107 protein-coding genes and 1 pseudogene (2 of these 108 only partly in view) are annotated in these 113,753 nt (G+C 72.5%); 41 read left to right on the top strand and 67 right to left on the bottom strand.

Annotation, left to right across the window (positions count from 1 at the left end; translation table 11 throughout):
- Positions 1–16, top strand: partial view of a helix-turn-helix domain-containing protein gene (locus OG799_RS35100; RefSeq protein ID WP_406046500.1) — the final stretch only. The gene continues 740 nt to the left of window position 1, outside the view; the window shows 16 of its 756 coding nt (coding positions 741–756); its start codon lies off the left edge, out of view; its stop codon occupies positions 14–16.
- Between the two features lie 46 nt (positions 17–62).
- On the opposite strand, the gene OG799_RS35095 is transcribed toward OG799_RS35100, so the two are convergent.
- From OG799_RS35095 to OG799_RS35070, 6 genes are all read right to left on the bottom strand, one after another.
- Positions 63–401 carry a Tn3 family transposase gene (locus OG799_RS35095; RefSeq protein ID WP_406046499.1) on the bottom strand — a complete coding sequence of 113 codons (339 nt, stop codon included), beginning with the start codon at positions 399–401 and terminating at the stop codon, positions 63–65.
- Positions 402–478: 77 nt separating this feature from the next.
- On the bottom strand, positions 479–919 hold the full coding sequence (locus tag OG799_RS35090; protein ID WP_406046498.1) for a PPOX class F420-dependent oxidoreductase: 441 nt from the start codon (positions 917–919) through the stop codon (positions 479–481).
- A gap of 365 nt (positions 920–1,284) precedes the next feature.
- Positions 1,285–2,310 carry an aspartate-semialdehyde dehydrogenase gene (locus tag OG799_RS35085; RefSeq protein WP_406041587.1) on the bottom strand — a complete coding sequence of 342 codons (1,026 nt, stop codon included), beginning with the start codon at positions 2,308–2,310 and terminating at the stop codon, positions 1,285–1,287.
- 244 nt (positions 2,311–2,554) lie between these two features.
- Positions 2,555–3,901 carry a M16 family metallopeptidase gene (locus tag OG799_RS35080; RefSeq protein WP_406041585.1) on the bottom strand — a complete coding sequence of 449 codons (1,347 nt, stop codon included), beginning with the start codon at positions 3,899–3,901 and terminating at the stop codon, positions 2,555–2,557.
- Positions 3,898–5,193 (bottom strand): M16 family metallopeptidase, encoded by a 1,296-nt coding sequence (locus OG799_RS35075; RefSeq protein ID WP_406041583.1) that lies wholly within the window; start codon positions 5,191–5,193, stop codon positions 3,898–3,900. The genes OG799_RS35080 and OG799_RS35075 overlap by 4 nt, the downstream gene beginning before the upstream one ends.
- 77 nt (positions 5,194–5,270) lie before the next feature.
- A complete protein-coding gene (locus OG799_RS35070; protein ID WP_406041581.1) occupies positions 5,271–5,483 on the bottom strand; it encodes a hypothetical protein in 213 nt (70 codons plus the stop codon).
- Positions 5,484–5,742: 259 nt separating this feature from the next.
- Here OG799_RS35070 and OG799_RS35065 point away from each other — a divergent pair, with 259 nt between their 5' ends.
- The 3 genes from OG799_RS35065 (at position 5,743) to OG799_RS35055 (ending at position 7,705) form a co-directional block, all read left to right on the top strand.
- Positions 5,743–6,828 (top strand): 3-deoxy-7-phosphoheptulonate synthase, encoded by a 1,086-nt coding sequence (locus OG799_RS35065; protein WP_406041579.1) that lies wholly within the window; start codon positions 5,743–5,745, stop codon positions 6,826–6,828.
- A 351-nt stretch (positions 6,829–7,179) separates the two neighbouring features.
- Positions 7,180–7,404 carry a hypothetical protein gene (locus tag OG799_RS35060; protein ID WP_406041577.1) on the top strand — a complete coding sequence of 75 codons (225 nt, stop codon included), beginning with the start codon at positions 7,180–7,182 and terminating at the stop codon, positions 7,402–7,404.
- A gap of 91 nt (positions 7,405–7,495) precedes the next feature.
- Positions 7,496–7,705 (top strand): hypothetical protein, encoded by a 210-nt coding sequence (locus OG799_RS35055; RefSeq protein ID WP_406041575.1) that lies wholly within the window; start codon positions 7,496–7,498, stop codon positions 7,703–7,705.
- 51 nt (positions 7,706–7,756) lie between these two features.
- On the opposite strand, the gene OG799_RS35050 is transcribed toward OG799_RS35055, so the two are convergent.
- Genes OG799_RS35050 through OG799_RS35040 form a run of 3 tightly spaced genes read right to left on the bottom strand, consistent with a single transcriptional unit; the run spans position 7,757 to position 8,973 of the window.
- Positions 7,757–8,299, bottom strand: coding sequence for a DUF1360 domain-containing protein (locus OG799_RS35050; protein ID WP_406041573.1), 543 nt, complete (start codon positions 8,297–8,299; stop codon positions 7,757–7,759).
- Between the two features lie 30 nt (positions 8,300–8,329).
- Positions 8,330–8,659: a hypothetical protein gene (locus tag OG799_RS35045; RefSeq protein WP_406041571.1), complete on the bottom strand. Its 330-nt coding sequence runs from the start codon at positions 8,657–8,659 to the stop codon at positions 8,330–8,332.
- The gene (locus OG799_RS35040) at positions 8,659–8,973 is read right to left on the bottom strand and encodes a DUF6158 family protein (RefSeq protein WP_406041569.1); all 315 of its coding nucleotides are present in this window, start codon (positions 8,971–8,973) and stop codon (positions 8,659–8,661) included. The genes OG799_RS35045 and OG799_RS35040 overlap by 1 nt, the downstream gene beginning before the upstream one ends.
- A gap of 121 nt (positions 8,974–9,094) precedes the next feature.
- Here OG799_RS35040 and OG799_RS35035 point away from each other — a divergent pair, with 121 nt between their 5' ends.
- Together OG799_RS35035 and OG799_RS35030 are read left to right on the top strand one after the other, a co-directional pair.
- Entirely contained in the window at positions 9,095–9,511 is a 417-nt protein-coding gene (locus tag OG799_RS35035) for a hypothetical protein (protein ID WP_406041567.1), read from the top strand.
- Positions 9,512–9,536: 25 nt separating this feature from the next.
- Positions 9,537–9,863 carry a DUF3817 domain-containing protein gene (locus OG799_RS35030; RefSeq protein ID WP_406041565.1) on the top strand — a complete coding sequence of 109 codons (327 nt, stop codon included), beginning with the start codon at positions 9,537–9,539 and terminating at the stop codon, positions 9,861–9,863.
- Between the two features lie 55 nt (positions 9,864–9,918).
- On the opposite strand, the gene OG799_RS35025 is transcribed toward OG799_RS35030, so the two are convergent.
- Positions 9,919–10,446 carry a DUF6232 family protein gene (locus OG799_RS35025; protein WP_406041563.1) on the bottom strand — a complete coding sequence of 176 codons (528 nt, stop codon included), beginning with the start codon at positions 10,444–10,446 and terminating at the stop codon, positions 9,919–9,921.
- A 503-nt stretch (positions 10,447–10,949) separates the two neighbouring features.
- Here OG799_RS35025 and OG799_RS35020 point away from each other — a divergent pair.
- On the top strand, positions 10,950–11,918 hold the full coding sequence (locus OG799_RS35020; RefSeq protein WP_406041561.1) for an NlpC/P60 family protein: 969 nt from the start codon (positions 10,950–10,952) through the stop codon (positions 11,916–11,918).
- Between the two features lie 70 nt (positions 11,919–11,988).
- Here the strand turns inward: OG799_RS35020 and OG799_RS35015 are convergent, their stop codons facing one another.
- The 3 genes from OG799_RS35015 to OG799_RS35005 form a co-directional block, all read right to left on the bottom strand.
- The gene (locus tag OG799_RS35015; protein WP_406041559.1) at positions 11,989–12,978 is read right to left on the bottom strand and encodes an RNA polymerase sigma factor RpoD/SigA; all 990 of its coding nucleotides are present in this window, start codon (positions 12,976–12,978) and stop codon (positions 11,989–11,991) included.
- A gap of 449 nt (positions 12,979–13,427) precedes the next feature.
- Positions 13,428–14,375, bottom strand: a complete 948-nt coding sequence (gene murQ / locus OG799_RS35010; protein WP_406041557.1) for an N-acetylmuramic acid 6-phosphate etherase — start codon at positions 14,373–14,375, stop codon at positions 13,428–13,430.
- A complete protein-coding gene (locus OG799_RS35005) occupies positions 14,372–15,286 on the bottom strand; it encodes a MurR/RpiR family transcriptional regulator (RefSeq protein WP_406041555.1) in 915 nt (304 codons plus the stop codon). Before OG799_RS35005 ends, murQ begins: the two co-directional genes overlap by 4 nt.
- A gap of 274 nt (positions 15,287–15,560) precedes the next feature.
- Between OG799_RS35005 and OG799_RS35000 the strand changes: the two genes are divergently transcribed.
- Positions 15,561–16,250: an SDR family NAD(P)-dependent oxidoreductase gene (locus OG799_RS35000; RefSeq protein WP_406041553.1), complete on the top strand. Its 690-nt coding sequence runs from the start codon at positions 15,561–15,563 to the stop codon at positions 16,248–16,250.
- Here the strand turns inward: OG799_RS35000 and OG799_RS34995 are convergent.
- Positions 16,235–16,927 (bottom strand): dTMP kinase, encoded by a 693-nt coding sequence (locus OG799_RS34995; protein WP_406041551.1) that lies wholly within the window; start codon positions 16,925–16,927, stop codon positions 16,235–16,237. The genes OG799_RS35000 and OG799_RS34995 overlap by 16 nt on opposite strands.
- Before the next feature lie 153 nt (positions 16,928–17,080).
- On the opposite strand from OG799_RS34995, the gene OG799_RS34990 reads away from it, so the two are divergent.
- The 4 genes and pseudogenes from OG799_RS34990 to OG799_RS34975 all read left to right on the top strand — a co-directional run bounded on the left by OG799_RS34990 (position 17,081) and on the right by OG799_RS34975 (position 18,854).
- Positions 17,081–17,665, top strand: a complete 585-nt coding sequence (locus OG799_RS34990; protein ID WP_406041549.1) for a nucleotidyltransferase family protein — start codon at positions 17,081–17,083, stop codon at positions 17,663–17,665.
- A complete protein-coding gene (locus OG799_RS34985) occupies positions 17,662–17,931 on the top strand; it encodes a hypothetical protein (protein WP_406041547.1) in 270 nt (89 codons plus the stop codon). The genes OG799_RS34990 and OG799_RS34985 overlap by 4 nt, the downstream gene beginning before the upstream one ends.
- Positions 17,932–17,944: 13 nt before the next feature.
- Positions 17,945–18,720: pseudogene (locus tag OG799_RS34980) on the top strand (metallophosphoesterase).
- Positions 18,711–18,854 carry a GPGG-motif small membrane protein gene (locus OG799_RS34975; protein WP_165440126.1) on the top strand — a complete coding sequence of 48 codons (144 nt, stop codon included), beginning with the start codon at positions 18,711–18,713 and terminating at the stop codon, positions 18,852–18,854. Before OG799_RS34980 ends, OG799_RS34975 begins: the two are co-directional and overlap by 10 nt.
- A gap of 168 nt (positions 18,855–19,022) precedes the next feature.
- Here the strand turns inward: OG799_RS34975 and OG799_RS34970 are convergent, their stop codons facing one another.
- Positions 19,023–19,796, bottom strand: a complete 774-nt coding sequence (locus OG799_RS34970) for a peptidoglycan DD-metalloendopeptidase family protein (protein WP_406041544.1) — start codon at positions 19,794–19,796, stop codon at positions 19,023–19,025.
- Positions 19,797–20,056: 260 nt separating this feature from the next.
- Here OG799_RS34970 and OG799_RS34965 point away from each other — a divergent pair, with 260 nt between their 5' ends.
- The 5 genes from OG799_RS34965 (at position 20,057) to OG799_RS34945 (ending at position 26,356) form a co-directional block, all read left to right on the top strand.
- Entirely contained in the window at positions 20,057–21,397 is a 1,341-nt protein-coding gene (locus tag OG799_RS34965; protein ID WP_406041542.1) for an ABC transporter substrate-binding protein, read from the top strand.
- Positions 21,398–21,469: 72 nt separating this feature from the next.
- The gene (locus OG799_RS34960) at positions 21,470–22,519 is read left to right on the top strand and encodes a carbohydrate ABC transporter permease (protein WP_406041540.1); all 1,050 of its coding nucleotides are present in this window, start codon (positions 21,470–21,472) and stop codon (positions 22,517–22,519) included.
- Between the two features lies 1 nt (position 22,520).
- Positions 22,521–23,483, top strand: a complete 963-nt coding sequence (locus OG799_RS34955) for a carbohydrate ABC transporter permease (RefSeq protein WP_406041538.1) — start codon at positions 22,521–22,523, stop codon at positions 23,481–23,483.
- Between the two features lie 60 nt (positions 23,484–23,543).
- Entirely contained in the window at positions 23,544–24,617 is a 1,074-nt protein-coding gene (locus tag OG799_RS34950) for a LacI family DNA-binding transcriptional regulator (RefSeq protein WP_406041536.1), read from the top strand.
- An 83-nt stretch (positions 24,618–24,700) separates the two neighbouring features.
- Positions 24,701–26,356 (top strand): glycoside hydrolase family 13 protein, encoded by a 1,656-nt coding sequence (locus tag OG799_RS34945; protein WP_406046497.1) that lies wholly within the window; start codon positions 24,701–24,703, stop codon positions 26,354–26,356.
- 473 nt (positions 26,357–26,829) lie between these two features.
- Here OG799_RS34945 and OG799_RS34940 read toward each other — a convergent pair whose 3' ends face one another.
- The 3 genes from OG799_RS34940 to xylA form a co-directional block, all read right to left on the bottom strand.
- A complete protein-coding gene (locus OG799_RS34940; RefSeq protein WP_406041534.1) occupies positions 26,830–28,248 on the bottom strand; it encodes an MFS transporter in 1,419 nt (472 codons plus the stop codon).
- A gap of 170 nt (positions 28,249–28,418) precedes the next feature.
- Entirely contained in the window at positions 28,419–29,897 is a 1,479-nt protein-coding gene (gene xylB / locus OG799_RS34935) for a xylulokinase (protein WP_406041532.1), read from the bottom strand.
- Between the two features lie 10 nt (positions 29,898–29,907).
- Entirely contained in the window at positions 29,908–31,095 is a 1,188-nt protein-coding gene (gene xylA, locus OG799_RS34930) for a xylose isomerase (protein ID WP_406041530.1), read from the bottom strand.
- Positions 31,096–31,143: 48 nt separating this feature from the next.
- On the opposite strand from xylA, the gene OG799_RS34925 reads away from it, so the two are divergent.
- Together OG799_RS34925 and OG799_RS34920 are read left to right on the top strand one after the other, a co-directional pair.
- Complete coding sequence (locus OG799_RS34925) at positions 31,144–32,403, top strand: ROK family protein (RefSeq protein ID WP_406041528.1); 1,260 nt, start codon at positions 31,144–31,146, stop codon at positions 32,401–32,403.
- Positions 32,404–32,540: 137 nt separating this feature from the next.
- Positions 32,541–34,214 (top strand): SpoIIE family protein phosphatase, encoded by a 1,674-nt coding sequence (locus OG799_RS34920; protein WP_406041526.1) that lies wholly within the window; start codon positions 32,541–32,543, stop codon positions 34,212–34,214.
- A gap of 124 nt (positions 34,215–34,338) precedes the next feature.
- Here the strand turns inward: OG799_RS34920 and OG799_RS34915 are convergent, their stop codons facing one another.
- Entirely contained in the window at positions 34,339–34,869 is a 531-nt protein-coding gene (locus tag OG799_RS34915) for a MarR family winged helix-turn-helix transcriptional regulator (RefSeq protein WP_406041523.1), read from the bottom strand.
- A gap of 95 nt (positions 34,870–34,964) precedes the next feature.
- Here OG799_RS34915 and OG799_RS34910 point away from each other — a divergent pair, with 95 nt between their 5' ends.
- Positions 34,965–36,095, top strand: a complete 1,131-nt coding sequence (locus OG799_RS34910; RefSeq protein WP_406041521.1) for a PP2C family protein-serine/threonine phosphatase — start codon at positions 34,965–34,967, stop codon at positions 36,093–36,095.
- 43 nt (positions 36,096–36,138) lie between these two features.
- Here the strand turns inward: OG799_RS34910 and OG799_RS34905 are convergent, their stop codons facing one another.
- The 8 genes from OG799_RS34905 to OG799_RS34870 all read right to left on the bottom strand — a co-directional run bounded on the left by OG799_RS34905 (position 36,139) and on the right by OG799_RS34870 (position 46,360).
- Positions 36,139–37,623 (bottom strand): sugar transferase, encoded by a 1,485-nt coding sequence (locus OG799_RS34905; RefSeq protein ID WP_406041519.1) that lies wholly within the window; start codon positions 37,621–37,623, stop codon positions 36,139–36,141.
- A 210-nt stretch (positions 37,624–37,833) separates the two neighbouring features.
- The gene (locus tag OG799_RS34900) at positions 37,834–39,585 is read right to left on the bottom strand and encodes a substrate-binding domain-containing protein (protein WP_406041517.1); all 1,752 of its coding nucleotides are present in this window, start codon (positions 39,583–39,585) and stop codon (positions 37,834–37,836) included.
- 187 nt (positions 39,586–39,772) lie between these two features.
- On the bottom strand, positions 39,773–40,810 hold the full coding sequence (locus tag OG799_RS34895) for a lactonase family protein (RefSeq protein ID WP_406041515.1): 1,038 nt from the start codon (positions 40,808–40,810) through the stop codon (positions 39,773–39,775).
- Between the two features lie 103 nt (positions 40,811–40,913).
- Entirely contained in the window at positions 40,914–41,516 is a 603-nt protein-coding gene (locus OG799_RS34890; protein WP_406041513.1) for a GTP-binding protein, read from the bottom strand.
- Positions 41,497–41,886, bottom strand: coding sequence for a DUF742 domain-containing protein (locus OG799_RS34885; RefSeq protein WP_406041511.1), 390 nt, complete (start codon positions 41,884–41,886; stop codon positions 41,497–41,499). The genes OG799_RS34890 and OG799_RS34885 overlap by 20 nt, the downstream gene beginning before the upstream one ends.
- Entirely contained in the window at positions 41,876–42,298 is a 423-nt protein-coding gene (locus tag OG799_RS34880) for a roadblock/LC7 domain-containing protein (RefSeq protein WP_406041509.1), read from the bottom strand. Before OG799_RS34880 ends, OG799_RS34885 begins: the two co-directional genes overlap by 11 nt.
- A complete protein-coding gene (locus tag OG799_RS34875) occupies positions 42,298–44,640 on the bottom strand; it encodes a nitrate- and nitrite sensing domain-containing protein (protein WP_406041507.1) in 2,343 nt (780 codons plus the stop codon). Before OG799_RS34875 ends, OG799_RS34880 begins: the two co-directional genes overlap by 1 nt.
- A gap of 232 nt (positions 44,641–44,872) precedes the next feature.
- Entirely contained in the window at positions 44,873–46,360 is a 1,488-nt protein-coding gene (locus tag OG799_RS34870; protein ID WP_406041505.1) for a catalase, read from the bottom strand.
- Positions 46,361–46,646: 286 nt separating this feature from the next.
- Here OG799_RS34870 and OG799_RS34865 point away from each other — a divergent pair, with 286 nt between their 5' ends.
- From OG799_RS34865 to OG799_RS34855, 3 genes are all read left to right on the top strand, one after another.
- Positions 46,647–47,240, top strand: coding sequence for a hypothetical protein (locus tag OG799_RS34865; RefSeq protein ID WP_406041503.1), 594 nt, complete (start codon positions 46,647–46,649; stop codon positions 47,238–47,240).
- Positions 47,241–47,253: 13 nt separating this feature from the next.
- Entirely contained in the window at positions 47,254–48,240 is a 987-nt protein-coding gene (locus tag OG799_RS34860; RefSeq protein WP_406041501.1) for a hypothetical protein, read from the top strand.
- A 234-nt stretch (positions 48,241–48,474) separates the two neighbouring features.
- A complete protein-coding gene (locus tag OG799_RS34855) occupies positions 48,475–48,846 on the top strand; it encodes a hypothetical protein (protein WP_406041499.1) in 372 nt (123 codons plus the stop codon).
- A gap of 125 nt (positions 48,847–48,971) precedes the next feature.
- Here the strand turns inward: OG799_RS34855 and OG799_RS34850 are convergent, their stop codons facing one another.
- A complete protein-coding gene (locus OG799_RS34850) occupies positions 48,972–49,850 on the bottom strand; it encodes a glycoside hydrolase family 6 protein (RefSeq protein WP_406041497.1) in 879 nt (292 codons plus the stop codon).
- 648 nt (positions 49,851–50,498) lie between these two features.
- On the opposite strand from OG799_RS34850, the gene OG799_RS34845 reads away from it, so the two are divergent.
- Entirely contained in the window at positions 50,499–51,278 is a 780-nt protein-coding gene (locus OG799_RS34845) for a hypothetical protein (RefSeq protein WP_406041495.1), read from the top strand.
- Positions 51,265–52,011 (top strand): class F sortase, encoded by a 747-nt coding sequence (locus tag OG799_RS34840; protein ID WP_406041493.1) that lies wholly within the window; start codon positions 51,265–51,267, stop codon positions 52,009–52,011. The genes OG799_RS34845 and OG799_RS34840 overlap by 14 nt, the downstream gene beginning before the upstream one ends.
- Before the next feature lie 70 nt (positions 52,012–52,081).
- Here the strand turns inward: OG799_RS34840 and OG799_RS34835 are convergent, their stop codons facing one another.
- A complete protein-coding gene (locus OG799_RS34835; protein ID WP_406041491.1) occupies positions 52,082–57,139 on the bottom strand; it encodes an NAD-glutamate dehydrogenase in 5,058 nt (1,685 codons plus the stop codon).
- A gap of 287 nt (positions 57,140–57,426) precedes the next feature.
- Between OG799_RS34835 and OG799_RS34830 the strand changes: the two genes are divergently transcribed.
- The gene (locus tag OG799_RS34830; protein ID WP_406041489.1) at positions 57,427–59,430 is read left to right on the top strand and encodes a penicillin-binding transpeptidase domain-containing protein; all 2,004 of its coding nucleotides are present in this window, start codon (positions 57,427–57,429) and stop codon (positions 59,428–59,430) included.
- 72 nt (positions 59,431–59,502) lie between these two features.
- On the opposite strand, the gene OG799_RS34825 is transcribed toward OG799_RS34830, so the two are convergent.
- From OG799_RS34825 to OG799_RS34805, 5 genes are all read right to left on the bottom strand, one after another.
- Positions 59,503–60,786, bottom strand: a complete 1,284-nt coding sequence (locus tag OG799_RS34825; RefSeq protein ID WP_406041487.1) for an arginase family protein — start codon at positions 60,784–60,786, stop codon at positions 59,503–59,505.
- Between the two features lie 66 nt (positions 60,787–60,852).
- Positions 60,853–61,773, bottom strand: coding sequence for a tetratricopeptide repeat protein (locus tag OG799_RS34820; protein ID WP_406041485.1), 921 nt, complete (start codon positions 61,771–61,773; stop codon positions 60,853–60,855).
- A gap of 211 nt (positions 61,774–61,984) precedes the next feature.
- Positions 61,985–63,673: a methylmalonyl-CoA mutase gene (locus OG799_RS34815; protein WP_406041483.1), complete on the bottom strand. Its 1,689-nt coding sequence runs from the start codon at positions 63,671–63,673 to the stop codon at positions 61,985–61,987.
- A 118-nt stretch (positions 63,674–63,791) separates the two neighbouring features.
- The gene (locus OG799_RS34810) at positions 63,792–64,031 is read right to left on the bottom strand and encodes a 4-oxalocrotonate tautomerase family protein (RefSeq protein ID WP_406041481.1); all 240 of its coding nucleotides are present in this window, start codon (positions 64,029–64,031) and stop codon (positions 63,792–63,794) included.
- Between the two features lie 31 nt (positions 64,032–64,062).
- The gene (locus tag OG799_RS34805) at positions 64,063–64,773 is read right to left on the bottom strand and encodes an SDR family NAD(P)-dependent oxidoreductase (RefSeq protein WP_406041479.1); all 711 of its coding nucleotides are present in this window, start codon (positions 64,771–64,773) and stop codon (positions 64,063–64,065) included.
- Between the two features lie 107 nt (positions 64,774–64,880).
- Between OG799_RS34805 and OG799_RS34800 the strand changes: the two genes are divergently transcribed.
- A complete protein-coding gene (locus tag OG799_RS34800) occupies positions 64,881–65,501 on the top strand; it encodes a TetR family transcriptional regulator C-terminal domain-containing protein (protein WP_406041477.1) in 621 nt (206 codons plus the stop codon).
- A 58-nt stretch (positions 65,502–65,559) separates the two neighbouring features.
- Here the strand turns inward: OG799_RS34800 and OG799_RS34795 are convergent, their stop codons facing one another.
- The 3 genes from OG799_RS34795 to OG799_RS34785 all read right to left on the bottom strand — a co-directional run bounded on the left by OG799_RS34795 (position 65,560) and on the right by OG799_RS34785 (position 68,734).
- Positions 65,560–65,970 carry an Asp23/Gls24 family envelope stress response protein gene (locus OG799_RS34795; protein ID WP_406046496.1) on the bottom strand — a complete coding sequence of 137 codons (411 nt, stop codon included), beginning with the start codon at positions 65,968–65,970 and terminating at the stop codon, positions 65,560–65,562.
- A gap of 512 nt (positions 65,971–66,482) precedes the next feature.
- Complete coding sequence (gene meaB, locus OG799_RS34790) at positions 66,483–67,487, bottom strand: methylmalonyl Co-A mutase-associated GTPase MeaB (protein ID WP_406041475.1); 1,005 nt, start codon at positions 67,485–67,487, stop codon at positions 66,483–66,485.
- A 47-nt stretch (positions 67,488–67,534) separates the two neighbouring features.
- On the bottom strand, positions 67,535–68,734 hold the full coding sequence (locus OG799_RS34785; protein WP_406041473.1) for an acetyl-CoA C-acetyltransferase: 1,200 nt from the start codon (positions 68,732–68,734) through the stop codon (positions 67,535–67,537).
- A gap of 63 nt (positions 68,735–68,797) precedes the next feature.
- Here OG799_RS34785 and mce point away from each other — a divergent pair, with 63 nt between their 5' ends.
- The 5 genes from mce (at position 68,798) to OG799_RS34760 (ending at position 76,746) form a co-directional block, all read left to right on the top strand.
- Positions 68,798–69,268 (top strand): methylmalonyl-CoA epimerase, encoded by a 471-nt coding sequence (gene mce / locus OG799_RS34780; RefSeq protein WP_406041471.1) that lies wholly within the window; start codon positions 68,798–68,800, stop codon positions 69,266–69,268.
- Positions 69,269–69,565: 297 nt separating this feature from the next.
- Positions 69,566–70,921, top strand: coding sequence for a crotonyl-CoA carboxylase/reductase (ccrA, locus tag OG799_RS34775; RefSeq protein WP_406046495.1), 1,356 nt, complete (start codon positions 69,566–69,568; stop codon positions 70,919–70,921).
- A 278-nt stretch (positions 70,922–71,199) separates the two neighbouring features.
- Positions 71,200–72,453, top strand: coding sequence for a DivIVA domain-containing protein (locus OG799_RS34770; protein ID WP_406041469.1), 1,254 nt, complete (start codon positions 71,200–71,202; stop codon positions 72,451–72,453).
- 168 nt (positions 72,454–72,621) lie between these two features.
- The gene (locus OG799_RS34765; RefSeq protein ID WP_406041467.1) at positions 72,622–74,856 is read left to right on the top strand and encodes a hypothetical protein; all 2,235 of its coding nucleotides are present in this window, start codon (positions 72,622–72,624) and stop codon (positions 74,854–74,856) included.
- Positions 74,857–75,621: 765 nt separating this feature from the next.
- Positions 75,622–76,746, top strand: a complete 1,125-nt coding sequence (locus OG799_RS34760; protein WP_406046494.1) for an AI-2E family transporter — start codon at positions 75,622–75,624, stop codon at positions 76,744–76,746.
- 117 nt (positions 76,747–76,863) lie between these two features.
- On the opposite strand, the gene OG799_RS34755 is transcribed toward OG799_RS34760, so the two are convergent.
- The 7 genes from OG799_RS34755 to OG799_RS34725 all read right to left on the bottom strand — a co-directional run bounded on the left by OG799_RS34755 (position 76,864) and on the right by OG799_RS34725 (position 83,291).
- A complete protein-coding gene (locus OG799_RS34755) occupies positions 76,864–77,673 on the bottom strand; it encodes an alpha/beta hydrolase (protein ID WP_406041465.1) in 810 nt (269 codons plus the stop codon).
- A gap of 66 nt (positions 77,674–77,739) precedes the next feature.
- Positions 77,740–78,066, bottom strand: coding sequence for a hypothetical protein (locus tag OG799_RS34750; RefSeq protein ID WP_406041463.1), 327 nt, complete (start codon positions 78,064–78,066; stop codon positions 77,740–77,742).
- 68 nt (positions 78,067–78,134) lie between these two features.
- Entirely contained in the window at positions 78,135–79,184 is a 1,050-nt protein-coding gene (locus tag OG799_RS34745; RefSeq protein WP_406041461.1) for a hypothetical protein, read from the bottom strand.
- Complete coding sequence (locus tag OG799_RS34740; RefSeq protein ID WP_406041459.1) at positions 79,181–79,675, bottom strand: SigE family RNA polymerase sigma factor; 495 nt, start codon at positions 79,673–79,675, stop codon at positions 79,181–79,183. The genes OG799_RS34745 and OG799_RS34740 overlap by 4 nt, the downstream gene beginning before the upstream one ends.
- Positions 79,676–79,716: 41 nt before the next feature.
- Entirely contained in the window at positions 79,717–81,507 is a 1,791-nt protein-coding gene (locus OG799_RS34735) for a 3-hydroxyacyl-CoA dehydrogenase family protein (protein ID WP_406041457.1), read from the bottom strand.
- A gap of 123 nt (positions 81,508–81,630) precedes the next feature.
- Positions 81,631–82,695: an alpha/beta fold hydrolase gene (locus OG799_RS34730; protein ID WP_406041455.1), complete on the bottom strand. Its 1,065-nt coding sequence runs from the start codon at positions 82,693–82,695 to the stop codon at positions 81,631–81,633.
- 125 nt (positions 82,696–82,820) lie between these two features.
- The gene (locus tag OG799_RS34725) at positions 82,821–83,291 is read right to left on the bottom strand and encodes an FHA domain-containing protein (RefSeq protein ID WP_406041453.1); all 471 of its coding nucleotides are present in this window, start codon (positions 83,289–83,291) and stop codon (positions 82,821–82,823) included.
- Between the two features lie 230 nt (positions 83,292–83,521).
- Here OG799_RS34725 and OG799_RS34720 point away from each other — a divergent pair, with 230 nt between their 5' ends.
- Complete coding sequence (locus OG799_RS34720) at positions 83,522–85,024, top strand: aldehyde dehydrogenase family protein (RefSeq protein ID WP_406041451.1); 1,503 nt, start codon at positions 83,522–83,524, stop codon at positions 85,022–85,024.
- A gap of 31 nt (positions 85,025–85,055) precedes the next feature.
- On the opposite strand, the gene nucS is transcribed toward OG799_RS34720, so the two are convergent.
- Positions 85,056–85,715, bottom strand: a complete 660-nt coding sequence (nucS, locus tag OG799_RS34715) for an endonuclease NucS (protein WP_406041449.1) — start codon at positions 85,713–85,715, stop codon at positions 85,056–85,058.
- Positions 85,716–85,786: 71 nt separating this feature from the next.
- On the opposite strand from nucS, the gene OG799_RS34710 reads away from it, so the two are divergent.
- Positions 85,787–86,377 carry a DUF4126 domain-containing protein gene (locus tag OG799_RS34710; RefSeq protein WP_406041447.1) on the top strand — a complete coding sequence of 197 codons (591 nt, stop codon included), beginning with the start codon at positions 85,787–85,789 and terminating at the stop codon, positions 86,375–86,377.
- A gap of 97 nt (positions 86,378–86,474) precedes the next feature.
- Here the strand turns inward: OG799_RS34710 and OG799_RS34705 are convergent, their stop codons facing one another.
- Both OG799_RS34705 and OG799_RS34700 read right to left on the bottom strand, forming a co-directional pair.
- Positions 86,475–86,699 (bottom strand): hypothetical protein, encoded by a 225-nt coding sequence (locus OG799_RS34705; protein ID WP_406041445.1) that lies wholly within the window; start codon positions 86,697–86,699, stop codon positions 86,475–86,477.
- A gap of 255 nt (positions 86,700–86,954) precedes the next feature.
- The gene (locus OG799_RS34700) at positions 86,955–87,539 is read right to left on the bottom strand and encodes a hypothetical protein (protein ID WP_406041443.1); all 585 of its coding nucleotides are present in this window, start codon (positions 87,537–87,539) and stop codon (positions 86,955–86,957) included.
- Positions 87,540–88,168: 629 nt separating this feature from the next.
- On the opposite strand from OG799_RS34700, the gene OG799_RS34695 reads away from it, so the two are divergent.
- Positions 88,169–88,465, top strand: a complete 297-nt coding sequence (locus OG799_RS34695) for a DUF1540 domain-containing protein (protein WP_406041441.1) — start codon at positions 88,169–88,171, stop codon at positions 88,463–88,465.
- 100 nt (positions 88,466–88,565) lie between these two features.
- Here OG799_RS34695 and OG799_RS34690 read toward each other — a convergent pair whose 3' ends face one another.
- Positions 88,566–90,572, bottom strand: coding sequence for a protein meaA (locus OG799_RS34690; RefSeq protein ID WP_406041439.1), 2,007 nt, complete (start codon positions 90,570–90,572; stop codon positions 88,566–88,568).
- 151 nt (positions 90,573–90,723) lie between these two features.
- On the opposite strand from OG799_RS34690, the gene OG799_RS34685 reads away from it, so the two are divergent.
- The 3 genes from OG799_RS34685 to OG799_RS34675 all read left to right on the top strand — a co-directional run bounded on the left by OG799_RS34685 (position 90,724) and on the right by OG799_RS34675 (position 93,306).
- Positions 90,724–91,572 carry an ABC transporter ATP-binding protein gene (locus tag OG799_RS34685; RefSeq protein WP_406041437.1) on the top strand — a complete coding sequence of 283 codons (849 nt, stop codon included), beginning with the start codon at positions 90,724–90,726 and terminating at the stop codon, positions 91,570–91,572.
- Entirely contained in the window at positions 91,569–92,414 is an 846-nt protein-coding gene (locus tag OG799_RS34680; protein ID WP_406041435.1) for an ABC transporter permease, read from the top strand. Before OG799_RS34685 ends, OG799_RS34680 begins: the two co-directional genes overlap by 4 nt.
- 79 nt (positions 92,415–92,493) lie before the next feature.
- Positions 92,494–93,306 (top strand): alpha/beta hydrolase, encoded by an 813-nt coding sequence (locus OG799_RS34675; protein ID WP_406041433.1) that lies wholly within the window; start codon positions 92,494–92,496, stop codon positions 93,304–93,306.
- 37 nt (positions 93,307–93,343) lie between these two features.
- On the opposite strand, the gene OG799_RS34670 is transcribed toward OG799_RS34675, so the two are convergent.
- Together OG799_RS34670 and murA are read right to left on the bottom strand one after the other, a co-directional pair.
- A complete protein-coding gene (locus OG799_RS34670; RefSeq protein ID WP_406041431.1) occupies positions 93,344–94,192 on the bottom strand; it encodes a 3-hydroxyacyl-CoA dehydrogenase family protein in 849 nt (282 codons plus the stop codon).
- 80 nt (positions 94,193–94,272) lie between these two features.
- Positions 94,273–95,712, bottom strand: a complete 1,440-nt coding sequence (murA, locus tag OG799_RS34665; protein WP_406041429.1) for a UDP-N-acetylglucosamine 1-carboxyvinyltransferase — start codon at positions 95,710–95,712, stop codon at positions 94,273–94,275.
- On the opposite strand from murA, the gene OG799_RS34660 reads away from it, so the two are divergent.
- On the top strand, positions 95,711–96,283 hold the full coding sequence (locus OG799_RS34660; protein ID WP_406041427.1) for a cob(I)yrinic acid a,c-diamide adenosyltransferase: 573 nt from the start codon (positions 95,711–95,713) through the stop codon (positions 96,281–96,283). The genes murA and OG799_RS34660 overlap by 2 nt on opposite strands.
- Positions 96,259–96,675 carry a VOC family protein gene (locus OG799_RS34655; RefSeq protein ID WP_406041425.1) on the top strand — a complete coding sequence of 139 codons (417 nt, stop codon included), beginning with the start codon at positions 96,259–96,261 and terminating at the stop codon, positions 96,673–96,675. The genes OG799_RS34660 and OG799_RS34655 overlap by 25 nt, the downstream gene beginning before the upstream one ends.
- 227 nt (positions 96,676–96,902) lie before the next feature.
- Here the strand turns inward: OG799_RS34655 and OG799_RS34650 are convergent, their stop codons facing one another.
- The 14 genes from OG799_RS34650 to glyA all read right to left on the bottom strand — a co-directional run bounded on the left by OG799_RS34650 (position 96,903) and on the right by glyA (position 109,204).
- On the bottom strand, positions 96,903–97,496 hold the full coding sequence (locus tag OG799_RS34650; protein WP_406041423.1) for a hypothetical protein: 594 nt from the start codon (positions 97,494–97,496) through the stop codon (positions 96,903–96,905).
- Between the two features lie 726 nt (positions 97,497–98,222).
- Positions 98,223–98,678, bottom strand: coding sequence for a DUF2550 domain-containing protein (locus tag OG799_RS34645; RefSeq protein WP_406041421.1), 456 nt, complete (start codon positions 98,676–98,678; stop codon positions 98,223–98,225).
- 12 nt (positions 98,679–98,690) lie between these two features.
- Positions 98,691–98,969: a F0F1 ATP synthase subunit epsilon gene (locus tag OG799_RS34640; protein ID WP_089012816.1), complete on the bottom strand. Its 279-nt coding sequence runs from the start codon at positions 98,967–98,969 to the stop codon at positions 98,691–98,693.
- A 148-nt stretch (positions 98,970–99,117) separates the two neighbouring features.
- Complete coding sequence (locus OG799_RS34635) at positions 99,118–100,260, bottom strand: LCP family protein (protein ID WP_406046493.1); 1,143 nt, start codon at positions 100,258–100,260, stop codon at positions 99,118–99,120.
- A 213-nt stretch (positions 100,261–100,473) separates the two neighbouring features.
- Positions 100,474–101,910, bottom strand: coding sequence for a F0F1 ATP synthase subunit beta (gene atpD, locus OG799_RS34630; protein WP_406041419.1), 1,437 nt, complete (start codon positions 101,908–101,910; stop codon positions 100,474–100,476).
- Positions 101,910–102,839, bottom strand: coding sequence for a F0F1 ATP synthase subunit gamma (locus OG799_RS34625; RefSeq protein ID WP_406041417.1), 930 nt, complete (start codon positions 102,837–102,839; stop codon positions 101,910–101,912). Before OG799_RS34625 ends, atpD begins: the two co-directional genes overlap by 1 nt.
- A gap of 3 nt (positions 102,840–102,842) precedes the next feature.
- Entirely contained in the window at positions 102,843–104,495 is a 1,653-nt protein-coding gene (gene atpA / locus OG799_RS34620) for a F0F1 ATP synthase subunit alpha (RefSeq protein WP_406041415.1), read from the bottom strand.
- A gap of 85 nt (positions 104,496–104,580) precedes the next feature.
- Positions 104,581–105,402: a F0F1 ATP synthase subunit delta gene (locus OG799_RS34615; protein WP_406041413.1), complete on the bottom strand. Its 822-nt coding sequence runs from the start codon at positions 105,400–105,402 to the stop codon at positions 104,581–104,583.
- On the bottom strand, positions 105,402–105,941 hold the full coding sequence (locus OG799_RS34610; RefSeq protein ID WP_406041411.1) for a F0F1 ATP synthase subunit B: 540 nt from the start codon (positions 105,939–105,941) through the stop codon (positions 105,402–105,404). Before OG799_RS34610 ends, OG799_RS34615 begins: the two co-directional genes overlap by 1 nt.
- Positions 105,942–105,968: 27 nt before the next feature.
- Positions 105,969–106,205 (bottom strand): ATP synthase F0 subunit C, encoded by a 237-nt coding sequence (locus OG799_RS34605; RefSeq protein ID WP_357110459.1) that lies wholly within the window; start codon positions 106,203–106,205, stop codon positions 105,969–105,971.
- A 68-nt stretch (positions 106,206–106,273) separates the two neighbouring features.
- A complete protein-coding gene (atpB, locus tag OG799_RS34600) occupies positions 106,274–107,071 on the bottom strand; it encodes a F0F1 ATP synthase subunit A (protein ID WP_406041409.1) in 798 nt (265 codons plus the stop codon).
- Positions 107,072–107,082: 11 nt separating this feature from the next.
- Positions 107,083–107,319, bottom strand: a complete 237-nt coding sequence (locus OG799_RS34595; protein ID WP_406041407.1) for a hypothetical protein — start codon at positions 107,317–107,319, stop codon at positions 107,083–107,085.
- A gap of 174 nt (positions 107,320–107,493) precedes the next feature.
- The gene (locus OG799_RS34590; RefSeq protein ID WP_406041405.1) at positions 107,494–107,922 is read right to left on the bottom strand and encodes a hypothetical protein; all 429 of its coding nucleotides are present in this window, start codon (positions 107,920–107,922) and stop codon (positions 107,494–107,496) included.
- Entirely contained in the window at positions 107,915–109,204 is a 1,290-nt protein-coding gene (glyA, locus tag OG799_RS34585) for a serine hydroxymethyltransferase (RefSeq protein WP_406041403.1), read from the bottom strand. Before glyA ends, OG799_RS34590 begins: the two co-directional genes overlap by 8 nt.
- 35 nt (positions 109,205–109,239) lie before the next feature.
- Here glyA and OG799_RS34580 point away from each other — a divergent pair, with 35 nt between their 5' ends.
- Entirely contained in the window at positions 109,240–110,706 is a 1,467-nt protein-coding gene (locus OG799_RS34580; RefSeq protein ID WP_406041401.1) for an SDR family oxidoreductase, read from the top strand.
- 117 nt (positions 110,707–110,823) lie between these two features.
- Here the strand turns inward: OG799_RS34580 and OG799_RS34575 are convergent, their stop codons facing one another.
- From OG799_RS34575 to OG799_RS34565, 3 genes are all read right to left on the bottom strand, one after another.
- Positions 110,824–112,938 (bottom strand): transglycosylase domain-containing protein, encoded by a 2,115-nt coding sequence (locus OG799_RS34575; RefSeq protein WP_406041399.1) that lies wholly within the window; start codon positions 112,936–112,938, stop codon positions 110,824–110,826.
- Positions 112,939–113,086: 148 nt separating this feature from the next.
- Positions 113,087–113,698 (bottom strand): phosphotyrosine protein phosphatase, encoded by a 612-nt coding sequence (locus tag OG799_RS34570; protein ID WP_406041397.1) that lies wholly within the window; start codon positions 113,696–113,698, stop codon positions 113,087–113,089.
- Positions 113,699–113,753, bottom strand: partial view of an L-threonylcarbamoyladenylate synthase gene (locus OG799_RS34565; RefSeq protein ID WP_406041395.1) — the 3' portion only. Its footprint extends 611 nt past the window's final position; only the last 55 of its 666 coding nucleotides appear in the window; its start codon lies off the right edge, out of view; its stop codon occupies positions 113,699–113,701.

The raw sequence follows: 113,753 nt of genomic DNA, 5'->3' as shown, positions 1-113,753 counted from the left end.
TTCAGATCGCGGATAGACAGCCGTCTTGATGGTCACAGCCAGTGGTGCCCACGCCGGCCCCTTCAACCTGAGCCGACCCCATCGCGCGCCCGCCAGGCGGCCCCGCTCATGCAGGGGTCGGTGAGGTCGGCAAGTCCTTCATCGCAGCTCCGTGGCTGACCGGGTGGCGGCATCTGCCGAGGTACGGGGGCGAGCTCTTCCAGGGCGGCGTAGGTGGGGTGCGTGGGGCCGCCGCGGGTGAAGCGCCGCAGCACCTGCTCGGCCTCCGCCGTCCCCAGCCGCAGCGCGGTGGCGTACTTGACCATCGGGCGGGTCAGGGAGCCGCCGAGGGCCGGCCAGCCGGGCTGGGCGTCGTCCGGGCGGTACAGCCGGATGCGGCCGATGTTCTTCAGCCGCGGCAGCAGCGTCGGGGCTAGGACTCCGAGGCCGCAGTGGCACGTCCGGACGAGGTCGGGCCGTGGCGGGAACCCGACGAGGGTCAGCCGCGTGGCGGCATGCCGTAGACGCGCTCGACGTGCAGCCGCAGCACCAGGCGGCGCTCGGCGACCATGGCGGCCCGGAAGTCGGCCCAGTCCGGGTGCTCGCCCTGCACCGCCCGGTAGAGCCCGACCAGCTCCGCCACGGTCGGGTCGTCCGGCCGCTCAGCCACCGGGGTCAGCTCGGCCCGCGCCTCTGCCACCGCGTACGCCCACCCGTCGTCGCTACTGACGTGGAAGCTGGCCCGGGGGTCGCGGCGCAGGTTGGCGGTCTTGGCCCGACCGTCGGTGACCGAGACGCGGATCAGGCCCCGCTCCCGGTCGAAGGAATAGACCACGTTGGACAGTTGGGGCCGGCCGTCCCGCTTGATGGTGGCCAGCACGCCCAGCCACCGGCTGGCGATGAGGTCGGTCAGGGCCCGCTCGGTCTTCTCGTTCGCCATGGCGTCCTCCGCGTCAAGTCGCATGTTGCCGACTCCATCTCAGCGCACATTCGGGTCCACCGCGACGCTGACGCGTCGACACGTCACCACCCGCGGCCTGCCCCGACGCGGCTGAGCGCGGTCGGCTGGACCTCGCCGCCCGGCGCCGCGAAGCCGTCGCGAGCGCGGACCGTTCCGGCACCCTCCGACCGGGGATATGCCCGGCGAGCGATATACCTGAGAGGCATAAATATGCCTCTCAGGTATATCGCTCGCGAGGACATCTGCTGACGGCGGCCGACCAGCCAACCGCGCCGGCCAGGCGACCCGACCGGCCAGGACCGTCCCGGATCCCAGCCCGGCGGTGCGGCAGGCGCCGGCGGGGGTCAGCGGCGCTCGGCGGCGACCAGCTCGGCGAGCTGCACGGCGTTGAGCGCGGCGCCCTTGCGCAGGTTGTCGTTGGAGCAGAAGAGGGCGAGGCCGTGCTCGACGGTCTCGTCGGCCCGGATCCGCCCGACGTACGTCGGGTCCTGCCCGGTGGCCTGCAACGGGGTGGGCACGTCCGACAGCGCCACGCCCGGCGCGCCGTCGAGCAGCTCGTGGGCGCGGGCCGGGGTGATCGGGCGGGCGAAGCGCGCGTTGATCTGGAGCGAGTGGCCGGTGAAGACGGGCACCCGGACGCAGGTGCCGGAGACCTTCAGCCCGGGGATCTCCAGGATCTTGCGGCTCTCGTTACGCAGCTTCTGCTCCTCGTCGGTCTCGAAGGAGCCGTCGTCGACGATCGAGCCGGCCAGCGGCAGCACGTTGAAGGCGATCGGGCGGGCGAACGACCGCAGCGCCGGGAACTCCACTGCGGCGCCGTCGAAAGCCAGGCCGCTGGCGTGCTCGGCCACCTTGCGGACCTGCTCGTCCAGCTCGGCCACGCCGGCCAGCCCCGCGCCGGAGACCGCCTGGTACGTCGAGACGACGAGGCCGACCAGCTCCGCCTCCCCGTGCAGCGGGCGCAGCACCGGCATCGCGGCCATCGTGGTGCAGTTCGGGTTGGCGATGATGCCCCTCGGCCGGTTCGCAGCGGCGTGCGGGTTGACCTCGGCGACCACCAGCGGCACCTCCGGGTCCATCCGGAAGGCCGAGGAGTTGTCGATGACGACCGCGCCGGCCGCGGCGACCCGGGTGGCCAGCTCCTTCGCGGTGCCCTTGCCGGCGGAGAAGAGCACGATGTCCAGCCCGCGGTAGTCCGCGGTGGCCGCGTCCTCGACGGTGACCTCGCCGTCCCGCCAGGGCAGGGTGCGCCCGGCCGACCGCGCCGAGGCGAACAACCGCACCTGCTCCGCCGGGAACTCGCGCTCCGCCAGCACCTGCCGCATCACGCCACCGACCTGGCCGGTGGCCCCCACAATGCCGATCCTCATGCCCGCGAGGCTACCCAGCCCGACGACCCGACCGGGAACGCTTTCCCAGGGCCCGGACCCCGACCAGGCGGATCGGGTGCGGCCCGGGCGGGCGGCCCGGCCGCAACGAACGCGCCGACCGGCCCGCCGGGCCGGAAGATCGCACGTAGCTGCCGCGCCCGGCCGCAGCTTTGCCGATCTCGGGCCGCCGGCCGCGTCCACCACCCGACCGCCACACGCGAGCGACGTCACACACCTGCCCGGCTCACACCGTGTGGTCGACCACCTCGCCCAGGCCGGCGGCGACGAGCTCGTCCCGGATGACCGCCGAGTCGCCCTCGACCACCAGGGTGAGCGCGTGCGGCTGCAGGTACGCCGCCGCAGCCGCGCTCACCTGCTCGACGTCGGCGGCGAGCAGCGACTCGCGCAGCCGGGCGTGGTAGTCGTCCGGCAGGTCGTGCACCACCAGCGTGGTCAGCGCGGCGGCGATCGCCCGGGGGCTCTGCAGCTCCACCGAGAGTTGCCCGGCCCGCCAGGAGCGGGCCACCGTCAACTCGTCCTCGGTCACCCCGGTCACCTGGGTACGGGTGATCTCGCCGACCGCCTCGACCAGCGCCGGCGCGGTCACCGCGGTCTGCACCCCGGAGCTGACCGCGAACCGACCGAACCGGCGGGACGAGGCGAAGTCGCCCCGGATGCCGTACGTGTAACCGCGCACCTCGCGGATCAGGTGGTTGAGCCGGGAGGTGAACGCCCCGCCAAGCACCGTCCCGGCGAGCGTCATCGGCACGTGGTCGGGGTGGGCGCGGTGCGGGGACGGGTGGCCGAGGCGCAGCGTGGACTGCACCGACCCGGGCCGGTCCACCAGGATGATCCGCCGCCGGTCGTGCAGCGGCACCTCGATCGGGGCGCCCTTCTCCACCGGCCCGCCGCCGGCGCCGGCGAACGCCGCCGCGGCGAGCGCGTCCAGGTCGACCCGTTCCAGGTCGCCGGCGACGATCAGCGTGCCGGGGCGGATGAACCACTCGGAGTGGAAGACCGTCACGTCGTCCACGTCGAGCCCGGCCACCGTCTCCGGGTCGCCGTACATCGGCCGGCCCCAGCGGTTCTCGGCGCCGAAGAGGTCGGCGCGCAGCGCCGCATCCGCCCGCGGGCCCGGGTTGGCCCAGTCCATCCGCAGCGCGGTCGCCTCGTCGTCGCGGACCCGCCGCACGTCGGCCGGGTCGAGCCGCGGCGTCCGGACCGCCTCGGCGAGCAGCTCCACGGCGGCGCTCAGCCGCTCCACCGGCACCTGCACGCTGACCTGGAAGGAGTCCCAGTCCAGGCCGGTCACCAGCTCGGTGCCGAGCGCCTCGATGGCCAGCGCGTACGCGGTGGCGTCCCGCTGCGCGGTCCCCTCCTCGAGAGCCTTGGCGAGCACCCCGCCGACGCCGTCCTTGCCGACCGGCTCGCGGCCGGCACCCGCGTCGAGCAGCAGCAGCGCCACGGCGAGGTTCTGCCCGGGCAGGTGCGCGGCGACGACCTGCCCGCCGGCGACGGCCCGGCGGACCACCGGCGGGAACCGGTACGGGCGGGCGGCGCCCGGGCCGGGACGTTGCGCGATCAGCGTCATGAGGTCTTCTCCTCGGGCAGGTAGGTCAGGGTCACCCGGTCGGCGGCGCCGAGCAGCTCGGCGGCCTGTTCGGCGATCTGCTCGGCGGTGACCGCGAGCCAGGCCGGCAGCCGCTCGCCGGCCTGGGCCGGGTCACCGAACTGGGTGGCGTACCGGCCGAGGGCGTCGGCCCGGCCGTCCACGGTGGACATCTGCCGCCACCACATGGTGCTCAGCAGTGACTTGGCCCGGTCCAGCTCGGCGGCGGTCACCGGCACGGTGGCCAGCTCGTCGACCACCTCGGCCAGCCCGGCCGCCAACCGTTCGGCGGTCACCCCGGGGCGGGCGGTGGCGGTGGCGATGAGCGGGGCGGGGGCGTGCGCCAGGTCCACCCCGTACGCGCCGACCAGGTCCGGCTGGGCGATCCGCTCGCCGTCGGCGAGGCGCTGGTAGAGCCGGCTGCCCCGGCCGCTGCCCAGGACGGTGGCGAGCACGGTGGTCACGTCGTACCCGGGGGTGCCGAACGGGTGGGTGCGGTGCGCGACGTAGACCCGCGGCGCGGGCACGTCGGCGGTGACCGTCTCCCCCGCCGGGCGCCCGGTCGCCGGCACGGTACGCCCGTCCGGCGCGTCCGGGATGTCGGCGCGGGCCGGGATGGCGCCGAAGTACTTGTCGGCCAGCGCGAAGACCTCCGCGGCGTCGGCATCCCCGACGACCGTGAGCACCGCGTTGTTCGGCGCGTAGTAGGTGGTGTGGAACTCCTGGAAGGTGGCCAGGGCGGCGGCGTTCAGGTCGGCCATCGAGCCGATCGTGGCGTGGTGGTACGGGTGGCGGGGCGGGTAGAGCAGCGGCAGCAGCCGCAGCCAGGCGTCGCCGTACGGGACGTTCTCGTAGCGCTGGCGCCGCTCGTTCTTGACCACCTCGCGCTGGTTGTCCAGCGTCTCCTGGGTCAGCGCCGGCACCAGACCGCCCATCCGGTCGGCCTCCAGCCAGAGCGCCAGCTCCAGGTGCTCGGCGGGGACCGTCTCGAAGTAGTTGGTCCGGTCCGGGTTGGTGGTGGCGTTGAGCGAGCCACCGGCGCCCTGGATGAACTTCATGTGCTCGGTCTTCGCCACGTTCGTCGAGCCCTCGAACATCAGGTGCTCGAAGAGGTGGGCGAAGCCCGTCTGCCCGTCCGGCTCGTGTCGCGAACCCACGTCGTACCAGAGGTTCACGGCGACCGCCGGCGCGGTGCGGTCCTCGCTCACCACCACGCGCAGGCCGTTGTCCAGTCGGGTCGTCTCGATCGGCCAGGGGTAACCGCTGTCGGGCATGGCACGACGCTATCCGATCGCGCGGGCGGAAAGGTGACGAGCGGGGCGCATCGTCGGTCCGCGCGCGGCGCGTCGGCTCAGTCCGGCGGCTCGCTCGGGGTCACCGTCTGATCCGACGTACGGTGCTCCAGGGTGGTGTCCGGGGCGACGTTCCGGTCCTCCCGGAGGTCCGATTCGGTGAGGATGGCGTCGGCCTGGGCCTCCGGGTCGTCGCTGCCCACCGACGCCTCCTCGGGCAGCAGGTGGGCCCGGGACTCGACCCGGTCCTGGTCGCTCTGCTCATGACTCATGCCGACCCCTTACCCCGCGTACCGCTCTGCGGAACGGAGTGAGCCTGCTCCGTCACGTCGGGTACGCTGGCGGACGTGACGCGGTCGTATCGATGGTTTAGGCAGCCGGCTGGAGGAGCCGGTGACTTCACCATGATCTGACGTCACTCCTCTTCGAGCCGGCTGGGCAGGGATCACGTCCCTGCCCTTTTGCGTACGAGCAGCCGGCTCGACCTCGGGCGCCGGCCCCGGGGCACGGTCGGCGGAAGGAAACCCCACCGTGACGACCCCGGACGCCCATCGGGTCATCGACCAGCGGATCGACCGTGTCGTGCCGCTGACCACCCCGGCCCTGCTGCACCACCACCTGCCGCTGGACGCGACGCTCACCGAAGCCGTGCTGGCCGGTCGGCGCGCAGTGGGCCGGGTGCTGGACCGCGCCGACGACCGCCTGCTGGTGGTGGTCGGTCCGTGCTCGGTGCACGACCCGGCCGCCGCCCTGGAGTACGCGGGCCGGCTGCGCGAGGTGGCCGACCGGCTCTCCGACGACCTGCTGGTGGTGATGCGGGTCTACTTCGAGAAGCCGCGCTCGACGGTGGGCTGGAAGGGCCTGATCAACGACCCCGGCCTGGACGGCTCCGGTGACGTGAACACCGGCCTGCGGATCGCCCGCGCGCTCCTGCTCGACGTGCTGCGCCTCGGCCTCCCGGTGGGCTGCGAGTTCCTCGACCCGATCACCCCGCAGTACATCGCCGACACCGTCGCCTGGGGCGCGATCGGCGCCCGGACGGTGGAGAGCCAGGTGCACCGGCAGCTCGCCTCCGGCCTGTCGATGCCGATCGGCATGAAGAACCGCCCCGACGGCAGTATCTCCACCGCCGTGGACGCGATCCGCGCGGCCGGCGTGCCGCACGTCTTCCCCGGCATCGACTTCTCGGGCACCCCGGCGATCATGCACACCCGGGGCAACGCCGACGGGCACCTGGTGCTGCGCGGCGGGGGCGGGCGCCCGAACTACGACGCGGAGTCGGTGGCCGGGGCGCTGGACCTGCTGCGCGCGGCCGGGCTGCCGGAGCGGGTGGTGGTCGACGCCAGCCACGCCAACAGCGGCAAGGACCACCGCAACCAGCCGAAGGTGGCGGCGGACGTGGCCACCCAGCTCGCCGCCGGCCAGCGCGGCATCGTCGGCATCATGTTGGAGAGCTTCCTCCAGCCCGGCCGCCAGGACCTTGACCCCACCCGCGAGCTGGAGTACGGCAGGTCCGTCACCGACGCCTGCCTCGGCTGGGACACCACCGCCCAGGTCCTCACCGACCTGGCAACGGCGGTCCGCACCCGCCGCGCCACTCTCCCCACCCCCGCCTAGCCCACCTCCCACCTCCTGCCCCGACCCTGATCAACCGGGGCACGGGGACGCGGGGCGGGGGCGCGGCGGGGGATAGAGACAGCGCCGCCCCGGCCGGGGCCGGGGCGGCGCTGGGTGTCGGTGTGCAGGTCGCCTCTCGGCGAGTGGCACGACGCGGCTCCAGCCGAACGGTATTCCGCGAAGGCAATTAGGTGAGGCCCGGGGACACTGGACACACCGACGCTCTGCACAACGACTCGACCCCGTGCGGTGTTCCGGGCCGGGCTGTGTGCGCCGTCACGCGGCGGGTCGGGCGAGATCGCCCCGAGCCGGGGGACGTTTGACCGATTCGGGCCCGGGTAGCTGATCGGCGTGACCGACGACGCACCCGTGACGGACGAGCCGGACATCCGGCAGGTGGACGAGCTGCTCGACGACATCTACCGCGGTCAGGAGCGGATCACGCAGGCGGAGATCTACCGCCGGGCGGTCGCCGCGGAACTCCCGGCGGAGCTGCTCTCCCGGATCGCCGCCCTCCCCGAGGGCGAGTACGCGGTCGACGAGGCGGCCGACCTGCTCGGCGGAACCGTGGCGTGAGGACCGGGACCGGCACAGCGGCGGACCCTGCCGCACGCCGGGCCCGGACGACGGAGACGCCGAGGACCCGGACGAGGGAGAGGACAGTGCGATGAGCGACCGCGACGAGGGGCACGAGCACATCGAGGCGCTCGGCCAGCCGCCGAAGGGCCCGGACCCGGACGCGGATCCCGACTTCTCCCGGGAGCACCAGGAGACCGCGGTGGATGACGAGATCATCACCGGCACGGATGAGGACGAACGCGAGCCGGAGGCGTCGCGCGGCTGGGCCGGCGAGAACCACGGGACGACCCCCACCTGATCTGGACGAGCGAAAGGGGCCGGCGTCGACGCCGGCCCCTTCCGTCGTACCTCACTTCTCGTCGTGGTGACCGCCCTCGGCGGCCTGCTGGGCCACCGCGTAGCCCATCTGGAGGAAGTCCGAGGCGGCCACCGCGGTCAGCGCGGTCGCGACCAGCCGGGTCAGCCGGGGGGCCAGCACCAGGCCGCCGGTGAGCCCGGTGGCCACCCACACCGCCAGGCAGAACGGGCAGCTCAGCAGTTCGCCGATGGCGTGCCGGGTGGGGCTGCCCTGGTCGCGGACCTGCTCCATCACCTCGCCGCTGCCGATCGGGTGGTCGTACCGGGTGAACGGGGCCCGCAGCGGGCTGGTGATCGCGTCCTTGGACAGCAGCCGGCTGAGCTTGTGCGTGGCGATGGAGAGCAGCACCACGTCGGCGGGGGCGGGTCGCTCCGGCACCGGCCGCCCGGTCGCCCGGACCAGGCCGGCCAGGGCGGCGGTGACGGTGGCGTAGGCGCCCATCGCCGCCAGGTATCCGCCCAGCGGCCGTTGCTCGTGCGGCGCGTACGCCTGGCGCAGCCGCGCCACCTTCTGCTTCAGGCCACTGGGGGTCACCCGGTCTCCTCGTCTCGTCACGGGGCCGACTCAGCCGGCGGTCAGGTTGTCGGCCACCTCGCGGGCGAGGTTGGCCAGGATCTCGTCGGCGAGCCCGTCGGCGTCCCCGCCGGTCAGGTCGAGCCGGACCCGGGCCCCGCCGGCGTCGGCCGCCTCCACCTGGATCTCGGCGGTCCAGTCGGGCGCGGAGTCGCTGCACCACCGGGCCCGCAGCTGCTCGGCGCTGATCACCTCCGGCCGGCGGTCGCCGTCCTGCCGGAGCGGCTCGGGCAGCCAGGCGCCGGCGCGGTCCGGGTCGATGGCCGTGTTGAAGACCACCTCGGGCGGCGCCGACATGCCCCGTTCGGCGTGCGCCGCCATCAGACCTCCCGCAGCCGGCTCGGGTCGACCTCGCGCCCCGGGTGCCGGGCGAGGTACTCGGTCTCCAACTCCGCCGTCCGGCGCAGGTGGTTGGCGAGCGCGGAGTCGGCCGCGTGCCGCAGGGTGTCCAGCCGGGTGCGGTGCAGACTCTGCATCTCCCGGATCAGGTCCTCGTCGCCCAGCTCGGAGGGGTCCACCCCGAGCAGCTCGCCGTCGACGTCCGCCGTCGCGGGGTCCCGCACGTGGTCGCCGTCCCACTCCGGCAGCCGCTGCTCCGGGCTGGCGTCACCGGGCCGGCGTACTGATTCGGTCATCGTCGCCCCCTCGTCTCGTTCGGGCTGGCGTCTAGACGGATGCCCACCCGGGGTGCCACCAAACCCCGCCGACTACGACACCGCGTCGGAGATGGCGGGTGGCCCCGGTACGCTCGAGGGCATGAAGCGGCTCTGGACACCGGCGTGGATCGCCCGCCACGTGGCCATGGTCGTGCTGGTCGTGGGCTTTCTCGGCCTCGGCTGGTGGCAGGTCACCCGCGCCGCCTCAGGCAATTCGCTCAGCTTCGGATACGCGATCGAGTGGCCGGTCTTCGCCGGCTTCGTGGTCTTCGTCTGGTGGCGTGAGGTGCGGCACACGCTGCGCGGCACGCGTATCGACCGGCCGACCCCGGCACCGCCGGCGACCGCCGGCTCCGAGCCAGGCGCGGCCACCGCGGGAGTACGCCGACCGGTGCGGGTCAGCCGGGTGCCGGTGCCCGGAGACGGGGCCGATGACGGCGACCTCGCCGAGTACAACCGCTACCTGACATGGTTGAACGCCAACCCGGGCGCGAGGCCCGGCGACTATCCCGGCTGAGGCCGGTTCGGAAGGACGGACGACGGTGGGCGGAGCCCTTACCCGGTACCGCGTGATCGCCTGGATCGTGGGCGTGGCGCTGGCGGTGCTGGTCCTGATCGGCATGCCGCTGAAGTACGGCTTCGACAATCCGACCGTGGTGGCGGTGGTCGGCACGGCGCACGGCTGGCTGTACATGCTCTACCTGGCCGCCACGTTCGACCTGTCCCGCCGGGCCGACTGGCCGCTGAAGCGGATGCTGCTGGTGATGCTCGCCGGCACGGTGCCGTTCGTGTCGTTCTACGCGGAGCGCCGGGTCAGCCACTGGCTGACCGCCGAGCGGCCCCGGACGCCGGAGCCGGTCGCCGGCTGACCACCGGGCCGGCGGTCGGCGGCCGGCCCGGTGGTCAGCGGCGGACCCGTGGCGGTCAGCGGTTCGGCCGCCACGGGTCGGCGGCGGCGACCGGGTCCTCCCACCCGCCGTGGCGGGCGCCCTCGCGGGCCCGCTGGAGTGCGCGGGTGACCTGGCCGAACTGCCGCTCGTCGTCGCTGCTGAAGAGGAGTACCTCGGCGCCGCGGTGCCGGCCCCACAGCTCGTACGCGGGTGGCCGCCAACGGTCGCCGACCAGCACCAGCGTCAGGGGCAGCAGGCCGACCGCCCCCAACGTCAGGTACGCCCCGGCGGTGAGCCGCTGGAGGCCGCCGGTGAAGCCGAGCAGCACCCCGACGCCGCCGATCATGGCGGCGGTGACGACGACGGCGCGGACGGCGAGCCGGTCGTGCGGGCCGCGGCTGGTCCGGAGGTGGGTCAGTTCGGCGACGGGCCAACTGTTCCGGCCGACGGTGAAGCGCTCGCCGGTGACGACGATGCCGGGTCGCGCGTAGAGCAGGGTGGGTTTCGCGCCGGTCGCCTTCGGCGAGCGGGGCGGGTGGGTGGCGGAGCCATCGGTCTGCACGGCGTCCTCCCGGGGCTGGCGGCGCCGGGGCGGCTGCGCCGCCGCTGAGCTGTGTCGATGCCCTCCGACGGGATTCCCGGCTCCGCGCTTCATTGTGTTGCGGTCGCGCCACCTCGACCTGGCGTTTTCGGCGGCGCCGGGCGGCCACGGCGGGCGGTGCATGCCGTCGAACGGAATCCATTTCGCGCTTTGTCAGCATTTAGCGCAACGGTGTCTGACGACATCCGCCCAGAACGACGAATCAGGCGAAGCGCCCGGAGCACGCGGAGCCGGACGGGACGGCGACCGTCGGCCGGCGGGATGGTCACGAAGGGTAATCCGCCCCACTGGCACTTCCTGACGCTTTGCCAACATTCGCCCCTGCTTCAACTGCGGGTGACTCCCGTCCCGGGTTAGGTTGTCCGGGCCGGACCGGTCGACCGCCATCCAGCCGGATGGCGCCGGGCCGGTGTCGCCGGGGCCGAAAGCCGGCCCGGCGACCGTGGGAGAGGAGTCTTCCGCTCTTGTCGTCCTTACGGATCCTGCTGCGCTCGCTGGCGGTCGCCGGCCTCTCGGCCGCGCTGCTCGCCCCGGCGTCGGTGGCTCGGGCCGAGCCCACCCCCGCCGAGCTGACGAAGCAGATCGAGAAGTCCTCGACTGAGCTGGAGCGAATCGTCGAGTCCTACAACAAGCTCAACGAGGAAATCAAGGCCAACAAGGCCACGGCGGCCACGTTGCAGGCCAAGATCGGCCCGATGCAGGCACAGACCGAGAAGAGCCGCGCCGACGTCAGCCAGATCGCCGTCACCGCGTACAAGACCGGGGGGCTGCGGACCGCCGAGGCCCTGCTCGAGCAGGGCGGGTCCAACTCGGTGACCGACCGACTGAGCACCCTGGACCAGCTGACCCGGCAGCGTCAGGCGACCATCGCCGGCTTCACCACCAGTCAGCGCAAGCTGATCGACGAGAAGACCCGGCTGGACGCCACACTGGCCCAGGAGGCCGCCCAGGCCAGGCAGCTCGCCGCCGGCAAGCAGAAGATCCAGGCCGACCTGGCGCGCCTCTACGAGCTGCGCCGGCAGGCGTACGGGCGGGCCACCGAGGCGCCGCCGAGGACCAGCTCAGCCGGCAGCGCCCCGGCCATCGCCGGCTCAGCCGGGGTCGCGGTCCGGTACGCGTACGGCGCGATCGGCAAGCCGTACGTCTGGGGCGCCGACGGTCCCGACGGGTACGACTGCTCGGGGCTGACGCTGGCCGCCTGGCGGGCGGCCGGGAAGTCCCTGCCGCACAACGCGGCGATGCAGTGGGACGCCACCTCGCGGGTCAGCCGGAGTTCGTTGCAACCGGGTGACCTGGTCTTCTACTCCGGCCTGGGGCACGTCGCCTTCTACGTGGGCGGCGGTCAGGTGATCGACGCGCCCAGCGCGGGCCGCAACGTCAGCAAGCGGGACATGGACATGATGTCCATCGCCGGCTACGGGCGGGTGCGCTGACCCGACACGACGAACGGCCGGCGTCCCCCTATCGGACGCCGGCCGTTCGTGTTGTCAATTCTTACCCAGCTCAGGCCGCCTGCAGACCCTCGGACCTGGCCAGCTCGCGGAGCCGGCCGAGGGCCTGGATCTCCAGCTGGCGGATCCGCTCCCGGGAGAGCGAGAACCGCGACGCCACCTCGGTCAGCGAGTGCTCGCGACCGTCCTCCAGGCCGTAGCGCGCCCGCATGATGCCGGCGGACCGGTCGTCGAGGTGGTTGAGCAGACCCTCGATCCGCTGCCGCTCCAGGCCGGTGAGGACGATGTCCTCCGGCGAGGGGGCGTCGCTGTCGGCGACCAGGTCGCCGAGGCTGGTGTCGCCGTCGTCGCCCACCGGAGTGTCCAGCGAGACGGTGTCCTGCGACCAGCGGCGAAGCTCGTTGACCCGCTCGACGGTGACCCCGAGGGCCGCCGCGATCTGCTCCGGCTCCGGGTCGCTGCCCAGCTCACGGGTGAGCTGACGGGCCACGTTGCGCATCCGGTTGACGTCCTCCACCAGGTGCACGGGCAGTCGCACGGTGCGCTCCTGCTGGGCGATCGCCCGGCTGATCGCCTGACGGATCCACCACGTGGCGTAGGTGGAGAACTTGTAGCCGCGCTCGTAGTCGAACTTCTCGACCGCCCGGACCAGGCCGGTGTTGCCCTCCTGGATCAGGTCCAGCATGGGCATCCCGGACCGCACGTAGCGTCGGGCGATCGACACGACCAGTCGCAGGTTCGCACGGATGAAGAGATCCTTCGCCCGCTCACCCTCGACGACCAGCCGCTCCAGGTCCTCCCGGTCGACGCCGTCGGGCACCTGGCCCTCGCCGAGCAGGTGCTCGGCGTAGAGGCCGGCCTCGATCGCCTTGGAGAGGTCGACCTCCTTGGCGGCGTCCAGCAGCGGCGTACGGGAGATCTCGTGCAGGTAGACGCCGACCAGGTCGCGCTCCTCGGCAACCTCGTCGGTTCGCATGCCGATGTTCTTGTCCACGGTGCCCACGGTCCCCTCGCTCGCGCCGGTTGCCCGGTTCCTTGCCATCCCCACGTCCATCAGCCCTCCCCCGTAACTTCCGCTGTGCCCACCGGTGCTGACACCTACACAACAGATGAGACGTGTCGGGGATTCCATGTCGTGAGTCGAAAGTGTCACGAATGCCTGAGTAGTAGCTGAGAGCCCGGTCCATGTTTGCTGTCAGGACCCGATGATCGACTCGACTGCCGCTCCGGGAACACAGCGACGGATCAGCGGAATCGTCGTGCGTCCACGAAATCGCACCATTGCGAATTCCAAGAACACAGCGACCCGCGTCACCGCCTCAATGCGATCCTGGTCACTGCCAGATACGCGTCGGTGGACCGGTCGGTTCAGCCACGGGTGAGGATTACCCCACCCCTCGATGAACAATCCGCAGCGCGAAAGACGTCCCGGACGCGGCGTGACGCGCGTCGCAGCGGGGCGGGGCCGGGGGACGGCCCGGAGGCCGGGGGTCAGGAGGCGAGCAGGTCCAGCGCGTCGCGCACCTGGTCGGCGGAGCGGGCCAGGGCGGCCCGGGCGGCGGAGACCTCGGCGCCGGAGACGAGAGAGACGAGGGCGGTCTTCAGGTCGCCGTCGGCCTCGTGCAGCGCCCGCCGGCAGACCTCCTCGGCGCAGCCGGTGGCCTCCATCAGGATCGAGATCATTCGGCCACGCAGCTTCGCGTTGGTGGCCACCATGTCGATCATCAGGTTGGAGTAGACCCGGCCGAGTCGCACCATCACGGCGGTGGAGAACGTGTTGAGCACCAACTTCTGCGCGGTGCCCGCCTTCATCCGGGTCGACCCGGTGACGACCTCCGGCCCGGTGTCCACGCCGATGAAGACGTCCACCGACGAGGCGGCCTCGGCCTCCGGATTGGCGCAGAGCAGCACGGTCGCGGCCCCCTGGGCCCGGGACGTGGCGAGCGCCCCGAGGACGTACGGGGTGCGCCCGCTGGCGGCCAGTCCGACCACCAGGTCGCCGGGGCGTACGCACTCGGCGGCCTCGGCCGCGCCGGCCCGGTCGTCGTCCTCGGCGTCCTCGACGGCGCGCCACATCGCGTCGGGGCCGCCAGCCAGGTGGGAGCAGAACCAGTGCTGCGGCGAGTTGAAGGTGGGGGCCAGCTCGGCCGCGTCCAGGACACCCAGCCGCCCCGAGGTGCCGGCGCCGAAGTAGTGCACCCGGTGCCCGCCGCGCAGCGCCGCGACCGCCAGGTCGACGGTCTCCGCGATCTCGTCGAGGACGGCGGCCACCGCGGCCGGGACCCGCCGGTCCGCGTCGTTGATGACGGTGAGGACGTCCCGGGTCGACATCAGGTCGAGGTCGACGCTGTGCGGGTTGCGGCGCTCGGTCGGCGCGCCGACGCGCACCACCGGCCGGACCGCGGCCAACTCGTCCCGCTCCACCCGGCCGGCGGTCATCCGCGCCTCCGCGTCGCGCCCACCCGGTGCGACTGGACCGCCGCGGCGGTCGCCTCCAGGGCCTTCTTGGCCCTGGCCCGGTTGCGCGCCGCCACCCCGACGAAGAGGCAGTCGACCACGGTGAGCTGGGCCAGCCGGCTGGCCATCGCGCCGGACCGGTAGGTGGTCTCCCGAGCCGCGGTGGTGAGCACGAAGTCGGCCACCTCGGTGATCGGCGACCGGGGGAAGTTGGTCAGGGCGACCGTGGTGGCGCCCCGCGCCCGTGCCTGCTCCAGCACCTCGATCACGTCGGAGGTGGTGCCGGTGTGCGAGATGCCGACCGCGACGTCGCCCCGACCGAGCAGGGCGGCCGAGGTGAGCGCGGTGTGCACGTCCGGGAAGTAGAAGGCGGTGCGGCCGATGCGGTGCAGCTTCTGCTGGAAGTCGGACGCGACGAAGCCGCTGGCGCCCGCGCCGTACACGTCGATCCGGCCGGCCCCACCGATCGCCTCGACGACCTGCTCGCAGATGGCCGGGTCGAGCTGCTCGGCGGTCTCCTCGACGGCCCGTGCGTCGTTGAACGCGATGGTCGCGATGATCTGCGCGAGGTCGGCGCCGGGCGGGATGTCACCGCCGACCACCCGGGCGTCGGGCGGCTCGATCCGGCGGGCCGCCTCGGCGGCGAGCCGGATCCGCAGCTGTGGATAGCCGTCCATGCCCACCGACCGGCAGAACCGGATGACGGTCGCCTCGGAGGTCTCGGCGGCGGTGGCGAGGTCGGTGATCGTGCGCCGGGCGGCGTCCGCCGGATTGGCGACGACCAGCCGGGCGACCCGCTGTTCGGCCGGGGACAGCGACGGGAGCAGGCCACTGATGTGGACGATCAGTCCACCTGGCTCGTGACTCGCAGAAATCTTCGGACTCTTCGCCACGGATGAAACTTACTTTCATGAGGCGTGAGCGTCAACCATCACCGCGCGTATCCGGAAAAGTACCCCGCTCCGGACGGGGCCTCTGCGGCAAGGGTGCCATTCCCCCAGCCCCGGCCGCCTCATCCGGTCCGGCCGACTCCACCGTGCCGGCCGGCGCGGCGATCGGCCGTCGTGCACGTCCAACCGGCCGGACGGCCAGCCCGGCCCGCCGGTCGGCGGGCCGCCACGGTGCCCCCGGCCCCGGCCGGCGGCAGCCGGCGGTTAGCGTGGGGCCATGGCGGAGCGCAGTGTGCTGGTCACCGGAGGCACGGGCGGGCTGGGCGGGGCGGTCACCGCCGCGTTCCTTCGAGCCGGCTGGCGGGTGGTCGTACCGGGGCGGGAAGGCGCGGCGACGGACCCGGCGGGGGCCGGTCCGGTCCGGCTCACCGCGGACCTGCTCGAGCCGGCCGGGGCGGCCCGGGCCGTCGAGCTGGCCACCGCCGACCCCGCCGCGCCACTGCGCGCCGTGGTCAACCTCGTCGGCGGGTACGCCAGCGGCGGGCTGGTGCACGAGACGCCGGTCGAGGAGTTCGAGCGGATGCTCCGGATCAACCTGCGCCCGACGTACCTGGTCACCCAGGCGGCGCTGCCGCACCTGGTCGCCGCCGGCGGCGGCGCGGTGGTCTGCGTCTCGGCCCGGGCCGCGGTGGCGCCCTTCCCCGGCGCCGCGGGCTACGCCACCGCCAAGGCCGCTGTGCTGGCCTTCGCCAACGCGGTGGCGGTGGAGTACCGGCCACGCGGGGTGCGGTGCAACACGGTCCTGCCCAGCGTGATCGACACCCCGGCCAACCGCGCCGCCCAGCCGGACGCCGACCACCGGCGCTGGGTCTCCCCCGCGGAGATCGCCGGGGTGATCCGCTTCCTGGCCTCCGACGAGTCGGCGCCGACCAGCGGCGCCAGCATCCCGGTCTACGGCCGGGCCTGAGCCGGCACCGGACCGGCCGGCGCCGTGCCGCCGGGCGGTGGCTTCGCCGGCAGCCACTCGGTGAGGTGGGCCCGGATCCGGCGGGAGACCTCGTCCGGGGAGCCGCCCGCGTCGACGACCACGAAACTCTCGTACTCGGGCAACGTCCGGTACGCGGTGGCGGCCGCGGCGAGCCAGCGCATGCTCTCGTGGTCGGTGCCGCGCTGCTCGATCCGCCGGTACGCCTCGGCCGGGTCCACGGTGAGCAGGAAGGTCACCCGCGGCGCCGGGAAGAGGCGGTAGCCCGCCCGCGCCAGCCGTTCCCAGCGCTGCCCGCCGTGCGCCCGGATGCTCGCGTACTGGCAGGCGGAGTAGCGGTCCATCACCGCGGTCCGGCCGGTGACCAGGCAGGTCAGCAGGGCGAGGGCGATGGCGAGCCAGCGGAGCGCGGACTCGACCGCGAGCATCCCGTTGCGCCCGACGAGCCGCTGAGCGTCCGGACGGCCGAGCCGGTGGGCGAGCCGGCCGAGCCACCGGCGGCCGCCGGCGTTGCGATGGTAGGTGGCCGGATGGCCGGCCGCGCGGAGCGCCTCGGCGAGCCGGTGCGCCTGGGTGGTCTTGCCCGAGCCATCGATGCCGATCAGGGCGATGGTGCGCAGTGGGGCCCTGCCGCGCCACGCCCGCAGTGATCTGGCCACCTTCCCGAGGTTAACCGACCCGCGCTCACCATCCGGCGATTTGTCCCTTTCCGTACCCGTCGGCGCCACGCCGTGTCACCGCCAGGTGTGGCCGACCGGATTGCCGGGTACGCAACTTCATTCCCACCGCCATGACGACGACGGGAGACCCAGATGGCCGAGCGCGGGGACGAGACCCTGGTCCACACGCTGAAGAAGGTCGCCGCCGTGCTCAAGCAGTCCGAGATCCCGTTCGCCCTCGGCGGGAGCTTCGCCGTGTACGCCCACGGGGGCCACTCCAGCGACCACGACGTCGACTTCCTGCTCCGCGGGCAGGACGTGGACCGGGCCCTGGAGGCCCTGGTCGCGGCCGGCTTCAGCGCCGAGCGGCCGCCCGAGGACTGGCTGGTCAAGGTCTACGACGAGGGGCGGATGGTGGACCTGATCCACCGGCCGATCGAGACCCCGGTGACCGAGGACACCTTCGCCGACACCATCGTGCGCCCGGTCGACGCGATCCACATGCCGGTGCTCTCGGCGACCCAGCTCATGGTGCACAAGCTGCTCAGCTTCTCCCAGCACTACTGCGACTTCGCCCGCGCCCTGCCGCTCGCCCGCTCGCTGCGGGAACAGATCGACTGGGAACGGGTACGGAAGGAGACGCAGCACTCGCCGTACGCGGAGGCGTTCCTGGTGCTGCTCGACCGGCTGGACGTGATGCCGCCCGGCGGCACACCCGGAGGAAGGGAGACACCGTGACCGAGGAGCACGGCGGCGCGCCGCCCGACGAGTACGTCGAGGCGGAGATCCACCGGCTGCTGGCCGAGGATCCGGCCGTCGCCGAGCAGGGGATCACCGTGGTCCACCGCGAGCGGGGCCTGGTCCTCTACGGCGAGGTGGAGAGCCCGCACCGGCGCGAGGAGATCCTCCGCCGGGTGGCCGAGCGGTTTCCCGACATCCCGATCACCATCGATATCGGGGTGATCCGGGCGCAGGCGCCCAGCCAGGTGGAGGAGCTGCCGTGAGGGAGGTTGCACCGTGATCCGGATCGCCGCCGTCGGCGACGTGCACCTGGACGAGGACGTGGTCGGCCGGTTCCGGCCGGCCCTGGAGGAACTGCCCGACTGCGCCGACGTGCTGCTGCTCGCCGGTGACCTGACCCGGCACGGCACCGAGTCCGAGGCGCGCTGCGTGGCGCAGGAGTTCGGCGGACTGGGCGTACCGGTGATCACCGTGCTCGGCAACCACGACCACCAGTGCGACCAGGTGCCGCAGGTGGTCAAGGTGCTGTCCGACGCCGGCATCACCGTGCTGGAGGGGACCGGGACGGTGCTGGAGTGCCCCGCCGGACGGCTCGGCGTGGCCGGGGCGAAGGGCTTCGGCGGAGGCTTCGCCGGGCGGTGCGCCAGCGACTTCGGCGAGCCGGAGATGAAGGCGTTCGTCCGGACCACCAACGAGAGCGCGGACGCGCTCGGCGAGGCGCTCCGCGAGCTGGACTGCGACCTGCTGGTCGCGCTCACCCACTACTCCCCCGTGCCCGACACGCTGGCCGGCGAGCCGCTGGAGATCTACCCGTTCCTCGGGTCGTACCAGTTGGGGCAGGCGATCGACTCGGCGCCGACCGCGCTGGCCCTGCACGGGCACGCCCACCACGGCACCGAGCGGGGCACCACCCCGGGCGGGGTACGGGTCCGCAACGTCGCCCACCCCGTGATCAAGCAGGCGTACAGCATCTTCCACCTGGGAGATCATCTGGTCGGGTGACCCAGGTTTCCGGGCGCGGATGGCCGGGTACTCAGCGGCCATGGAGCTGATTCTCTGGATTATCGCAGTCGTACTCGTGGTCGCCGGCATCCTCGCGCTGTTCCGCCGGCAGATCCTGTGGGGCATCGTCCTCATCGTGGTCGGTCTTCTGGTCGGCCCGGGTGGCGTCAGCATCTTCAGTTAGACGCCGGTTCCGCACCACCCCTGAGACCCGCCGGGGTCGTCGGGTCCGGAGCTCCGTCCTCCCAGACAGGAGAATCCGGACACGACGACCCCGGCGTCGTGCTGAGGTGGTACGGAGGGGCCCCGGTAACGCCTCAGGCATATCAGGGGCCCCTATTGACAGCGCGCGTCAGCAGCGGGGGACGTTCGGGATGTAGCCGTCGTAGCCGGTGTGCACGTACGCGTCGGAGACGTACCGGCCGGTGCCGATCCGGTCCCAGATCGAGCTGGTGCCGTAGGTGCCGGTGACCGTGGTGCCGGAGGTCTGGCAGTAGATCGTCACAGTGGCGCCGTCGGCGACCGAGCCGACCGCGCTGTAGCCGGTGCCCGGCCCGGAGCGGACGGTCAGGTCCGCGCCGGCGGTGTTCACCGTGCCGGTGGCGGTGGTCGAGGAGCAGTTGTTGTCGCTGGTGTACGTCTTGGTGCCCCAGTAGAGCGCGAGCGCGCCGTTGAATCGCGCCTGGATGTCGTTGCCGTTGAGCCGCTGCTCGTAGTGCAGGTGCGGGCCGGTGGAGCCGCCGGTGCTGCCCACCCAGCCGATCACCTTGCCGTAGCCGACGCTCTGGCCGACCGAGACGTTGAAGCCGTTGAGGTGGGCGTAGTAGGTGGTGTAGCCGCCGCCGTGGTCGATCCGGACGTACTTGCCGTAGCTGGTGCCGCCGAGGTCGGTGACCCGGTCGACCGTGCCCGCGGCGCTGGCCACCACCGGGTCGCCCAGGTCGTCGGTGCGGTTGAAGTCGATCGCGTACGCCGGGCTGTGGTCGGAGCGGGTCTGCCCGGACCAGGACTGGCCGCACGGGAAGGGCACCTTGAAGGTCGGCGCGGCCATCGCCGGGGCCGCGGGTACCAGGGTCATCGCGACCAGCAGGCCGGCCGCGGCGAGGCTGAACCACCGTCTGCGCATCCAGCGCCTCCAATGTTGAAATCCTTCGATGCCGTGCGTCGAGCGTGACAGAAAGTTCCATTGATCGGAAGGGGCGCGGCGCTGCGGGAAGCACAGCGCGTGGGAGCGCGCCCACGGCCGGTGAGCGGGTTTCGGGATTGTTACCGGGCCGTGTCCGCCAGGGGGTGGACTCCGGATGATGCAAGCGCTTACATGTGGGGACGACCATCGGACCGGCGCGGGTTCGATTCCCCCACGCGCCGGCAAGGAAGGAGATCGGCATGGCGTTTGCCAGATCACGCCAGGCTCTCGCGATCGCCGGCGTACTGGGGCTGGCGCTCGGCGCCACCGCCTGCGGCACCGGCAACGACAAGAAGAGCAGCAAGGCGAGCTCCCCGGAGTGCGCCGCATACGAGAAGTACCAGGGTCACGACGGCAAGAAGGTCACGATCTACTCGTCGATCCGGGACATCGAGGCCGACCGCCTCGCGCAGTCCTGGAAGCAGTTCGAGGACTGCACCGGCATCAAGATCGACCACGAGGGCAGCGGCGAGTTCGAGGCCCAGCTGGGTGTCCGGGTCGACGGCGGCAACGCCCCCGACCTGGCCTTCATCCCGCAGCCGGGTCTGCTCAAGCGGTTCGCCGACTCGGGCAAGCTCAAGCCGGCCGGCGCCGACACCAAGGCCATGGCGGAGCAGAACTACTCCCCCGACTGGCTGAAGTACAGCACCGTCGACGGCAAGTTCTACGGCGCCCCGCTCGGCTCCAACGTGAAGTCCTTCGTGTGGTACTCGCCGAAGACCTTCAAGGAGAAGGGCTGGACCGTCCCGACCACCTGGGACGAGCTCATCCAGCTGAGCGACAAGATCGCGGCGAGCGGCACCAAGCCGTGGTGCGCGGGCATCGAGTCCGGTGACGCCACCGGCTGGCCGGCCACCGACTGGATCGAGGACCTGATGCTGCGCACGCAGGGTCCCGAGGTCTACGACCAGTGGACCACCCACGGCATCCCGTTCAACGACCCGAAGGTCGCCGACGCGGTCGACAAGGCCGGCACCATCCTCAAGAACGACAAGTACGTCAACGGCGGCTTCGGCGGGGTGAAGAGCATCGCCACCACCTCCTTCCAGGAGGCCGGCACGCCGATCACCAGCGGCAAGTGCGCCCTGCACCGGCAGGCGTCCTTCTACGCCAACCAGTGGCCGCAGGGCACCAAGGTGGCCGAGGACGGCGACGTCTTCGCGTTCTACTTCCCGGCCATCGACCCGGCCAAGGGCAAGCCGGTGCTCGGCGGCGGCGAGTTCGTCGCGGCCTTCGCCGACCGTCCCGAGGTCCAGGCGGTCCAGACCTACCTGGCCTCCGGCGAGTACGCCAACAGCCGGGCCAAGATCGGTGACTGGGTGTCGGCGAACAAGAAGCTCGACATCAACAACGTGCCGAACCCGGTGGACAAGCTCTCCGTCCAGATCCTGCAGGACCCGAAGACCGTCTTCCGCTTCGACGGCTCGGACCTGATGCCGGCCGCGGTCGGCGCGGGCACCTTCTGGAAGGGCATGGTCGACTGGATCAACGGCAAGGACACCACCACGGTGCTCAACGGCATCGAGGCCAGCTGGAAGTGATCTGAGGCGGCGGCCCTGCCCGCACCCGCGGGCCGGGCCGCCGCCCCCGACCGAACCCTTGAAGGAGGGTCGATGGAGTTCGACTTCGCGGAGGAACAGCCCAAGTTCCTCATGCTGATGTACGGGCTGATCGCTTTCGTCGTGGTGGTGGGCGGTCTGCTCCTGCTCCTCGACGTCGTGCCGGCCTGGTTCGCCCGCCGCCGCGAGGCGCAGCTGATCGCCGCCTCGGCGAACGGCGTCCCGCTGCCCCGCCGACGCAAGCCGCGGGAGGGGCTCTTCGCCCTCTTCTTCCTGCTGCCGACGCTGCTGCTGCTCACGATCGGGCTGGTGGTGCCGGCTATCCGCACCACGCTGCTCTCGTTCATGGACAAGGGCAGCAACGACTGGGTGGGCCTGACCAACTACAGCTGGATGTTCTCCGAGGGCTCGATCATCCGGGTGCTGGTCAACACCCTGATCTGGGTGCTTCTGGTCCCGCTGGTGGCCACCTCCTTCGGCCTGCTCTACGCCATCATGGTGGACAAGGCCCGGTTCGAGGCGGTCGCCAAGTCCCTGATCTTCCTGCCGATGGCCATCTCATTCGTCGGTGCCACCATCATCTGGAAGTTCGTCTACGCCTACCGGGGCGACGGTCAGGAGCAGATCGGTCTGCTCAACCAGATCGTGGTCGGCCTCGGCGGCGAGCCGAAGCAGTGGCTGCTGGAATCGCCGCTGAACACCTTCCTGCTCATCGTGATCATGGTCTGGATCCAGGCCGGCTTCGCCATGGTGGTGCTCTCCGCCGCGATCAAGGCCATCCCGGCGGACATCGTCGAGGCCGCCCGGCTCGACGGGGTCACCCCGTGGCAGATGTTCTGGCAGATCACCATGCCGAGCATCCGGCCAGCGCTGATCGTGGTGGTGGTGACGCTGTCGATCGCCACGCTCAAGGTCTTCGACATCGTCCGGACCGCGACCAACGGCAACTACGACACCAGCGTCATCGCGACCGAGATGTACAACCACGCGTTCCGGTACGGCGAGAACGGCCAGGGTTCGGCCCTGGCGGTCTTCCTCTTCGTCCTGGTCATCCCGATCGTGATCTACCAGATCCGCAACCTGCGTCAGCAGCGGGAGGGCTGAGATGACCACCGCCACGCCCACCGTTCCGGCCGGCACCCAGGCCACCGAGAAGACCACCGTCGCGGGCCGGGTCCGCAAGCGGCTGAACAGCCGTACGGCCACGCTCGTCTCGATCGTCATCGCACTGCTCTGGACCATCCCCACCTTCGGTCTCTTCATCTCGTCGTTCCGGCCGGAGAACGACATCAAGAGCACCGGCTGGTGGACGTTCTTCACCAACCCGCAGTTCACCCTGGAGAACTACCAGGAGGTGCTCTTCAGCTCCTCCTCCTCGTCGGGTCAGCTCGCCAGCTACTTCATCAACTCGCTGGCGATCACCATCCCGTCGGTGCTCTTCCCGATCGCCTTCGCCTCGCTGGCCGCGTACGCGCTGGCCTGGATCAACTTCAAGGGCCGGGACTTGCTCTACATCGCGATCTTCGCGTTGCAGATCGTGCCGCTGCAGATGGCCCTGGTGCCGCTGCTGAAGTTCTTCTCCACCGGCGTCACCATCGCCGGCGTCACCGTGCTCCCCGCATGGGATCTCGTCGACGAGCAGAAGTTCGCGCAGGTGTGGTTCGCGCACACCTGCTTCGCGCTTCCGTTCGCCGTCTACCTGCTGCACAACTTCATCTCGCAGCTGCCCAGGGACCTGATGGAGGCGGCCCGGGTCGACGGGGCCACCCACCCCAAGATCTTCCGCACCATCGTCCTGCCGCTGATCACCCCGGCCCTGGCGGCGCTCGGCATCTTCCAGTTCCTCTGGGTCTGGAACGACCTGCTGGTCGCGCTGATCTTTGCCGGGGGCACCAGCGAGACCGCCCCGCTCACCGTCCGGTTGGCCGAGATGGCCGGCACCCGGGGCAACGAGTGGCAGCGGCTCACGGCCGGCGCGTTCGTGTCGATCGTCGTACCGCTGACCGTCTTCCTGTCCCTCCAGCGCTACTTCGTGCGCGGCCTGCTCGCCGGCAGCGTCAAGGGCTGACCCGTCGGTCCGCCGCCGCCGGTCCCCGGCGGCGGCGGCCGCGGATGGAGCGGGGGAACGATGACCAAGATTGACGATGTCGCCCGCCTGGCCGGGGTCTCCACGGCCACCGTCTCGCGGGCCCTGCGGGGCCTCCCGACCGTCTCGGCCGCGACCCGGCGCCGGGTGCTCGCCGCCGCCGAGCAGCTCCAGTACGCGGTCTCGCCGAGCGCGTCCCGGCTGGCCGGCGGGAAGACCGGCACGGTGGCCGTGGTGGTCCCCCGGATCACCCGGTGGTTCTTCGGCACGGTCGTCGAAGCGGTCGAGGACTTCCTCCACGAGTCCGGCTACGACCTGCTGCTCCACAACCTCGGCGGCCGGGAGCAGACCCGTCAGCGGGTGCTGCGCACGGCCAGCCTGCACAAGCGGGTGGACGCGGTCATCCTGGTCGCCACCCCGCTGCGCCCGCCGGACGTGACCGCGCTGACCGCACTGGACCTGCCCGGCGTCACCATCAGCTCCGGCACGGTGGTGCCCGGCTGGCCCTGCGTCCGCATCGACGACGTGGCCGCCGCGCGGACCGCCACCCGGCACCTGCTCGAGCTCGGCCACACCCGGATCGCGCACATCTCCGGCGACCCGGACGACGAGCTTGCCTTCACCACCCACCTGGACCGGCGGCGGGGCTACCAGGCGGCGCTGCGGGCGGCCGGGATCCGGCCCGACCCCAGTCTGGACGTGGAGTCGCAGTTCACCATCGACGGCGGCACCCGGGCCACCGCCGAGTTGCTGGCCCGGGGCGAACCGCCCACCGCCATCTTCGCGGCCTGCGACGAGATGGCGATGGGCGCGATGACCGCGCTGCGGGACGCCGGGCTCCGGGTGCCGCAGGACGTCAGCGTGATCGGCATCGACGACCACGACCTGGCCAAGGTGCTCGGACTGAGCACCATCGCGCAGCCGGCCACCGAGCAGGGGCTGCTCGCCGCGCGGATCCTGCTCGACCCGCTGGGCGTCCGCACCGCCGACCCGTACGCCGGGCGCGTCCCGGCGCCGCGCGGCGGGGACGCCCCCGGCGACTCACCGTCGCGGCCGGTGATCCTGCCCACTCGGCTGGTCGTGCGGGACTCGACCGCCCCGCCGCGGGCACACTGAACGGATTCGGCCGCCGGCGTGGCGGCCGGATCGCACCTCCGTCCGGGCTCGGACGGCACGGCACGACACAAGGGGAGAAGGCTCTGAACACCGACGTGACGCAGCAGGAAACGGCCGGCGTCCCGGCCACCGGCTGGTGGACCGAGGCCGTCATCTACCAGATCTACCCACGCTCCTTCGCCGACTCCGACGGCGACGGCATCGGCGACCTCCCCGGCATCACCGCCCGCCTCGGTCACCTCGCCGAGCTCGGCGTCGACGCGGTCTGGCTGTCGCCGTTCTACCCGTCCCCGCAGGCCGACGCCGGGTACGACGTGGCCGACTACCGGGACGTCGACCGGCTCTTCGGCACCCTCGCCGACGCCGACAAGATGATCGCCGAGGCGAAGGCCCTCGGCCTGCGGGTCATCGTCGACCTGGTGCCGAACCACACCTCGTCCGCGCACCGCTGGTTCCAGGCCGCGCTGGCCGCCGCCCCGGGCAGCCCGGAACGGCAGCGCTATCTCTTCCGGGACGGCCTGGGCGCCGACGGCGCCGAGCCGCCGAACGACTGGCAGAGCGTCTTCGGGGGGCCGGCGTGGACCCGGGTGCCCGACGGGCAGTGGTACCTGCACCTCTTCGACACCGGCCAGCCCGACCTCAACTGGGACAACCCGGAGGTCCGCACCGAGTTCCTGGACGTGCTGCGGTTCTGGCTGGACCGGGGCGTCGACGGTTTCCGGGTGGACGTGGCGCACGGGCTGATCAAGCAGGCCGACCTGGCTAACTGGCAGGAGCCGCAGGAGATCCTCTCCGGCAACGAGGTGGACAAGCCGCGCCCGCCAATGTGGGACCAGGACGGCGTGCACGAGATCTACCGCGAGTGGCGCCGGCTGCTCGACTCCTACGACGGTGAGCGGATCCTGGTCGCCGAGGCGTGGGTGGAGCCGGCCGAGCGGCTGGCCCGGTACGTCCGCCCCGACGAGATGCACCAGGCGTTCAACTTCGAGTACCTGCTCGCCGCCTGGACCGCCCCGGCCCAGTACGCGGTGATCACCCGCTCGCTGGAGGCCACCGACTCGGTCGGCGCCCCCACCACCTGGGTGCTCTCCAACCACGACGTGGTCCGGCACGCCTCCCGGCTCGGGCTGGCGATCAGTGGTGGCCGCCCGAACGGCATCGGTATCGGCGACCCGCAGCCCGACGCCGTGCTCGGCCTGCGCCGGGCCCGGGCGGCCAGCCTGCTGATGCTCGCCCTGCCCGGCTCGGCGTACCTCTACCAGGGTGAGGAGCTGGGCCTGCCGGAGCACACCACGCTTCCCGACGAAGCCCGGCAGGACCCGACCTGGGAGCGCAGCGGGCACACCCAGCGCGGCCGGGACGGTTGCCGAGTGCCGATCCCATGGGAGGCCGACGCCCCGTCGTACGGCTTCGGGCCGACCGACGCCAGCTGGCTGCCGCAGCCCCCGTCCTGGGCCGAGTACGCCCTGGACCGGCAGCGCGGGTTGCCCGGCTCGACGTACGAGCTGTACCGCACCGCGCTGCGGCTGCGCCGCGAGCACCGGCTGGCCGGCGGGCCGCTGGCGTGGCTCTCCACCGGCGACGAGGTGCTCGCCTTCCGCAACGGTGACCTGACCGTGCTGACCAACTTCGGCACGGCCGCCGTCCCGGCCCCGGACGGGGAGGTGCTGCACAGCAGCGCCCCGCTCGACGACGACGGCCGGGTCCCGACCGACGTGACGGTCTGGGTCCGCGCCTGACCGCCGCCTGGCCCGTCGGCCGCCGCCTCGCCGGCGGCGTCCGGCGGGCCGGGCTCTTTCCATGGGGGTCCCGACGGGCGCGCCGGACCGTGCGCACGGGCGGGACTCGCTGCGGCTGCCGGCCGGGGCTCCGCTGCGGTTCCCTATGGAGCTGATGTCGTCAACGAATCGGCTCGCGCGGGTTGACACGCCCTCCGACGCTGGCAGCGGCAGTGGACAGGCGACGCCGGGGCGGCCGGCGGCGGATAGCCGGCGGGCGGCAGCGAGAAGCCGCCGGTCGGCGGCAGGTGGCCGGCGGCGGACCGTGCCGGGTCGCCGCCTGATTCGTCTGCGACATCAGCTCCACAGCGTCCGACCCCGCGTACCGCATGAACCGCGCCACACCGGCGAGCCGTGCCGCGGGGCGGCCGGTCCCGGCCGGCATCCCGACGACCCCCTGCCCTGCCCAGACCAGGCCAGGCCAGGGCCGGCGGTCAGAGACGGTCGGCGCGGGCGTGCAGGAGGTCGTGCACGGCGTCGATGTCGCCGGGCGAGGTGCGCGCCGCGAGCCAGTACATGACGCCGGTGGGCAGGAAGAAGAGCTGGAAGGCGGCCAGCCCGACGGCGTAGTTAAGCGGCGGCGGGAAGGCCACCCGCAGCCCGGCGAAGGCCACCCCGACCAGCCCGTTGCCGGCCGCCCGACCGACCCCGTTGACCAGGTTGCCGAGGCTGTAGACGGTGCCCCGGTGCTCGGGCGGGTTGACGTCGGCGATCAGCGCGAACCAGTTCGGCGAGTTTGCGGAGGTGAGGGCCAGCGCCAACACCGCGGCGAGCAGGCTCAGCCCGACGGTGGGCTCGGTGACCACGCTGGCCAGCACGGCGGCGACCACCGCGCCGGAGCTCCCGCCGTCGGGCACGTCGATCCGGATCGGCACGAAGAACAGGACCAGGTAGAACGGCACGGCCGCGAGGATGCCCACCGCCGCGACCAGGGCCCGCCCGCTCGGCGTACGCCGTTGCAGCGCGTCGCCCACCAGGCCGCCCACGATGGAGAGCACCCCGCCGAGCTGGAACAGGGTGGCGAAGACGCTGCCCACCACGACGGCGGTGGCCGCGGAGTAGCCCTGTGCCTCGGCCCGCTGGGCGAAGAGCACCGGGAGCCAGACCAGCGAGCCGAACGCGGCCTGTGCGGTGAGCCCCTGGAGGGCGAGCCAGCGGTTGGTCCGCCGAGCCAGGATCCGGGGCAGGTCGGCCCGGGTGATCCGGTAGTCGTAGTCGGCGCCGGCGTCGAGCGCCTCGGCCAGCTCCGGCTCGCTCTGCCCACGCCGGACGTCGTACGTGACCAGGTAGGCGACCGTGGCGGCCAGCCCGACCCCGGTGAGCAGCAGGAACGGCCGCCGCCAGTCGGTGGCGCCGAGGATGCCGCCGGTCAGCGTGCCGGCGAGGGTGCCGACGCCCTGAGACAGCCCCCAGAAGCTCATCACCAGGCCCCGACGGCGGGGCGAGATCAGGTCGGTGACCACGGAGAAGCCGACCGAGCCGACCGCACCGAGCCCGACGGCGGCGACGAGCTGGGCGGCCAGGAACGTCGGGTAGCTCTGCGCGAGCGCGCTGCCGCCGGTGCCGGCCGCCCAGATCAGCGTGCCGACCATGAGCAGCGGCTTACGGTTGGTCCGGTCGCCGACGTACGCCCAGGCGACCGCGGCGACCGCGCTGACCAGGAAGCTCACCGCGGTGACCAGGCCGAGCAGCCGCTGGGGGACCCCGAGCGCGCCGGAGATCGGTCCGTACAGCGGTGGTACCAGCCCGATCGCCACGTTGTCCAGCGACGCGAGGACGACGAACACCACGACGCTGTACACCCGGTGCACCGCACCACCGCGCCCTGCCCGCCCGCCCCCGTCCAAGGTCATGCCGACAGCCAACCAGGCGCGACGCCCCACGGCACGACCGGGTGCGGTCAGCCGTCGACGCGGACGGCGGCGACCGGCTTCACCCGGGACGCCCGCCACGCCGGGTACATCCCCGCCACGACCCTCCACCATGGCACCCAGGAGGACCCCGACCGACCGCGCCGACCGGTTCAGTAGTCGACAACCAGGTCCCGGGCGGCGGCGTAGCGGGCGCGGACGGCGGGGACCGGGTCGGCGGCGTACGTCTCGGTGCCGGTCAGGGTCCATTCAGGCGGCGTCGCGCCACCCAGAGCGACCCAGGCGGCCTGGCGCGCCGCACCGTCGGCGACGTACTCGCCGGGCGGCGGGACGACCACCGGGCGGCCGAACACCTGCGGGGCGATCCGGCGCACCGCGTCCGAGCGGGTCCCGCCGCCGACCAGGATCACCCGGCGGACGGCGGCGCCCTGGGCGGTGAGCGCGTCGAGGCCGTCGGCGAGGGCGCAGAGCATCCCCTCGACGGCGGCCCGGGCCAGGTGCGCCGGGGTGGACGTACGCAGGGTGAGCCCGTGCACCGAGCCGGTGGCCCGGGGCCGGTTCGGGGTTCGCTCTCCCTCCAGGTACGGGACCATGACCAGCCCGTCCGCGCCGGGCGGCGCGGTCAGCGCCAGCGCCGAGAGTTCGTCCAGGCCGACCCGGAGCATCGCCGCCGCCGCGTCCAGCACCCGGGCCGCGTTCAGGGTGCAGACCAGTGGCAGGAACCGGCCGGTGGCATCGGCGAAACCGGCGACGATGCCGGAGTCGTCGGCGGCCGGGGCGTCGGCCACCGCGAAGACGGTGCCGGAGGTGCCGATCGAGACGACCACGTCACCGGGGCCGGCTCCGACGCCGAGCGCGGCGGCGGCGTTGTCGCCGGTTCCGGGGCCGAGCAGCGCCCCGCCGGCCGAGGCCGCGACGCCCGGCCGCGGACCCCCGCCGGCCTCCGCGCCGGACCGGTCGCCGAGCGCGGCCGGATCGAGGACGCCCGCGGGCTCGGTTGGCCCCAGCACGGTCGGCACCCGCACCGCCCGGCCGAGCGCGCGTTCCAGCAGGTCCAGGCGGTACTCGCCGGTCCGTGGCGACCAGTAGCCGGTGCCGCTGGCATCACCCCGGTCGGTGCGCAGCGCGGCCAGGCCGGGGGCGCCGGCCAGCCGCCAGGTGAGCCAGTCGTGCGGCAGACAGACCGCCGCCACCCGGTCCGCGTTGGCCGGCTCGTGGCGGGCCAGCCACCGCAACTTGGTGGCGGTGAAGCTGGCCACCGGCACGCTGCCCGTCGCCTCGGCCCAGAACCGGCGGCCGTCCCCGTCGCCGTCGGCCTCCTCGATCAGGTCCCGGGCGGTCCCGGCGGACCGGGTGTCGTTCCAGAGCAGGGCCGGTCGGACCACCTCCCCCGCCTCGTCCAGGCAGACCATGCCGTGCTGTTGGCCGGCGACCGAGACGGCCGCGACGTCGGCCAGCCCGCCGGCGGCGTCGACGGCCGCCAGCAGGGCCTCCCACCAGGCCTGCGGGTCGACCTCGGTGCCGTCGGGGTGCGGCGCGCGGCCCTGCCGGACCAGCGCGCCGGTCTCGGCGTCCCGGACGACGACCTTGCAGGACTGGGTGGACGAGTCGACCCCGGCGACGAGCGGCATGCCGACCGCCTCAGCGCGCGCCGAGCAGGTGCTCGACGGCGAGCTGGTTGAGCCGGACGAAGCCGAAGCCCTTCGCCCCGGCCGCGTCGGGGTCGAACTCCTCGAACGCGGCGCGGTCGGCGAGCAGGCCGGCGTGGCCCTCCCCCGGGTTCAGCGTCGGCGTCGCCAGGTCGCCGACCTTGCTGGCGGCGAGGGCCTCGGCCACCTCCGGGTCGGCCCGGAACGCCGCGGCTCGCTCCTTGAGCAGCAGATAGGTGCGCATGTTCGCCGCCGCCGAGGCCCATACGCCGGACATGTCCTCGGTGCGGGAGGGCTTGTAGTCGAAGTGCCGGGGGCCGTCGTACGCGGGCCCGCCGTCGGGGCCGCCGTGCTCCAGCAGGTCCACCAGGGCGAACGCGTTGAGCAGGTCGCCGTGGCCGAAGACCAGGTCCTGGTCGTACTTGATGCCGCGCTGGCCGTTTAGGTCGATGTGGAACAGCTTGCCCTGCCAGAGCGCCTGAGCGATGCCGTGCGCGAAGTTCAGCCCGGCCATCTGCTCGTGGCCGACCTCCGGGTTGAGCCCGACGAGGTCGGGGCGGGCCAGGGTGGAGATGAACGCCAGCGCGTGCCCGACGGTGGGGAGCAGGATGTCGCCGCGTGGCTCGTTCGGCTTGGGCTCCAGGGCGAACCGCAGCTGGTAGCCGTTGTCGACGACGTACTGGCAGAGCAGGTCCACGGCCTCGCGGTAGCGGTCCAGCGCGGCGCGGACATCCTTGGCCAGGTCGTACTCGGCGCCCTCCCGGCCGCCCCACATGACGAAGGTGCGGGCGCCCAGCTCGGCGGCGAGGTCGACGTTGCGCAGCACCTTGCGCAGCGCGTAGCGGCGGACGTCGCGGTCGTTGCTGGTGAAGCCCCCGTCCTTGAAGACCGGGTGGGTGAAGAGGTTGGTGGTGACCATCGGGACGACCAGGCCGGTCTCGTCGAGGGCCTTGCGGAACCGGGTCAGCCGGGCGTCCCGGGTGGCGGCGTCGGCGCCGAAGGGGAACAGGTCGTCGTCGTGGAAGGTGATCCCGTACGCCCCGAGCTCGGCGAGGCGGTGGACGGCCTCGACCGCGTCCAGCTCGGGCCGGGTGGCGTCGCCGAACGGGTCGCGGGCCTGCCAGCCCACCGTCCAGAGACCGAAGGAGAACTTGTCGGCGGGGGTGGGACGGGGTGCCATGGCAGACCTCCGGTGGTGTCGCCGCAATTTGTTCAACGGTTGAATTAAATGGCCGCCCTGTGGCAGTGTCAAGAGGTGACCAGCCCCAGCACCGCCGGCGCCGTCCGGCAGGGCAGCCTCCGCGAGCTCAACCTCGCGGTCGTGCTCCGGCGGATCGCCACCGCCGACCGGCCGCCCTCCCGGGCCGAGATCGCCGCCGGCACCGGGCTCACCCGGGCCACCGTCTCCGCCGTCGTCGACGACCTGATCGGCGGCCGGCTGGTGGCCGAGGCCGACCCCGCGCCGCGTAGCGGCGCCGGCCGGCCCGCCCGCGGCCTGACGCTGGCCGGCCACGGCCCGGCCGGGCTCGGCCTGGAGGTCAACGTCGACTACCTCGCCGCCTGCGTGGTGGACCTGGCCGGCACCGTCCGGCACCACGTCGTACGCCGGGCCGACCTGCGCCCGGTCTCCCCCGCCGACGCCCTGGCTCGGCTCGCCGCGCTCGCCGCCGACGCTCGCGCCGCGGCGGCGGGCCAGGGGCTGACCCTGGCCGGCGCGGCCCTCGCCGTGCCGGGCCTGGTCGACGCCGACGGCCTGGTCCGGCTCGCCCCCAACCTGGGCTGGCGGGACGTGGACGTGCCCGCGCTGCTCGCCGGCCACCGGCTGGCCAAGCCGGTCGACGGGGTGCCGCCGCTGGTGGTGGAGAACGAGGCCAACCTGGCCGCCCTCGGCGAGCTGCACGCCGGCCCGCCCGGTTCCGCGAGTTTCCTGCACATCTCCGGCGAGATCGGGATCGGCGCCGGGATCGTCCTCGACGGCAGGCTGTACCGGGGCGCCCGCGGCTGGAGCGGCGAGATCGGTCACATCCCGGTGCATCCGGAGGGGCGGCCCTGCCGTTGCGGTGGCCGCGGCTGCCTGGAGCGGTACGCGGGCCAGGAGGTCATCCTGGCCGCCGCCGGACTGGCCGGCGCGGAGCTGCCCGCGGACACCGCCGCGGCCCGGCTGGCGGACCTCGCCGGGGCCGGCGACCCGGCCACCCTCGCGGCGCTGGCCGACGCCGGGACCGCGCTCGGGGTGGCCGTCGCCGGGGTGGTGAACCTGCTGGATCTGGACACCGTGGTACTCGGCGGCGGATACGCCCCGCTCGCCCCGTGGCTCCGGCCACCGGTGGTCGCGGAGCTCAGCCGTCGGGTGCTCACCGCCGCCTGGTCCCCGGTGACCGTCCGGCCGGCGGCCCTCGGCACGCGGTCCGCGGCCGTCGGCGGGGCCGCGTCGGTGGTCCGCCGGATCGTGGACCGGCCGGTCGGCTGGCTGGCCCGCGGCGGGTGAGGTGAGCTGGCCCTTCCTCGATGGGCGATCACCAACCTCCCTCGGTACGCTTGCCCACAGGCAACCGATCCGCGACGTCAGGAGTGCACCGACACCATGCGCACAGGTCGACAGACCGGGGCGCCCGGCGACCGGCGGTGACGACCACCCGCCGAGGTGGGCTCGCCGGGCCGGTCAGCGGTGGCGGGCAGGCCTCCCGCCCCCGGCTCCGCAGGTCCCCCGACACCGGGCTGCCGGCCGATACCCGGCTCGCCCGCGAGCTGCTGGACGGGCTCGCCGAGGCGATCGTGACCACCGACCACGCCGGCGTGGTGACCCTGGTCAACGCGATGGCGATCGAACTCCTCCCCGAGCTGGCCCCCGGCGCCGAGCTGGCCCGCTGCCCGGTGCCCGCGCTGGCCGAGGCCGTCCGGCAGGGGGCCGGGACCTTCGACGCGGAACACCGCGGCCGACGGCTGCGCGGCACCCTCCGCGCCCTGGCCGGCGGCCGCTGCGCCTGGTACGTGCGGGACGTCACCGAGGAGCAGGCGCGGACCGACGCGCTGCTCGCCGAGCGCTCCCGGACGGCCTTCCTGGCCCGGGCCGGCAGCCGGCTCGGGCTGTCGCTGCACCGGGACCAGACGCTGCGGGCCACCACCACGCTGCCGGTCCCCTACCTGGCCGACGCCGCGGTGGTCCTGCACCGCCCGCCGCCGCCCGCCGAGGACCGGCCGCACTGGATCCGGTACGCCGCGGGCGACGGCGGACCCGTCACCGGGGTGGGCGGCTGGGACCTGACCACCTCCGTACCCGGGCTCGCCGAGGCGCTCGACGGGGACGCCACCGAGCCCAGCCCGTGGCTGAACGCCGAGCTGGCCGACCTGGCCGAGGTACTCCCCGACGGCTTCGGCCGGCCCGGGACCGTGCTGATCAGCCCGATGCTCAGCGCCGGCGGTCCGGCCGGCGCGCTGGTCCTGATCCGCCGGGCCGAGCGGCCCGGGTTCGACCAGCGGGAGATCGAGCTGGCGCGGGAGTTCGCGAACCGGGCGGGCGCCGCGCTGGCCGCGGCCGAGCTCTACGGCGAGCAGGCCCACCTGGCCAGCGTCCTGCAGCAGAGCCTCCTTCCGCCGGAGCTGCCGCGGATCGCCGGGATCACCCTCGCCGGCGGCTACCGCGCCGCCGGGGACAGCCTGCGCATCGGCGGCGACTTCTACGACGTCTTCGCCACCGGCCAGGGTGCCCTGTTCGCGCTCGGGGACGTGTGCGGCAAGGGCGTCGGCGCGGCCGTACTGACCGGCCGGGTACGCCAGTCGTTGCAGACCCTCCGCCTGGTCGAAAAGCGACCGCTGGAGCTGATGGGGCTGCTCAACCGGGCGCTCTTCGACGCGCCGGACGCGGCCCGCCGGGCCCAGTTCACCACCCTGCTGCTCGGCGCCCTGACCCGCGAACCCGACGGTGGGCTGCTGGTCCGGGTCGCCGGTGGCGGGCATCCCGCCCCGCTGGTCGTCCGCGCCGACGGCACGGTGGAACCGGTCCGGGTGGGCGGCATGCCGATCGGCGCGCTGACCGACGCCCGCTTCGCCGAGGCCGAGGTCCGGCTCGCCCCGGGCGACCTGCTGCTCGCCCACACCGACGGAGTGACCGAGGCCCGCGGCGGCCCCACCGAGCTGCAGATGTTCGGCGACAAACGGCTGCGGCAGGCGCTGGCGTCCGGCGCCGGCCTCCCGCCGGGCGCCCTGGTGGACCGGCTGCTCCAACTGGTCGACGAGTGGCTCGACGGGCAGGTCCACGACGACATCGCGGTGCTCGCGGTGGCGGCGGCACCCGCGTGACCGGGGCCGACGGGATCGGGTCGGGGACTCCGGCGGGATCACCAGTCCCCGCAGCGGGGACACGTGGTGATGGCCTGCGTCGAGGGCGGGTGGCACGCGCTGGCCGCCCGGATCGTCGCGCGGGTCAGGCCGTCCGGGCCACCGGTGGCTCACCGGCCGGGTCGTCCACCCACTCCGCCGCCGGCTCCGCGCGCCGGGACCCCTGGGCCACCGGCCAGCCGGCCTCCGAGGTTGCCGTGGCCTCCCGGCGGCGGGCGCTCTCGTCGAACTCCCGCATGCCACGCAGCAGCGCCTCGCGCCCCTCGGGGGTCATCCCGGAGAGGACTCGGTCCAGCCGCTGCCGGCGGTCGGCGCGCAGTTCGGCGAGGAGCCGGTTCGCCTCCGGGGTCAGGTGCAGCGCGATCTCCCGCCGGTCGAACCGGCCCGGCTCCCGCTCCAGCATCCCGGCCGCGACCAGTCGGTCGCAGAGTCGGCTGGCCGACGAGAGCAGCATGTCCGTCAGCGTCGCGAGCCGACGGAGGTTGATCCCGTCGTGCTGTTCGACGACCATGACCGCACGCAACTGGGCGCTGGACAGCCGGCTCGTGGTCCGTTCCCGGGCCGCCTCCCAGACGGCCAGCAGGGTGCCCGCCGCCTCGTCCAGCGCGGCGGCCATACTCGCATCTGGTCCGTAGGGACCGTGTTCTTCGGCCATGGTGGGCCCGAGACTACCCGCCCCACCAGGGCACCGACCTGTGCAAAGGAGCAAAGATGAGCGGACCGGAGGATCTGGCCCGCCGGACTCTGACCGAGGCCCCGGCCGACCTCCTGCTCGACCGGCTGGCCGGCGAGCTCAAAGAGGTGTACCAGATCACCCGGGTCGAGCTCTACCAGGTCGACTACCGGCTGGCGGAGCTGTTGCCCCTGGCGGGCGGCGAGTCGATCACCGGCCCGGGCCATCCCGCCTGGCGGTGCTTCGACCACCAGGAGCCGATCATCGCGGACGGGACCGGCTGGTTCCCGGTGGGCATGCGGGGCGAGCGGCGGGCTGTGCTGCGGATCTCCCCGGTGCCGGACGACCCGGCCGCCGTCCGCGAGCTCGACACGATCGCCACCGCGCTCGGCCACGAACTGGCCGCCGTCTCCGCCAGCACGGACATCTACCTGACCGCCCGGCGCAGCCGGCGACTCACGCTCGCCGCCGAGATGCAGTGGGAGCTGCTGCCCGGCCGTAGCCGGATCCGTCCGTCGTTCAGCATGGCCGGGCAGCTGGAGCCGGCGTACGCGGTGCGGGGCGACAGCTTCGACTGGTCCGACGACGGCCACCGGCTGTGGCTCTCGGTGATCAACGGCTCGGGTGAAGGGGTGGCCGCCTCCATCCTCACCTCGCTGGCCACCCACGCGCTGCGCAACGCCCGCCGGGCCGAGCTGGGCCTGGCCGACCAGGCCTCCCTGGCCGACCAGGCGGTCTACGCCCTGCATCGGGGCGCCCAGCACCTCTCCGCGCTGCTGCTGGAGCTGGATCTGGCGTCCGGGCTGCTGACCGTGGTCGACGCCGGGTCGCCGCGGCTGGTGCTGCTGCGCGACGGCGAGGTCAGCGAGCAGGCGCTGGAGAAACAGTTCCCGCTGGGCATGTTCGAGGGCACGGACTACCGGGAGCAGCAGTTCCAGCTGCGCCGCGAGGACCGGCTCTTCGTGGTCAGCGACGGCGTCATCGACGCGACCGGGCAGCAGGTCCGGTACGGCGAGACGGCGCTGGACCGCTTCCTGCGGCGTACCGGGCCGATGGAGCCACTGGATGCGGTCCGGTCGCTGATCGGTGACCTGCGGGCGTTCGTGGCCGGCGACCTGGTCGACGACGCCGTGGTGGTCTGCCTCGACTGGCTCGGGCCGCAGCCCTGACCGGGCCGCCGGCCCCGGCGGCGACGCGCCGGGGGCCGGTGGCTCAGTACGCGCCGCGGCTGTTGACCACCGCGCCGAAGGTCTTCCAGAGGATGGTCAGATCGGCGGCGAGCGACCAGTTCTCCACGTAGTAGAGGTCGAGCCGGATGCCGTCCTCCCAGCTCAGGTCGGACCGGCCGCTGACCTGCCAGAGACCGGTCATGCCGGGCTTCACCAGCAGCCGCCGGGCCACGTCGCCGTCGTACCGGGCCACCTCGGAGGGGAGCGGCGGGCGCGGGCCGACCAGGCTCATCTGGCCGAACAGCACGTTCACCAGCTGGGGCAGCTCGTCCAGGGACCACTTGCGCAGCAGCCGGCCGATCCGGGTGACCCGGGGGTCGTCGCGCATCTTGAACATCAGGCCGTCGGTCTCGTTCCGCGCGGCGAGCTCGGCGAGCAGGGCGTCGGCGTTGACCACCATGGTGCGGAACTTGAAGACGCCGAACTCCTCGCCGCCCTGACCGACCCGGGTCTGACGGAACAGCACCGGCCCCCGGCTGTCCAGCTTGATGGCGAGCGCGATGACCACCAGCAGCGGCAGCAGCAGGGTCAGCGCCACGAACGACAGGGACCGGTCGACCAGGCCCTTGACCAGCTTGCGGGCGCCCCGGAACTCGGGCGCCTCGACGTGGATCAGCGGCAGGCCGGCGACCGGCCGGGTGTGGATGCGGGGACCGGCGACATCGGTCAGCGCGGGGGCGACGACGAGGTCCACCCCGGTCCCCTCCAGCTGCCAGCCGAGCCGGCGCAGCCGGGTCGCGGTCAGCTCGCCGGAGGCGGTGACCGCCACGGTGTCCGCCCCGATGGCGGTGGCCGCCTCGGGGATGCCCCGGAACGAGCCGACCACCGGCACGTCGCCCAGCCGCTGCGGCACCGGGGCGAGCAGCGCGTCGGGGATGCACGCCCCGACCACCTGGTACCCGGCGTACGGTTCCCGGCGCAGGGTGTGCACCAGCTCCAGCACGTGCGCCGTGTCGCCGACGACCAGCACCTTGCGGGACCAGCCGGCGCCCCGGTCCCGGGCACGGTGCAGCCGCTTACGGGCGGCGAAGCGGGCCACCTCCAGGCCGACGGTGCCGACGGCGAAGGAGATCGCCAGGAAGCCGCGGGAGACGCCGACGTCGGCGATGTAGCCGGCGATGGCGATGCCGCCGGCCAGGCGCAGGCTCGCCGAGCTGACCCGCCGGTACTCGTCGGCCCCGTAGCCGAGTACCCGGTCGTCGTAGCAGCGGAGCGCCCGGAGCGAGATCAGCCAGGCCAGCAGCAGGCCGGGGGCGATCAGGACGTACGGGATCTCCGAGCCGCTGGGCTCCTCGTCGCCGAAGCGGGCGATGTACCCGACGAGGATGGCCACGACCAGCACGGCGGTGTCGAGCACCGCCAGGAGCCGGATGTAGGCCCGCTCGTCGGCACGCGTCGCGGGCCCGGGGCGGTCGCCCCTCGGCCCCGACGGGGTCCTGGCGGGGGTCATCAGTGTCGCCGAGGTCACCGGCCCTCCCCATCTCGCTCAGGACGGCCCCGACCGGGTGGCCCTCGATCGAGGACCGGCGGCGGAGCACTCCGACATCTTGCCTGGATGATTATCGACGCCGATTGCTTCGGACGTATTGCCGTCACTTTTCCCGGCCCACCTGGGCCGGGAAGCGTTCCGCCGTACCAGATCTGCCGGTACGGCGGAACCCTGTCGCTGAGTGACGAATCAGCGGGGCGCGGGCGGTCGCAGCGCGATCGCCTGCAGGAAGATCTCACCGATCTTGGTCGGATCGGCGGTGACGAAGGGAGCGCCCCCGGTCACGTCGGTGATCGACTTGAGCTCGGCCAGGCTGACGTCGGAGCCGATACCGATGATGATCACCTGGACCGGCTGCTCCGGGTCCTTGAGCTTCTTCAGCTGGCCGAGCAGCTCCGCACGGGTGATGCCGCTGGCGTTGTCATTCTTGCCGTCGGTGAAGAGCACGATCGAGTTGACCTTGCCCGGCTGCCAGTCCCGCTGGACCTCCTTGTAGGCGGCCAGCATGGTGTCGTACAGGCCGGTGTCGCCCTTTGACGGCTTGATCGACGCCAGCCCCTGCTGCAGCCCACCTCGGTTGCTCGACAGCGGCTTGATCGGGATGATCTGCCGCCAGGGCAGCGAGCCGTTGAGGTTGGTGGAGAAGATCCACAGCCCGATCGACCAGGAGTCGTCGAAGAGTCCGAGGCCCTGGGTCGCGGCGGCGACGGTGACCTGCTGCCGGCTGGCGCCGTTGGCGGTGGCCACCGGGTCCTTCATCGAGCCCGACACGTCGATGATGCAGAGCATCCGGCCGGACTGGGTGGCGGCCGACCAGGTGGTGGTGGCCCTCGCGATGGCGACCGGGTCCAGGCCGGCCGCCGCGCCCTGACCGGTCGGCGCGACGGTGGCCCCGCCGCCCGCCGGGCTCGGGGCACCCTGGGGCGCCTTGAACCCCTCACCCCAGTTGCCGTCCGGCGAGCGCAGCGACTGCGCGGCCAGCCGGTTGCGGAAGCCGGGGGTGGTGAGCACCTCGAAGAGCACCTTCGCGGCCGACTCCTTGGCCGGCTCGATGCCGGGCAGCACCGCGAACGGGTAGTCCAGCGGCATCGGGGACGGATCGAGGTAAAGGGCCGCGAGCGGGATCGGCGGCTTGGTCTGGTTGTACGCCATGACGTCCTCTTCGGAGAGGGCCGCGGCGCCCAGCCCGTTCGCGATGGCGGTGGGGTCCTTCGAACGCGGGAAGCGCGCGAGGAGGTCCTGCCTGATCGACGACCGGTTGGTGGCCAGCGCGCGCAGCGCACCCACCATCGCCTCCTGCGCGTCGCGCGACCCCGGGGAGCCGGTGGAGCTGGCGGCGGCGGTCAGCGAGAGCAGGCCGGAGAGGCCGGCCGCGTCCTGGGTCGGCTCCACGATGCCGGCGTTCAGCGGCGACTTGCCGGTGGTGACCGCCTTCAGCAGCTCGGTCCAGCTGAGCTTCTTGTCCGGCCAGCCGACTCGGGTGGCCACCGGTTCGGGCATGGCGACCACCACCGGGCTGCGGGCGATCGAGGCGCCGTTGCCCGGAGCGAAGGCGGTGGCGCCGCCGTTCTTCAGCCGCAGCAGCCAGGTGGAGGAGTCCGGCACCCAGACGTCGGGGGTGACCGCCGTGCCGCTGGCCTGCCCGACGCCGGCCAGCGTCGCACCGTGCTTGCTGGCCACGGCGGCGGCCACGTCGACCGACTCGGAGGAGGTGACGTTCACGGCGATGCAGGTGCCCCCGACCGCGGCGCCGTCGGCGACCCACTTGTCGGCCGCCGCCTTGACGGCCGGCTCGATCTCGGGAGTGGCCGCGACGGACAGTTGGATCCGCCCGGAGCAGGACGGCCCCGCCAGCTGCTGGTAACCGAACCAGGAACCGGCGACGACGACGAGCACGGTCGCCGCCGCGGCGGCACCTGCCCCACGAAGGCTTGAACGCATGCGATGGCGGCCAGACACGGTGACCATCTTGCGTATCTCGTGGGGTTACTGCCACAACCGTTCGGTTGAAAGTTACTCAGAAGAAACAGTTGATCGCAAAACCGTGACCATGAGTGAGTGGTCAGTCATCCGGCGTGGTGAAAGTCCACTCCGGACAGTCAATCGAGTCGTCTCGGTGACCGTCCGACTACGGGCGGACGCAGGTCGGGCTCGCCACCGGCACCGGCTCCCCCACCGCCGCCGGCACCCCGGTGCCCGGGTCCACCCGGAAGATCCTGATCATGTCCGCCCGCTCGTCGGCGACGTAGAGGTGCCCGCCGGTCAGCGCGAAGTGCCGGGGCCACTCCCCACCCGTGTCGACCTCGGCCACCAACCGCGGGGACCCGCCGGCCACCGAGAAGACCGCCACCGTGCCGACCCCGCGGTTGCCGACGTAGAGGAAACGGCCGTCCGGCCCGACGGCGACCTCGGAGGGCTGCACGTGCCCGGCGCGTCCGCTGGCGTCCACCCGCTCCCGCTGGTGCAGCGCGCCGTCGGCGGTGAGGTCGTACGCCGTGACCGTCCCATCCAGTTCGCCGACCAGCCAGCAGCGCCGCCCGTCGGGGTGCCGGGCCAGGTGCCGGGGCCCCGTCCCGGCCGGCGTCCGCAGCCGCGGGGCCCGGGGCACCAGCCGGCCGGAGGCGGCGTCGAGGTCGTACCGGTAGACCGAGTCGGTACCCAGGTCGACGGCGAGCAGCGGCCCGGCCCCCGGGTCGGGCGAGACCATGTGGCAGTGCGCCTTCTCCTGCCGCTCCGGGTCCGGCCCGTGCCCCTCGTGGTGGACCAGATCGGTGCGCTCGCCCGGCACGCCGGCGGAGTCGAGCGGGAAGACGGCCACGCTGCCGCCGCCGTGGTTGGCCACGAAGAGGTGCCGCCCGTCCGGGGCGACCGCCAGGTGGCACGGTTCGGCGCCCCCGGTCGGCTGCACACCGAGCGGGGCCAGGTCACCGTCCGGGGCCACCCGGAACGCGCTGACCTGCCCCTCCGACAGCTCGTTGACGGCGTACAGCACCGGCAGCGCCGGGTGCCGGACCAGGAAGGACGGCGACGCGGTGACCGCGGCGGTGCCCAGCGGGGTCAGCTCCCCCGACGCCGGGTCGCGGCGGGCGGCGACGATCCCGACGGCCCGCCCGCCGCTCTCCGCCGTGTAACCACCGATGTGGACGATCGTTGTCTGCCTGGTCACCGGACCACCTTCCGCCGCTTCCTGCGTCGATCCAACCAGAGGCTTCCCGGGAAGCCGGCGGTTCAGACTTCTTTTCCGGCGCCGATCCGGCGGCCGGCCCCGGTCAGCCCACCGGCACCGGCTCGCCGCGCTGCCGGGCGACGTGCTCGACCAGCGAGATCAGCACCAGCTTCCCGGACTGCCGGTCCCGGGCGTCGCAGAGCACCAGCGGCACGTCGGGGTCGAGGTCGAGCGCGTCGCGTACCGATTCCAGGCCGAACCGGCGGGCCCCGTCGAAGCAGTTCACCCCCACCACGAAGGGGATGCCGCGCTGCTCGAAGTAGTCGATCGAGGGAAAGCAGTCGGCCAGCCGGCGGGTGTCCGCGAGCACCACCGCGCCGAGAGCCCCGAAGGCCAACTCGTCCCAGAGGAACCAGAACCGGTCCTGGCCCGGCGTGCCGAAGAGGTAGACCTGCAGGTCCTCGTTGATGGTGATCCGGCCGAAGTCCATCGCCACCGTGGTGGTCGACTTCTGCTCCACCCCGGAGAGGTCGTCGGTGCCGATCCCGGCCCCGGTCAGCACCTCCTCGGTCTGCAACGGCCGGACCTCGCTCAGCGCGCTCACCAGCGTCGTCTTGCCGGCCCCGAAGCCGCCCGCGATGAGGATCTTCAGGGCCAACGGGATCCGCTGACCGGACCCCTCCCGGTCATAGCGCACGGAGTCCATTGACCACCGCCTTGAGGATGTTGTCGTCGGGCAGGTGAGCCGCGGTCGGCGGCTGGTGCACCGCGACCAACCCGCGGGCGAGAAGGTCGCCGAGCAGCACGCGGACCACGCCGACGGCGAGATCCAGGTCCGCGGCGAGGTCGGCCACCGCGACCGGCCGCCGGGCCAGCTCGACGAGCCGTCGGTGTTCCGGCTGCAACCCGGGATGCCGGGCGGCGTCGGCCGTCGGCGCGGCCAGCACGAACGCGACCAGGTCGAAGCCGTCGACCGCCGGCCGTACCCGGCCGCCGGTGAGGGTGTACGGGCGGACGACCGGCCCGGCGGCGGCGTCCAGCCACTCGTGCTGCGGCCCCGGCGACTCAGCCCGCATCGGCCGCACCCGACGCTGTCCGGGCCGGTGCGGTGAGGTTCTCGCCGACCCGGATGACCAGCATCGCCATCTCGTACGCCACCAGGCCGATGTCGGCGTCGGCGTCGCTGACCACCGCCAGGCAGGCGCCCTGCCCCGCGGCGGTGACGAAGAGGTACGCGGACTCCATCTCCACCACGGTCTGCCGGACCGCGCCGCCCGCCAGGTGCCGGGTCGCCCCCTTGGCCAGGCTGGAGAAGCCGGAGGCCAGGGCGCAGAGATGCTCCGCGTCGGTGCGGCTCAGCTCGGCCGAGGCGCCGAGCAGGAGCCCGTCCGCCGACAGCACCACCGCCTGGCGGGCCGCGGGCACCCGCTCCACCAGCTCGTCGAGCAACCAGTCGAGATCGATGTTCTGCCTCGTCGTGTGCACCACTAGGCGTCCCTCTCAGTTGCGGTCAGGGGTTCCGGCGCCGGTGCCGGCGGGGTGGCCCCGGCCGCCGGGTCGGAAGCGGCCTCGGCGGTCGGCCCGGTCGGCTCCGTGACCGCCCGGGCGCCGTCCCGGCGACCGCGGGCGGTGCCGGCCTGGAGCGCGGACATCGTCCGGCGGACCTCCTCCGGCGGCCGGTGGGCCGGGGCGTCGGCGACCACCGGTCGGGGGTGCGCCGCCGGCCCCCGGCGACGGACCCGGCGGGGCAGGCCGTCGCCCTCCGGGGCGGCCTCGACCGAGGAGCCGCGGCCGGCGACGAAGGGCACCACCGGGGTGCCCGGCTCGGGGCGTTCCCGGCCGGGCCGGGTGGTCCTCGGCCGGGGCTGGGTGTTGAGCCGGGTCACCTTGGCCATCCGGCGCTCGTCCCCGGTCGCCGCCCCGGCTGCCGGGCCGGTCGGTCCGAGGACCGGCTCATCGGTGACCAGGTCGGCCGGGATGAGCACCACCGCGGTCGTCCCCGCCGGGCTGGCCGGGCGGAGCTGGACCCGTACGCCGTGCCGGGCGGCGAGCCGGCCCACCACGAAGTGACCCAGCCGGGCGCTGTCGGCCGGGTCGAACTCGGGGGACCGGGCCAGCTTGCGGTTGGCGTCCTCGAGGACCCGCGACGACATGCCCAGCCCCCGGTCGGTGATCTCGACGGCGTACCCGTTCGGCACGGCCTGCCCGGAGACGTCGACCCGAGTGCCGGGCGGGGAGAAGACGGCGGCGTTCTCGATCAGCTCGGCGAGCAGGTGGATAACGTCGCCGACGGCTCGGCCCAGCACGCCGGCCGGGTGCACCACGCCGACGTCCACCCGGTCGTACGACTCGACCTCGGAAATCGCGCCGCGGATCACGTCGACTGCGGCGACCGGGTTCCGCCAGCCCCGGCCGGGCGCCGCGCCGGCGAGGATGACCAGGTCCTCGGCGTGCCGCCGGAGTCGGGTGGCGAGGTGGTCGACCTGGAAGAGGCCGGCCAGCTCGTCCGGGTCCTCGGTGCGCCGCTCCAGCCGGTCCAGCAGCGCCAGCTGCCGGTGCACCAGCCCCTGGCTGCGCCGGGCGATGTTGAGGAAGACCTCGTTGAGCCCCCGCCGCAGGGTGACCTCGTCGACCGCGGCCTGGACGGCGGTCCGGCGTACCTCGTTGAAGGCGTGTCCGACCTGGCCGATCTCGTCGCCGCCGTGGTCGAGCTCGGGCGCCTCCCGGTCGACGTCGACCTCCTCGCCGCGGCGCAGCCGGGCGACCACGTCGGGGAGCCGGTGCTCGGCCATCTCCAGGGCGGCGGTGCGGACGCCGGTCAGCCGGCCCGCCAGCGACCGGCCGACCCGCAGCGCCACCAGCACGCAGACCACGATGGCGAGCAGACCGAGCACCCCGGCGGCGCCGAGCCGGATCAGGATGCGCGCCGCCATCGGCACCGAGCGTTCGGCCAGCTCGTCGGCCCCGCTCAGCTCGAACTCCCGCAGCCCCTGCTGGACCGCGGCCTGGCTGGTCTCCCAGGTGCGGACGTCGAGCTGGGGCGGCAGGCCGTCGGCGCGGATCAGCGCGTCCTGCAGGGCGCTCAGCCGGACGAAGGCCTCCCCCTCGGTCAACCGCCGGTACGCGGTCCGTTCCGCCGCGGGCAGGTCGGCCACCGCGGTCTCGGCCAGGAAGCGCTGGTTGTCGATGGTCCGGACGAGCTGGTCGTGCTCGCCCTCGGCGAACCGGCCGGCGGTCAGCGCGCCGGCCAGCAGCGCGTCGGCCTGGCCGAGCAGTTCCCGGGACCGGCCGAGCGCGGTGAGCGCCAGCGCCTCCCGGTTGAGGTCGGCGTCCGGCAGCGTGGCCATGGCGGAGAACGCCTGGAAGGCCGAGGAGATCATCCCGCTGTAGAGACCGACCGCGCCGGAGCGGTCCACCTGCCGGGCGTCGAGGAAGCCCCGGCCGGCGGGGAGCGCGTCCAGCGCGGCGACCAACTGGTCGAGCCGGGTGTCGAGCAGGTCGTCGGCGGCGTCGCGCAGGTCGCCCCCGGCGACCCGGCGGCGCAGCTCGGCGACGGCCCGGTCGGTGCGCAGCCGCTGCTCGGCGAGGGCCGGCAGGGTGGTGTCGCCGGCGAGCTGGACCACCGAGAGCCGGCGTTCCCGTTGCAGCTCGGCGACGACGGCCTCGCCGGGGCGACCGAGGTCGTAGAGGAGGGTCCGCGCGGCCAGCAGGTCGAGGGCGGGGCCGAAGGCCATTGTGGTGGCGAAGATCCAGAGCGCCAGCAGCGCGCTCACCGGGCCGATGACCAGCGCGGTCAGCTTGGCGCGGATCGGCCAGTCGCGGGTGTTCAATCAGACCTCGCCCGGAAGGTGTCGCAGGGGTGGCACCGGCACCGGCCGAACATGGTCCCGGCCATGGCGCCGGGCCCCGGCTCGGGCACCTTGGGCAGAATACGTAATCCCCGGCGGTTGCACTACCGGCCGTCTCGCCGGTCACTACGGTCCGGGATGTTCCGTTGTGGACGCCGTTCGCACGCGAGCGCCCCGCCGGACGGACCGGCGGGGCGCTCGTGGCGAGGCGGGATCAGGCGTTGACGGAGATGCCGAGGCCCTCGGCGACCCGGCGGCCGTACTCCTCGTCGCACTGGCTGAAGTGCCAGACCATCTTCTCCTGGATGTGCTTGTCGCACTGGCCCAGCAGCGTGGTCAGGTTCTTCACCAGGTCGTCGCGTTCCCGGTCGGGCATGGTGCGGAACCGCTCGCCGGCCTGGGCGTAGTTGTTCTGCCGCTCAATCGGGGCGCGCATGATCTGGCCGGAGACGTGCGGGCGGTACTCCCGGTAGGACTCGTCGGCCTCCCGCAGGCCGGCCACCGAGGACGGCTCGAAGTTGATGTGCGGGTTGCCGCCCCGGTTGTCCACCCCGTACGACATCTGGCCGCCGTCCTGGTTGGTGTTCACTCCGACGTCGGAGCGCGGGGCGTTGATCGGGAGCTGCAGGTAGTTCGGGCCGACCCGGTAGCGCTGGGTGTCCGAGTAGGAGAACGTCCGGCCGACCAGCATCTTGTCGTCGGAGAAGTCCAGGCCGTCCACCAGCACGCCGGTGCCGAAGGCGATCTGCTCGTTCTCGTTGTGGAAGTTGGTGACGTTGCGGTTGAGCGTCATCACGCCGACCGGGCGGAGCGGGAAGACGTCCTCCGGCCAGGTCTTGGTGTCGTCCAGCGGGTCGAAGTCCAGCTCCGGGTGCTCGTCGTCGCTCATGATCTGGACGTTGAGCTCCCACTGCGGGTACTCGCCGCGCTCGATCGCCTCGTACAGGTCCTTCGAGGCGTGGCCGAGCTCGGTGGCCTGGATGCCGGCGGCCTGCTCCTCGGTCAGCGACTCGACGCCCTGACGCGACTTCCAGTGGTACTTCACCAGCACGCCCTCGCCGGCGGCGTTGACCATCCGGTAGGTGTTCACCCCGAAGCCGTCCTGGGTCCGGTAGTTGGTCGGGATGCCGCGCGGGCTGAACAGCCAGGTGAGCATGTGCAGCGACTCGGGGGTGTTCGACATGAAGTCGAAGATCCGGTTCGGCTCCTGGCGGAAGGTCACCGGGTCCGGCTTCAGCGCGTGGATCACGTCCGGGAACTTGATCGCGTCCCGGATGAAGAAGACCGGGAGGTTGTTGCCGACGAGGTCCCAGTTGCCGTCGTCGGTACGGAACTTGACCGCGAAGCCGCGCGGGTCGCGGGTCGCCTCGGAGGAGTCCCGGCCGCCGATGACGGTGGAGAACCGGATGGTCACCGGGGTCTTCTTGCCCTTGGTCTGGAACAGCTTGGCCCGGGTGTACGTCGAGGCGGGTTCGTCGCCGATCGTCCCGTACGCCTCGAACTCGCCGTGCGCGACGAAGCCGCGGGCGTGCACCACCCGCTCGGGGATGCGCGCGCGGTCGAAGTGGCTGATCTTCTCCAGGAAGTGGTAGTTCTCCAGCGTCGCCGGGCCGCGGGAGCCGACCGTCCGCTGCTGCTGGTTGTTGTGCACGGGGTGACCCTGACGGGTCGTCAGGATCGGCTTGCCGGCCTGGTCGCTCATCGCTCTCCTCCTGATCGGTGCTGGCAGTCGGGGCAGTGACCAGGTGGTGACCGTCGCCGCCCAGCTCATACCGGTCGGGGCCGCCGGCCGGGGCGATCCGGCGCGACAGCCCCACGCGTCGACCCAAGCGCGTTTTCTGGAATGAGTCAAGTTTTTGTGGTGGGTGGTCCTGTGGGCATCGCCGTGCCCGGCCCGGGAGCACCGGCGCGGAATCGGCCAGAAAAGTGCGCCGGATCGGGATTGGCGATCAGTGGACGGAGGGAATACCAGCGGCGAAGGAGGAGCCATGTCGCCCACGCAGGTAGTCGTCATAGTCATCGTCGTGTTGGTGGTCGCGGCGCTGGTCGCGGTCGCCTTGGCGGCGGCCCGCCGCCGCTCGCTCCGGCAACGCTTCGGCCCCGAGTACGACCGGGTGGTCGCCGAACGGGACAGCCGGAGCGCGGCCGAGCGTGAGCTGCGGGATCGGGAGCGCCGGCACGCCGAGCTCGAACTCACCCCGCTGGACCCGGAGTCCCGGGCTCGCTACGCCGCCGCCTGGGAGGAACTGCAGGTCCGCTTCGTCGACTCCCCCGGCGAGACCGTCGGCGACGCCGACGAGCTGGTCAGCCGGCTGATCGCCGAGCGTGGGTACCCCACCGGGGACTTCTCCGACCAGATCGCCCATCTCTCCGTCGAGCACGCCCGCACCCTGACCCACTACCGGGACGCCCACGAGATCCGGCTGCGCACCGAGCGCGGCGAAGCCAGCACCGAGGAGCTCCGCCAGGCGGTCGTGCACTACCGGGCGCTCATCGCCGACCTGCTCGGCGAGGAACCGGTCGGACACCAACCGCCGGCCCAGCGCCGCCCCGACCACCCGCACGACGCCACGAGCCGCTGAGGAGGCTGCCGCGATGCGCCAGGAAGAGCAGCAGGTCACGAACGACCGTCCCGACGCCGTACGATCCGCGCCGGTCCCGGTGCCACCGTCGGGCGCCTCCGACGCCGACCGGCCCCGGCCCGACCGGACGGGACGGGCCGACGTACCCGAGGACGCGCTGGACGACCGGGGCACCTTCGACGACCCGGCCGTGGTCGGCGACCGCGACCGACAGACCACGACCGGCGAGCGCCGGGACGCCGCGGACCTGGACGAGACCCGCCCGTACGACCTGCGGGACGCCCGGGACGCGGACGAGGAGGCGGCCGACACCGACGCGGACCGCCGGCCCGAGTTCCACGAGCCGGCGCCGCTGCCCACCGCCTTCGGCGCAACGACGGTCGGCGGCGCGGTGGCCGCCTCGGCGATGGCCAGCGGCCGACCGGAGGACGAGCGGGACCCGCGCGGCGAGGACACCGCCCGGCCGGGCGACGGCGCCCCGGGGCGGACCGACGCGTTCGACGACGAGCGGGCCGACCCGACGGCCGGTGACCGGCTGCACGACCCCGACCGGTGGGCGGCCGCGCATCCGGGCGACCGGGACGAGGCGGTCGCCGCCGGCGCGGCCGGCTATGGCCGCGCCGAGCCGACGATGGTCGACCCGGACGCCAGCGCCGCGGCGGCCGGGGCCGGTGCGGTCGGCGCGGGCCTGGCCGGGGCGGCCCGGCCGACGCCGGGCGCGGTGCCGGCGGACGCCGCCACGCTCTTCGAACCGGAGACCGCCCAGGGCTTCCGGGACCGCTGGCGGGACGTCCAGCTCCGCTTCGTGGACGACCCGCGGGCCGCGGTCGGCGAGGCGCAGTCGCTGGTCGAAGAGGCGATCGAGGCCCTCTCCGCCGCGCTGCGCGACCAGAAGACCAAGCTGGGCGGCTGGCAGGACGCCGGCTCGGCAGACACCGAGCAGCTGCGGGTCGCGGTCCGCGGCTACCGGGACTTCCTGGACCGCGTCCTCGGTCGCTGACCGGCACCCGTGGCGCCCCGGCCGGTCGGTGGCCGGGGCGTCGCCGTGTCGCGGTTCGGACTCCGGGGCACCCGCTCTCGCCACCTTCATCATCGGCAACGAACGGGCGCACGACCCACTGGTCGAGGAGACCGAAAGTGAGCGGGCCCGGGAGGTCTGAGCTGCCCGGCATGGCCCGGTCCGGACGGGGTACGCGAGACGAGGGAACGCGTCTGGGGACAGGAGGGCAGCACCATGACCGATCGGGACCGACCGCTGGAGGAGAGCCCGGAGGTGGCCGCCGCGGTGGACGACGACAGCACCGTGCCGCAGCTGAGGACCGGCGGCGCCGACCGGGACAATCCCGTCTTCACCGAGCCTGACGGCGCGGTGCCCGACACCGGGTCGCCGGACCTGCTCGGTGACCCGTACGCGGCGGGCACCGGGGCGACCGGGACCGGCACCGGGGCGGGCGGGGACAACATCCGTACCGGCGCCGAGCAGCCGTGGGAGCCGGAGGACCTGGTGATGGCCCGGGGTCAGGACCTCACCCCGGAGAACCTGGAGCGGGCCCGCCGGGACCTGGCCGAGTTGGGCCGGGCGGCGATCGAGCGCACGGTTCCCTGACGGCCGAGGCCGCGTATGCGGCGGGTGCCCCTGGCCCGACCGGTGCACGGTCGGGCCAGGGGCCCGGGGGAACCTACCGCGGCCGTGCCTCGCTCCCGCCGCGACGGGTAGGCCTGCCGGTGGGCTCAGGAGAGCGGCGGGTAGGCGTTGCGCATGAGCTCCTGGAACTGTGCGGAGAACCAGGCACCGGAGATCGGCGCGTTGGGCAGGGCGCCGGTCGGGTTGTTGCCGTTGCGGGCGTTGCCGGTGTAGGTCGGGTCGCACATCCTGTCGAAGCCCTTGCCCTCGTCGTTCTGGGTGAGGGTGCTGCGTCCGACTCGCCCGGGGGGCTTCACCCAGACGTACGCGTCGATCCCCGGCTCCGGGTTGGCCCGCGGGCGCTCGCCGAGGCCGGCCCCGGCCTGGTTGCACCAGTTGCCGGCGTGGATCCGCCGGTCGATCCGGCCGCCGTTGACGTAGGTGTCGGCGCTGGTCGTCGCGCCCGGGCCGGTGGGCCGGGCGGTGCCGCCCCAGCCGTTGCGGGAGGTGTCGATCAGCATGCCGATGTTGCTGCGGGAGGCGACGGCCGCCGCGAGGAGCTGGTAGGCGGTCGGGCCGAAGTTGCTGTCCCAGCCGATCCAGCCGTGGTGCAGCGAGTCGACCTCGATGATGTTGACGATCCGCAGGCTGGCGTGCTTCGGGTCGGCCTGGATCGCGGCGATCGGGTCGATGTACGCGGCCTTGTAACGCGGCAGCTCGTTCGGGCCGAACTCACCGTTGGAGGCCAGCGCGGCGCAGTCCCGGCCGGACAGGTTGTAGATCACGAACTGGATGTAGCCGGTGCCCTGCGTGAGCGCGGCGTCCAGGGTGGTCGCGGACGCCCATCGAGCCGTTGGAGCTGCTGTTGGTCGTGCCGTTGATGCGATCCGGTCCAGCCAGACCGCGGTCGGGTTGTTCGAGACCCGGCTGCCGCCCGCCTCGCCGTCCGCCTTGGCCTTCCACTCCGGGTTCCCGTACCCCTTCACCCGGCGTACGGGTTGTCCACCTTCCGCCCCGCCTCATGCCACTGATCTCCTTGGGCGAGACCGGATCCGCGTACGGCGCGGCGGAATGGCCCGTCGGACGTCCGGTGCGGACGGCCGTCGGCGCCACGGGTTCGTCGGTGGTTGCCGCCCGACCCGGACGGGCGTGGTGGTGGTGACGCGACCGGCGTGGGACTGCCGGTCGGCTGGTCGGATGTCGCCCGGTGAACCGAACGCCCTCGACACCTGACGTCGCGGTGCGGCTCCCCGAACCGCGTGCAGCGATTCTCGCGCGGGAGCGCTTCCATGGCAACGGTTCGAGGCCCTGATCGCCGTAACCGTAAGGGGCGAACCACCTTGCGGGGACGGGGCGGCGCAGCAGGGCTGGATCGCCGCAGGTCGACCGAGCGGGACAGGGCCCGGCGGATGGGGAACCTCCGCACCCAGTGAGGTTGCAGCCGCCCGGGCGGCATGGAAGGCCGCGCCGTGTCCCTAACCCGAGCATAAGCCGCTTAGCACCCCTATGCCTCGTATCGTCACCAAACTCTAGAACATGAATCTTTCCCCGGATAGCTCGCGAAACGGTCTAACGTCGGTCGTAGCTCGGCTCCCGTCGGGCTCAGGACAAACAGGGATGGAGTGACGCAGGTCATGGGAAAGAAGATGCTCGGGAAGGTCGTTGCGGGCGCCGCTCTCGGCGGCGCGTCCCTGCTGCTGTTCTCGCCCGGGGCGGCGTACGCGGCCGGACACGCGTACACGGGCAACGTCGTAGCCAAGCCGCAGGTCAGTCTTCTTGAGTCCTGCCCTGGCGACCACGGGGACTGGGACCACAAGGACTCGGACAACAAGGACCACGACGGCAAGCACGACGACCGCAAGGACGAGAACCGCAAGGACGAGAACCGCAAGGACGAGAACCGCAAGGACGAGAACCGCAAGGACGAGAACCGCAAGGACGAGAACCGCAAGGACGAGAACCGCAAGGACTGGAGCGACAACTCCGACGAGACCTGGCAGTCGGGGTCTGACGGCCAGGGCGGGGGCATGGCCGACGACCAGTCGGACGAGGACCGCAACAACCGCGACAACAAGAACCAGGACGGCAAGGACCGCGACAACAAGAACCAGGACGGCAAGGACCGCGACAACAAGAACCAGGACGGCAAGGACCGCGACAACAAGGACCAGGACGGCAAGGACCGCGACAACAAGGACCAGGACGGCAAGGACCGCGACAACAAGGACCAGGACCGTCGGGACCACGACGACCGGGACTGCATGCCGCGTGGCCACGTTGACGGGGGTGACGGTGGCATGACCACCACCAGCACCGACAAGAGCATGGCCGCCGGCGGGGCGGGCATGGTCGGCGCCGCCGCCCTGGGCGGCATCGTGCTGCTGCGTCGGCGTCGGATCAATGGCCTCGGCTGACACGACGGCGACACCGGCCGGCGGCCGTCACGGGAAACCGTGGCGCGCCGCCGGCGCGGTCGTCGTCGTCCTCCTCGCCATGGCGGGCGCCGGCATGATCGGCGCGTCCTACCGGACCGTGCCCCCGCCCCGCCCGCCCCAGCCGCTGGCCCAGGCCGGAGCGGCCGACCCGACCACCACCCCCACCACCGTCGGCGGCACCCAGGCCGCCGACCAGGCGTCCGCCGCCGAGGAGGCGACGGACCCGCCGGACCCGGACAGCGCCCCCGTCGGCCTGGACCGGTCGAACCCGACGACCATCTCGATTCCCCGGATCGGGGTGAACGCCGAGATCATGTCGCTCGGCACCAACCCCGACGGCACGGTCCAGGTGCCCCCGCTGGACCAGGCCCAGCGGGCCGGCTGGTACTCCCCCGGCGCCAGCCCGGGTGAGGTCGGCAACGCGGTCATCGTCGGCCACGTCGACTCGGCCAAGCTCGGGCCGGCCGTCTTTTTCAACCTCGGCTCGCTCCAACGGGGGGACACCATCACGGTCGCCCGCGAGGACGGCCGGAGCGTCACCTTCACCGTCGACGAGGTGACGTCGTACCCGAAGACGAACTTCCCGACGGAGCTGGTCTACGGCCCCAGCGACAAGCCGAGCCTGCGGGTGGTGACCTGCGGCGGGGTGTTCGACCAGACCGCCCGCAGCTACCTGAACAACATCATCGTCCTCGCCACCATGGCGCAGTGACGCGGACGCCCCGGCGCGGTCCGGCGGTCGGCTGACCGACCGACCGGACCGCGCCGGGGCACGTCCGGGATCAGGCCGCGGCCGAGGTCCGCACCAGGGTGCGGATCTGCCGCAGCAGCACCGACAAAGCGGACAGGTCGGCCCGGGACTCGTCGAACTCCCCCATCGCCCGGTGCGCCCGGTGGATCGAGGTGGCGTTCGCCTGCTCCCACTCCTGCACCCGCTCGTGCGGCGGGAGGCTTTCCGGGGTGGACCCGAGGACCTCCGCGGTGAGCGCGGCCAGCGCGGCGTACAGGTCGTAGCGCAGCGCCATCCGGGCCAACGTCTGCCACCGGTCCTCCCGCGGCAGCAGGGAGATCTTCGACAGCAGGGCGTCCACCCGGAACCGGTCGGAGAGGACGAAGTAGACCGAGGCCACCTCACCCACGTCCCGGCCGGTGGACCGGGCCGTCTCCACCACGTCGAGCAGCCCGAAGCTGTACATCAGCCGGGTGGCCTGCTCGGCCAGCTCCCGCGGCAGCCCGCTGGAGGTCAGCGAGTCGATGTGCGCCGCGATGGCCTCGCGCTCGCTGCCGTAGAAAAGGTTCTCCAGGCCGGGCAGCAGCCGGGTGACCCCGTCCCGCAGCCGGGCGATCTCCGCCGGCACGTCGATCGGCGAGCGCCGGTTGGTGACCAGCCAGCGCACCGCCCGGTCGAGCAGCCGCCGGGTGTCCAGGTAGACGTTGGTCTGCAGCTCGGGCGAGACCTTGTTATCCAGCGCCTCCACCGCGTCCCAGAGCTCACGCAGCCCGAACACCTCACTGACCACCACGTACGCCCGGAGCACGTCCGCCGCCGAGGCGGCCGTCTCCTCGACGACCCGGAAGACGAACGAGATGCCGCCGCGGTTGATCACCTCGTTGACCAGCACGGTGGTGACGATGTCCCGGCGCAGCCGGTGCCGGCCCATCCGGTCGGCGAACCGCTCCCGCAAGGGTGTCGGGAAGTAGTTGACCAGGACGTCGGTCGTCCACTCCTCGTCGGCCAGCCCGTCGGCCACGATCTCGCGTTCCAGCACGATCTTGACGTACGCCAGCAGCACCGCGAACTCCGGCGCGGTCAGCCCGGACTCGCTGCGGACCGCCAGCTCCTCGTCCGGCGGCAGCGCCTCCAGCGCCCGGTCGAGCTGGCCGGACCGCTCCAGCTCGTTGAGCATCCGCCGGTGCACCGGGAGCAGCGAGGCGGCCTGGGCCTGGGCGTTGTTGATCGCCCGGGCCTGGTCGTAGTTGTCCCGCAGCACCAGCTCGGCGATCTCGTCGGTCATGTCGGCGAGCAGCCCGTCCCGCTCGTCCATGGTCAGCTCGCCGTCGGCGACCGCCGTGTTGAGCAGGATCTTGATGTTCACCTCGTGGTCGGAGGTGTCCACGCCGGCCGCGTTGTCGATGAAGTCGGTGTAGATCCGGCCGCCGGCCTGCGCGTACTCGATCCGGCCGAGCTGGGTCCAGCCCAGGTTGCCGCCCTCGCCGGCCACCCGGCAGCGCAGGTCCTTGCCGTTCACCCGGATCGCGTCGTTGGACTTGTCGCCCACCTCGGCGTTGGTCTGGCTGGCCGCCTTCACGTAGGTGCCGATGCCGCCGTTCCAGAACAGGTCGACCGGCGCGGTGAGGATGGCCTTCATCAGCTCCTGCGGCGACAGCTGGGTGACGTCGTCGTCGAGGTCGAGCACCGCGCGCACCTGCGGGCTGACCGGGATCGACTTGGCGGTACGCGGATACACGCCGCCACCGGCCGAGATCAGCTCGGTGTTGTAGTCCTCCCAGGACGACCGGGGCAGGTCGAACAGCCGCTTCCGCTCGGCGTACGAGGTAGCGGCGTCCGGATCCGGGTCGAGGAAGACGTGCCGGTGGTCGAAGGCGGCCACCAGCCGGATGTGCTCGGACAGCAGCATCCCGTTGCCGAACACGTCGCCGGACATGTCGCCGACGCCGACCACGGTGAAGTCAGCCGTCTGGGTGTCGTGGCCCAGTTCCCGGAAGTGCCGCTTCACCGACTCCCAGGCGCCCCGGGCGGTGATGCCCATCTTCTTGTGGTCGTAGCCGGCGGAGCCGCCGGAGGCGAACGCGTCGCCCAGCCAGAAGTTGTGCGCGATGGAGATCTCGTTGGCGATGTCGGAGAACGTCGCCGTGCCCTTGTCCGCCGCCACCACCAGGTACGGGTCGTCGGCGTCGTGCCGGACCACGTCGTCGGGCGGGACGATCTCGCCGCCGACGATGTTGTCGGTGACGTCCAGCATCGCGCCGACGAACTCCTTGTAGCAGATCACCGCCTCGTCCCGGTCGCCCGGCTTCTGCTTGAGCACGAAGCCGCCCTTGGCGCCCACCGGCACGATCACGGTGTTCTTCACCATCTGCGCCTTGACCAGGCCCAGCACCTCGGTGCGGAAGTCCTCCCGCCGGTCGGACCAGCGCAGCCCGCCCCGGGCCACCGGCCCGAACCGCAGGTGCACGCCCTCGAAGCGCGGCGAGTAGACGAAGATCTCGAACTTCGGCCGCGGCGCCGGCAGGTCCGGGATGGCCTGCGGATCCAGCTTGAACGCCACGTACGACTTGGGCCGCCCGCCGACCGGCCTCTGGTAGAAGCTGGTCCGCAGGGTGGCCTGGATCAGCGTCAGGTACGACCGCAGGATCCGGTCCTGGTCGAGGCTGGCCACGTCGTCCAGCGCCGCGCCGATCGCGGTGACCAGCTCGCCGCTGCGCTGCCGCCGCTCGTCCAGGGTGGTGGCGCCCGGCGCGAACCGGGCCTCGAAGAGCTCCACCAACAGCCCGGTGATCCGCGGGTACGCGATGAAGGTCTGCTCCATGTACTCCTGGGAGAAGACGGTGCCCGCCTGACGCAGGTACTTCGCGTACGCCCGCAGCACCACCACCTGCCGCCAGGTGAGCCCGGCCCGCAGCACCAGCTCGTTGAAGCCGTCCACCTCGGCCTCGCCCCGCCACGCCGCCGCGAAGGCGTTCTCCACGTGCGGACGGACCTCGGCCAGCTCCTCGTGTGCCTCCGGCAGCCGCAGGCCGAAGTCGTAGAGGAAGACCCGGCCGTCGACCCGGTCCACCTCGTACGGGTGCTCGTCGACCACCCGGACGCCGAGCGAGTGCAGCACCGGCAGCACGGCGGAGAGCATCATCGGCTCGCCGTACCGGTAGACCTTGAACCGGACGTCCATCGTCTCGTCGACGTCCGCACCGGGACGTCCCGGCCGCGGCGCGAGCTGCTTGCGGAACAGGTGCATCTCGAGCTGGCCGGGCTCCTCCAGCAGCTCCAGCTTGGCCAGGTCCTTCATCGCCTCGTACGGCGTGTGCCCGTCCTTGTAGCCCTCCGGGAACGCGTCGGCGTACCGGCTGAACAGGTGCTTGGCCTGCTCGTCGCCGAGCTTGCGCTCCAGCACCAGCCGGTAGTCGTCGTCCCAGAGCCGGGTCGCGTCGGCCAGCTCCTCGGCGAGCAGGTCGGCGTCGATCTCCCCGGGCGGGTTGGTCGGGTCGGTCCGGACGATGAAGTGCAGCCGGGCCAGCATCGACTCGGTGACCCGGGTGGTGTAGTCCACCCCGACGCCGTTCAGCTCGCGGAGCAGGATGTCCTGCATGCGCAGCCGGTTCTGGGTGGTGAACCGGTCCCGGGGCAGGTAGATCAGGCAGGAGATGAACCGCCCGTAGGCGTCCCGGCGCAGGAAGACCCGCAGCTGCCGGCGGCCGGCCATCCGCAGCACGCCGATCACCGCGTGGTACAGGTCGTCGGTCTTGATCTGGAACAGCTCGTCGCGGGGGTAGGTCTCCAGGATCTGCAGCAGGTCCTTGCCGGAGTGGCTGCGCTGGCTCAACCCGGACCGGTCGAGCACCTCGGCGACCTTGCGGCGGACCACCGGCAGCTCCCGCACGCTGGTCCGGTACGCCGCGGTGGAGAAGAGACCAAGGAAGCGCCGCTCCCCGACCACCTCACCCGCTTCGTTGAAGATCTTGAAGCCGATGTAGTCGATGTAGGCAGAGCGGTGCACGGTGGCCCGCGAGTTGGCCTTGGTGATGATCAGCAGGCGCTTCTCCAGCACCTTCTCGTGCGCCTCGGGGGTCATCGACGACAGCGCCCGGGCCTCCGGCGAGTCGGAGCGGAGGATCCCCAGCCCGGTCCCGAGCATCGCCTCCAGCGCCTGCCCGCCGTCGGCGCCGTCGGTGTCGACCAGCCGGTACTCGCGGTAGCCGAGGAAGGTGAAGTGGTCGTGCGCCAGCCAGCGCAGCAGCTCCACCGAGTCGGTGATGTCCTTCTCCGGCACCGGCGGCCGGTTGTCCGAGGTCCGCGCGGCGGCCAGCTCGTCGGCGAGCGCGAGGGCCCGCTGCCGCATCTTGGGCCAGTCCTCCACGGCCTCCCGGACGTCGGTGAGCACCCGCTGCAACTCCCGGCGGAGCTTCTCCCGCTCGGCCGCGTCGCGCACCGGGTCGATCTCGATCCGCATCCAGCTCTCGACCAGGTCACCGGCGATCGCGTCGTCCGGCTCGACGTCGGCCGACACCTCGGTCAACCGGCCCAACGGCTCCCGGCGGACCACCACCAGGGGGTGGACCAGCAGGTGCACGTCGAGGTGGTGCGAGTTCAGCAGGGCGGTCACCGAGTCCACCAGGAACGGCATGTCGTCGGTGACGATCTCGATGACGGTGTGGTGCTGTTCGGCGTCCGGCTCATGGATGCGCAGCTTCAACTCGCCGGGAACGCGCTGCTGGGCCAGGTCCCGGTGCGCCCGGGCCGCGTCGAGCATCTCCTCGGTCGTGAAGCCGATCAGCTCCTCGTCCGGCGCGAACCGCCAGAAACGGCCGACCAGGGTCGCCGCGTCGTGGTCGTCACCGGCCAGCGCGACGGCCTGGGCCACCAGGCGCTCCGCGTTCGGTACCGGCTCGTCGAGCTCCGCGTCCTCCACGTCGTCGCCCAGCGCCTGCGTCGGCAGGCCCAGGTCGTAGAGGGTGTCGATGCTCGAACCGGTCATCCCGGTCACTCCTGTATCGAGGCGGCCGGAACCATCCCCGTCGGTCGCCGAATCGAAGCTGTCGTCCCGGCCGTTGTCAGCCTGCCGGAGGTCGGGTCCCGGTTTGATCGCCGGACGCCGGTCCATCGGTGCCACTCCCCTCGACCCACCGCGTTGTGGGTCACTCTCCGCCCAGCCTAGGCCCTGCCGCTCTGCCCCTTCGTCGGTGGACCACTGGCCGGACGTCCGGATCGGGACTCTGTCCTTTCACCCGTTGCGGGTACGTGGGCGGCCGGTCGCGGAGTACCCCGGCTCGCGATGTTCATCACACTGTCACACCCCTCTCTTTCCGCACGTCGGAGCGGCGGCGGGGCGGTGGGAAAGCGCGGCCCGTACTAGCGTGCAGGGCAGTTTCGCACCGGAGGGACAGCTTCATGCTCGTGCCGTACCCCGTTCGTCGTCGCCGATCACCGCTCCGGCCGATCTTCGCGGCGGCGACCGCCGCCGTGCTCGCCGCCGGCGCGCTGGCCGGATGCTCGACCGAGGACGGCCCCGAGCGCAGCGTCGACGCGTTCCTGGCCGGCTGGCGCTCCGGCGACCTGCACACGGTCGGCTTCATCGACGCCACCGGCGCCCGCGTCCCGGCGGCCGACGTGACCAAGGAGATCCGGGCGCTCTCCGGGGATCTGGTGGACACCCCGCCGGCGCTGAAGCGCAAGGGCGACGCCAAGGTCACCGCCGACACCGCGACCGCCCAGGTGGAGGTCGTCTGGACGCTGCCGGGTCAGACCCGCTGGGCCTACGACCGGCCGGTACGCCTCAAGCGCGGCGGCGACGACCAGTGGCAGGTGATCTGGGAGCCGGCGCTGGTGCAGGAGCAGCTGGAGGACGGTGACCGGCTGGCGCTGCGCAGGGACGCCGCTCCCCGGGCCGGGGTGCTGGACGCCACCGGCGCCCCGATCGTCGCCCCCCGCCCGGTGGTCCGGGTCGGGCTGCAGCCGAGCGAGGTCACCGACGTCACGAAGCTGATGCAGCAGCTCGACGCCGCATTCAAGGCGATCCGGCCGGCGCTCACCCCGCCCGTCGACCTGTCCGACCTGTCCAAGCGGCTGGCCGGGGCCGACCCCGGGGCGTTCGTCGAGGTGGTGACGCTGCGCGACGAGGCGTACCGGCAGATCAAGCCCCGGATCTATGACCTGCCCGGCACCAAGTTCCGGGCCGAGAAGATCGACCTGGCGCCGACGCGAGAATTCGCCCGCGCGCTGCTCGGCTCGGTCGACCCGGCTCAGGCCGACGACCTGAAGGCGCACCCCGACCGGTACGCCGCCGGCGACCTGGTCGGCCACGGTGGCCTCCAGGGCGGGTACGACGACCGCCTGCGCGGCGTCCCCGGGCTCACCGTGGTCACCGAACACGCCAAGCCCGGTGAGCCCGGTGAGGCCGGTGAGGCCGGTGAGCCCGGCGAGCCGGACGTGAGCACCGACGCCGAGGTGTTCCGCAGCCAGCCGAAGACCGGCCAGCCACTGAAGACCACCCTCGAGGTGGCCACCCAGAACGCCGCCGACGCGGCGCTGCGCGGGGAGAAGCGGCGGTCCGCCCTGGTCGCGGTCCGGATCAGCGACGGCGCGGTGCTCGCCGCCGCCAACGGGCCCGGCCCGGCCGGCGAGAACCTCGCCTTCACCGCCCAGGTGCCGCCCGGATCGACGTTCAAGACGGTCAGCGCACTCGCCCTGCTGGACAGGGGCGCGGTGACCCCGGAAGCGACGGTCGCCTGCCCGAAGACGTTCGTGGTGGACGGCCGGCCGTTCAAGAACTCCGACAACTTCGAGCTCGGGGCGGTGCCGTTCAGCACCGACTTCGCGAAGTCCTGCAACACCGCCTTCACCTCGCTGGCCCCGAAGCTCGGCCCGGACGGGCTCGCCACCACCGGCCGCACCCTCGGCCTCGAGGCAAAGTGGGACCTCGGCGTCGACGTCTTCACCGGCGCGGTCTCCACCGGCGGCTCCGCCACCGAGCAGGCCGCCGCGGCGATCGGCCAGGGCACCACCGTGGTCAGCCCGCTCGCCATGGCCGGCGCCACCGCCGCCGTGGCCCGGGGGCACTGGGAGCAGCCGAAGCTGGTGCTGGACCCGGCACCCGGGCAGCCCGCCCCGGCGGGTCCCGCCCTGAAGGCGGAGTCCGTCGCGGCGCTGAAGACGATGATGCGCGCGGTGGTCACCGCCGGCACGGCCAAGGCCCTCGCCGACGTCCCCGGCCAGCCGGTGTACGGCAAGACCGGCACCGCCGAGTACGACAACAACCCGGCGCACACCCACGCCTGGTTCGTCGGCTGGCAGGGCGACGTCGCGTTCGCGGTCTTCGTGGAGCAGGGCGGGTCGAGCACGGACAGCGCGGTGCCGATCAGCGAGCGCTTCCTCCGCGCCCTCCCCGCCCGCTGACCAACCGGACCGGTACCGCCCCGCCCCGTCAAGACCACGCAGATCCGGCCGGGCGGCGCGGGCCGGGTCTGCTCAGGCGATGTCGGCGCCCGGCCTCGGGGAGGTGAGGTCGCCGGCCAACTCGGCTGCTTCCGACCCGGGCTGTTCGTCCGACAGTCCAGTCCGGCGCAACAGGCCCGGACCGGCAGGCGCTGGCGGTCCGACCGGCTCCGCTCCGTCGGAGGTCTCCCCCTCCGGCTCGGGAACCCGGCGCAACAGGCCCGGCCCGCCGAGGGCCGGCGGCCGGACCGACCCCGATCCGTCGGACGGACCGTCGTCCGGGCCCGGGACGACCGGCTCCACGGTGACGGCGGATGTTGGCAGGCCGGCCGGCCGCCCGTTGCCCCGCCTCGGGGACGGCGGCGCCGGGGTGGCCGACAGCAGCCGTGGCGGCATCGCGGCCGGCGCGGAGACCGGTGCCAGCCCGGACACCACGGTGTTGACGATCTCGGCCGCGTACGAGCCGTCGGGGTCGTAGTCCGGGTCGAAGACGGTCAGCTCGACGCCGAGGCAGTGCGGGGTGTCGACCAGACCGGCGAGCAGGATCTCCAGCTCGGCGAAGGCGATCCCGCCGGGATCGGGGGCGTCGACCGCCGGCATCACCGCCGGGTCGAGCACGTCCACGTCGATGTGCACCCAGTAGCCGGCGCAGTCGGCGAGCTGCTCGTGGGCCCACTGGGCGGTCCGCGCGGCGCCCTCGGCGCGCAGCGCCGGCACCGGCCGGGTGGTGATCCCGGCGGCCTGGAGGTCGAGGCGGTATTCGTCCTGCGCCCGGATACCGAGGACCACGACGTCGATGTCCCGGAAGTACGGGCGGCGTCCCTCGATGGCGGCCAGGTCGGCCTGCCCCCGCCCGGTGACCAGGGCGAGGTCCTCCCCCGCCGCCGCGCCGACGTATGAGGCGTTGCCGGGGTGCCGGAAGTCGGAGTGACCGTCCACGAAGACCAGCCCGATCCGGCCGCCGACGGCCTCGCCGAGCCGGTGCATGGCCAGCGCGGAGCCGAGCAGCACGGAGCAGTCCCCGCCGAGCACCAGGGGGAACTCCCCCCGGTCGATGATCGTGCCGATCCGGTCGGCGAGGGCCACCGAGTATCCGGAGATCTCCGGGGCGTGGCAGACACCGTCGCCGGGGCGCCAGTCACCGGGGTCGTACCGGGGCGGGGTGAGGCAGCCGGCGTCCCGGGCCCGCAGCCGGGCGAGCAGGCCGTGGTCGCGCAGCGCGCCGGGCGCCTTGGCGCAGCCGGGGACGGCGGTGGCGGTGGGTGGGCGCAGCCCCAGGTTGGTCGGTGCGTCGAGGACGGCGATCCGGCGCATCATGGGCTCCCGTCCTCGGTTGTCGGGCGGGCCGGCCGGAGCGCCGGCCCGCGCTGGCGTGCTACGAACTCAGAACAGCGCGCTGGCCAGGGCCCGGCGGGCCGAGGCCACGGCGGGGTCCTCCGGGCCGGCGATGGTGAAGAGGCTGACCAGGTGCTGGCGTACCTTCTCCCGGTCGTCGCCGGCGGTCCGGCGGACCAGGCCGACCAGCCGCCGGTAGGCCTGCTCGGCCAGGCCGCTGAGCACCTCGATGTCGGCGGCGAGGAGCTGGGCCTCGACGTCGTCGGGGGCGCCCTCGGCGGCGGTGAGCGCGGCCTGCGGGTCGGCGCCGGCGACCCGGCGGGCCAGCCCGACCTGGGCGAGGCCGGCCTCGGCCGCGGCGTCCGCCGGGGTCTCGGCCAGGATCTTCCTGTACGCCCGCTCGGCGGCGTCCAGGTCGCCGCTCATCAGCGCGTCGTCGGCCTCGTCGAGGCGGGGGTCCTCCGGCTCGGCGACGGCGACGCCGCCGGCCTTGAGCACGGCGGAGATCCACTGCCGGAGCTGGGCCTCCGGCACCACCCCGGAGAAGGCGTCGATCGGCTGCCCGCCGACGACGGCGTAGACCATCGGGATGCCCTGCACCCGGAACATCTGGGCGATCCGGGGGTTGGCGTCCACGTCCACCTTGGCCAGCACCCACGCGCCACTGCCCTCGGCGGCCAACCGTTCCAGCACCGGGGAGAGCTGCTTGCACGGCTCGCACCACTCGGCCCAGAAGTCCACGATCACCGGGGTGCTGAGCGAACGTTCGAGGACCTCCGCCTGGAAGGTCTCCTCGGTAACGTCGATCACGGCCACCTCGCCGCCGGCGGCGGATGCGCCCGGAAGACCGGTGGGCGGCCCGGACTGGGCCGGTGTGGTGGGACGGGTGGGGGCCGGCGTGCTGCGCAGCGCGCTGAGGTCGACCGCGCCGCGGGTGAAGATCGACGAGGTGATCCGTGGGTCGCTCATGGTTATCTAGTCTCGCACGGACGTCGCCGAACTCAGATCAACCGCGACGGCGACAGTTGCAGTTCTCACCCTGCTCACCGCCCCCCTCACCGCCCCACCCCCCACTCCTCCGCGATCTTGCAGGTTGCGACTCCGCTCTGCGGCATTCGCGGCTTTCGCCAGGGCACCAACTGCAAGATCGCGGGAGGCGTGGGGTGGGGGTGGGGGTGGGTTAGAAGCGGGCGGGTTCGCGGTAGGTGCCCCACTCGGCGCGGAGGGCGTCGCAGATCTCGCCGAGAGTGGCCTCGGCGCGGGCCGCATCGAGCATGGCGGGGATCATGTTCTCGTCGGCGCGGCTGGCCTCGACCATGCGGTTGATGGCTGCCTTGACGGCGGCGTCGTCGCGGGCCGTCTTGCGCTCGGCGAGGACGCGGCGCTGCTCCAGCTCCACCTCGTGCGAGATGCGCAGGATCTCCAGGTCCTTGGCGACCGTGCCGGTGTGGCAGTTCACCCCGACGATCTTCTTGTCGCCCTTCTCCAGCGCCTGTTGGTAGACGAAGGCCGACTCGGCGATGTGGCCGGTGAACCAGCCGTCCTCGATGCCGCGCAGGATGCCCGAGGTCATCGGCCCGATCTGGTGCGGGCCCTCGCCGCCGAGCTGCTTGATCCGGGCGAAGATCTCCTCCGCCTCGGCCTCGATCTTGTCGGTGAGCGCCTCGACGTACCACGACCCGCCGAGCGGGTCGGCCACGTTGGTCACCCCGGTCTCCTCCATCAGCACCTGCTGGGTACGCAGGGCGATCTCGGCGGACTCGTCGGTGGGCAGGGCCAGGGTCTCGTCCAGGGCGTTCGTGTGCAGCGAGTTGGTCCCGCCGAGCACCGCGGCGAGCGCCTCGACGGCGGTCCGCACCACGTTGTTGACCGGCTGCTGGGCGGTCAGCGACACCCCGGCGGTCTGCGTGTGGAACCGCAGCCAGAGCGCCTTCTCACTGGTGGCGCCGTAGACGTCTCGCAGCCAGCGGGCCCAGATCCGGCGGGCGGCCCGGAACTTGGCGATCTCCTCGAAGAAGTCGACGTGGGAGTCGAAGAAGAAGCTCAGCCCGGGGGCGAAGACGTTGACGTCCAGCCCGCGCGACAGCCCCAGCTCGACGTAGCCGAACCCGTCGGCCAGGGTGTACGCCAGCTCCTGCGCGGCGGTCGAGCCGGCCTCGCGGATGTGGTAGCCGGAGACCGAGAGCGGCTTGTACCGCGGGATCTCCCGGGCGCAGTACTCCATCAGGTCGCCGATCAGGCGCAGGTGCGGCTCCGGGTCGAAGAGCCACTCCTTCTGCGCGATGTACTCCTTGAAGATGTCCGTCTGCAGCGTGCCGTCCAGCGTGGACAGGTCGGCGCCCTGCCGCTCGGCGGCGACCAGGTACATGCAGAAGACGGGCACGGCCGGGCCGGAGATGGTCATCGAGGTGGTGACGCCGGCCAGGTCGATGCCGTCGAAGAGCGCCTGCATGTCGGTGGCGGTGTCGATGGCGACGCCGCAGTGGCCGACCTCGCCGAGCGCCTGCGGGTCGTCGGAGTCGCGGCCCATCAGGGTCGGCATGTCGAACGCGACGGAGAGCCCACCGCCGCCCGCGCCGAGGATCATCTTGTAGCGCTCGTTGGTCTGCTGGGCGTTGCCGAACCCGGCGAACTGGCGGATCGTCCAGGTCCGCCCGCGGTAGCCGGTCGGGTGAAGGCCCCGGGTGTACGGGAACTCGCCCGGCCAGCCGATCCGGTCGAAGCCCGGGTAGGCGGTGCCCTCCGGCGGGCCGTACACCGGGTCCACGGTCATTCCGGAGAGCGTGGTGAAGTCCGCGTCCCGCTTGCGTGCGGCGTCGTAGCGGGCCTGCCAGCGTGCCCGTCCGGCGGCGATCTCGTCGGCGTTCATCCGCGGAGCTCCTCCTCGAGTCCTCGACTGAAGTCCGAGTGTAGAACGGGTGCCTGAACGATCGCTAAGGATGTTCGTACCGGCCAGTAACGTGACCGGCCGGTACGCACCCGCGCGGTTACTCCGGTGAGCCCGGGTTTTGCTGTCGTCGGTACTGCTCGACCGGGAGGCCGCCGCGGCCCCAGTTCCCGGTGTCGACCTCGTCGATCACCACGAAGGTCGAGTCCAACGGCTTGTTCAGGACGTCGAGCAGCAGTTCGCTAACCCCCTTGATGAGGGCGGCCTTCTCCTCGGCGGTCGCCGCGGACGCACCGGGCGTGCTGCCCTCCCGGGTGATCTGGATGGTGACGATCGGCATCGCCGTGTGCCTTTCTCCGGGTTGTGGTGGGTCAGTGACCGGCGTTCTGGCCGCCGTCGACGTGCAGGATCTCGCCGGTGACGAAGGGCGCCGACTCGAGGTAGACGACGGCGTCGACGATGTCGCTGGTCTCACCCATCCGGCCGACCGGGTGCAGACCGGCGTACGTCTCGTGGAACTCGACCGGGTGCATCGGGGTCTTGATGATCCCCGGGGCGACGGCGTTGACCCGTACTCCTCGGCCCGCGTACTCGATGGCCAGGGACTTCGTGGCGGAGCTGAGGCCGCCCTTGGTCAGCGACGCGAGCACGGACGGGACGTTGGAGTTGGGCTGGTCCACGAGGCTCGTGGTGATGTTGACGACGTGTCCCCCGCCGACGGCGAGCATGTGCGGCAGGACACGCCGGGTGAGCTGGAAGAAGCCGGCGAGGTTGACCCCGGTGAGCAGGTCGAAATCCTCATCGGTGTAGTCGGTGAACGGCTTGGCGACGAAGGCCCCGGCGTTGTTCACGAGGGTGTCGATGCGGCCGAAACGGTCCATCGCGGCGGTGATCACCCGCTCCGCGGTGTCGGCGTCGGCGATGTCGCCCCGGACGGTGACGATCTCCGGGTCGTCCGCGGCGCCGATCGAGCGTGAGGTCGCCACGACGCCGTACCCGAGCTTGCGGTACGCCTCGACGAGGCCGGCGCCGATGCCCTGGGACGCACCGGTGATCACGACAACCTTCTGCGTGGCGCTCATGACGTTCCTCTTCCTGACTGGCCGAAGCCCTGTTGGCCGAGGCCTGGATGGCCAGTAGACGACTGGTCGACAAAAAGCTAGCCGACCGGTCGTGTATCGTCAAAGCCATGGGACGGACGAGTGACGCGCGGAACAAGATCCTCGGTGCGGCCGCGACGCTGCTGGAACAGCGCGGATATTCCGCGCTGGGCGTGGCGGAGATCTGCGCCACGGCGGGCGTGCCGAAGGGCAGTTTCTACTACTTCTTCGAGTCCAAGCAGGCGCTCGCGCTCACCGTCATCGACGAACACTGGGCGCTCCAGCGGCGGCAGTGGGTCGAGCTGCTCAGCAGCGACCGCGACCCGCTGCGGCGGCTACGGGACCTGTTCGAGGCCACCGAGGAGGTGCAGCGCACCGGCCAGCAGAAGGCCGGCCTGGTCGTCGGTTGCCTCTTCGGCAACCTCGCGCTGGAGCTCAGCAACCAGGCCGAGGAGATCCGCAGCCGGCTCCAGGAGATCTTCGACGCCCAGATCGACCTCATCGAGCGGGTGGTCATCGAGGCGAAGGAGCGGGGCCAGGCCGGCCCGTCGGTCGACGCCCACGAGGCCGCCCGGTCCATGGTCGCCCAGATCGAGGGACGCGCGCTGCTCGCGAAGCTGCTCAACGATCCGGCCCAGCTCGAGACACTGTGGCGGAACAGCCTGGACCTGCTCCAGGTGCCGCCGCAGCTACGGGCCACGCTGACCTGAGCTGACCCGGCGCTGACCACGACCCACCCGGTCGACGAGGACCGCGGCGCGAGCGGCCTCAGACCGACGGGACCGCCGGACTGCCCAGGGCCACGTCGTCGACCCGAATGTTGATCTCGTCGACCCGCAGCCCGTACGCCTCGACCGCCGCCGTCACCGCGGACCGCACCGCGTCGGTCACCTCCGGCACCGGCCGGCCACCGGAGATCACCAGCACCAGGTTGACCACCGCCGCGCCGTTGGTGACGTGCGCCGAGCAGCCCCTCGTCGCGTCGCCCACCTGGTCCAGCCCGACCTTGTCGAGCACCGCGTTGAAGAACCGGGCCACGTCCCCGCCCAGCTCGGCCACCCCGGGCACGGACTTCGCGGCGGCCACCGCGATCTTCTCCACCACCTCGTCGGAGACGTGCGTCGTGCCGCCCGCCACCGCGTCCGGCGTCACCGACAGCTCCTGGGTCGCCTCGCTCATGGTCTCCCCACCCGACATCCAGCGCCGCCACGGGTCGGTGCGGCGATGCGAGGGTACTAGTTGGGCGGGGTCCGGAGTGGACGGGTCAGGGTGCTGTCCGGCCCGCTGCGATCCGGCGCAGCGCCTCCGGGGTGGCCAGCTCGCACCGCAGCTCCGGGTCACCGATGTGCCGAGCCGTTGCGCCTCCATGCCGAAGACGGCCGACCACGGGACCGAGTAGAAGCTGGTCAGGCCGCGGTGGGCGATCCCGAGCGGGGACAGCACCAGCGCCCCGGGGGCGAGGCGCAGCATGACCACCAGGTACCTGCCGAGCAGCACCGCGAGGCCGGCCACGACGACCGCGGTCACCCCGCACGCCGGAAGTGCCGCCGCCTGGCCACGGCGTCGGGGTCGGCGCGGCGCCGGACCCCCGCGACGAGGCGACGATGACGTCCCCATCCATCGCCGCCGCCCCGCCGCTCGGGCCGTCGGGGGCAGTGCCCCGGACGGGGACCGGTCAACCCGGCGGGCGGTCAGGAGCCGAGCTGGGCGAGCAACTCGTCGGCGGCCGCGTACGGGTCGAGCGCCCCCTCGGCCACCTTGGTGGCGAGCGTCGGCAGCTCCGTACCGTCGCGCAGTGAGCCGATCCGGGCGCGGAGGGCGCCCAGCGCGATGGCCTCGATCTCGGCGGCGGCCCGCGCCTCCCGGCGGCGGCGCAGCTCGTCGTGCTGCTCCAGCCAGCCGCGGTGCTTGTCGATGGCGGCGGCGATGTCGTCGATCCCCTCGCCCCGCGCGGCGATGGCCCGCACCACCTGCGGCCGCCACTCCCCCGGCCCGCGCTCGCCCAGGGCGATCATGCCCTGGATGTCGCGGACGGTGGCGTCGGCGCCGTCCCGGTCGGCCTTGTTGACCACGAAGACGTCGGCGATCTCCAGGATGCCGGCCTTGACCGCCTGGATCGCGTCGCCCATGCCCGGGGCGAGCAGCACCAGTGTGGTGTCCGCCAGCGAGGCGACCTCCACCTCGGCCTGCCCGACGCCGACGGTCTCCACCAGCACCACGTCGCAGCCGGCGCCCTCCAGCACCCGGACCGCCTGCGGCGTCGCCGCCGACAGCCCGCCGAGGTGACCGCGGCTGGACATCGAGCGGATGTAGACGCCCGGGTCGGTGGCGTGGTCCTGCATCCGGACCCGGTCGCCGAGGATCGCGCCGCCGGTGAACGGGCTGGACGGGTCGATGGCCAGCACGCCGACCCGGTGGCCGCGCGCCCGCAGCGCCCGGACCAGCTCGTTGGTGGTGGTCGACTTGCCCACCCCCGGGGACCCGGTCAGGCCCACGACCTGGGCCTGCCCGGCGTACGGGGCGAGGGCCGCCGCGACCTGCGGCAGCACCTCGTCGCCGGACTCGACCAGGGTGATCAGCCGGGCCACCGCCCGGGGGTCACCCGCGCGGGCCCGCTCCACCAGCATCGGTACGTCCCGGCTGCGGCGCACCGATCCGGTGGCCGCGGCCGGGACGTTCTCGACGACGTCGCTCACTGTGCTTCCTTACTGCGGGGCTCGCGGAACCGGCTGGCGCCGCGCGCTCACTGGTCCGCCGTGGCGCCGTTCGGGACGTGGATGATCAGCGCGTCGCCCTGGCCACCGCCGCCGCAGAGCGCCGCCGCGCCGGTGCCGCCGCCGCGCCGCTTGAGCTCCAGCGCGAGGGTGAGCACCAGCCGCGCGCCGGACATGCCGATCGGGTGGCCGAGCGCGATCGCGCCGCCGTTGACGTTGACCTTGTCGGTGCTGATCCCGAGGTCCCGCGCGGACTGGATGCCGACCTGGGCGAACGCCTCGTTGATCTCGATGAGGTCGAGGTCGGCGACGCTCAGGCCGCCCTTCTTCAGGGCGTGCTGGATCGCGTTCGAGGGCTGCGAGTGCAGCGAGTTGTCCGGGCCGGCCACGTTGCCGTGTGCGCCGATCTCGGCCAGCCAGGTCAGCCCCAGCTCCTTGGCCTTGGCCTTGCTCATCACGACCACGGCGGCGGCGCCGTCGGAGATCGGCGAGGAGCTGCCGGCGGTGATCGTGCCGTCGGAGGTGAAGGCCGGCCGCAGCCTGCCCAGCGACTCGGTGGTGGTGTCCGGGCGGATGCCCTCGTCCTCGCTGATCACCAGCGGCTCGCCCTTGCGCTGCGGGATGACCACCGGGGTGATCTCGTCGGCGAAGTGGCCGTTCTTCTGCGCGGCGGCGGCCCGCTGGTGGCTGGCCGCGGCGAAGGCGTCCTGCTCCTCGCGGGTGATGCCGTGCTTGACGCCGTGCCGCTCGGTCGACTCGCCCATCGAGCAGCAGTCCCAGGCGTCGCTGAGCCCGTCGAGGGCCATGTGGTCCTTGATCGTGACGTCGCCGTACTTGTAGCCGCTGCGCTGTCCGAGCAGCAGGTGCGGGGCGTTGGTCATCGACTCCATGCCGCCGGCCACCACGATGTCGAACTCGCCGGCCCGGATGAGCTGGTCGGCCAGGGCGATCGCGTCCAGGCCGGAGAGGCAGACCTTGTTGATGGTCAGCGCCGGCACGGACATCGGGATGCCCGCCTCGACCGCCGCCTGGCGGGCCGGGATCTGACCGGCGCCGGCCTGGAGCACCTGCCCCATGATCACGTACTGCACCTGGTCGGGGGCGACGCCGGCGCGCTCCAGGGCGGCCTTGATCGCCACCCCGCCGAGCTTCGTCGCCGGGAGGTCCTTGAGGTTGCCCAGCAGCCGCCCCATGGGGGTCCGCGTGCCGCTGACGATCACCGAAGCCATGCCTGCCTCCGAGGGGGGGTGCCGAGCTGTACGCCTTAACGATTGTTCGGTCAGACTAGCGCCATGGCTGAGAACTCCCCCGTCGAGCCCGCTGCGGACTACGTCACAGACATCGGGCTGCGCCGCATCGACCACGTCGGGATCGCCGTGCCCGACCTGGACGCCGCGATCGACTTCTACCAGCGCACCTTCGGGATGCGCTGCGTGCACATCGAGACCAACACCGAGCAGGGCGTACGCGAGGCGATGCTGGCCGTCGGCCCGACCACCGAGGGCGGCTGTCTGCAGCTGCTCGCCCCGCTGTCGCCCGAGTCGACGATCGCGAAGTTCCTGGACCGCAACGGGCCCGGGGTGCAGCAGGTCGCGTACACGGTGGTGGACATCGACGCGGCCTGCGCGGCGCTGCGGGACCGCGGCGTCCGACTGCTCTACGAGACCGCGAAGCGGGGCACCGCCGACTCCCGGATCAACTTCGTCCACCCGAAGGACGCCGGCGGCGTCCTGGTCGAGCTGGTCGAGCCAGCCGCCCACTGAGCTGCAAGGAGGGGTCCCCTGTTAACGCCTCCTGGATAGCAGGGGGCCCTGTTTGCCCGAGCCCTCGCGCACGGCACTGCGCGGTACGCCGCTCCCCCGGACAGCTCCACGCATCGGCGGATGCAGTTTTTCACAGAGGGCTTCCCGCTTTAGCTACCGTTCAGTAACGTCCGGCTCCACAGGAGCGCGACCGGTGCCGGATGTGTCGATTGCCGACATGGCGGTCGGTCGCACCGGCGCCGACGATGGCAGCACCCCCGTGCCCCCGGCGTGGGTGCGGACGAACGGGAGGTCACCGTGCAGGACATCCTCGAAGCGATCATGGCGGCGGAAGGCTCCGACCAGCCGGAGCGGGCGCTCGCCGGCCTCGCCGGCCTGCCGGTGCCGGTGAGCTACCGGGGCGTGGTGGTGCGCGCCGAGGACACCCGGATGTTCGACGGGATGGCCACCCGGGACAAGGACCCGCGCAAGGCGCTGCACCTGCAGGAGGTGCCCACCCCGGAGCTCGGCCCGGGCGAGGCCCTGGTCGCGGTGATGGCCAGCGCGATCAACTACAACACGGTCTGGACCAGCATCTTCGAGCCGCTGCCGACCTTCAAGTTCCTCCAGCGCTACGGCCGGCTCTCCGAGCTGACCCGCCGGCACGACCTGCCGTACCACGTGGTGGGGTCGGACGCCGCCGGCGTGGTGCTGCGCACCGGGCCCGGCGTGACGAAGTGGAAGGCCGGCGACGAGGTGGTCGCGCACTGCCTCTCCGTCGAGCTGGAGGACGCGGCCGGCCACGACGACACCATGCTCGACCCGCAGCAGCGGATCTGGGGCTTCGAGACCAACTTCGGCGGCCTCGCCGAGCTGGCCGTGGTCAAGGCCAACCAGCTGATGCCCAAGCCGCGCCACCTGAGCTGGGAGGAGGCGGCCAGCCCCGGGCTGGTCAACTCCACCGCGTACCGGCAGCTGGTCTCCCACCACGGGGCCAACATGAAGCAGGGCGACGTGGTGCTGATCTGGGGCGCCTCCGGCGGCCTGGGCGGCTACGCCACCCAGATGGCGCTCAACGGCGGGGCCATCCCGGTCTGCGTGGTCTCCTCCCCCGAAAAGGCCGAGCTGTGCCGGAAGATGGGCGCCGAGCTGGTCATCGACCGCGCCGCCGAGGGCTTCCGGTTCTGGAAGGACGAGGAGACCCAGGACCCGGACGAGTGGCGCCGCTTCGGCGAGCGGATCCGCGAGCTGACCGGCGGCGAGGACCCGGACATCGTCTTCGAGCACCCCGGCCGGGAGACCTTCGGCGCCAGCGTCTACGTCGCCAAGCGCGGTGGCACCATCGTCACCTGCGCCTCCACCAGCGGCTACCAGCACCAGTACGACAACCGGTACCTGTGGATGCACCTGAAGCGGATCGTCGGCAGCCACTTCGCCAACTACCACGAGGCCTGGCAGGCCAACCGCCTCGTCGCGCTCGGTCAGATCCACCCGACCGTGTCGAGGACCTACCCGTTGGAGCAGACCGGCCAGGCCGCGTACGAGGTGCACCGCAACGCGCACCAGGGCAAGGTCGGGGTCCGGTGCCTGGCGCCCGCCGACGGCCTCGGCGTCCGCGACACCGCGCTGCGCGCCCGGCACGAAACGGCGATCAACCGGTTCCGGGGCCACTGACCCGTACGGGTGAGGTCGGGATGGCCATTGCGGCGATGCGGCCATTGCCTTTCCACCACCCGGCACACCATTCGAGTGACGGCTGACAAAGGGCCGCGGGGCCTCGTCCCGCGGCCCTTTTCCCGCTCACCTTCCGTGACGCCCGACCCGCCCGGGAGCTGCCAAGATCGCCGTTTGGTCCGGTCCCCGCCGGCGACGGGAGTCGACCATGTAATGAGGACACGAAAGCTCGGGACCGCTCTTGCGAACGACCCCGGGTGGTCTGCGAGTATGTCCCAATGCCCCAGCAGCAGTCCTCCCCTCTCGCGTTCTTCGATAACGCGAACTCGCAGCCCGATTTCACCGTTGGCCTGCGCGGATACAACACCGGTCAGGTCGATGACTTCATCGGTCGGCTGACCGCCGCGCTGACCCAGTCCGAGCAGGCCCGCGCCGAGGCCGAGCAGCGGATGAACGACGCCCAGCGCCGGCTCCGGCAGGCCGAGCAGCGCCAGAGCGCCCTGGAGCAGAAGCTCACCGACACCAACAAGCAGCTCGAGGAGAACAGCCGGCCGACCCTCTCCGGCCTCGGCACCCGCGTCGAGCAGATCCTCCGGCTGGCCGAGGAGCAGGCCAACGACCACCGCAACGAGGCCAAGCGCGAGTCGGAGGGCATCCTCTCCGCCGCCCGCCTCGAGGCCCGCGAGATCACCGACAAGGCGCGCGCCGAGGCGGCCGCGATGAAGGCCACCGCCGAGCGGGAGGCCGGCAGCGTCCGCACCGCCGCCGAGCGGGAGGCCGCGGAGGTCCGGGTCCAGGCCCGCCGCGAGGCGGACACCCTGCGGGCGGACGCCGAGCGGGAGACCAAGCAGCTGCGTACGGTCACCGCGCACGAGGTGGCCGAGCTGAAGTCCACCGTCGAGCGTGAGGTCGCCACCCTGCGGGCCACCGCCGAGCGGGAGATCACCCAGCAGCGGGCCAAGGCCGCCCGGGAGGCCGAGGAGAAGCGGGCCGAGGCGACCAAGCTGCTCACCGACGCGCGCGACAAGCGCGACAAGGACCTGCAGGCCCTCGAGCTCCAGCTCGCCGAGCGGCGGGAGAAGGCCGAGCGCGAGGAGTCCGAGCGGCACGCCGCGCAGGTCGCGCAGACCCAGAAGCTGGTCAGCGAGGCCGAGCAGCGGGCCCGGGCCGCCCAGGAGCGGGCCAAGGAGATCGAGCAGCGGGCCGAGGCCCGCCGGGTCGAATCCGAGCGCACCGCCAACGAGACGGTGGAGAAGGCCAAGGCGCTGGCCGACAAGACGCTCAACGAGGCCAAGGCCGAGTCGCAGCGTCTGCTCAGCGAGGCCCGCACCGAGGCCGAGCTGACCACCCAGGCGGCCCGCCGCGAGGTCGAGGACCTCACCCGGCAGAAGGACGCCGTCACCTCCCAGCTCGGTCAGATGCTCTCCGGTCTCGCCGGCATCGTGCCGGGCGTGCCGGCGGCCCCGGCCAAGCCGGAGGCGGCCAAGAAGGAGGGCTCCGAGGAGCGGGCCACCGCCGAGTCGGCCAGCTGAGCACCACCCGCATCGGGGCATGATCCACGGCGCGGGGTGACACCGGGTAACCGGTGGAACCCCGCGCTGTCATGCTTTCCCGGCCCGTTCCGTCCGATCGGTGAAGTAGCTCCCAACAGGGGCGTCCGTATCGCCCCAGCAGAGCCGGATGCGTGTGAGGATGGGGGCATGTCGCACGGCGAGGAACTGTTCGCTCTCGGCGGGGACGTGACCACGGAGCCCAGCTTCGAGTCCGCTCTGCGGGGGTACGAGAAACGACAGGTCGACCGGTACGTCGCTCGTGCGGAGCACGAGATCGCCACCCTGACGACCGAGCGGGAGCAGGCGTACACGCAGATCCACAAGCTGGCCGGTCAGGTCGAGGTGCTGCAACGCGACCTCGCCCAGGTGCGCAAGCAGGTGGGCGTGGTGGACCGGGCCTCGTTCCGGCACCTCGGTCCCCGGGTCGAGCAGATCCTCGCCATGGCCGAGGAGCAGGCCGAAGAGATCCTCTCCTCCGCCAACGAGGAGATCGAGGCGCGGCGGGCGGCCGCCGAGCACATCATCTCCGAGGCCCGCGAGCAGGCCGCCGAGGCGCTCAAGGACTTCGAGATCGCCCTCGCCGCCCGGCGGGCCGAGGAGGAGCGGCACACCGCCGCCCGCAAGGCCGAGGCCGACGCCGGCCTGAAGGCCGCCAAGGACGAGTCGGAGAAGCTCCGTAGGACGGCCAAGGACGAGTCGGAGAAGCTGCGCAGGGCGGCCAAGGACGAGTCGGAGAAGCTGCGCAGGACGGCCCAGGACGAGTCGGAGAAGCTGCGCAGGACGGCTCAGGACGAGTCGGAGAAGCTGCGCAGGACGGCTCAGGACGCGCTGGCCAAGGCCCAGCAGGAGGCGACCCAGCTCCGGGACATCGCCAAGGAGATCCACACCCGGGCCCAGCAGGAGGCCACCCGGCTACGCGAGTCGGCCAAGGAGGCCCTGGCCAAGGCCCAGCAGGAGGCGACCCAGCTCCGCGAGTCGGCCAAGGAGGTGCACGCCAAGGCCCAGCAGGAGGCCAAGCGCCTCACCGAGTCCGCGGCCGAGGCCGGCCGGGCCACCCACGCCAAGGCCCTCGCCGAGGCCAAGAAGATCGTCGACGACGCCGAGGAGGCGGCGAAGGTGACTCGCGGCCGGGCCCGGACCGAGGCCAACCGGTTGACCACCGAGGCCGCGGAGGCCGGCAAGCGCAACCGGGCCGAGGTCGAGGCGTACGTCCAGCGGATGCGGAGCGAGACCGAGGCGTACGTGCAGCACGCCCGCGCCCAGACGCAGCAGGAGCTGGGCGCCTGGCGAGCCGGCGTCGAGCAGGAGGTCAACTCCCGGCGGGAGGCGGCCGACAAGGAGCTGGCCCAGCGCCGCGCCGCCGCCGAGCAGGAGTTCGCCAAGCGCCGCGACGAGCTGGACAAGCAGCACACGACCCGGCACGCCGAGCTGGAGAAACTGCACCAGGCCCGGCACGCCGAGCTGGAGCAGACGTACACGGCCCGACGGAACGAGGTCGAGCAGGGTGCCGCGGCGATCCGCGAGGCCGCCGAGCAGGACGCGCTGACCTTGCGGCGCCAGGCCGAGGTCGAGGCCGCTGAGCTGCTCCACCGGACCGAGACCGACGCCGCCGACAAGCGCCGCAAGGCCGACGAGCACGTCGCCGCCTCGCGCCGCCAGTTCGAGGAGTACGCGGCCACCACCCAGCAGCACCTGGCCACCACCCAGCAGCACCTCGCCGCCACCCAGCAGGAGGTGGCCGCCGGCCGACAGCAGCTCGCCCAGGTGATGCTGGAGATCGCGCAGGCCCAGCAGGAGCTGGCCGACCTGCGGCAGGAGACCTGGAAGTCCCGGCAGGAGTCCGACGACCTCGAGCGCAAGCTGGCCGAGCTGCGGCTGCGGGAGACCACGGGCACCGCTCCCGCCGGCCTCGCGGCGACTCCGGTCGGCCCCGACGAGTTGGCCGGCGCCACCGGCAAGGGCGGGAGCGCGGCGAAGGACGCGAGCCCGGTCCCCGGCGCGACCAAGGGCGCGAGCCCGGTCCCCGGCACGGGCACGGAACCGGCGCCCGGCAAGGCGCCGGTGGCGGCCAACGGCAGGGCTCCGGTCGCCGCCAACGGCAAGGAGCCGGCGACGGCGACCCCGGCGGGCCCGAAGGAACCGGCCGGCGCCACCACGGCCGACGCCGGAGCGGCCCGTCCGGTCGCCGAGCCGGTGACCACGGTGGACGGTGCCGCCGCGGCGGAGGGTGAGCCGACGGTGGCCGCCGTGCCGGGCGAGGGCGGCCGCGGCGCCACCCCGACGAAGATCACCAGCACCGGCGAGAACGGCAAGCGGCCGACGAAGCCGACCACCGACGAGCGCAGCGCCAAGCCGAGCACCGTCACCGTCGAGTCCGACTGACCCGCCTCGCCCGCTCCCGCTGCCCCGCCGCCGCTGGCGACTCGTTGCCGACCACACCTCGCCGACGTGAGGTCAGCCGGCTTGACTGGACACCCCCAACATCCCCGACCCTGGCGCCCGCACCACCACCTCGGCGGCCTGGCGGCATCCCGCGCCCCCGGACACCCATCCCCGACCTGGTGACGGCATCGCCACCGCCCCGACCTGGCGGCATCCGGCGTCACCGGACACCGCCACGCCGCCGGACCGGCGACGGCACCCGACGGAATCGCGCCACCCTGGCCAGGTGGTGGGCCGGGCACAACCCGAACTGCCGGAGCGGACGGGCGCCCGCGCGGGCGAAGGGGTGGTGGGCGGATTCGCCGGCCGCTAACCTCCGGGCAGAGACCCGTGGCGCGCCGGTATCCGGCGTCCGCGGGCCGACCGGTCCGGCCGCCAACCCCGGGTCGGTGAAGCTACTCCGGCCGCCTCCGCCGGAGCGGGATCCGGGGAGGTCCGATGTCGCAGGACGGGCCGTCGGGCAGCGCCCGACCAGACGGCGACGATCCGTTCGCCGCCCTCCGCCCGGAGGACGACCCACCTCCGGCGCCCCGGCCCGCCCCGGACGGCACCCCGGAGGACCCTGCCCCGACGGCCGGCCCTACCCCGGACGACCCACCTGACCGGCCCACCCCGCCCGCCGGCGGGACGCCCGCCGCCGGGACGCCAGGCGACCAGACGCCAGGCGACGGGACGTCGGCCGACGGAGCGGACGCCGGCGCGGCGATGAGCCGGGAAGCCGGTGGGCGGGCCGCCGAGGCGGATGCGTCCGACCCGACGGAGTTCGAGGCAGGTGGGCCCAGCGGGCGGTTCGGCATCCCCGGCCGGCCGTTGCGGCGCAGCAGTTTCCTGATCGGCTTCACCGGGGCGCTCGGCGTGCTGCTGGCGTACGCGGTCTTCCTGGGCCTGCGCAACGCCACCGGCATCCTCGTCCTGGTGGTCATCGCGCTCTTCCTCGCCGTCGGTCTCCACCCGGCGGTGGTCCGGCTGCGCGGTTGGGGACTGTCGCACGGGCTGGCGGTGGCGGTGGTGACGCTGACCGTGGTGCTGCTGATCGTCGGCGGGGTGCTGGCGCTGGTGCCCCCGGTGGTGACCCAGTCCGGGCAGTTCATCGAGCAGGTGCCCAGCTACGTCGACGAACTGCGCCGCAACGCCACGGTCAACGACCTGGTCGAACGGTACGACCTCATGGAGCGAATCCAGTCGGCCGCGAACGCGGACACCATCGGCCGGGCGCTCGGCGGCGTGCTTGGCGGCGCCCAGTTGATCTTCGGCACCATCTTCCGGGCGCTCACCGTGCTGGTGCTGACGATCTACTTCCTCGCCTACTTCGACAAGCTGCGCTCCCTCGGGTACGCGCTGGTGCCCCGCACCCGGCGGGAGCGGGTACGGCTGATCGGGGACGAGATCCTGACCCGGGTGGGCGCGTACATGGTGGGGGCGCTCAGCATCGCGGTGCTGGCCGGGGCGAGCACCTTCGTCTTCGCGCTGGTCGTCGGGCTGCCGTACCCGTTCGCGCTGGCGGTGGTGGTGGCGGTGACGGACCTGATCCCGCAGATCGGGGCCACCCTCGGCGCGGTCGTGGTCACCCTGGTGGGCCTCGCCACCGACCTGCCGGTCGGCATCGCCTGTCTGGTCTTCTTCCTGATCTACCAGCAGGTGGAGAACTACCTGATCTACCCCAAGATCATGCGGCGGGCGGTCGCCGTCAACGAGGTGGCCGCGCTGCTCGCCGCCCTGCTCGGGGTGTCGCTGCTGGGCGTCGTCGGCGCGCTGATCGCGATCCCGACCGTGGCCGCCCTCCAGCTGATCCTCCGCGAGGTGGTGCTCCCCCGGCAGGATTCCCGGTGAGCTACCGGGGCCGAAGCCGCGCCGTGGAAGCCACCGTCATCCTGTGTCGTGGACCCGAGCGGCAACACCGTCGAGCGCTGTCAGGGGTCGCACCGACCAGACCGCTCGCCGGCCGGGTCAGCCCGCCTGGTCGGGACGCGGGCCGGGGACCGGGGTGTCGGCGAACGACGCCACCGTCCGGTCGGCGTACGCGCTGACGTCGCCGGTCTCCACCGGGCCGTCCCAGGTGGTCGGCAGCGGCACCGCCACCGCCGGGTTGACCCGCCGGACGATCTCGTCGAGCACGGTCTCCGCGTCGCCGACCCACAGGTGCTTGGCGCCGGGCACCCCGACCACCTCGGCCTGCGGCACCGCCGCGAACCGCTCCCGGGCCTCCGCCGGCCGCAGGTAGTCGTCGAACTCGGGGACCAGCGCGGTCAGCGGCCTGCCGGACTCCGCCCACTGGGCCAGGTCCTCCGGGTTGGCGAAGCGCAGCGGCGGGGAGAGCAGGATCGCCCCGGCCACCGCCGGGTCGCAGCCGTACTTGAGCGTCAGGTCGGTGCCGAACGACCAGCCGACCAGCCAGATGTTCGGCAACTCGGCGAACTCCGCGTACTCGATCGCGGCGGCGACGTCGAAGCGCTCGCCGACGGCGTTGTCGAAGGCCCCCTCGCTGGTGCCGCGGAGGCTGCTGGTGCCCCGGGTGTTGAACCGGAGCACGGCCAGGTCGGCCAGGGCGGGCAGCCGCCAGGCCGCCTTGCGGAACACGTGGCTGTCCATCATCCCGCCGTGGGTGGGCAGCGGGTGCAGGCAGACCAGGGTGCCGACCGGCTCCCGGTCCAGCGGCCGGGCCAGCTCACCGACCAGCTTCAGCCCGTCGGCGGTGTGCAGCTCGATGTCCTCCCGGTGGCCGGGCAGGATCGACGAGGCGCGGATCGGTGTGCTCACCGTCCCAGTCTGTCGCGCCGCCGCCCGGGTCGCCCGGCGGGGCGGAAACAGGGTGATCCAGATCGCTCAGCCGTGGCGGGGGGCGCTGCGGCCGCGCTGGACGACCGGGCCGCGCCGGTCCCGGGCCCCCCAGCAGCCGCTGTGCCAGTGCCGCCGGTCGGTGAGGTCACCCCGGTCGTCCGCCGGCCAGGCCACCACGTGCGCCACGCCGGGGCGGATCTCCTGGTCGCAACCCGGACAGCGGTACGTCTTGGTCGACGCCCCGCCGCTGATCCCGCGTACCTGCCAGTCGCCGTCGCGCCACTGCTGGACGGTGGGTACGCCCTGCCGGACCCGGTCGGAGTCCAGGTGGGCGGTCTCGTCCCGGCGGGGGCGGTTGCGACGGGGGCTCACGGTCACCAAGCGTACGGTCCGACGGCGGGACCAGCCCGGGACGGGCGGGCCCCGCCGGGCACACCCGCTCAGTCCCAGGTCTCCGGCCGGCTCAGGTCCTTCGCGACCTGGGCGCCGGCCAGCACCGTGGCGGCGTCCACCTCGGTGAAGCCCTTAACCGGCCAGCCGAAGTCGGCGGTCAGGTGCGCCTGTGGGATGCCGAGCAGCTCCAGTTTGCCCCCGTCCGGGAAGACGTAGGCGGCCCGACCATCGATCGTCCGGTTGCCGTCGGTACGGGTGCCCGCCATCTGCGCCGCGTGCTGGAGGGACACGAACATCGTCGCCGAGCGCGGACCGTAAATCGTCAGCGTCACGGTCAACCCCTTGGGGAAGCTGCTCACGTCGACGGCGCACCCGCCCACCGAGGCACCCTTCGGGAGCGCGGTGAGCCGCAGCGGCGCGGCGCAGCGCCGCGCCTCGTTCCAGCGGAGCGCGTCCACCGCCCTGGCCAGCGCGGCCCGGTCCCCGCCGAGCATCGCCGCCCGGGCGTACACACCGGTGGCGGGCTGCCACGACATGATCAGACCGCCGCTGCCGCCGGGGACCTGGCGGACCGTGCCGTCGAACGCCCGCCGGGTCGGCACCGCGTCGACCGGGAACCCGTCGATCCCCAGACCGTCGAACGCCTCGACGGTGCGGGCCACGTCGACCGTGACCGGCTGGCCGCCGTCGAACTCGAACCGGACGGTCTCGACCGCGAGGCCTCTGACCGACCAGCCGAGGTAGCGGGCCTTCGCGGGGTCGACGCCCAGATGCAGCACCGTGGGGTCGGTGCCCACCCGCGCCGGGTCGGTGGCGGCGCCCGGCACCCCGTCGGCCCGGGGCGGCACGGGCAGGGCGACGGTCGGCGTGGCCGCCGTCCAGGGCAGCCGGCCGGGCAGCCCGGACAGGTCCGTCCCGGACACCCCGACGAAGCCGAGCACGCCGACCAGGGCGAGCGCGGTGCCCGCCCCGACCCGGCGGCGGAGCTGCCGCCGGCGGCCCTGCGTCCGGGACCGGTGGAGCAGCCGGTGGGTGTCGATCTCCCCTTCGGCGCGCTCCCGCAGCACCGAGGCGATCCGCTGGTCGAGGTCGGTCACGGCCGGCTCCCGTTGGTCGTCGGGGCGCCGCAGCGCTCCCGGAGATGGGCGAGCGCCCGCATCGCGTGGGTGCGGACGGTGACCGGGGAGCAGTCGAGGATCTGGGCGATCGTGGCGTCGTCCAGGTCCTCGTAGTAGCGCAGCACCAGCACGGCGCGCTGCCGGTCGGGCAGCCCACGGATCAGCCGCCACATCTCGTCCCGGTCGGCCGCCTCCCCGCCGAGGTCGCCCCGGTGGGGACGATCGGCGAAGATGTCCACGGCCAGCTCGCGGCTGGACCGCCGGCGCCACCAGGAGTTGTTGGCGTTGACCAGCATCCGCCGGACGTAGACGTCGGGACGGTCGGCGCCGGCGATCTTCCGCCAGTGCACGTACGCCCGGGCCAGCACGTCCTGGGTCAGGTCCTCGGCCCGGTGCTCGTCGCCGGTCAGCAGCCGGGCCAGCCGGATCAGAGCCGGCCCGCGGCTGCCGACGTACTCCTCGAAGGTCACACCCTCAAGACGCCGTCACCGGCGTCCCGTGTTGACGCCGATCAGCGGTTGGTGTGGTCGCGGAAGCCGCGGCCGCTCTTGCGGCCCAGGTAGCCGGCGGTGACCAGGTGCTCCAGCAGCGGCGCGGGGGCGAAGCCGGGCTCGCGCAGCTCCAGGTAGAGCTCCCGCTGGATGGCCAGCGACACGTCCAGCCCGACCACGTCCAGCAGCTCGAACGGGCCCATCGGGTAGCCGCAGCCCAGCTTCATCGCGTAGTCGATGTCGTCGGCGGTGGAGTAGCTGGCCTCCAGCATCTTCACCGCGTCGTTCAGGTACGGGAAGAGCAGCGCGTTGACGATGAAGCCGGACCGGTCGCCGCAGACCACGCCGGTCTTGCCCAGCGCCGCGCAGACGGCCCGGGCGGTGGCGGTGGTCTCCGCCGAGGTGCGGATGGTCTGCACCACCTCGACCAACGGCATGACCGGCGCCGGGTTGAAGAAGTGCAGCCCGACCACGTCGGCCGGCCGCTGGGTGGCCATCGCGACGTCGATCACGGGCAGCGACGAGGTGGTGGTGGCCAGCACTACGCCCGGCTTGCAGATCTCGTCGAGGCTGGCGAAGAGGGCCTTCTTGACGCTCAACTCCTCGACCACGGCCTCGACCACCAGGTCGACGTCGGCGAGGTGCTCCAGGACCGCGGACCAGTTGATCCGGCCCAGCGCGGCGTCCCGGTCGGCCTCGGTGAGCTTGCCCCGGACCACGCCCTTGTTGAGCGAGGTCTTGACCGCCTCGAAGACCTTGGCGGACTTCTCCGCGCCGCGGGTCACCGAGACGACCTCGTACCCGGCCTTGGCGAAGACCTCGATGATGCCGGTGGCCATCGTCCCGGAGCCGACCACGCCGACCTTCGCGATCCCGCGAACGCCGTCGGCGAGCGCGGCCTGCGACGCCACCGGCGTCTGGTCGTCGGGTACGACCACCGGGGAGCCCGGCCGCTCGTAGGTGTAGAAGCCGCGGCCGGACTTCCGGCCGAGCAGCCCCGCGGTGACCATCTGCTTGATCAGCGGCACCGGCGCGTGCCGGCGGTCCCGGCCACCCCGCCGGTACATGGTGTCCAGGATCTCGTACGCGGTGTCCAGGCCGATCAGGTCCATCAGGGCGAGCGGGCCCATCGGCAGGCCGCAGCCGAGCTTCATCGCGGCGTCGATGTCCTCGCGGGTGGCGTACCGCCCCTCGAACATGCTCACGGCGTGGTTGAGGTAGCCAAAGAGCAGCGCGTTGGCGATGAAGCCGGCCCGGTCGTTGATGGTCACGTCGACCTTGCCGAGCCGCTCGCAGAGCGCCTCCACGTCGGCCACCACGTCGGCGGAGGTGACGACGGTACGGACCACCTCGACCAGCTTCATCACCGGCGCCGGGTTGAAGAAGTGGATGCCGATGACCTGGTTGGGGCGGGTCGTGGCGACGGAGATCTCGGTGACGCTCAGCGACGAGGTGTTGGTGGCGAGGATCGCCTCGGGCTTGCAGACCCGGTCCAGCTCGGCGAAGATCCGCTGCTTCAGGTCGAGGTGCTCGGGCACGGCCTCGATGACCAGGTCCACCGAGTGCAGCGCGTCCAACCCGACCTGGAAGTGCACCCGCGACAGCAGGGCGTCCCGGTCGGCCGCGGCGAGCTTGCCCTTGGCGACCGCCCGGTCGGTGGAGCCGGTGAGGGTGGCCCGGCCGCGTTCCAGGGCGGCCTCGGAGATCTCCACCGCCACCACGTCGATGCCGTTGCGGGCGAAGACCTCGACGATGCCGGCACCCATGGTGCCCAGCCCCACCACACCCACACTGGTGAACTCGCGCGCCACGACCGGCCTCCCCTGGTTTGACTCCGCCGTTGCCGACATGAACGGCCGCTAAGGTTATGCGCCGGAGTCTGCCACGTGACGCTGCGTTGTCGAGACGCCGTGGGATATTTCACGCAGTACGCCTCAGGCCGTCGCGGGCACCCCCGTGAGCGCCAGCAGCTCCGCCACGAACTCGGCCGGCCGTTCCAGGTGCGGGCTGTGCCCGCAGCCGGGTAGCACCACCTCCCGGTACGTCCCGCCCGCCGCCGCGTACCGCTCCAGCACCGTCCGGGTCTGCCCGATCATCGGCTGCGGCGGGCAGTCCGCCGCCCCCGGCCAGCCGGGCACCGCGCCGAGCGACCCCAGGTACGCCAGGTCGAACAGCGAGGTGTCCGAGACGATCACGTCGGCGTCGCCGCGTACCCAGGTGACCGGCGGCTTGCCCGGGACGGCGACCAGCTCGTCGGCGATCCGGAAGTGGGCCGGCGCGAGGGCGTTGAGCACGCCGCGCTCCCCCGGCGCGGTGCCCGGCCAATGCGGCGAGGCGACCGCCGTGCCCGGGTAGTTGTCGTCCCCGGTGGCGGTGGACAGGACGCTGTCCAGCAGCAGCTCCTCGTCCTCGCCGAGCGACGCCGGGTCGGCGACGTAGGTGGCCCGCAGCACGGCGCGGGGGCTGGTCGGGCCGTCCGCGCCGCGGTCCTTCGCGGCGAGCCGGGCGACGAAGTCGGTGTTGGCCGTGCCGGCCCCGGTGCCGGCGAAGTCGGCCGTGGTGGGGGTGCCGTGGACGTCCCGGGTGCCGCCGAAGCCGTACGGGGAGACGGGCGCCTCCAGCAGCAGGGCGGCGACCCGCTCGGGGTGGTCGACCAGCAGCCGCATCGCCACGCCCCCGCCGAGGGAGTGCCCGACGACCACCGGCCGGGCGCCGGGGGCGAAGAGCCCGGGCACGTCGAGCAGGGCGGCCACGTCGTCGGCGAAGTCGGTCAGCCCGCGCCGCGCGTCCACCGGCGCGGTCTGCGTGTCGCCGTAGCCCCGCAGGTCGGGGGCGACCACCCGGAGGGTCGTCGGCAGCCGCCGGATCAGCGGCTCCCAGAAGGCCGCGGAGGAGGCGTTGCCGTGCACGAGCAGCACCGGCACGCCGTCCGGCGGACCCGCCACCCGGACCGCCTGGGTGATGCCGTTCCCCGACACGGTGTGCTGCGCGCTCTCCATCGGCGCATGCTGGCACGGCGGGCCGCTCCGGTCCATGGGTGCGGCCCACACCCCGGGCCATCGGCCGGTGTGCCGGCCGCGGGTCCCGGGTCAGCGGTGGGCGTCGACGGGCGCGGGTCCCGGGTTCAGCGGTGGGCGTCGACGGGCACCGCGGGGAGCGGCAGGGCGGCGCCGCGCGGCTCCGCGGCGGCCAGCGGTGCCGGTGGGACCGGCAGCGGCAGGGTCGGACGATGGTTGCTCCGCGGCGCCCCGAAGGCCAGCCCGACCGGATCGGTCCGGGCCACGCCAGGGTCGAAGAACCGCAGTTCGGTACGGCCCAGCCGGATCACGTCGCCGTCGGTCAGGAGCTCGACGCCGGTGATCCGGCGGTCGTTGAGCCAGGTTCCGTTGGTCGAGCCCAGGTCCACCAGCGACACCCCCTCGCCGGTCAACTGGACCGCCGCGTGCCGTCGGCTCAGGTGCGCGTCGTCGAGCACGATCCCGGCGGTCGGCGCCCGGCCGATCACCTGCGGGTCACGGCCGACCCGGAAGCTCAATCCGCGCATCGTTCCGCCCGACACCGTCAACAGCGGCATCAGTTCCGGATGATCCTCCATGGACCGTCGCCCTCCACCCCACCATCGCCCCGCGGCGTCAGCGTGCCACCTCACCGTAATCGCCCCCACCACCGGGTGGTCACCTCCGCGACCCCGCGCGGTCAGCTCCGGTTCGCCGGTTCGGCGGGCGTGCGGGGTTCAATCGCCGCCCAAAGTCGGGCCCCGCGCCCGCACCCGGGCGGGCGAGACGAGGGCTACCGGCGAGTAATCCTCGGGTCTAGACTTCCGCCATGACGGCTGTGCATGTCCCGGGGACCCCGGTCATCGAGGCGGGTCGGCTGGTGTCGACCAGCCCGGCGACGGGCGCCGAGGCCGGGCGACTTCCGGTGGCGACCGCCGAGGACGTCGCCGGGGCGGTGGCCCGGGCCCGCGTCGCCGGCGAGTGGTGGGCCGGGCTCGGCTTCACCGGTCGCCGGGAACGGCTGCTGCGCTGGCGCGGCGTGCTCGCCCGCCGGATCGAGGAGCTCGCCGAGCTGATCCACGCCGAGGGCGGCAAGCCGGTCGGCGACGCCGTCGTCGAGATCCTCACCGCGCTCGAACACATCGACTGGGCGGCCCGCAACGCGCGGCGGGTGCTCGGGCCCCGACGGGTCCGCTCCCGGCTGATCCTCGCCGAGTTCACCGGCCACCTCGAATACCAGCCGTACGGGGTGGTCGGCGTGATCGGCCCGTGGAACTACCCCGTCTTCACCCCCGTCGGCTCCGCCGCGTACGCGCTCGCCGCCGGCAATGCGGTGGTGTTCAAGCCCAGCGAGTACACCCCGGCGGTCGGGCAGTGGCTGGTCGACCGGTTCGCCGAGGTGGTGCCGGAGCAGCCGGTCTTCACCGCGGTGCACGGCCTCGGCGACGTGGGCGCCGCGCTGTGCCGCTCGGGCGTGGCCAAGGTGGCCTTCACCGGCTCCACCGCCACCGCCAAGAAGGTGATGGCCGCCTGCGCCGAGTCGCTCACCCCGGTGCTGCTGGAGGCCGGCGGCAAGGACGCGATGATCGTGGACTCCGACGCCGACCTGGACGCCGCCGCCGAGGCGTGCGTCTGGGGGGCGCTCACCAACGCCGGCCAGACCTGCATCGGCATCGAACGCGTCTACGCCGTCGACCAGGTCTTCGACGCCTTCGTCGACAAGGTGGTGACCAGGGCCGGCCGGCTGACCGTGGGCGCCGACGGTGCCGACATCGGCCCGATCACCATGCCGTCCCAGCTCGACGTGATCCGCCGGCACATCGACGACGCCGTCGAGCGGGGCGGCCGGGCGGTGCTCGGCGGCCCCGACGCGGTCCAGCCGCCGTACGTGCACCCGACGGTGCTGGTGGACGTCCCCGAGGACTCCGCCGCCGTCCGGGAGGAGACCTTCGGCCCGACGCTCACCGTCAACCGGGTCCGCGACGTCGACGAAGCCGTCGAACGGGCCAACGCCCTGTCGTACGGCCTGGGAGGTTCGGTCTTCGGCCGGCGGCGGGCGGTGGCCGTCGCGCGGCGGCTGCGATCCGGGATGGCCTCGGTGAACTCGGCGCTCACCTTCGCCGGGATGTCCACGCTGCCGTTCGGCGGCGTGGGCGACTCGGGCTTCGGCCGGATCCACGGCGAGGACGGGCTGCGGGAGTTCGGCCGGGCCAAGTCCGTCACCCGACGGCGGGCCCGCTCGCTGCTGCCGTCGATGACCTTCGAGCGCACACCGGCGGACGTCGCCCGCCTGGTCAAGGCCGCCAAGCTGATGTACGGCCGGAACCGCTGACCACCCCCGCCGCGACCGGCGGGCGGGCCACTCAGAACAGCGTCAGCTCGTCGCGCTCGATGCCGCGCAGCTTGTCGTAGTCGACCACGACGCAGCGGATGCCCCGATCGGTGGCGAGCACCCGCGCCTGCGGCTTGATCTCCTGCGCGGCGAAGACACCGGTGACCGGGGCGAGCAGCGGATCCCGGTTCATCAGTTCCAGGTAGCGGGTGAGCTGCTCCACGCCGTCGATCTCGCCGCGCCGCTTCACCTCGACGGCGACGGCGCCGGAGTTGGCGTCCCGGCAGAGCAGGTCGACCGGCCCGATCGCGGTCATGTACTCCCGGCGGACCAGCGTGAAACCCTCGCCGAGGGTCGTCGGGTTGGCGGCCAGCAGCTCCTGCAGGTGCGCCTCGACGCCGTCCTTGCGCAGGCCCGGGTCGACGCCCAACTCGTACGAGGTGTCCTGGAAGACCTCCTCCAGGGTGATCCGCAGCTCCTCGCCGGCCTTGTTGACCACCCGCCAGACGCCGGGGGCCTCCTCCAGCCGGCACGGCGGGCTCATCCAGTTCAACGGCTTGTACGCCCGGTCGTCCGCGTGGATCGACACCGAGCCGTCCGCCTTCACCATCAGCAGCCGGGTGGCCAGCGGCAGGTGAGCCGAGAGCCGTCCGACATAGTCCACCGCGCATTTCGCAATCACCAACCGCACCCGAGGAGGGTAGCCGAGGCCCCGGCCGTCGCCACCGAGCGGCACTGGCGTGCCGGTGCGATGCTGTGATCGTGCTCGAAGTCCTCACCGGTTCCGGCCTCGCCGCGTCGGCCGGCCTGAACGCCTACATCCCGCTGCTCCTGATGGGTCTGCTGGCGCGCTACACCGATCTCATCGACCTGCCCAGCGGCTGGCAGTGGCTGGGCAACGGCTGGGTCATCCTGATCCTCGCCGTGCTGCTCGCCATCGAGGTGGTCGCCGACAAGGTGCCGGTGGTCGACCACGTCAACGACGTGGTGCAGACGGTGGTCCGGCCCACCGCCGGCGGCCTCGCCTTCGGGGCCGGCTCCACCTCGGAGACCGTCACCGTCAGCGACCCGGACACCTTCTTCTCCTCGCACCAGTGGGTGCCGGTGGTGACCGGCGTCCTGATCGCGCTCGGCGTGCACCTGATCAAGTCCGCCGCCCGGCCCGTGATCAACGCGACCACGGCCGGCTTCGGCGCCCCCGTGGCCAGCACCGCCGAGGACGCGACCAGCGCCGTCATGTCGGTGGTGGCGATCCTGCTGCCGGTGCTGGTGCTGGTCTTCCTGGTCGGTCTGGTGGCGTTCCTGTTCTGGTTCCTGCGTCGGCGTCGGGAGCGGCGGGCCGCCCGAGCTTGACCTTCCCCCGCCGAGGCGTACGCCTGCCGAGACGGTGCCGGCCGGCACCCCTGTCAGACGGGTGTCGGCCGGCGTTCGTGCGACCTGCTTCGGCGCCTCAGGCGGTGGTCTGCTCAGCGGTCAGATCGATCCGCGACTGAGCGCCCTGCGCACCGTAGGGAACCAGCTTGCCGCTGTCCGGCTCGTCGAACGGCAGCGCGGCGGCCGCCAGGCCCTCGATCGGGCAGACGTCGGCGTGCGCGGCCATCGGACCGGCGAGCACGGCACCAGCGAAAGCCGCACCAGCCACACCGAGAACGCTCTTACGGAAGATCGTGATCATCGCACAGCTCCATTCGGGGGTCGGGCGGAACGGCCTACTCGGCCGTTGACTCCAACCGCCCCCGGCCACCCGCGATTCCGCCCCCCACCAGGCCGTGGATCACACTCCCGAAACCGGACCTCCGACACACCCGACCGGAGGCCGTCGGCCCCCCGGATGATGGTCACGGTCTCCAACCGGTACGCCGAAACGCCGCTGGCCGGCACCCCTGTCTCGGGGTGCCGGCCAGCGGCGTATCGCGTGTCTTCGGTTGGGTCAGCTGTTCCAGTTGGCGGCGACGAGGTCGGCGGCCTGCTGCTCCCACTGGGCGTAGGCGTCCGGGTACGCCGACACCTGCACCGTCTGGGCGGCCTCGGTCAGCGGCATGTCCTGCCAGCCGTCGACCTGCTTCAGGCCCTTCTCGAACGCCAGGGTCGCGTACTCCGGGTTGGTGATCTGCTCCGGCGTACCCCAACCCGAGGACGGGCGCTGCTGGAACAGGCCCAGCGAGTCGTGGTCGTTGGCGTCACCCAGATGACCCAGGTTCTCCAACTTCGACTCCTGCAGCGACGTGGCGATCGAGATCACCGCCGCCCGCTCCGGCAGACCCGCCTTCTTCGTCGCGGCGATGATCGCCTTCGCGTTGCCAACCTGCTCGTCGTTCAGGGTGATCTTCGACTGGGCGCCCTGCACACCGTGCGGGATCAGCTTGCCCATGTCCGGCTTGTCGGCCTGCACCGCGGCGGCCTTGCCGGCCACGGGGCCGGTGTCGGCGTGAGCGGCGATCGGACCGGCGAACACACCACCGGCAAACGCCAGACCAGCAACACCCAGCACGCTCTTACGAATGATCGAGTTCATGATGAAGCTCCATTCGGGGGTTGGCGTCACACCACCGACGGGGGTCAGCGGCAGACGCAAGCACCGTCAGGCGCTCAAAAGCACAAGGGGGAAAGTCTCTGCCCGGTCCGACCGCGGGGCGGGGCCTCTTCGCGGCGCCGGGACCATGTGTAACGACCGGCGGCCCACCACCATTCCCGGGGACCGTCCGGCCCGGTCGAGCGGGCCAGGTACTCGGTCGTACGCGATATGTAACGACCCCGGCCCGGCCACGATTCCGGCCCGGGGATGCCACCGGTCACCCCGGAAACGGACATCCGACCCAGACCGCCCATCGCCCGGGCGGGGCGAAACCAACACCGGCATGGCCGCGCGCCGAACGACGGCGACCCGCCCCAAACCCGGCCACAGATCGACACCAGCAGGGGGCGGAAACCACGTACGCGGAGACCCGACCTGGTGCCGGCGCGCGGAGCCCGCGCACGGCGGGGGTGTGGCCCGCCGTGACCGGCGCAGGGATCAAGCCTGACCGCCCGGAGCCGGGCACGGCGGGCCGCACCCCTCACCGCGACCCACCACGAACCCGAAAGGGCCGAGGACGAAACGGCCAAATGCCTAAAATGGGATCAGGAGCCTAAGGAGGGTCACCGATGACCGCAGCGATGGAGATGCCCCGGGTCCAGGAATGCGCCGTCGCGTCCTGCGCCTACAACCACACCAACGACTGCCACGCGTTCGCGATCACGATCGGCAGCAGCGACCACGCCCACTGCCACACCTTCGTGGAGCTGCCGGTGCGCGGCGGGATCGACCAGCTCGTCGCGCAGGTGGGCGCCTGCTCACGCTCGGACTGCCGGCACAACTCGGACCTGGAGTGCCACGCCCCGGCGATCACCGTCGGCCCGGCGATGGACATGGCCGACTGCATCACCTACCAGAGCCGCTGACCCGGGCGAGAGCCACTGGCCCGGACCGAAGCCGCTGACCTGGGCGAATTTGTTAAGAGGGCCCCCGGTCAACGCCAGGCGTTGACCGGGGCCCTTCCTTTCAGCGCAGGTCGTTGGCCTCGCGGATGACGGTGACCAGCTCGTTGATGATGCCGGTGAGCGCGAAGTCCTTCGGGGTGAAGACCCGGGCCACCCCGGCCGCCCGTAGCGTCTGCGCGTCCGAGGCGGGGATGATGCCGCCGACCACCACGGGCAGGTCGCCACGACCGGCGGCGCGCAGGCCGTCCAGCACGGCCGGCACTGCGGCCAGGTGCGAGCCGGAGAGCACCGAGAGCCCGACCAGGTCCACGTCCTCCTCGACGGCGGCGGCGACGATCTGCCCGGCGGTCAGCCGGATGCCCTGGTAGACCACCTCGAAGCCGGCGTCGCGGGCGCGTACCGCGATCTGCTCGGCGCCGTTGGAGTGCCCGTCCAGGCCGGGCTTGCCCACCAGCAGCCGCAGTCGGCCGCTGCCCAGCTCGCGGGCCGTGGCGGCGACCCGCTCGCGGACGGCCGCGAGTCCGGCGTCGCCGCCGGAGCCGGCGCCGCCGGCGAGGCCCGTCGGCGCCCGGTACTCGCCGAAGACCTGGCGCAGCGCGCCGGCCCACTCGCCGGTGGTCACCCCGGCCCGCACGCACCCCAGCGTCGCAGCCATCAGGTTCGTCGTGGTCGCGGCGTCCGCGCGGAGCCGGGCGAGGGCCGCGTCGACCGCCGCGCCGTCCCGACCGGCCCGCCATTCGCGTACGGAGGCGACGGCGGCCGCCTCCACCGCGGGGTCGACCTGCTCGACGGCTTCGGCGCCGGCCGCGGTCAGCGGGGACGGCTCGGTCTCGGTGAACCGGTTGACGCCGACCACCACGTCGGCGCCCGACTCCATCCGTCGGCGCCGGTCGGCGAGCGAGGCGACCAGGGCGCTCTTGAGGTAGCCGGTCTCCACGGCGGCCACCACGCCACCCATCTCCAGCACCTTCTCCAGCTCGACCCGGGCCCCGGTGACGATGCCGTCGACCAGCGCGGTCATCACGTGCGAGCCGGAGAACAGGTCGGGGTACTCGAGCAGGTCCGACTCGTACGCGAGGACCTGCTGCATGCGCAGCGACCACTGCTGGTCCCAGGGGCGGGGCAGGCCGAGCGCCTCGTTCCAGGCGGGGAGCTGCACGGCGCGGGCCCGGGCGTCGCGGGAGAAGGTCACACCGAGCATCTCCAGCACGATGCGCTGGATGTTGTTCTCCGGCTGGGCCTCGGTCAGGCCGAGCGAGTTGACCTGGACGCCGTACCGGAAGCGGCGCTGCCGGGCGTCGGTGACGCCGTACCGGTCGCGGGTGATCTCGTTCCAGAGCGCCCCGAAGGCGCGCATCTTGGCGATCTCCTCGACGAAGCGCACCCCGGCGTTGACGAAGAAGGAGATCCGCTGCACCACATCGCCCATCCGCTCGGCGGGCACCTGGCCGGAGTCGCGCACCGCGTCGAGCACGGCGACCGCGGTGGCCAGCGCGAAGCCGACCTCCTGCACCGGCGTCGCGCCGGCCTCCTGCAGGTGGTACGAGCAGATGTTGACCGGGTTCCACTTCGGCATCTCGCGCAGCGTGTACGCGATGACGTCGGCGGTGAGCCGCAGCGACGCCGCCGGCGGGAAGATGTACGTCCCCCGGGACAGGTACTCCTTAATGATGTCGTTCTGCGTGGTGCCGGCGCAGCCCGACAGCTCGGCGCCCTGCTCGGCGGCGACCGTGCCGTAGAGGGCGAGCAGCCACATCGCCGGCGCGTTGATGGTCATCGAGGTGTTCATGTCGGCGAGCGGGATGCCGTCGAAGAGGGCCCGCATGTCGCCGACGTGCGCCACCGGCACCCCGACCCGACCCACCTCCCCGGCGGCCAGCTCGTGGTCCGGGTCGTACCCGGTCTGGGTGGGCAGGTCGAAGGCGACCGAGAGGCCGGTCTGCCCCTTCGCCAGGTTGCGGCGGAAGAGCGCGTTGGTCGCCGCGGCGGAGGAGTGCCCGGCGTACGTGCGCATCACCCACGGGCGGTCGCGCTCCGGCAGCCGGCCCGGGAGAGCCTTCTCGTCCATGGCCGGAGTCTAAGTTACCGTTCAGTAAAACGGGCTGTGGAAAACCACACAGGTCCATGTCGCGGACGTCCGGGCGGGAAGCGCCCGACATGGCCCGGACCGCCACACCCCGGACTTCGCGCGATGGCGGCCAGGTCGCACACTTGACGGCATGGATGACGAGCTCGCGATCTCCGTACGGGGACTGCGCAAGGCGTACGGCGACAACGTCGCGGTGGCGGGAGTGGATCTCGACGTCCACCGCGGTGAGGTGTTCGCCCTGCTCGGCCCGAACGGCGCGGGCAAGACCACCACGGTGGAGATCCTGGAGGGCTACCGGCGGCGCGACGCCGGCGAGGTGTCCGTCCTCGGCAGCGACCCCGCCCGCCCCGACCCGCACTGGCGTTCCCGGGTCGGCATCGTGCTTCAGGGCACCGGCGAGTTCGACGAGTTGACCGTCGCCGAGGTGGTCCGGCACTTCTCCGGCTTCTACGCCGACGCCGACGATCCGGACAAGGTGATCGAGCGGGTGGGGCTCGGCGGCAAGGCGAAGGCGCGGACCCACACCCTCTCCGGCGGCCAGAAGCGCCGGCTCGACGTGGCGCTCGGCATCATCGGCCGCCCCGAGCTGCTCTTCCTCGACGAGCCGACCACCGGCTTCGACCCGGAGGCCCGGCGGGAGTTCTGGGAGCTGATCCGGGACCTGGCCGCCGCCGGCACCACCATCGTGCTGACCACGCACTACCTGGACGAGGCCGAGGCGCTCGCCGACCGGGTCGGCGTGATCGCCGCCGGGCGGCTGGTCGAGGTGGCACCGCCCAACCGGCTGGGCAACCGGCAGGAGGCCCTCGCCACGGTCTCCTGGCGTACCCCGGACGGGGCGTTGGAGACCGCGGAGAGTGCGACGCCGACGGCCCTGGTGGCGGAGCTGGCCGCGCGTCACGGCGGCGAGGTCCCCGGCCTCACGGTGACCCGGCCGACCCTGGAAGACGTCTACCTGAGGATGATCGGACACTCATGACGACCACCACGAAGCCGGCGGCCCCGGTCGCCGCGATCCCGGCCCGGCGGCTCGGGCCGGGCGCCCTCGCGCTGCGCCAGGGGCGGCTGGAGATCACCCAGTTCCTGCGCAGCCGAGAGTCCGTCGTCTTCACGATGGGCTTCCCGATCATCATGATCCTGATCTTCGCCTCGATCTTCAGCGGTGAGATCGGTGGCGGGGTGAAGTTCACCCAGTACTTCATCACCGGCATGATCGCGACCGGCCTGATGACGGTGAGCTTCCAGAACCTCGGCATCTGGATCCCGATCGAACGGGACCGGGGCGTGCTCAAGCGCTACCGGGGCACGCCGATGCCGAAGTGGGTCTGGTTCGCCGGCAAGGTGATCATGGTGGTGGCCATCGGCGTCACCGAGACCGCCCTGCTGCTGATCGTCGCGGTGCTGCTGTTCGACCTGAAACTGCCCGACACCGCCACGAAGTGGCTGACCTTCGGCTGGGTCGCCGCGCTCGGCATCACCGCCTGCACCCTCTGCGGCATCGCCATCTCCTCCCTGGCCCGCACCGCGCGCAGCGGCTCCGCCGTGGTCACCCCGGTCGCGCTGGTGCTCCAGTTCATCTCCGGGGTGTTCTTCGTCTTCACCCAACTGCCGACCTGGATGCAGCAGGTGGCGGCGCTCTTCCCGCTGAAGTGGATGTGCCAGGGGCTGCGCTCGGTCTTCCTGCCGGAGAGCTTCGGCGCCCAGGAGCCCGGCGGCTCGTTCGAGCTGGGCCGGGTCGCCCTGGTGCTGGCCGCGTGGTGCGTGATCGGCCTGGTCCTGTGCCTGACCACCTTCCGCTGGACCACCAAGCGCGACGGCTGAGAGGTAAGGAGGGGCCCCTGTCAACGCCTGGCGGACAGCAGGGGGCCCTCCTGACGCCGCAGGTGGGACACTCGCCGGCATGGCGCACGCACTGACCCGGCGCCGGCTGCTGGCGGCCGGTGCCGGCACGGCCGCCGCAGCCGTGGTCGGCGGACTCACCGCCCGGGAACTGTCCCGGCCGCGGACCGGACCGGACCCCGCCGTGCCGGACACCCCGGCCGGCGACGAGCGGCTGATCCGCATCGCGCCCGGCGCCCGAGGGCGCGAGGTCGACTTCTGGACGGCCGTCCCCGAGGGGTACGGCGACGGCCGTGGCCTGCCCGTCTGCCTGGTGCTGCACGGCGCCTCCGCCACCGCCCGGGACTTCCCCCGCTTCGGCTTCGCCCGCTTCCTCACCGACGCGGTACGCCGGGGCGCGCCGCCCTTCGTGCTCGCCGGTGCCAGCGGCGGCCGGCTCTCGTGGCGGCGCTCCGGCGACGACGACCCGCAACGAATGGTGCGGGAGGAGGTGCCCACCTGGTGCGCCCGGCGCGGCTTCGACACCTCCCGGCTGGCCGTCTGGGGCTGGTCGATGGGGGGCTTCGGCGCGCTGCTGCTCGCCGAGACGTACCCAGGCTGGCTGCGCGCGGTGGCTGCCTTCTCCCCCGCGGTCCGGCCCGACGACGCGGTCTTCGCCGGGGCGGCGCGGCTGCGCGGCACCCCGGTCGGCCTGTGGTGCGGCCGGCAGGACAACTTCCTCAAGGATGTTCGCGCCCTGGCCCGGGCGCTGCCCGAGCCGCCGGCACGCGCCGCCTGGGCCGACGGCCGGCACAACTTCGCCTACTGGGGCACCGTCATCCCGGACGCCTTCACCCTGCTCGGCGCCGCGCTCACGCCGCCCCGGACGGCGTGACGCCCCCGACCGGCGGCCGGGGGCGTCACCGGGCGACTCAGTACGAGTAGAAGCCCTTGCCGGTCTTCCGGCCCAGGTCACCGGCGGTGACCATGCGCTGGAGCAGCTCCGGCGGGAAGAACTTCTCGTCGGCGGTGTCGGTGTAGATGTTCTTCGAGGCGTGCAGCAGCACGTCCACGCCGGTCAGGTCGGTGGTGGCCAGCGGGCCCATGGCGTGGCCGAAGCCGAGCCGGCAGGCGGTGTCCAGGTCCTCCGCCGACACCACGCCGGACTCGACCAGCTTGACCGCCTCGACGACCAGCGCGGAGATCAGCCGGGTGGTGACGAAACCGGCGATGTCCCGGTTGACCACCACGACGGTCTTGCCGATCTCCTCGGCGAACGCCTTCACCGTCGCCAGGGTCTCGTCGCTGGTCTTGTAGCCGCGGACCAGCTCGCAGAGCTTCATCATCGGCACCGGGGAGAAGAAGTGGGTGCCGACGACCGACTCCGGCCGCTCGGTCACCGCCGCGATCTGGGTGACCGGGATCGCCGAGGTGTTGGTGGCCAGCACCGCGTCGGCCTTGCAGATCTTGTCCAGCGCGCGGAACACCTCGTGCTTGATCTCCAGCCGCTCGAAGACCGCCTCGACCACGATGTCCGCGTCGGCGACCGCCTCCAGGTCAGTCGTCGGGGTGATCCGGCCCAGCGCCGCCTCGACCTCGGACGCCTCGATCTTGCCCTTCTCGGCGAACTTCTCCAGCGACTTCCGGATGCCGTCGACGCCCCGCTCGGTGGCCGCGTCGTCCAGGTCCCGCAGCGTCACCTGCCAGCCCGCCTGCGCCGCCACCTGGGCGATGCCCGAGCCCATCAGCCCGGCACCGACGACCGCGAGTCGACCCGCCATCTGCTTCTCCCTCGCTGCGATTGAGTACCTGCCAGCACCCTAGTCGGCGAGCCTGAACGACGGCTAAGCCCTCTCCGGGGTCAGATCTCCAGAGCCGGCTCGTCCGGGATCGAGCCCCGCTCCACCTCGATCCCGAGGGCCCGCAGGTCCGCCACGAAGTCCGGATAGCCGCGGTCCACGTGGTGCACGTGGGAGACCTCGGTGACCCCGTCGGCGCAGAGCCCCGCGATGATCAGGCCGGCGCCGGCCCGGATGTCGGTGGCCCGGACCGGGGCGCCGGAGAGCCGGTCCCGGCCGCGTACCACCGCGTGGTGGCCGTCGGTCTTGATGTCCGCGCCGAGGCGCATCATCTCGTTGGCGAACATGAACCGGCCGTCGAAGATGTTCTCGGTGATCAGCGACGCCCCGTCGCTGACCGCGGCCAGCCCGATCGCCATCGGCAGCAGGTCGGTGGCGAAGCCCGGATAGGGCAGTGTCACCACGTCCACCGCCGTCGGGCGGTCGTCCATGCGTACCCGGAAGGCGTCGCCGTGGGTCTCCACCAGGCCGCCGGCCGAGACCAGCTTGTCCAGCGCGACCTCCAGGAACGCCGGGTCGATGCCGGTCACCGTCACGTCCCCGCGCGTCATCGCCGCGGCGAACGCCCAGGTCCCGCCGACGATCCGGTCCCCCACCGTCGCGTGCCGCACCGGGCGCAGCTCGGGGACCCCCTCGATCCGCAGGGTCGAGGTCCCCTCCCCCTCGATCCGGGCGCCCATCCGGATCAGCATCGAGCAGATGTCGACGATCTCCGGCTCCCGGGCCGCATTGTCGATCACCGTGACGCCCCGGGCCAGCACCGCCGCCATCACCAGGTTCTCCGTCGCGCCCACGCTGGGGAAGTCCAGCACGATGTCCGCGCCGTGCAGACCGTCCGGGGCGGACGCGATGACGAAGCCGTGCTCACCGGAGATGGCCGCCCCCATCCGGGTCAGCCCGGAAATGTGCATGTCCAGGCCGCGGGAGCCGATCGCGTCCCCGCCCGGATGCGCCACCCGCACGTACCCCCGGCGGGCCAGCAGCGGGCCCAGCACGCAGATCGACGCGCGCAGCCGCCGGACCAGGTCGTAGTCGGCCTCCGCGCCGGGCCGCTCCGGCACGTCGATGACGACCGACCGGGAGCGTTCCACGCCGCCGCGGGCCACCATCGGATCGACCGGGTCGTCGGCGCCGAACCGTACACCGCAGCCCAGCCGGCGCAACACCTCGCCCATGATGGCGATGTCGGTGATCCGGGGAACGTTGGTGATCATGCTCCGCCCGGGGGCGAGGAGCGCGGCCGCCATCAGTTTGAGCGCCGAGTTCTTCGCCCCCACCACGTGAACCGTGCCGGCCAGCCGCGCATCACCGCGCACCCGGATGACGTCGACGTCGTTGATCGCCGGGTCACCGGCGTCCCCCGGGCCCACCCCGGCCGGCCAGCCGGCCTGGTCCGGCCGCGCCGGGATGGTCAGGTCCGGTATCCGTAGGCTGTGCGTCATGGCCGTCCACCTCACGCGCATCTACACCAAGGCCGGCGACGCCGGCATGACCAGGCTGAGCAACAACGAGCAGGTGCCGAAGACCGATCCACGGATCGCCGCGTACGCGGACGTCGACGAGTGCAACGCGGCGATCGGCGTCGCGCTCGCGCTTGGGCAGCTCGACGACGAGCTGCGGGCGGTGCTGGAGTCGATCCAGAACGACATGTTCGACGTCGGCGCGGACCTGGCCACCCCGGTCGAGCCGGACCCGAAGTACCCGCCGCTGCGGGTCACCGAGGAGTACGTGGAGCGCATCGAGGGCTGGTGCGACGAGTACAACGCACGCCTGAGCAAGCTCGACTCCTTCATCCTCCCCGGCGGCACCGCTGGCGCGGCGCTGCTGCACGTGGCACGGACGATCGCCCGGCGCGCCGAGCGTGCGGCGTGGGCCCTGGTCGCGCACGACCCCGACCGGACCAGCTCCCTCCCGGCAAAGTATCTCAACCGCCTCTCCGATCTGCTCTTTATCCTGTCAAGAACGGCAAATCCGGACGGAGATGTGCTATGGGTTCCGGGCGGGAAGCGCTGACCGTCGGGGTCCTCCACCACGTCGAGGTCTGGGTCCCCGATCTCGCCGCCGCCACGCGTAGCTGGGGCTGGCTCCTCGGCGAGCTGGGCTGGACGCCGTACCAGGACTGGCCCGCCGGCCGCTCCTGGCGGCTCGGCCCCACGTACCTGGTCATGGAAAAGTCCCCCGAACTCTCCGGGCAGGTCCACGACCGGCTCGCGCCGGGACTCAACCACCTCGCCTTCCACGCCGGCCCACCTGCCGCGGTGGACGCCCTCGTTGTCGCCGCTCCCGACCACGGGTGGGAGCTGCTCTTCCCGGACCGGCACCCGCAGGCGGGCGGCCCGGGGACGTACGCGGCTTACCTTGCGGACGGGCAGGGGTATGAGGTGGAGCTGGTCGGTTCGGTCTGAGCTCCGTGGTTGCGGCTTTGTTTGTGGTTGCGGTTGGGGGCTGGGGGCGACCGTCCCCGGCTTCGGGCGGTCAGGCTTGATCCCTGCGCCGGGGACGGTCGCCCCCAGCCCTGACCTTGGTCCCGGTCCACCCGCCGGTCGCGGTTCCTTCTGCGGTACGTGGAAACGCCGCTGGCCGGCACCCCTTGTTGGGGGTGCCGGCCAGCGGCGCATTACTTGCTCTGAGGTCAGCTGTTCCAGTGCTGGGCGACCAGGTCGGCGGCCTGCTGCTCCCACTGGGCATAGGCGTCCGGGTACGCCGACACCTGCACCGTCTGGGCGGCCTCGGTCAGCGGCATGTCCTGCCAGCCGTCGACCTGCTTCAGGCCCTTCTCGAACGCCAGGGTCGCGTACTCCGGGTTGGTGATCTGCTCCGGCGTGCCCCAACCCGAGGACGGGCGCTGCTGGAACAGGCCCAGCGAGTCGTGGTCGTTGGCGTCACCCAGGTGACCCAGGTTCTCCAGCTTCGACTCCTGCAGGGACGTGGCGATCGAGATGACCGCGGCCCGCTCCGGCAGACCGGCCTTCTTCGTCGCGGCGATGATCGCCTTCGCGTTGGCGGTCTGCTCGTCGTTCAGGGTGATCTTCGACTGGGCGCCCTGCACACCGTGCGGGATCAGCTTCGACATGTCGACGCCCGGCTTGTCGGCCTGCACCGCCACCGCGACCGGCTTGCCATCAACCGGGGCGGCCGCGTGAGCGGCGACCGGACCGGCGAACACACCACCGGCGAAGGCCAGACCAGCAACACCAAGCACGCTCTTCCGCATGATCGTGTTCATGATGAAGCTCCATTCGGGGGTTGGCGCGACACGCGGCCGATGGGGGTCGGCACGCCGTGTACGCAAGCACCACGTCAGGCGCTCAAAGGGGAAAGTCTTCGGGGGATCCGGCGCGCGGGGCATTGGGCCTCTTCGCTGCGCCGGGACCATGTGTAACGACCGGCGGCCCGCCATCATTCCGGCCCCGGGATGCCGCCGACCACACCCTCAAACCGGACATAGCGCCCCACGGGTGGCCGGGCCGCTCAGGCGTCGGCGCAGCCAGACCACAACCACAACCACAACCGGACAAAACCCCGCGCTGCCGCCGTCGCCGGGCCGACCCCTCGCCGTCGCCCTGTTGCCCGGCCGTCACGCCGCCAGCAGACCCGCCGTCCGGCTTTGATCCACTCGACATGGCCGCAAGGACAAGTCGATCACCAACTGCGCGGCCACGACGCAGGACGACCACGACGCGGGTGTGGCCCGCCGTGACCGGCGCAGGGATCAAGCCTGACCGCCCGGAGCCGGGCACGGCGGGCCACACCCGAAACCGCAACCACCGACGAACCCGGCCCGCCGCACCCAGACCGCAGCCACCGACGAAGCCCGGCGGGTCACACCCGACCACGGGACGGGATCAGCCGGCGAGTCACCCCAGACGGCGGCCACCGACGAAGCCGGCGGGTGACATCCGACAGCCGGCCCGGCGCGGACGGGCGGACCCGGACCAGGTCAGGTGAAAGGTCAGGCGGCGGGCCAGTCCTGGGAGGCCAGACGCGGCGAGACCGCCCCGGGTGGGGCGGCCTCGAGCCAGGAGAGGAAGCCGGTGACCGTGGACCGTGCCATGGCGATCTCCACCGGCGCGTGGTTACTGGTACAGCGGAGGATCACCCAGTCGGCGGGCATGGAGAGGCGTTCCTGCCCCTCCGGAAGCCGGCGGCGCTCCACGGCCAGCCCTTCGCGGGAGAGCACCCGCTTGGGGCGCAGGGCGAAGCTGAACATCCGGTACCACCGCAGCTGATCCCCGACGAACCGGCCGAACCCGGGTGACCAGCCTCGGCCGTCGAGGATCGTGGAGACCCGGACGCTGAGCCGGATGATGCCTCCGGTGCGGGTGAACAGGGCCCGCCGGATGAAGAGGATCAGAAGTGCGGCGAGCACGACCGCTACGCCGATTCCGATCCCTTCCACGATCTCCACCGGCGGATCGGCTCAGCGGGCCGGAGTGGCGGGGGTGGCGCTCTCGGCGAGGACGGTGACGCCCTCACCGGTCACGGAGAGGAAGCCGCCGGCGACGTCGTACGCCACCTGCTGGCCGCCGGCCTGCTTGATGCGGACCTGGCTGGGTTCCGCGAGCTGGCCGAGCAGCGGCGCGTGGCCCGGAAGCACACCCAGCTCACCCTCGGTCGTCCGGGCGACGACCATCTCGGCCTCGCCGGACCAGACCTTCTCCTCGACGGCTACGAGCTCGACGTGAAGCTGCTGTGCCACGCTGTCTCCTTGCTGCGGCGGCGGATTGCCGAAAGTCTAGTCGCGACCCCGAGGGCCACCCAACGCGGGTGGCGAGAGCTGCGCCACGGGCGGCGCCGGTGCCACGCGAGCGGGGCCCGGCGTGCGCCGGGGCCCGCTCGCGCTCACGTTAACTGTTCTTCTGCTTGAAGTCGGGGTGCTCCAGCATGAAGGCGTCCACCTGTTCGGTGCGGATGGCGGTGAAGAAGTCCTGCGCCGCCGGCAGCAGCCGTTCCCCCTTGTACGCCGAGCCAGCGCCGATGGCCCCGCCGGGCAGCTTGATGGTCTCGATCTTGTCCGACCGGATGCCCTTCAGGGCGATCGCGAAGTCGACCACGCTGTTGCCGCGGCCGTTGAAGATGAGCGAGTGGCCGGCGGCCCGGACGACCCGGTCCAGCTTGATCGGGTTGGTCACCACGTCGGCGCTGAGCGCCTGGTTGACCATCGCCTTGATGAACTGCTGCTGGTGCCGCTGCCGGCCGTAGTCGGCGTCCGGCACGCCGTTCTTCGGGTAGCGCTGGCGGACGTAGTCCAGCGCCTGCCAGCCGTTGAGGTGCGCGTTGCCCTTCTTGTACTCGGCCTGCGGGCCGAGATAGCCCCCGCCGCCCGGCTTCAGCTGGCGCGCCTTGCCGTCCGGCTTCAGGTGCTCGGACTTCACGTCCCGCTCGATGGACATGTCGACGCCACCCATCGCGTCGACGATCTTCTTGAAGCCGGTGAAGTTGATGATCGCGCCGGCGTCGAAGCGCTCGATCCCGGTGACCTGCTGCACGGTCTTGGCGAGCAGCTCGAAGCCGCGCGCGGCGTCCGGGTTCTGGCCCGGGACCCGGCTGCCGAACGACATGGCCGCGTTCAGCTTGTCCGTCTTCCCGGCGAAGTTCGCCTTGGGGAACGCGGGGATGTCCACCCGCAGGTCCCGGGGCAGCGAGAAGAGGTAGCCGCGGTCCATCCCGGCCGGCACGTGCAGGATCATGATCGAGTCCGCCAGCGGCGGGGTCTCCGGGTTGCGGGGGTCGATGCCGACCAGCAGGATGTTCAGCGGGCCCTTGATGTTGCTCTTGCGCTGCTGGGCGCCGGCCGCCTGGTCGCCGAAGAGGTCGCCCTTGCCGACCGCGCCCTCGTAGCGGGACAGCAGCGTCTCGTAGCCCACCAGCACCGCGCCGCTGAGCACCATGAGGACCACACCGAAGGCGGTGCACACGCGGGCCCAGCGGGGCACCCCGCGCCAGAAGGACCGCTTGCCGCCGTCCGTGCCGGCCTTACCCACGAGCATCTCCATTCGTCGCGCCCATGACTGGAAGACGGGCCCACGCGACCGTTTCGTTGCAGAGATCAACACTCCTATGTGAGCGTCGTGCCACGAACGGTACCCCGCACTCCGGGGAGCCGCTTGCCGCCGAAGCGGACATCTGCTAGCACCGGCCCCAAACGGAGGGAGGCCACCCCGGCTGACGCCGGGGTGGCCTCCACTGGGTGTGACCTAGGTCTAACCCTCCATCAGCTCCTTGGCCTTGGCTTCGAGGTCCTCGAGACCGCCGCACATGAAGAACGCCTGCTCGGGGAAGTGGTCGTACTCGCCCTCGCTGATCTTCTTGAACGCCTCGATGGTCTCGGCGATCGGGACCGTCGAGCCCGGCACGCCGGTGAACTGCTCCGCCGCGTAGGTGTTCTGCGACAGGAAGCGCTCGATCCGCCGGGCGCGCTGCACGGTGATCTTGTCTTCCTCGGAGAGCTCCTCGATACCGAGGATGGCGATGATGTCCTGCAGGTCCTTGTAGCGCTGCAGGATCCGCTTCACCTCGGTGGCCACCGCGAAGTGCTCCTGGCCGACGAACTCCGGGGCGAGGATCCGGGACGAGGACGCCAGCGGGTCCACGGCCGGGTAGATGCCCTTGTCGGAGATCGACCGCTCCAGGTTGGTGGTCGCGTCCAGGTGGGCGAACGTGGTGGCCGGCGCCGGGTCGGTGTAGTCGTCGGCGGGCACGTAGATCGCCTGCATCGAGGTGATGGCCTGGCCCCGGACGGAGGTGATCCGCTCCTGGAGCTCGCCCATCTCGTCGGCCAGGGTCGGCTGGTAACCCACGGCGCTCGGCATGCGGCCCAGCAGCGTGGAGACCTCGGAACCGGCCTGGGTGAAGCGGAAGATGTTGTCAATGAAGAGCAGCACCTCCTGCTTCTTCACGTCACGGAAGTACTCCGCCATGGTCAGCGCGGACAGCGCCACCCGCAGCCGGGTGCCCGGCGGCTCGTCCATCTGGCCGTAGACCAGCGCCGTCTTGTCGATGACACCGGACTCGGTCATCTCGGCGATGAGGTCGTTGCCCTCGCGGGTGCGCTCACCCACGCCCGCGAAGACCGAGGTGCCACCGAAGTTCCGGGCCACCCGGGTGATCATCTCCTGGATGAGCACCGTCTTGCCCACGCCGGCGCCGCCGAACAGGCCGATCTTGCCACCCTTGACGTACGGGGCGAGCAGGTCGATGACCTTGATGCCGGTCTCCAGCATCTCGGTCTTCGGCTCCAGGTCCGCGAAGGCCGGGGCCTTGCGGTGGATGCCCCACCGGTCGTCGGCCTCGATGGTCTCACCCTCGGTGAGGTTGAGGCACTCGCCGATCGCGTTGAAGACGTGACCCTTGACCGCGTCGCCCACCGGAACGGTGATCGGCAAGCCGGAGTCGCGCACCTCGGCGCCGCGGACCAGGCCGTCGGTCGGCTGCATTGAGATGGCGCGGACCATGTTGTCACCCAGGTGCTGGGCGACCTCCAGGGTCAGCGTCTTCTCGCCGCCGGAGAGCGTCACGTCGACGTGCATGGCGTTGAACAGGGCCGGCATGGCGTCGCGCGGGAACTCGGCGTCGACGACCGGGCCGATGACCCGGACCACGCGACCTGTGGCCGTCTTGGTCTCTACTGGGGCAGTCATCACACTTCACTTCCCGACGCGGCGAGCGCGTTCGCGCCGCCGACGATCTCGCTGATCTCCTGGGTGATCCCGGCCTGACGGGCCGTGTTCATCTCACGCGTGTACTTCTCGATCATCTCTTCGGCGTTGTCGGTGGCGCTCTTCATCGCCCGCCGCCGGGCCGCCGACTCGCTCGCCGCCGACTCGATCAACGCCGCGTAGATCCGCGTGTTGATGTACTTCGGCAGCAGCGCGTCGAGCAGCGCCTCCGCCTCCGGCTCGAACTCGTACGCCGGCAGCAGCCCCTCGGACCGCGGACGGTCCTCGACCTGCATCGGGCCAATGATCTTCGCGACCGGCGTCTGGGTCATCAGGGAGTGGAACTCGGTGTAGACGATGTGCAGCTCGTCGATGCCGAGCACCCCGTCCGCCCCGGCCCCGCCGTCGACGTCGTCCGCGCCGCCGGTGAACGCCTTGATCAGCGTCTCGCCCACCTGGCGGGCATCTGAGAAGGACGGCTGCTCGGAGAAGCCGGTCCAGTTCGCCTCGATCGGCCGGTTGCGGAACCGGTAGAACCCGACGCCCTTGCGCCCGACGACGTAGAGCACCGGCTCCTTGCCGTCGGCCTTGAGCCGGGCGATCAGCGACTCCGCCGTCCTGATCGCGTTGGAGCTGTAACCGCCGGCCAGGCCCCGGTCGCTGGTGACCAGCAGGACGCCGGCCCGCCGCACCCGCTCACGCGGGGTGAGCAGCGGGTGGTCGATCCGCGCGTTGGACGCCAGCGCCGTGAGCACGCCGGTGATGGCCTGGGCGTACGGCAGCGACGCCGCCACCCGGGCCTGGGACTTGGCGATCCGGCTCGTCGCCACGAGCTCCATCGCCTTGGTGATCTTCTTCATCCCCTTCGCCGAGCGGATCCGCTGGCGAAGAACGCGAACCTGGGCCGCCATGGATCAGCTCTCTACCGGGCGGTCGGTCGAGCCGTCCCGGAAGCGGGTCACCGTCTCGCGGTTCTCCTCGCCCTCCAGCGGCTTGGCCGGCGCCTCGTTGATCCGCTGCTCGTCCTCCTTGCCCAGGAACATCTGCTTGAACTCGGTGATGGCCTGGTCCAGGGTGCCGATGATCTCGTCGTCCCACTTGTTGTCGGCAATCGCCACGAGGGTGCCCTCGTGCTTGTGCCGGAGGTACTGGAGGAACTCCGACTCGAAGCGGCGGACCTCGCCCACCGGGATGTCGTCCAGCTTGCCCTCGACGCCGGCCCAGACCGAGACGACCTGCTCCTGCACCGGGTACGGCGAGTAGTTCGGCTGCTTGAGCAGCTCGACCAGGCGGGAACCGCGGTCCAGCTGGGCACGGGACGCCCGGTCCAGGTCGGAGGCGAAGGCGGCGAACGCCTCCAGCTCGCGGAACTGGGCCAGGTTCAGCCGCAGCGAACCGGCGACCTTCCGCATCGGCTTCACCTGCGCGGCGCCACCGACCCGGGAGACCGAGGTACCGACGTTGATGGCCGGCCGGACGCCCTGGTTGAACAGGTCGGTCTCCAGGAAGATCTGACCGTCGGTGATCGAGATGACGTTGGTCGGGATGAAGGCCGAGATGTCGTTGGCCTTCGTCTCGATGATCGGCAGACCGGTCATCGAGCCGCCACCCAGCTCGTCGGAGAGCTTCGCGCAGCGCTCCAGCAGGCGGGAGTGCAGGTAGAAGACGTCACCCGGGTACGCCTCGCGGCCCGGCGGGCGGCGCAGCAGCAGGGACACGGCGCGGTACGCCTCGGCCTGCTTGCTCAGGTCGTCGAAGATGATCAGGACGTGCTTGCCGCCGTACATCCAGTGCTGTCCGATGGACGAACCGGTGTAGGGGGCGAGGTACTTGAAGCCGGCCGGGTCGGAGGCCGGGGAGGCGACGATGGTGGTGTACTCCATCGCGCCCGCCTCCTCCAGGATGCCCTTGATCGAGGCGATCGTGGAGGCCTTCTGGCCGATGGCGACGTAGATGCAGCGGACCTGCTTCTTCGGGTCGCCGGAGCGCCAGTTGTCCCGCTGGTTGAGCACGGCGTCCAGGGCGACCGTGGTCTTACCGGTCTTGCGGTCACCGATGATCAGCTGCCGCTGGCCCCGACCGATCGGGGTCATCGCGTCGACCGCCTTGATACCGGTCTGCAGCGGCTCGAAGACGGACTGCCGGGCCATCACGTTCGGGGCCTGGAGCTCCAGCTCGCGGAAGCCCTCGTTGGCGATGTCGCCGAGCCCGTCGATCGGCTGGCCGAGCGCGTCCACCACCCGGCCGAGGAAGGCGTCGCCGACCGGAACCGAGAGCACCCGGCCGGTGCGCTTGACGCGCTGCCCCTCCTCGAGCTTCGCGGAGTCACCGAGAACGACGACACCGATCTCCCGGACGTCGAGGTTCAGCGCCACACCGAGCGTGCCGTCCTCGAACTCCAGGAGCTCGTTGGTCATGGTCGAGGGCAGGCCCTCGACGTGGGCGATGCCGTCACCGGTGTCGGCGACGGTGCCGACCTCCTCGCGGGAGACGTCGGTCGAGTAGGAGGAGACGTAGCGCTCCAGGGCGCCGCGGATCTCCTCCGTCGAGATGGTCAGCTCGGCCATCCTCTGCTTCCTTAAATTTCAGGGGCCCGGGATACCTAGTACCGACCGGTCCGATGGCGTCGAATCAGGGCTGCGGAGACGCTGGTCAGCGCTTCGCGAGCGCGTTGCGGGTCTCGTTGAGGCGGCGCAGGACGGTGCCGTCGTACAGGTCGGAACCGACCCGCACGCTCACCCCACCGAGCACCTCGGGGTCGACCGTCTGCTTGACGGAAACCTCTCGACCGTACATCTCGGAGAGGCGGGCACCGAGGCGTCGCTCCTCCTCGTCACTCAGCGGGGCGGCCACGGTCACGTACGCGACCTGGCGGTCCCGCCGGTCGGCGGCCAGCTCGACCAGCCGGGTGAGCGCCCCGGTGAAGGAGCGTCCCCCGAACCCGCCGAGCGCCGCCTCGACGAGGCGGACGGTGATCGGCCGGGCCTTGCCGGCGAGCAGCTCCCGGGCCAGCGCGGCCCGCTGCCCGACCGGCGCGATCGGGTCGGCGAGCGCGTTGGACAGCGCCGACTGACCGGCGACGACCTGGCCGAAGCGGAACAGCTCGTCCTCGACCTCACCGAGATCGCCGGCTTTGTCGGCGCTGGCCAGCAGCGCCTCGACGCCGAGCCGCTCGACGCCGTCGAGCAGTTCCGACGGCGCCGACCAGCGGCCGGAGACCAGCGAGGCGAGCAGGTCCAGCGACTCGGCACCGATTTTGCCCCGCAGCATCTCGCCGAGCAGACCGGAGCGGTCGGCACCGGAGCGGGCCGGGTCGGAGAGCGCCCGGCGCAGCCGCGGCTCGCGCCGCAGCAGGTCGGCGACGGAGAGGATGTCGTCGGCGGTGGTGGCCACCGCCGACGGCTCCGCGCCGCGGACGTACGCGTCGAGCCGCTCGGCCGCGACCTTGTACGACTCCCGGCTGGCGGCCTGCATCAGCGGGCCCCCGCGCTCTCGAGACCGCTCAGGAACCGGTCCACGGTGCCCTTGCGCCGCGCCTCGTCGGCCAGCGACTCACCGACGATCTTGCTGGCCAGGTCCACCGCGATGGTGCCGACCTCGGTGCGCAGCTCGCGCACGATGGTGGCCCGCTCGGCGGCGAGCTGCTCCTTGCCGGCCGCGATGATCCGGTCGGACTCCTCCCGCGCCTTGGCGAGGATGTCCTGACGGATGCCCTCGGAGTCGGCCCGGGCGTCGTCCCGGATCTTGGCGGCGTCGGTACGGGCCTCGGCGAGCTGCGCCCGGTACTGCTCGAGCAGCTGGTTGGCCTCGGCCTGGGCGGCCTCGGCGCGCTTGATGCCGCCCTCGATCGCGTCGACCCGAGCCTGGAACGTCTGCTCCATGCGGGGGAAGACGAACTTCATCAGCACGAAGCAGAGCAGGATGAAGGCGATCCCGCCGACCACGATCTCCTGCCAGGCAGGGATGATCGGGTTGTGGGTCGCTGCACCACCCTCAGCGGCGAGGAAGAACATGGGTGACCTCCCGGTCGAGGGGCGGAATTAAGAGAGCGTGCCCTGCCAGATGAAGCCGAACGCGATGCCCAGCAGCGCGAGCGCCTCGATGACGGCGAAGCCGATCCAGACGTACGGCAGGGTCATCCGGGACGACTCCGGCTGCCGGGCGGTCGACTGGATGTAGGCGGCGAAGACCAGGCCGACGCCGATACCGGGACCGATGGCGGCGAGGCCGTAGCCGATGGCGGCGGTGCTGCCGGAAACCGCGGCGAGAACGTCCATTGGTTGGTTCCTCCTGGGTATCACGCGTGACGGTCACGCGGGACGACAACGGGTTGGTGCGAAGTGGATCAGTGCTCTTCGGCGAGCGCGCCCTGCACGTAGCTGGCGGTCAACACCGTGAAGACGTACGCCTGCAGGACGATCACCAGGAATTCGAGGAAGGTGAGCGCGATGGTCATCACCCACGAGAGCACCGAGACCGGAGCAAGCCAGGCGTTGGCGCTGAGCATCGCGAAGCCGCCGAGCGTGAAGACCAGCAGAAGCATGTGGCCGGCGAACATGTTCGCGAAGAGACGGACGGCCAGCGAGAACGGCCGGACCAGGAAAGTCGAGAAGAACTCGATCGGGATCAGCAGCGGCAGGATGTACCAGGGCGCCGGCGGGATCAGAGAGTTCTTGAAGTACTTCACGAAGCCGTGGTGCCGGATGCCGATGTAGTTGAACAGCACGTAGCTGATCACGGCGAGGAAGGCCGGGAAGGCGATGTGCGAGTTCGGCGAGATCTGGAAGAACGGGATGATCGCGAACGCGTTCGTCAGCAGGACGAAGCAGAACAGCGTGGTGAAGTACGGCGCGAACCGCACCCCCGCGTGCCCGATCATGTCGACCGCGATGTTGTTTCGCACGAAACCGTAGATCGACTCGGCGAACCACTGCTTCTTCGTCGGCACCAGCTGCGGCTTACGGTAGCTGGCCAGGAAGAAGATGATCAGGACGCCGACGGCGACCCAGACCATCGCAGTGATCTTGGTGAACCAGTACGAGTCGTGCGCACCCCAGGGCAGGATGCTGGGCAGGTAGAAGTCCTCCACGCTGGGTGGGAATTCCGCCTGGCCCGCTGCCAGGACGTTCGCCTGTCCGAACACCGCGTCCCTTCCTAAGTAGGCGTGCCGAGTCGGCGGACGACCAGGACGATCCCCCCGGCCATGCCGAGCACGACGCCGATGCCGGTGGCGATGCCACCGGAGTCGAGCCACTGGTCGACCACCCAGCCGATGAAACCCCACACGAGCATGCCCCCGATGAGGTAGCTGAGCGCGGTCCAACCCTGGCCGGCACCGGACGGAACGTCGTCGGAACCGCCAGTGCTGGGGGGTTTCTGGTCACCGGCCATGACGGGGCGAACGATATCAGTCGAGTGGACGAGGCTGTGCCTCACCCCCCGCACAACCTTGTTGTGTGGGACACGGGCGGGCGAAGTCGTCTGGAGGCACGCTACTCCCCTCCCGCCACTGAGAGAATGACCGATCGCGGACACTTCGGCGCGCCGTCCGAAGGGTGGGACGCCTCAGTGGACGCGGCGGGCGTGCACCGTGGTCAGCCACCAGATGTGCACGCCGGTCCAGACCGCCACGCCGGCTGCGATGCCCAGGCAGAGCGGGATCAGCCCCGACCAGCCGGTCGACGCCACCCCGATCATCACCGCCCCCAGCAGGGTGAACTTCGCCGCGTAGAGACCCAGCCCGAACGGCAGCACGAGCTTTGGGTCGCGGGCGTCGGCCCAGGCCAGCACGACCGTGGTGACGGTGTAGCTGACCGCAGTGACGGCCACCCCGGCGGCCGCGCCCAGCGCCGCGTCCGCCCCGCCGGTCACTCCGCCGACCACCGCCGCGAGGGCGCCCAGCACCGCCGAGGTGATCACCAGCACCGGCAGGTGGCGCAACCGCCAGCCGCGGTCCGCGGCCGCGTCCGCCGCGCGGACCCCGGGCTCAGCCACGGGGGTACGCCGGGAAGGCGGCGACCAGATCGGCCACGTCGGCGGCGATCCGGGTCAGCTCGTCGGCGCCGCCCGGACCGGCCGGGTCGGTGCGTACGGCCCGGGCGATCAGCGCGGCCACCTGCCGCATCTCCCCCTCGCGCATGCCCTGGGTGGTGACGCTCGGCGTACCCACCCGGATGCCCGAGGCGACCATCGGCGGCTGCGGGTCGTACGGGATGGCGTTCTTGTTCAGGGTGACCGCCGCGGCGTCGCAGCGGGCCTCCGCCGCGGCGCCGGTCACCCCGACCTCGTGCAGGTCGATCAGGGCGAGGTGGGTGTCGGTGCCGCCGGAGACCGGGCGCATCCCCTCGGCGGCCAGGCCGGCGGCGAGCGCCTGGGCGTTGCTCACCACCTGGGAGGCGTACGCCCGGAACTCGGGCTGGGCGGCCTCGCGCAGCGCGACGGCCTTGGCCGCGACGGCGTGCATCAGCGGGCCACCCTGGGTGAACGGGAAGACCGCCTTGTCGATCCGGGGCGCCAGCGACTCCCGGCAGAGGATCATGCCGCCGCGCGGGCCGCGCAGCACCTTGTGGGTGGTGGCGCAGACGACGTCGGCGTACGGCACCGGCGACGGGACGGCCCGCCCGGCGACCAGGCCGATGAAGTGCGCCGCGTCCACCATCAGGTACGCGTCGACCTCGTCGGCGATCTCCCGGAACCGGGCGAAGTCGATCAGCCGGGGGTAGGCGGTGGCCCCACAGATGATCACCTTCGGGCGGTGCGCCCGGGCGAGGTCGCGCACCTCGTCGTAGTCGATCAGCTCGGTGTCCGGCCGGACGCTGTAGCCGACGGTGTGGAACCACTTGCCGGAGAAGTTCACCCGGCTGCCGTGGGTCAGGTGCCCGCCGTGCGGCAGGCCCATCGCCAGCACGGTGTCTCCCGGCTGCACCAGCGCCGCGTACGCGGCCAGGTTGGCGCTGGCGCCGGAGTGCGGCTGGAGATTGGCGTGCTCCGCGCCGAAGAGCTCCTTCGCCCGGGCGATGCCGATCTCCTCGGCCCGGTCCACCTCGGCGCAGCCGCCGTAGTAGCGCCGGCCCGGGTAGCCCTCGGCGTACTTGTTGGTCAGCGTCGAGCCGAGCGCGGCGAGCACCGCTGGAGACGTCAGGTTCTCGCTCGCGATCAGCTGCAGGCCCCCACGCAGCCGCTCCAGCTCACCCAGCACCACCCCGGCGATCTCCGGGTCGACGGCACTGAGCTGCTGGAAGTCCGGCCCCCAGAAGGTGTCCCTCGCATTGTCCACAGCGAAGGAGTCTATGGGGCCGCACACTGGGAGTCGTGCGATGCCTCGTCACCGGAGCCACGGGTTACCTCGGCGGGCGCCTCGCGCCCCGGCTGCTGGCGGAGGGGCACACCGTACGCTGCCTGGCCCGCAAGGCCGGCCGGCTGCGCGACGTGCCGTGGGCGTCCCGGACCGAGATCGCCGAGGGGGACCTGCGCCGGCCGGAGACGCTGCCGGCCGCGTTCGACGGCGTGGACATGGCGTACTACCTGGTGCACTCGCTCGGCCAGGCCGGTTTCGAGGCCGCCGACCGGGAGGCGGCGACGAACTTCGCGGAGGCGGCCCGCGCGGCCGGCGTACGGCGGATCGTCTACCTGGGCGGGCCGGAACCCGCCGCGGACCAGGAGGTCCCGTCGCCACACCTGCGGTCCCGGGCCGAGGTGGGGCGGATCCTGCTGGCCAGCGGGGTGCCCGCGGCGGTGCTCCGGGCCGCGGTCATCATCGGGTCCGGCTCCGCTTCGTTCGAGATGCTGCGGTACCTGACCGAGCGGCTGCCCGCGATGGTCACCCCGCGCTGGGTGCGCAACCGGATCCAGCCGATCGCCGTCCGCGACGTGCTGCGCTACCTGGTCGGCTGCGCGGAGCTGCCGCCCGAGGTGAACCGGGCCTTCGACATCGGCGGCCCGGACGTGCTGACCTTCCAGGAGATGATGCAGCGGTACGCCCGGGTGGCCGGGCTGCGCCGCCGGCTCATCGTGCCGGTGCGGCCGCTGACGCCGTCGCTCTCCTCGCACTGGGTCGGCCTGATCACCCCGGTGCCGAACGCCATCGCGCGGCCGCTGGTGGAGAGCCTGGTCCACGAGGCGGTCGCCCACGAACACGACATCGCCCGGTACGTCCCCGACCCGCCCGGCGGGCTGACCGGCTTCGACGAGGCGGTCGCCCTGGCTCTGGCCAAGGTGCGGGACGCCGAGGTGGAGACCCGCTGGTCGAACGCGAGCGGGCCGGACGCGCCCGCCGAGCCGCTGCCCACCGATCCGGAGTGGTCCGGCGGCACGGTCTACACCGACGTCCGCGAGCGGGCGGTGAGCGCCCCGACCGGCGCGCTGTGGCGGGTCATCGAGGGGGTCGGCGGCGAACACGGCTGGTACTCGTTCCCGCTGGCCTGGTCGGTGCGCGGCTGGCTGGACCGGCTGATCGGCGGGGTGGGGCTGCGCCGGGGCCGGCGCGACCCGCACCGCCTCCAGGTCGGCGAGGCGCTGGACTTCTGGCGGGTCGAGGAGATCGTCCCCGGTGAGCTGCTGCGGTTGCGCGCCGAGATGCGGCTGCCCGGCCGCGCCTGGCTGGAGATGCGCGCCGAGCCGGCCGGCGACGGCCGCAGCCGCTACGTCCAGCGCGCCGTCTTCCTCCCCCGCGGCCTGCCCGGGCACGCGTACTGGGCCTCGGTCGCCCCGTTCCACGCCATCGTCTTCGGCGGCATGGCCCGCAACATCGCCCGCGGCGCCGAACACCTCACCCCCTGACCCCGCCCCCCAGCCCTCCCGCGCTCCCTTTCTCGCGATCTCGCACTTGGGGTCGCTGTTCTGCGGCTTACGCCCCTTTCGCCAGGGCGCAAAGTGCAAGATCAGCGGGGCGGGGGGTCAGTTGCCGGTGCGGGGGGCGGTCACGCGGTAGGCGGTGGTCTGGTTGGGGGGGACGAAGTCGAGGATCGGCTGGTTGCGGAGGGCGTACGCGAGGAGGTTGCCCACCGCGGCGATCTGCCGGGCCTGGACGCCGCCGCCGACCGCGTCCCTGGGGTCGTCCGGGTTGGCGGCGATAGTGGCCACCGCGAGCTGCGGGGTGAAGGCCACCACCGTCTCCGTGGCGTTCCGGTCCGAGCTGCCGGTCTTGCCGGCCAGCGGCCGGCGCAGCCCGGGCTGGAGCTCCTCGGCGGTGCCGCCGTCGCAGCGCCGGTACATCGACTGGTCGCCGACCGGGCAGCGGGATGCGTCCGCCGCCGCCCGGGCCACCTCGGTGTCGATCACCTGCCGGCAGTCCGGATCCCCGGCGGCCACCTTCCGGCCGGCGCTGTCGCTGATCGAGGTGACCGGCGTCGGGGCGCACCAGGTTCCCTCGGCCGCCACCGTGGCGTACGCGTTGGCCAGGTCCAGCGGGGTGGTGGCGGCGACGCCGAGGGTGAACGGCCCCCAGCTCTTCGCGCCGTAGCGGGCCAGCGCGGCGTCATCCTTGGCGCGCAGCACGATGCCGAGCCGCTGCGCCATCTCCACCACCCGGGCCGCGCCCACCTTCTCGGTCAGCCAGGCGAAGTAGGTGTTCACCGAGCGGCCGAAGGCGCTCCACATGGTGCGGTTGCCGTCCATCCACTCCGGGTTGGCGTTGGTCGGGCACCAGTAACCGCCGCAGCTGGCCGAGCCGCCGTCGACCGAGTAGTCGGTGACGATCCGGGACGGCGCGTCGAAGGTGGTGGCCAGCGGCAGCCCCGACTCCAGGGCGGCCAGCAGGGCGAACAGCTTGAACGTCGAGCCGGCCTGGTAGCCGACGATGCCCCCGCCGCCGGCGACGAGCTGGTTGACGGTGTTCGGGTAGTTCCGCTGGCCGGACGGGTTGGCCGCCACGCTGAAGTTCCGGTTCACCGCCATGGCCAGCACCCGGCCGCTGCCCGGCTGGACCACCGCGGTCGGCGCGGCCCGCTTGTTGCTGGCGGCGTAGATGCTCAGCACCTGCTCGGTGGCCTTGCGCTGCACGTCCGGGTCGAGCGAGGAGACGATCCTGAAGCCGCCGCGGCGCAGCGTCCGCTGCCGCTCGTCGGCGGAGGCACCGAAGGCCGGCTGCGCCTTCCACCACTGGGTGAACCAGTCGCAGAAGAAGCCCCAGTCGATGTGCTCGGCGGGCACGGCGGCGCAGTCGTTCGGCGTCGCGCTGGGTCGCAGCCTGAGCTGTTCGTCCTTGGCCCGGGCGGCGTCGGCGGCGGCGACCTGGCCGGTCTCCGCCATCCGGTCCAGCACGTACGCCCGGCGGCGCAGCGCCGCGTCGGCGTCGCCGTTGATCGGGTCGTCGCTGTCGGGTGAGCGGACCAGGCCGGCGAGCAGCGCCGCCTGGGCCAGGGTCAGCTTCGCCGGCTCGGTGGAGAAGTAGCGCTTGCTGGCCGCCGCGATGCCGTACGCGCCGGCCCCGAAGTAGGCGATGTTCAGGTAGCGGCTGAGGATCTGGTCCTTGTCGAGCTCCCGCTCCAGGGACAGCGCGTACCGCATCTCCCGGATCTTGCGGCCGGCGGTGACCTCGGTGGCCCGGGCCCGCTGCTCCTTGGTCAACCGCGGGTCGCTGGCCAGCGCGTTGCGGACGTACTGCATGGTCAGCGTGGAGGCGCCCTGCCGGGTCGCGCCGTCGCGTTGGTTGACGGTGAAGGCCCGGACCACGCCGCGGACGTCGACCCCGTGGTGCTGGTAGAACCGGACGTCCTCGGCGGCCACGATGGCCTGCCGCATCACCGGGGCCACCTCGCTCACCGGCACGTCCACCCGGTCCTCGACGTAGAAGGAGGTGATCAGGGTGTGGCCGTCGTTGGCGTAGAGGTTGGACCGCTGCGCCGGCTGCGGCGTCCGCAGCGACTCGGGCAGCTCCGAGTAGGGCATCAGACCCTTGAAGCCGAGCCCGAACACCAGCGCCAGCGGCAGCGCGGCCGCCGCCAGGGCCAGCCCGGCGAGCACGCCGGCGAGCGCGACGGTGAACAACTTGTCGAGATGGGCCCGGTTCATCAGCTCTCCCCGCAGGAGCCGGCCACGTTCGGACCCGTTCAGGATGCCGGAAACGACGGTCACACCGCCTTCTTCCCCCGAAACACGCAGAAATTTCGCGGAGAAGGATGAAGGTGGACAGAAACCCCAACGTCAGGGGCGGAAGGGCTCAGGGCAGCAGCGCGGCGGCCAGCGGGTGAACCGTCTCCTCGATCTCGTCGGCGACCCGGCTGAAGCACTGGTCGCCACGACCCCACGGGTCGTCGAGGTCGTCCGCGGGCAGCGCGGCGGCCCCCTGCCGGGCCGCGTCCGCGGCGGCCACCAGGGCCACCCCGCGGGCGTACACGGCATCCGGGGTGGCCTCCATCGGGGGCAGCCCGGCGGCGTCCACGGCGGCCAGCAGCCGACCGAACTCGCCCAGCACGAAGGTGCGCGCCGCCGCGTCCGGGCGCAGTGCCACCACGTACTCCTGCTGGTCGACGGTGGCGGTCAGGACCAGGTCCGCCGCGTCGATCAGATCCGACCGGAGCTTGCGGGCGGCGAACCCGTCCACGTCACCGCCGCGCGACACCACCTGCCGGGCCGCCGGCGGATTCATCTCCTCGCCCGCGTGCCAGCCCCCGGTGCCGGCGCTGTGGCTGTGCAGCAGCTCGTCCGAGCGGGTCGGGTCGGCCCCGAGCCGGCCCAGCCGCTCCCGCACCGCGAGCACCAGCAGCCGTTCGGCCATCGGCGAACGGCAGATGTTGCCCATGCACACGTGCAGGACGGTGAACGGCGGCACTCAGACCCCCCGCTCGTCGAGGATCTCCGGCACCACGTCGCGCAACTTCTCCAAC

Source organism: Micromonospora sp. NBC_00898, from assembly GCF_045207895.1.
Taxonomy (GTDB): Bacteria; Actinomycetota; Actinomycetes; order Mycobacteriales; family Micromonosporaceae; genus Micromonospora.
The sequence above is the reverse complement of the archived record's forward strand: the minus strand, read 5'-3'. Positions and strand labels throughout refer to the sequence as shown.

Coding starts and splice junctions, on each gene's coding strand:
- OG799_RS35090 (WP_406046498.1), bottom strand. CDS start 919: ATGGCGAACGAGAAGACCGAGCGGGCCCTGACCGACCTCATCGCCAGC.
- OG799_RS35085 (WP_406041587.1), bottom strand. CDS start 2,310: ATGAGGATCGGCATTGTGGGGGCCACCGGCCAGGTCGGTGGCGTGATG.
- OG799_RS35080 (WP_406041585.1), bottom strand. CDS start 3,901: ATGACGCTGATCGCGCAACGTCCCGGCCCGGGCGCCGCCCGCCCGTAC.
- OG799_RS35075 (WP_406041583.1), bottom strand. CDS start 5,193: ATGCCCGACAGCGGTTACCCCTGGCCGATCGAGACGACCCGACTGGAC.
- OG799_RS35070 (WP_406041581.1), bottom strand. CDS start 5,483: ATGAGTCATGAGCAGAGCGACCAGGACCGGGTCGAGTCCCGGGCCCAC.
- OG799_RS35055 (WP_406041575.1), top strand. CDS start 7,496: ATGAGCGACCGCGACGAGGGGCACGAGCACATCGAGGCGCTCGGCCAG.
- OG799_RS35045 (WP_406041571.1), bottom strand. CDS start 8,659: ATGGCGGCGCACGCCGAACGGGGCATGTCGGCGCCGCCCGAGGTGGTC.
- OG799_RS35040 (WP_406041569.1), bottom strand. CDS start 8,973: ATGACCGAATCAGTACGCCGGCCCGGTGACGCCAGCCCGGAGCAGCGG.
- OG799_RS35035 (WP_406041567.1), top strand. CDS start 9,095: ATGAAGCGGCTCTGGACACCGGCGTGGATCGCCCGCCACGTGGCCATG.
- OG799_RS35015 (WP_406041559.1), bottom strand. CDS start 12,978: ATGGCAAGGAACCGGGCAACCGGCGCGAGCGAGGGGACCGTGGGCACC.
- murQ (WP_406041557.1), bottom strand. CDS start 14,375: ATGACCGCCGGCCGGGTGGAGCGGGACGAGTTGGCCGCGGTCCGGCCG.
- OG799_RS35000 (WP_406041553.1), top strand. CDS start 15,561: ATGGCGGAGCGCAGTGTGCTGGTCACCGGAGGCACGGGCGGGCTGGGC.
- OG799_RS34990 (WP_406041549.1), top strand. CDS start 17,081: ATGGCCGAGCGCGGGGACGAGACCCTGGTCCACACGCTGAAGAAGGTC.
- OG799_RS34975 (WP_165440126.1), top strand. CDS start 18,711: ATGGAGCTGATTCTCTGGATTATCGCAGTCGTACTCGTGGTCGCCGGC.
- OG799_RS34970 (WP_406041544.1), bottom strand. CDS start 19,796: ATGCGCAGACGGTGGTTCAGCCTCGCCGCGGCCGGCCTGCTGGTCGCG.
- OG799_RS34965 (WP_406041542.1), top strand. CDS start 20,057: ATGGCGTTTGCCAGATCACGCCAGGCTCTCGCGATCGCCGGCGTACTG.
- OG799_RS34960 (WP_406041540.1), top strand. CDS start 21,470: ATGGAGTTCGACTTCGCGGAGGAACAGCCCAAGTTCCTCATGCTGATG.
- OG799_RS34955 (WP_406041538.1), top strand. CDS start 22,521: ATGACCACCGCCACGCCCACCGTTCCGGCCGGCACCCAGGCCACCGAG.
- OG799_RS34950 (WP_406041536.1), top strand. CDS start 23,544: ATGACCAAGATTGACGATGTCGCCCGCCTGGCCGGGGTCTCCACGGCC.
- OG799_RS34940 (WP_406041534.1), bottom strand. CDS start 28,248: ATGACCTTGGACGGGGGCGGGCGGGCAGGGCGCGGTGGTGCGGTGCAC.
- xylB (WP_406041532.1), bottom strand. CDS start 29,897: ATGCCGCTCGTCGCCGGGGTCGACTCGTCCACCCAGTCCTGCAAGGTC.
- xylA (WP_406041530.1), bottom strand. CDS start 31,095: ATGGCACCCCGTCCCACCCCCGCCGACAAGTTCTCCTTCGGTCTCTGG.
- OG799_RS34925 (WP_406041528.1), top strand. CDS start 31,144: ATGGCCGCCCTGTGGCAGTGTCAAGAGGTGACCAGCCCCAGCACCGCC.
- OG799_RS34915 (WP_406041523.1), bottom strand. CDS start 34,869: ATGGCCGCCGCGCTGGACGAGGCGGCGGGCACCCTGCTGGCCGTCTGG.
- OG799_RS34910 (WP_406041521.1), top strand. CDS start 34,965: ATGAGCGGACCGGAGGATCTGGCCCGCCGGACTCTGACCGAGGCCCCG.
- OG799_RS34900 (WP_406041517.1), bottom strand. CDS start 39,585: ATGCGTTCAAGCCTTCGTGGGGCAGGTGCCGCCGCGGCGGCGACCGTG.
- OG799_RS34890 (WP_406041513.1), bottom strand. CDS start 41,516: ATGGACTCCGTGCGCTATGACCGGGAGGGGTCCGGTCAGCGGATCCCG.
- OG799_RS34885 (WP_406041511.1), bottom strand. CDS start 41,886: ATGCGGGCTGAGTCGCCGGGGCCGCAGCACGAGTGGCTGGACGCCGCC.
- OG799_RS34870 (WP_406041505.1), bottom strand. CDS start 46,360: ATGAGCGACCAGGCCGGCAAGCCGATCCTGACGACCCGTCAGGGTCAC.
- OG799_RS34865 (WP_406041503.1), top strand. CDS start 46,647: ATGTCGCCCACGCAGGTAGTCGTCATAGTCATCGTCGTGTTGGTGGTC.
- OG799_RS34860 (WP_406041501.1), top strand. CDS start 47,254: ATGCGCCAGGAAGAGCAGCAGGTCACGAACGACCGTCCCGACGCCGTA.
- OG799_RS34855 (WP_406041499.1), top strand. CDS start 48,475: ATGACCGATCGGGACCGACCGCTGGAGGAGAGCCCGGAGGTGGCCGCC.
- OG799_RS34845 (WP_406041495.1), top strand. CDS start 50,499: ATGGGAAAGAAGATGCTCGGGAAGGTCGTTGCGGGCGCCGCTCTCGGC.
- OG799_RS34840 (WP_406041493.1), top strand. CDS start 51,265: ATGGCCTCGGCTGACACGACGGCGACACCGGCCGGCGGCCGTCACGGG.
- OG799_RS34835 (WP_406041491.1), bottom strand. CDS start 57,139: ATGGACCGGCGTCCGGCGATCAAACCGGGACCCGACCTCCGGCAGGCT.
- OG799_RS34830 (WP_406041489.1), top strand. CDS start 57,427: ATGCTCGTGCCGTACCCCGTTCGTCGTCGCCGATCACCGCTCCGGCCG.
- OG799_RS34825 (WP_406041487.1), bottom strand. CDS start 60,786: ATGATGCGCCGGATCGCCGTCCTCGACGCACCGACCAACCTGGGGCTG.
- OG799_RS34820 (WP_406041485.1), bottom strand. CDS start 61,773: ATGAGCGACCCACGGATCACCTCGTCGATCTTCACCCGCGGCGCGGTC.
- OG799_RS34815 (WP_406041483.1), bottom strand. CDS start 63,673: ATGAACGCCGACGAGATCGCCGCCGGACGGGCACGCTGGCAGGCCCGC.
- OG799_RS34810 (WP_406041481.1), bottom strand. CDS start 64,031: ATGCCGATCGTCACCATCCAGATCACCCGGGAGGGCAGCACGCCCGGT.
- OG799_RS34805 (WP_406041479.1), bottom strand. CDS start 64,773: ATGAGCGCCACGCAGAAGGTTGTCGTGATCACCGGTGCGTCCCAGGGC.
- OG799_RS34800 (WP_406041477.1), top strand. CDS start 64,881: ATGGGACGGACGAGTGACGCGCGGAACAAGATCCTCGGTGCGGCCGCG.
- OG799_RS34795 (WP_406046496.1), bottom strand. CDS start 65,970: ATGAGCGAGGCGACCCAGGAGCTGTCGGTGACGCCGGACGCGGTGGCG.
- OG799_RS34785 (WP_406041473.1), bottom strand. CDS start 68,734: ATGGCTTCGGTGATCGTCAGCGGCACGCGGACCCCCATGGGGCGGCTG.
- mce (WP_406041471.1), top strand. CDS start 68,798: ATGGCTGAGAACTCCCCCGTCGAGCCCGCTGCGGACTACGTCACAGAC.
- OG799_RS34770 (WP_406041469.1), top strand. CDS start 71,200: ATGCCCCAGCAGCAGTCCTCCCCTCTCGCGTTCTTCGATAACGCGAAC.
- OG799_RS34765 (WP_406041467.1), top strand. CDS start 72,622: ATGTCGCACGGCGAGGAACTGTTCGCTCTCGGCGGGGACGTGACCACG.
- OG799_RS34760 (WP_406046494.1), top strand. CDS start 75,622: ATGAGCCGGGAAGCCGGTGGGCGGGCCGCCGAGGCGGATGCGTCCGAC.
- OG799_RS34730 (WP_406041455.1), bottom strand. CDS start 82,695: ATGGAGAGCGCGCAGCACACCGTGTCGGGGAACGGCATCACCCAGGCG.
- OG799_RS34725 (WP_406041453.1), bottom strand. CDS start 83,291: ATGGAGGATCATCCGGAACTGATGCCGCTGTTGACGGTGTCGGGCGGA.
- OG799_RS34720 (WP_406041451.1), top strand. CDS start 83,522: ATGACGGCTGTGCATGTCCCGGGGACCCCGGTCATCGAGGCGGGTCGG.
- OG799_RS34705 (WP_406041445.1), bottom strand. CDS start 86,699: ATGATCACGATCTTCCGTAAGAGCGTTCTCGGTGTGGCTGGTGCGGCT.
- OG799_RS34700 (WP_406041443.1), bottom strand. CDS start 87,539: ATGAACTCGATCATTCGTAAGAGCGTGCTGGGTGTTGCTGGTCTGGCG.
- OG799_RS34695 (WP_406041441.1), top strand. CDS start 88,169: ATGACCGCAGCGATGGAGATGCCCCGGGTCCAGGAATGCGCCGTCGCG.
- OG799_RS34690 (WP_406041439.1), bottom strand. CDS start 90,572: ATGGACGAGAAGGCTCTCCCGGGCCGGCTGCCGGAGCGCGACCGCCCG.
- OG799_RS34685 (WP_406041437.1), top strand. CDS start 90,724: ATGGATGACGAGCTCGCGATCTCCGTACGGGGACTGCGCAAGGCGTAC.
- OG799_RS34680 (WP_406041435.1), top strand. CDS start 91,569: ATGACGACCACCACGAAGCCGGCGGCCCCGGTCGCCGCGATCCCGGCC.
- OG799_RS34675 (WP_406041433.1), top strand. CDS start 92,494: ATGGCGCACGCACTGACCCGGCGCCGGCTGCTGGCGGCCGGTGCCGGC.
- OG799_RS34670 (WP_406041431.1), bottom strand. CDS start 94,192: ATGGCGGGTCGACTCGCGGTCGTCGGTGCCGGGCTGATGGGCTCGGGC.
- OG799_RS34660 (WP_406041427.1), top strand. CDS start 95,711: ATGGCCGTCCACCTCACGCGCATCTACACCAAGGCCGGCGACGCCGGC.
- murA (WP_406041429.1), bottom strand. CDS start 95,712: ATGACGCACAGCCTACGGATACCGGACCTGACCATCCCGGCGCGGCCG.
- OG799_RS34655 (WP_406041425.1), top strand. CDS start 96,259: ATGGGTTCCGGGCGGGAAGCGCTGACCGTCGGGGTCCTCCACCACGTC.
- OG799_RS34650 (WP_406041423.1), bottom strand. CDS start 97,496: ATGAACACGATCATGCGGAAGAGCGTGCTTGGTGTTGCTGGTCTGGCC.
- OG799_RS34635 (WP_406046493.1), bottom strand. CDS start 100,260: ATGCTCGTGGGTAAGGCCGGCACGGACGGCGGCAAGCGGTCCTTCTGG.
- atpD (WP_406041419.1), bottom strand. CDS start 101,910: ATGACTGCCCCAGTAGAGACCAAGACGGCCACAGGTCGCGTGGTCCGG.
- OG799_RS34625 (WP_406041417.1), bottom strand. CDS start 102,839: ATGGCGGCCCAGGTTCGCGTTCTTCGCCAGCGGATCCGCTCGGCGAAG.
- atpA (WP_406041415.1), bottom strand. CDS start 104,495: ATGGCCGAGCTGACCATCTCGACGGAGGAGATCCGCGGCGCCCTGGAG.
- OG799_RS34615 (WP_406041413.1), bottom strand. CDS start 105,402: ATGCAGGCCGCCAGCCGGGAGTCGTACAAGGTCGCGGCCGAGCGGCTC.
- OG799_RS34610 (WP_406041411.1), bottom strand. CDS start 105,941: ATGTTCTTCCTCGCCGCTGAGGGTGGTGCAGCGACCCACAACCCGATC.
- OG799_RS34605 (WP_357110459.1), bottom strand. CDS start 106,205: ATGGACGTTCTCGCCGCGGTTTCCGGCAGCACCGCCGCCATCGGCTAC.
- OG799_RS34595 (WP_406041407.1), bottom strand. CDS start 107,319: ATGGCCGGTGACCAGAAACCCCCCAGCACTGGCGGTTCCGACGACGTT.
- OG799_RS34575 (WP_406041399.1), bottom strand. CDS start 112,938: ATGAACCGGGCCCATCTCGACAAGTTGTTCACCGTCGCGCTCGCCGGC.